Below are 114,523 nucleotides of genomic sequence, written 5' to 3' on the forward strand. Positions count from 1 at the left end.
GCGGGACGGACAGGACGCCGTCAATGGACGTCTCTCTGGAGCGGACGTGGCCGGCTGGGGTGCCGGGAGACGTGTCCACTCGTCTTCTTGGGGCACGGCGCTGGTGCTTGGGTCGCCTGTCTGTTGGTCGCCGTTCGTGGGCGTCTTTGTGGGTGCGGGGTGCGACGGCGGCGTGCTTTTCCGACATGGGCGGTTGGTCGCGCAAGTGGGGCGGCTTTTGGCTTAGCTGTCCCCGCTCGCGCGATGTTTCGCGCATTTGGGGACGTCATTTGCTCCCCGCTGCTCTCGCTGAGTCCGCGCCCCGCGGTTGACGGCAGTTCGGCGAACTGGCTGGGTGTCGAGGCCGCCGCGTGGCGCGGGGGAGGGCGACCGCGTCGAAGGTGACGATTCGTGTCGCGGAAGTCGGGTCGCACCCGCGAAATTGAGCGGAGTGCCTCTACATTTATTCGAACAAGTGTACTAAAATGAGTTCATGGAACAGCACCTCGAGATAACCGCCGACGCGGTGTCTCGCATGCCTCGCGAGCGGTTGCTCGCTGCATGGACGGTGCTCACCGAAGCTGTGGTCGAGCAAGCCCTCGTGAGCGTTTCGCCGCTGCTCGATCTGCCCGAGATCGGCGCGTCGCTGGACGAGCGCATCACCGAGTCGGTGGAGACGGCTCGCCAGCTCGAAGGTGCGGCCGCCGCGGTCCTCATGATCTCTCGTTCCGCTGATGCACTCGTGCGCGTCATGGCCGCCGAGCACGCCGAAGCAGTGCGGCAGGTCGAGGCGCTGGAGTTCGAGCACCTGCGCGACGTGTCGTACCCGCTCGCTCCGGGGGAATTCGCCGGCGACAGCTTCGGACCGGCCCTCGGCATGAGTTCCGGTGCAGCAGGCGCCATGGCCGATGACGCCGCGCAGCTGCGTTGCAGGCACCCCGAACTGCTTCGATCGGCCCTTCGCGGTGAGGTTCGCTTCGCCACGGTTGCCGCGATCGCGTCCGAGCTCGAACATGTCGAGGCTCCCGATCTCGACGAAGTGAACCGCCTTCTTGCGGCCGGCAGTATCCCGACGATGACGGTCGAAGGCGCCCGCCGGCAGACGAAGCGCCTCCTGCGGTCACTCGGTCTGGCGCGGCCCGTTGATCCCGTTGAACAGCGCCGCGAGATGGGCGTGTGGTTCTCCCCGCACCTCGAGTTCGACCAACTCACCGAAATGCGTGTCGTGCTCGACTCGGTCGATGCCGCAACGGTGCGAGCCGCCATCGACGCGAGGGCGCAGTTCCTGCGCGACAACGCGCCGAGAAGTGGTGACGGAGCCGGCCACGGGCTCTTCGCCGGTCCATCCCGCGCCGACGCCCTCGTCGACCTCCCCCTCGGTCAGGCCACCGTCACCACGACATTGCACCTGCGCGTCCCCGTGCGCCCACCGACGTCGTCGCCCGCTGAACCTCTGTCGTCGCGGTCTGTTCTCGCTCGCGCGCACGGCTCTACCGGATGCTCCGGGGAGAACTCTGCCCGAAAGAACGCGGCAGCGTGGTTCGGCGACGACGTTCGCATGCCCTTCGGCCACGTGGAGGTGCCCGGAGTCGGAATCGTCGATGCGGCCACGGTTCGTGCGCTGGCCGGGGCAGTCGGCACGAAGTTCGTCTCTGAATTCGTGGCCGTCGACGGCGAGCGCGTCACAACGCTGGCGACGGTGACCGATTCGTACCGACCGACGACGCTCGTCGAGCGCGCGGTCAAGGCACGTGACGGGCACTGCCGCTTCCCGTACTGCACGCGCCCGGCCGAGGTCACGGACATCGACCACGTAATTCCCTTCGCCGAGGGCGGCGAGACGAGCCCCGCGAACCTGCAGTGCTTGTGCCGTCACCACCACCGCGCCAAGACGTTCGGCAGCTTCGCGGTCGTCATGCAGGCGGACGGCGAGTGCCTTTGGGAGTCGCCCACCGGCCGCCGTTGGCTGACTCTCCCCAGCGGCCCGACGCTGCCGCAGACGGCAGTCTTCACCGCTCCAGCCGCCTGACTCAGACAAGCGCGCCCGTGGCTGGGATTCGGCTCCTTGGCCGCAGGCCGGTGACCCGCAGCTGAACCGGGAAGAAACGACGCGTGGTTGACTGGCCACATGATCGTTGGAGTGGGAATCGACGTCGTCGAAATTGACCGGTTCGCGCAGAAACTCGCAGACACCCCGCAGATGCGTGACCGGCTGTTCACGCCGAGCGAGCGCGACCTGCCGATCCGCTCATTGGCCGCACGCTTCGCAGCGAAGGAAGCGCTGAGCAAGGCGCTCGGCGCACCGCCCGGAATGAGCTGGCAGGACGCCGAGGTCGACAAGAACAGCGACGGCCAGCCCTACTTCCGCACCGGCGGCACCGTGCAAGCTCGCATGAGCGCGCTCGACGTCGACGCGCTTCACCTCTCGCTCACCCACGACGGTGGCATCGCCTCCGCCGTCTGCATCGCGGAGGGCTGACATGGCGGATGACGACCTTCGCCACGAGAACACCCCCGCGTCTACGCCAGACGGATCGGGACGGCTGAGCCCGAACGGTGGCGGTCGGCGTGACGCCAGCGCGGGGGAGGTTCAGGACGCGGATGGCGGTGCTGCTGCCTGGCGGGACAACTCCGACGGCGGCATTCGAGCAGCATGGTCGGTTGACGCCGTACGCGCTGCTGAAGAAGCCACGGGTGACGACTTCACCGACGGTGCTCTGATGCAGCGCGCCGCAAGGGGACTCGCCGACATCGTGAGACGCGAGGTCGCTGAACTCGAGCGGCGGGGCGTGACGTCGCCGAGGGTCGTGGTCCTGGTTGGGCCCGGAAACAACGGTGGCGACGCGTTGTACGCCGCCCGCGATCTCGCAGTTAACGGTATCGAGTGTCTGGCTCTCCTTGTCGCCGACAAAGCACACGTCGAGGGCGTCGCCGCAGCGCGTGCAGCGGGCGTCGACGTGGCCCGATGCGAGTCCGCCTCCCACAGCGGCGCGGAGCCCGAGGGCGGCGGCCGTGAGAACGCCCATGCGCTCGCGCACGCCGACCTCGTCGTCGACGGCATCCTCGGAATCGGCGCCGATCCCGGGCGCGCTTCGACCTGGCAGGAACTCGCCGACCTCATTCCGATCCAGGCATTCGTGGTGGCCGTCGACTGCCCCACCCCAGGATTCCGTGCCGACATCACCGTCACCTTCGGCGAGCCCAAGACCTCGCTCATGCTGGCACCCGCCGCGAACGGACGCGTTGAGGTGGTCGACATCGGCATCCACCTCCCTCTTGGCGAACAGGAAGCCATGCGACTGTCCGGTACGCACCTGGCGCACTTGTGGCCCGTACCCGGCCCGCGCGATCACAAATACACGCGCGGAGTGGTAGGTCTCGCGACGGGTAGTGACGCGTTCCCGGGAGCCGCGGTGCTCGGTGCTGTCGCGGCGGTAACGGCCGGAGCAGGCATGGTGCGCTACGTCGGCCCGCGTCGCGCAGAGGACGCCGTCACGGCAGCGACGCCGGAGGTCGTGCACGGCAGTGGTCGCGTGCAGGCGTGGATCGTGGGCTCCGGAATCGACGGGCCGAGTGAACGCGAGCACGAGAGCGACCGCTACGACTCCGCCATGGCCGCTCTGCGCTCCGAGGAACCCGTCGTCATCGACGCGGGAGCGCTCACCTGGTTCGAGCCCGGTGTCCGCCCGGAAGGGGCCCAGACCGTCATCACGCCGCACGCCGGTGAACTCGCCACGCTCCTGCAGTCGCGCGACATCGACGTCGAACGCTCGACGATCGAAGCCGACCCCGTCACCTGGGCTCGTCGCGCCGCCAACGAGACGGGCGCGACCGTGCTGCTCAAGGGCGGCGTCACCGTCATCGCCTCGTCCGGCGAAGGCCCGGTCACCATCGAGAACCGCGCCCCGCACTGGCTCGCCACAGCCGGAACGGGCGACGTGCTCGCCGCGCTCCTCGGCGTCCTGCTCGCGGCCGGTCTCGAGCCCAGGAGCGCCGCCGCACTCGCCGCGTACACCCACGGACGCGCGGCGCACCTCGCCAACCCCGACGGCCCCGTCCGCGCCCTCGATGTCGCCACGTCGCTGGGACGCGTCGCCTCGGAACTGGTCGCCGAACAGCGGCGGGTGCACGAGGAACGCCGTGCGGGACGCTTCCCGCGCTAGTGAGAGACTGAGTCGCTATGAACGTGCCCGCCGCCGACGCCCCGACGCCGTCCGACCACCCCGCTTGGCTCGCCTTCGAAGGTGCGCAGGCCCGCGTCGTCGTCGACCTCGACGCCATCGTGCGCAACGCCACCACGCTCAAGGCGCGAGTGGGCGACGCGCAGCTCATGGCTGTCGTCAAGGGTGACGCCTACGGCCACGGGCTCGTGCCGACGGCCCGCGCCGCGCTGCGTGGGGGAGCGACCTGGCTGGGAGTGGCGCAACTCCACGAAGCCACCGCGCTACGCGACGCCGGCATCGACGCCCGCGTGCTGTGCTGGCTGCTCGCGCCCGGCTCCGACTTCGAAACGGCGATCCGCCGCGACATCGACCTCGGGGTCTCGTCGGCAGCCATGGTGCGCGACGTCGCGATAGCCGCCGAGGCCGCAGGGCGCGCGGCCCGCGTCCACCTCAAGGTCGACACCGGCATGGCCCGCAACGGCGCGTACGGCGACCAGTGGCCCGAGCTCGTGGCCGCCGCCCGCGAGGCGCGGGGGAGGGGCTTCGTCGAGGTGGTCGGCCTGTTCACCCACTTCGTCCGCTCCGACGAACCGCGCCACCCCGAGGTCGCCGCCCAGATCGACCGCTTCTGCGCCGCCGAAAAGGACTGTGACGACGCCGGATTTCACCTTGAGGTGCGGCACATGGCGAACTCCGCCGGCGCGATCTTCGTGCCCGAGTCGCGCTTCGACCTCGTGCGCGTCGGGCTCGCGCTCTACGGGCTCTCGCCCGCACCCGACCTCGCCACGCCGCAGGAGCTCGGCCTCGACCCCGCCATGTCGGTGACGGCCCACGTCGCCGTGACGAAGCGCGTCCCCGCAGGCCAGGGCGTCAGTTACGGCCACACCTACGTCACAGATGCGGAAACGACCCTTGCCGACATTCCCGCGGGGTACGCCGACGGCGTGCCGCGCCACGGGTCGAACAAGGCTCCGGTCATGGTGAACGGCACGATCGGCCACATCGCCGGCCGCGTGTGCATGGACCAGTTCGTCGTCGACATGGGTGACGCCGCAGTCCAACCCGGCGACGAAGCCGTTCTCTTCGGACGTGCGGCCGACGGGACACCCGGGCCCACCGCGCAGGAATGGGCCGACGCCGCCGACACCATCAGCTACGAAATCGTCACGCGCATGAGCACCCGCCTGCCACGCATCTACTGCGGTGACCTGAGCGAGGAACTCACCCGATGAGCGACGACCTACGCCTGCGCGGCACCCGCTACCTGCCCGACGCCGAAGCCACCGCCGACCTCGGACGGGCACTCGCCCGTATCGTGCGCCGCGGAGACGTCATCGTCATGACGGGCGACCTCGGGGCCGGGAAGACGACGACCACGCGCGCTCTCGGCGAAGCGCTCGGTGTGCGCGGTGACGTCACGAGCCCGACGTTCGTCATCGCCCGCGAACACCCCTCGCTCGGTGACGGCCCGGCCCTCGTCCACGTCGACGCCTACCGCCTCGGCGGCTTCGGCGAACTCGACGACCTCGACCTTGACACCTCGCTCGACGACGCCGTTACCGTCATCGAATGGGGCGCCGGCATGGCCGAGGCGCTCTCCGACGATCGCCTTCACCTCACGTTGACGGGCCTCGACGACCGCACCGCGACGATCGAGACGGCCGGGGAACGTTGGGCAGACATCGACCTCGCCTCCGAACTGGGACTCGACTGACGCACGCAACGCCGCACGGCACCGCCGTTGAGCCGCGCGTGATCGGCGCAGTTGCCGGGCCTCGATAAGCTGGGTCGATGCTTCTCGCGATCGACACCTCCACCTCGGCCGTCACGGCCGCGCTCCACGACGCCGAAAAGGTTGTGGCGCGCACCTCGACGATCGACGCGCGTCGGCACACCGAGATCCTCGCTCCGGCCATCGACGCCATGATGCGTGACGCCGGTGTCGCACCCGCCGACCTCTCCCGCGTCGCCGTCGGTGTCGGCCCCGGCCCGTTCACCGGTCTGCGCGTCGGCATCATGACGGCCATGACGTTCGCGTACGCCCTCGACCTTCCGGTCGGCGGTCTGTGCTCCCTCGACGCCCTCGCGTACCGCGCCCGACGTTCCGGCATGACGGGCCCGCTGCTCGTCGCCACGGACGCGCGCCGCAAGGAGGTCTACTGGGCCCGCTACGACCTCGACGCCGACCGCATCGCGCCGGGTGAACCGGCCGTCGACAAGGCAGCCGTCGTCGCCGAGCACGTCGGAGACATCCCCGCGATCGGTCGCGGAACCCAGCTGTACAGCGACCACCTGCAGGACGCCACCGGCGGCCACGAGGACCTCCTAGACGTCGACGCCGCCGACATCGCCGCGCTCGCCATCGAACGCGTCATGGCGGGGGAGCGCCTCCTGACCACCGAGCCGCTCTACCTACGTCGCCCGGACGCCGTACCCGCCGCGGCCGCGCCCAACGCCCGGGTCCTCGGCAAGTGAACGCCACGACCACCGACGCCCCGGCGAGCGTCCGCCTGCGCGACGCGACCTGGCGGGACATCCAGACCCTCGCGCGTCTCGACGCCGAACTCTTCGATCACGACGCGTGGAGCGAACCGACGTGGTGGGCCGAGTTCGCCGAGCGCCCGCGTCGCCAGTACGTCGTCGCCGTCGCAGGTAACGAGGACGCGAACGAGACCGTGCTGGGCTACGCCGGCCTCGACGCGGGCGGCAGCGCGGTCGACGTCATGACGATCGCCGTCACCCATGCGGCCCGCGGCACAGGCGTCGGAAAACGCTTGCTCACCCACCTTGTCGACGCCGCGGCGGCGACCGGCGCCGAGGCTCTCCTGCTCGAGGTGCGCGCCGACAACGAGCCCGCCCTCGGCCTCTACGAACGATCCGGCTTCGAGCGCCTCACTCTGCGCCGCCGCTACTACCAACCCGGTGACGTCGACGCCGTCATCATGCGCAAACTCCTGGAGACCTCATGAGCATCACCACGACTCGGGAGCCGCTGGTTCTCGGCATCGAGAGCTCGTGCGACGAGACGGGCATCGGCATCGTGCGCGGCACCACCCTGCTCGCCAACGAGGTGGCGAGCAGCATGGATCTGCACGTCCGCTTCGGCGGCGTCGTGCCCGAGATCGCGAGCCGCGCCCACCTTGAGGCAATGCTGCCCTCACTGCGTCGCGCGTGCGACACCGCCGGAGTGAAGCTCACCGACGTCGACGCCATCGCCGTCACCGTGGGGCCCGGCCTCGCCGGCGCGCTCATGGTCGGTGTCGCCGCCGCGAAGGCCCTCTCCGTGGCCCTCGACAAGCCGCTGTACGGCGTCAACCACCTCGCCGCGCACGTGGCCGTGGACATCCTCGACCATGGCCCGCTGCCCGAGCCGACCATGGGTCTGCTCGTCTCCGGCGGGCACACGAACCTGCTCTACGTGCCGGACATCGCCACCGACGTGCGCAGCCTCGGCAACACGATCGACGACGCGTGCGGCGAAGCGTTCGACAAGGTCGCCCGCGTGCTTGGCCTGCCCTACCCGGGCGGCCCGAACATCGACAGGGCAGCCCAGGGCGGAGACCCTAAGGCCATCGCGTTCCCACGCGGGCTCTCGACGAAGAAGGACCTCGAGAAGCACCGTTACGACTTCAGCTTCTCCGGCCTCAAGACGTCCGTGACGCGCTGGGTCGCCACCCGCGAAGCCGCCGGTGAACCGGTGCCCGTCGCCGACGTCGCCGCGTCCTTCCAGGAAGCCGTCGTCGACATCATCACGAAGAAGGCCGTCATGGCCTGCCGCGACTACGAGTGCAACAACCTCATGGTCGGCGGCGGCGTCTCGGCCAACTCCCGTCTGCGTGCGCTGCTCGAAGAACGCTGCGGCAGGGCCGGCATCGCCATCCGCGTGCCGAAACTCAGCCTGTGCACCGACAACGGCGCCATGGTGGCCACGCTCGGGGCACACCTCGTCGCGAAGGGCATCGAGCCGTCCGCGCTCGATGTGCCCGCTGACTCCTCGATGCCGATCGGACAGGTGATGGGATGACGACCACGATGTCTGCCACGACCACGCTTCGGGTGCGCCTGACGGCGCTCGCCGCCACGGGCGCGCTCGCCCTCGCCGGCTGCAGCGGCGGCTCGTCCGACGGAGACAAGCCCTCGACCGGCGCTTCGAGCTCCTCGAAGAGCGGGTCCGGCAGCTCCTCCCAGGGCCAAAATCGGACGAGCGCCGACGCCGGACTGCCGACGCAGGCCGAACTCGCCCAGGCGAAGAGGGACGTCGCGAAGCTCACGACGAAGCAGCTCGCGGGGCAGGTCATCGTCGGGTACTACCCGGGTTCTCAGCGCGACGCCGCGGCGGAAGCGATCCGCAAGGACGGCCTCGGCGGCGTCATCATCATGGGCGACAACGTGCCGCAGGATGTCACGGCGGGCCTGCCCGCCATCACCTCTGCCGCGCAGCAGGCGATGAAGGACACGGGACGCTCGTGGCCCGCCGTCATCGGCATCGACCAGGAGGGCGGCCCCGTCGCGCGCATCAAGGCGCCCGTCACGCAGCTGCCCGGCGGTATGGCATACGGCGCCGCGGATGACGCCGAACTCGCCGCGAAGATCGCCAAGGGCCAGGGCCAGGAGTTACGAGCCCTCGGCGTGACGATGGTGTTCGCCCCCGACGCGGACGTCACGGTCGGCCCGCAGGATCCGACGATCGCCGTCCGCTCGCCGGGCAGCGACCCGCAGCGCGTCTCGCACGCGGTGAACGGGCAGGTCAAGGGCTTCCAGGAGGCCGGTCTCGTGCCGGTCATCAAGCACTTCCCGGGCCACGGCTCGGTGACGACGGACACCCACGTCGACTACGCGGTGCAGTCGCAGCCGGTCTCGGCGCTCACCAAGCGCGACTGGGTGCCGTTTGCCAACGCCGTGAAGGCGGGGGCGCCCGCCGTCATGACGGCGCACATCGTGCTCAAGGACATCGACCCGAACGTGCCCTCGACCCTGTCCAACAAGGTGGTCACGGGCGAACTGCGCGACAAGCTCGGCTTCAAGGGCCTCGTCGTGACCGACGGCATGAACATGGGCGCCATCGTGAAGAAATTCGACAAGGGCGGTGCCGCAGCCGTTTCCGCGCTCAAGGCGGGCGCCGACGTCGTGCTCATGCCGGCCAACGCCACCGCGTCGGTCGCCGCCATCGAGAAGGCCGTGGCCTCGGGTGAGCTGACGCGCGAACGGCTCGTGGAATCGGCTGCCCGTATCGTCGCGACGACGCGGCACCAGCAGGTCAAGGCTCCGGCGACGAATGTCGTCGGCGCGCACGGCAAGGACGCCGAGCAGTTCGCGCGAGAGTCGATCACCCAGCTCGGTGGCTCATGCGACAAGCCGCTCGTCGGCAAGGGCGTCCGCCTCGACGGCGGATCGACCTCCGACCGCGCGGAACTGACGAAGGCCCTCACGGCCCGCGGCATCACGGTCGGCTCGTCCGGCACACGCGTCTCGCTCATCGCCGGTGGGTCGTACAACGCAGGTAAGGCGTCGGCCGACGGCGGCTCGGAAGCCGATTCCGCTGGTGGTTCGGGTGCCGGTTCCTCGACGAAGGCCGGCGTTCAGGTCGCGCTCGACACCCCGTACGTCCTCGCCTCGCGACCGGCCGGAGCCGTCGGTCTCGCGACGTACGGCGACACGCCGTCGACGTTCGCGGCGCTCGCGGACATCCTTGCGGGCAAGGCCAAGGCGGGCGGCACGCTGCCGGTTGCCGTCGGTGACAACAAGGTGGGCGACTCGGCCTGTTCGTGACTTTGCGCGCTGTTTGAAGCTCCAGCGCCTTGAGTCAGGGGGCGGGTTCAGTTCGGGGGCAGCGGCGGTCGTCCAGGTGCGACCTGTGGCAGGTCAGGTCAGGCAGGCTCCACGACGAGGGCAGCACGCGCGCCGTCGAGGTTGACGAGCACGACTGTCATGGCCCGGGAGCCCTTGAGCTTCAGTTGGCGACGCAGGGCGTCGGCGTCGAGGTCGACGTCGCGCTTCTTGATCGTGAGGCGTCCGACGTCGTGCGTGCGCAGGTAGGAGCGGAGTGTTTTGACGTGCAGCGGAACGGCGTCGAGCACCCGGTATGCGCGCCCGAGAAGACCGATGTCGGTGAGCGCGTCGGCGGTGACGTACCCGTACCCGGCCGTGAACTCGCGCCCGTCGACGGCGTTGAGCAACGCGCCGACGAGACCGCTACGCGTTAACGCTTTGTCGGCCTCGTAGAAGAAGGCGCCGAGGTCGGCGCGACGCGCGAGGGCCCCCGAGGCGTCGGCAGCGTCGGGCCTCGTGACGTGGCGAAGCTCGACGCTGTCGCCGCTGCTGTCTGCGTTGGCGGAACCGTCGGCGCGCTTGTCGGTCGGCCGCACGATCGTCGCCGTCGTGCCTTCGTCGCGAACGGCCTGGCCCCACCAAAGCGTCGCTTCGACGAGGTCGCCGGCGTACGAGACGAACTCCGCCTCGCAGTCGGGCGGGATGTCGCCGTGCGCGAGGCCGGGGGAGAGTTTGGCGCCGGCAGCCGGGGCATCAGCGGCGAGTTGCTGGACGAGTTCCCAGTCGGGCGAGAGCGCGGCCAGGGAGAAGGTTCGCTTGGTTCGGCCGTGGATGTCGGCAACGCCCGGGATGCGCCGGGCAGGGTCGAACCACCACGCGGCGTCCGGGGCTTCCCGGCGGAGTTCGGGTGCGAGGTCTTCGAGCAACCCCGTCTCCACGCGTGAGGCGGGGTAGGGCGCCAGGTTGTGGCGAGCGAGTTCGGCCGTCGTCGGGTCGGCTTCCACGGCAATGACGTCGAGGCCGGCACGAGCAAAACCGACGGCGTCCGCGCCGATGCCACACCCGCCGTCGACCACGCGTGAGGCGCCGGACGACCGCAGACGCTCGGCGTGCAGAGCCGCCACGGCCGAGCGAGTGGCCTGCTCGAGGGCGTCCGGGGTGAAGAACATCAGCTCGGCATTCGCGCCGAACTTCGTGACGGCCTTCGCCCGCAATCGGCTCTGCGTCAGCGCGGCGGCGACGAGTTCGGGGGAGTAGCCCCGATCCCGCAATCGGGAGGTGAGCGCGACGGCGTTCTTCTCGTCGTAGGGCGGCAGCGATGCGAGCAGTTCACGACCCTCGTCGGACATGAGAGCGTGCGCGGCGGCGGCATCCATGGGCTCATTCTTTCAGGCGAACTTCCAACCAAGAGCCGCCCCGCCTGTGCGCCCTGAGCGAACGCCGACCCTCCACCTGGCACTCGGCTTGACCGAGTGCTAACCGAGCAATAAATTCGGAGTTAGCACTCACCCCTGGGTAAGTGCCAGCGAGCACGTCACCTCGACCCCCGCGACGGCGAGGCGGCACTGCGCGCTGTCATGCCACGCCACGTGGCGTGGGCAGGGGTGGACAAGCATCCGTCACGTCCGCGCGAGCGGACCGTCGCAACAAGGAAGGTGCCACCGTGTCGGTGAACATCAAGCCGCTGGAAGACCGCATCGTCGTCAAGTCCGTCGAGGCCGAGCAGACCACCGCGTCCGGCCTCGTCATCCCGGACACCGCCAAGGAGAAGCCCCAGGAGGGCGAGGTCATCGCCGTGGGCCCGGGTCGCGTGGACGACAACGGCAACCGCGTTCCGGTCGACGTCGCCGTGGGCGACAAGGTCATCTACTCGAAGTACGGCGGCACCGAGGTCAAGTTCGGTGGCGAGGAGTTCCTCATCCTCTCCGCCCGCGACGTGCTCGCCGTCGTCGCCTGACGATTGCACTCCGTGCGCGCATGCCCCGGCCGTGGCCCACGTCGGCCCGCCGGGGCATTGCGTTCCCTCCAGCCGCACGTGAACTCACGCAGCAGGCTCCCGTTCCACGCCGCCTCGCGCGGCATCAACCAGAGAGGTTGAATCATGGCCAAGACCCTCGAATTCAACGACGACGCGCGTAAGTCGCTCGAGCGCGGTGTCGACGCGCTCGCCAACGCCGTCAAGGTGACCCTCGGCCCGAAGGGCCGCAACGTCGTCATCGACAAGTCCTGGGGCGCCCCCACCATCACGAACGACGGTGTCACCATCGCCCGTGAGGTCGAGCTCGAAGACCCGTACGAGAACCTCGGCGCACAGCTCGCCAAGGAGGTCGCCACCAAGACGAACGACGTCGCCGGTGACGGCACGACGACCGCCACGGTTCTCGCCCAGGCCCTCGTCAAGGAAGGCCTGCGCAACGTTGCCGCCGGCGCGGCCCCGGCCGGCCTGAAGCGCGGTATCGACAAGGCCGTCACCGCCATCAACGACCAGCTGCTCGCCAACGCACGCCCGGTCGACGGCAAGGACGACTACGCCAAGGTCGCTTCGCTCTCCGCCCAGGACGCCACCATCGGTGGCCTCATCGGTGAGGCGTTCGACAAGGTCGGCAAGGACGGCGTCATCACGGTCGAGGAGTCCTCCACCGCCGAGACGAAGCTCGAGTACACCGAGGGCATGCAGTTCGACAAGGGCTACCTCTCGCCGTACTTCGTCACCGACCCCGAGCGCATGGAGGCCGTCCTCGAGGACGCCTACATCCTCATCAACCAGGGCAAGATCTCGAACGTGCAGGACCTCCTGCCCGTCCTCGAGAAGGTCGTCCAGTCCGGCAAGCCGCTGCTCATCATCGCCGAGGACATCGAGGGCGAAGCCCTCTCGACGCTCGTCGTCAACAAGATCCGCGGCACGTTCAACGTCGTCGCCGTCAAGGCCCCCGGCTTCGGTGACCGCCGCAAGGCCATGCTGCAGGACATCGCCATCCTCACCGGCGGCCAGGTCATCGCCGAGGAGGTCGGCCTCAAGCTCGAGGCCGCCGACCTCGACGTCCTCGGCCAGGCCCGCCGCATCCAGGTGACGAAGGACTCCACGACGATCATCGACGGCGCCGGCCAGGGCGACGCAGTCGAGGGCCGCGTCAAGGAGCTCAAGGCCGAGATCGAGCGCACGGACTCCGACTGGGACCGCGAGAAGCTCCAGGAGCGTCTTGCGAAGCTCGCCGGCGGCGTCTGCGTCATCGGCGTCGGTGCCCACACCGAGGTCGAGATGAAGGAGAAGAAGCACCGCATCGAGGACGCCATCGCGGCCACGCGCGCGGCCATCGAGGAAGGCATCGTCGCCGGTGGTGGCTCCGCCGTCATCCACGCCGCCTCCGCGCTCGACTCCCTCCAGCTCGAAGGTGACGAGGCCACCGGCGCCACGCTCGTCGGCAAGGCCATCGCCGAGCCGCTGCGCTGGATCGCCGAGAACGCCGGCCTCGAGGGCTACGTCGCCGTCTCCAAGGTGCGCGAACTGCCCGTCGGCCAGGGCCTCGACGCCGCCACCGGCGACTACATCGACCTCGTCGAAGCCGGCATCATCGACCCGGTCAAGGTCACGCGCTCCGCACTGACCAACGCCGCCTCCATCGCCTCCATGGTTCTCACGACCGACACCCTCGTCGTCGAGAAGAAGGAAGACGAAGAGGCACCCGCGGCAGGTCACGGCCACACGCACTGATCTCCCTCGCGCCGTCTTCCGAGCGCTTCGGGGCTTGAAAGACGCCCCTCCCACGAGCAAGCTCGCGGGAGGGGCGTCTTTCTGCGCGGTCTGCTTCCAGCGTGGGTGCGTTGAGCGAGGGGTTGCGGCTTTGCGAGTGGCCCTGGTTACATGGCGATGCGGAGGCGCCTGTGTTCGGCTGTCAGCGCCGGGTGACGCGCACGCACTCGTCCTCAAGGCACACCACGGCGCCGACCGGAATCTGGGCGCTACGGCGCGTGTCGACCTCGCCGTCGACCGTCACGAGGCCCTCAATGATGACGATGCGCGCCTCGGCGCCGTCCTCCACGAGGTTGGCCAACTTGAGCAGCTGACCGAGCTTGATGGCTTCGTCGCGAATCGGAACGTCTACGGGTGAGCTCATGGCCACATTCTCGCACCGAACTCGCCGTGCACCCCGTGGTGTGGTTACCGTGGGGGCCGCAACCGCTGACCGTGAACCGCGCACATCCGTGACGGGAGTAGGCCATGGCGCTCGAAGGTGGATACATGGGAGGGGCCTCCTGGCCCCAGGTGTCCCATGCCCGAGCGCGTGTAACGAACCTACCGTCCACCCCGATGTCATCCGAGGAAGCGCCGATGCGCGACCTCGTGGCTGCCGCTCAGGACAACGATCCGGCAGCACGACACCAACTCCTCGACGACGTTCACCGGATGGCGTTGCGCTACGCGTCAGCCCGTCTCGGCGCTTTCAGCGCCTCGCGTGAACTCGCCGCCGACGCCGCTCAGGAGGTGTGCGTGGCTGTCCTGCAGGCGCTTCCGCGCTACGTCGAGCGCGGCGTCCCCTTCGAGGCCTTCGTCTACTCCATCTGCTCGCGCAAGGTGGCCGACGTGCAGCGAGGCGCCTTCCGCGCGGCTGTGCCCACCGACGAGATCCCCGAGGGCGTCGACCTGTCGACCGGCCCCGAGGAGATGGCCGTCAGCGGCGACACCGCCAAGCGCCTCTCGATGCTCATGGGCGGCCTGTCCGAACAGCACCGCGAAATCCTGACGCTCCGCGTCGCCGTCGGCCTCTCCGCCGAGGAGACCGCCCGCAGCCTCGGCATGACGGCCGGCGCCGTGCGCGTCGCCCAGCACCGCGCGCTCGCGAAGCTGCGCAAGCTGCACGACGCCTCCGGCCAGGAGTTGAGGTGAGCCACGTGAACGACGCATCCCGCGACACGAACCTCTTCGAGATCGCCCGCGACGACGAACTCCTCGACGTCCTCGGCGCACGCCTTTTCGACGCGGACGAGTCCAACGCCGACACGAGCATCGACGCCAGCACCTACGAGTCGGACGATGTCGCTCACATGCTCGCCGCCTGGGCGCAGGACATCGACGACGAGGCCGAGGCCACGTTCACGGTCGAGCCCCGACGCGTCACGCGGGCAGCTCGCGCCGCCTACGCGGTGTCCAATGAGGCCGAGTCCGTCGAACCCGGACCTGTCACGGCCGCGCCGCGCCCTCGCGGCGGCACGTACAGCGCCTCGGGCGACGGCCGAGTGGCCGCTGCTCTCGGCCGCGGATGGTGGGGCCTGGCCCCGGCTGCCCGCGTGCGAACCGGCGCTACGGCGGCTGCAGCGGGTCTCGTGCTCTCCTTGTCCGGCGTCGCCGCCGCTGTCGGTGGGGGACGCCTACCGTCCCTCGACTCCTTCACGCTCAGTTCGACGAAGGCTCACAACCCCTCCGTGCTGGCCGATGAGGTGCCGCGCGCCACGGCGACCGACGCACCAGCAGCGCCGCAGAAGCCGGCGAAGAAGCGTGTCGAGGCGCTGCCGGATCGCACGGACGGCCACGCCGAGGGCGCTGCGCGGCCCCGCACGTCCGCCGCTCCGAAGGAAACGGCAGCGAGCGACTCCTGGCCTCGGGTCGAGGAGCGCCGTACCGGTCTCGACCGCTCGGTCGTCGCCGCGCCCCGAATCGACCGTCAGCGCCCGGCGGTACCGACGTACCGGCCCAACACGGGCACCCGACCGACGCAGGCGCCGAGCACGACGCGTCCGTCGCGTCCGACGACGCCGCCCTCGCCGTCGTCCACGCAGCCGCCGACGACCACGAAGCCGAGCACGCCGTCCACCCCAGGTTCGTCGACGACGTCGCCGAGCACCGGTCCCTCGGGTTCGACAGGCACGTCGGGCTCCTCGAGTTCCTCGGGCTCGCCCTCCACGACGAAGCCGACCCCACGCCCCACCTCGAGCGTTTCCCCGAGGTCGACACGCGGCTCACACAAGGCCTCCTCCGGAGGCGGTGCGCTGACGAAGGCGGAGAAGGAGACGCGCAACCGGTTCAGGTACCTCATGCCGAGGCCGTCGATCGAGGCGTCCTCAACGCCTCTCGAGCCGAGCGCTACGGCGGAGCCGGTGCCGAACGAAACCGCCACGCCGACGCGCTAGGTGAGAAGGCGCACAACGCTGAGCGCGCGGCGCTGGGCACGCGTGCGCGTGACCTAGAATCGGTGAATGGCTTTCGGCTCTGACAACGGCACTGAGATTCCCCCGAAATTCGCGACGCTCGGCCTCACCTACGACGACGTCCTTCTCCTTCCCGGGGAGACCGATGTCATCCCCTCGGAGGTCGACACCACCGCGCAGTTGACGCGTGAGATCAAGCTCAACATCCCTCTCGTCTCTGCAGCGATGGACACCGTCACCGAAGCGCGCATGGCCATCGCCATGGCCCGCGAGGGCGGCATGGGCGTGCTGCACCGCAACCTGTCGATCGAGGATCAGGCCTACCAGGTCGACCTCGTCAAGCGCACTCAGACGGGCCGTATCACCAACCCCGTGACGATCGGCCCCGACGCCACGCTCGAAGAGCTCGACGCCATCTGCGGCGAGTACCGCGTCTCCGGTCTGCCGGTCGTCGAGGGCGACAACAAGCTCATCGGCATCATCACCAACCGCGACCTGCGCTTCACGCCCGTCGCCGAGTGGGCCGGCACGAAGGTGCGCGACGTCATGACGACGCAGCTCATCACCGCGCCCGTCGACATCTCGAACGAGGACGCCACGGCGCTGCTGCGTCAGCACAAGCGTGAGCGTCTGCCGCTCGTCGATCGCGACGGTCGCCTCGCCGCGCTCATCACGGTCAAGGACTTCGTGAAGTCCGAGCAATTCCCGAACGCCTCGAAGGACGCCGACGGTCGCCTCATGGTCGGTGCCGCCGTCGGGTACTTCGGTGAGGCGTGGGAGCGCGCGACGACGCTCATCGACGCCGGCGTCGACGTGCTCATCGTCGACACGGCGCACGGCCACGCGCGCCTCCTGCTCGACATGATCCGCAAGCTCAAGGCCGACCCGGCCACGAAGAACGTCCAGATCATCGGCGGCAACGTTGCCACCCGCGCGGGCGCCCAGGCGCTCGTCGACGCCGGTGTCGACGCCGTCAAAGTGGGCGTCGGGCCGGGCTCGATCTGCACGACGCGCATCGTCGCGGGTGTCGGTGTTCCGCAGGTCACCGCGATCCACGAGGCCGCCCAGGCCTGCGGCCCCGCCGGTGTGCCGGTCATCGGTGACGGCGGCCTGCAGTACTCCGGTGACATCGCCAAGGCCCTCGTCGCCGGTGCGTCCTGCGTCATGGTCGGCTCGCTGCTCGCCGGGACGGAGGAGTCGCCGGGCGAGGTTGTGCTCATCAACGGCAAGCAGTTCAAGGCCTACCGCGGCATGGGTTCGCTCGGTGCGATGAGCTCGCGCGGCAAGAAGTCGTACTCCAAGGACCGCTACTTCCAGGCCGACGTCATCAGCGACGACCAGCTCGTGCCCGAGGGCATCGAGGGTCGCGTGTCGTACAAGGGTCCGGTGAGCAACGCGGTGCGTCAGCTCGTCGGTGGCCTCCACCAGTCGATGTTCTACGTCGGTGGCTCCACGATCCCCGAGCTGCAGGAGCGCGGCCAGTTCGTCCGCATCACCGCGGCCGGCCTCAAGGAGTCGCACCCCCACGACGTCCAGGGCATCGTCGAAGCGCCGAACTACTCGATCCGCTGACGACGCCTCGGCCCACTTTCGAGCGCCTCACCTTCACGACGAAGGTGAGGCGCTCGTGTGTTGAGGCGGGCATACCCACATGCACGAGATCTCGCACGAATGGGAAGAGACGTGCGCGGTTGGTCCTCACTTGCGCGACATTCCGCGCTTGTGGGGAAGCGGGCGCCCGCAGGTAGGCTGGGTGGGTGACTGAGATCGAGATCGGCAAGGGCAAGCGCGGCCGTCGCGCGTATTCACTCGACGACATCGCTGTCGTGCCGTCGCGCCGCACGCGTGACCCCCGCGAGGTGTCGACGTCGTGGCAGATCGACGCCTACCACTTCGACCTGCCCGTCATGGCAGCGCCGATGGACTCCGTGATGTCGCCCGCCACCGCCATTGAGTTCGGCCGCCTCGGCGGTCTGCCCGTGCTCGACCTCGAGGGCCTGTGGACGCGCTACGAGGACCCGGAGACGCAACTCGCCTCCATCGCCACGGTCGACCCGGCCGAAGCCGTCGCCCGCATGCGCGAGATCTACGACGAGCCGATCAAGCCCGAGCTCATCCGCGACCGCCTCAAGGAGATCCGTGACGCCGGCGTCACCGTCGCCGGCGCCCTCACGCCGCAGCGCACCCAGGAGCACTGGCGCACCGTCGTCGAGGCCGGCGTCGACGTCTTCGTCATCCGCGGCACCACGGTCTCCGCCGAGCACGTCTCCGGCGACGCCGAGCCGCTCAACCTCAAGCGCTTCATCTACGAACTCGACGTTCCCGTCATCGTCGGTGGTGCGGGCACGTACACCGCAGCGCTGCACCTCATGCGCACCGGTGCGGCCGGCGTGCTCGTCGGTTTCGGCGGCGGCGCGGCCCACACCACGCGTCGCACGCTCGGCATCCACGCGCCCATGGCCACGGCACTCTCCGACGTCGCCGCAGCCCGTCGCGATTACCTCGACGAGTCCGGTGGCCGCTACGTCCACGTCATCGCCGACGGCGGCGTCGGCACCTCCGGTGACATCGTCAAGGCCGTCGCCTGCGGTGCGGACGCCGTGATGCTCGGTGCCGCGCTGGCTCGCGCCACCGAGGCGCCCGGTCGCGGATTCCACTGGGGCCCGGAGGCGCACCACAGCCAGCTGCCGCGCGGTGAGCGCGTCGAGGTGGGCACAGTGGCGAGCCTCGAGGAGATCCTCAACGGCCCCGGCCGCGGCGCCGACGGCACCACCAACATCGTGGGTGCCCTCAAGCGCGCCATGGCCACCACCGGCTACTCCGACCTCAAGGAGTTCCAGCGCGTCGAGGTCGTCGTCGCGCCGTACCAGCGTTCCTGAGGCACACTCACGACGGAGGGTCTCGACCGGCAGGTCGAGCCCCTCCGTCATGCCCGCGGTGCCTCGCATCCTGGGACGACGGCCACTGACTTACTTCAAAGTAAGGACGTTGTCGGTGGCCCGTCCTAGGGTGGATCCATGACTTCTCAGACCGCATCTTCGCCCGCCGTCCGCGTTGCGCAGGACGTGGCGAAGCGCATGAGCCACCGCGTCACTGCTGCCGCCGACGCGCCCCAGCGTGAGCGCACGACGCCTCTCACCGGTGAGGTTGTCGCGTCGCTGCCCGAGTCGAGCGTCGCCGACGTCGAGCGCGCCTACGAGGCGGCGCGTGCGGCTCAGCCCGCGTGGGCCGCGACGCCCGTCAAGGAGCGCGTGGAGTTCCTGGAACGCCTGCACGACCTCGTGCTCGAGCACCAGAGCGAGATGCTCGACCTCATCCAGCTCGACTCGGGCAAGGCCCGCATCCAGGCCTTCGAGGAGATTCTCGACACCGCCGGTGTGTGCCGCCACTACGCGAAGAAGGCACCGAGCTATCTCGCCGAGCGCAAGGGTGCGGGCGCCATGCCGGTGCTGACGCAGGCCCGCACGGGCTACCGCCCCAAGGGCGTCGTCGGCGTCGTCGCGCCGTGGAACTACCCGCTGTCGATGACGATCACCGACGCCCTGCCCGCCCTCGCTGCCGGCAACGCCGTCGTCCTTCGTCCTGACGAGAAGGCGTCTCTCACCTGCCTCAAGATCGTCGAGCTCATCGACGAGGCCGGTCTGCCCGAGGGGCTCCTCCAGATCGTTCTGGGCGACGGCCCCACCGTCGGCGGCGCGGTCCTCGAGCGTGCGGACTACGTCATGTACACGGGCTCGACGAACGTCGGGCGTCAGGTCGCACGCGACGCCGGTGAGCGCCTCATCGGGGCGTCGCTCGAGCTCGGCGGGAAGAACGCGATGTACGTCGCCGAGGACGCCGACCTCAAGCGCGCCGCCGAGGGCGCCCAGCGCGCGGTGTTCTCCAGCGCGGGCCAGCTGTGCATCTCGATCGAGCGCCTCGTGCTCCACGAGGCCATCGCCGACGAGTTCCTGCGCCTGTTCCTCGCCCGTGTCAAGGCGATGAAGCTCAGCACCGAGGTGGGCTGGGGAGCCGACATGGGCAGCCTCATCTCCGCGCAGCAGTTGGAGCGCGTCGAGGAGCACGTCGCGGATGCTGTCTCCAAGGGCGCCACGGTGCTCGCGGGCGGCAAGGCGCGCCCCGACGTCGGGCCCTTCGTCTACGAACCCACCGTGCTCGACGGCGTTGCCGAAGGCATGAGCTGCCGACGCGACGAGACCTTCGGCCCGCTCGTGTCGGTCTACCGGGTCGCGAACGACGACGAGGCCGTCGCCTTCGCCAACGACAGCGAGTACGGCCTCAACGCGTCCGTCTGGACCAAGGACGTCAAGCGTGGCCGCGCCATCGCCGCCCGTATCCAGTCCGGCACCGTCAACGTCAACGAGGGTTACGCGTCTGCGTACGCGAGCAACGGTGCGCCGATGGGCGGCATGAAGTCCTCCGGCGTCGGCCGCCGTCACGGGGCCGAGGGCATCCGCAAGTACACCGACATCCAGAACGTCACGGTGCAGCACGTCCAGGGCTTCGGGGTGCCGAAGGGCATGTCGCAGAAGCAGTTTGCCAAGGTGATGACGGTGGGCATGCGCCTCATGAAGCGAGGAGGTGTCGCATGAGCGGCTTCGATCACGACGTCGTCGTCATCGGCTCGGGGTTCGGCGGCTCCGTCGCCGCCCTGCGGTTGGCCGAGAAGAACTACGACGTCCTCGTCTACGAGGCCGGCCCGCGCCGTGAGGACGAGGACTTCGCCACCTCGAGCTGGGACGTGCGCAACTACCTGTGGGCGCCCGCGCTCAAGTGCTACGGCGTGCAGCGCATCCACAAGATCCCTGACGCCGTCATCCTCGCCGGGGCCGGTGTGGGCGGCGGGAGCCTCAACTACGCCAACACGCTCTACGTGCCGCCGCAGCCGTTCTTCGCCGACAAGCAGTGGTCCCACATCACCGACTGGTCCGCAGAACTCATGCCGCACTACGAGACGGCGAAGAAGATGCTCGGCGTCGTCGAGTCCAACCCGTGCGAGGGGCCGGTCGAGCAGCTCATGCGCGATGTCGCCGCAGAACTCGGCGTGAGCGAGACGTTCCGCAAGACGCCCGTCGGCGTGTTCTTCGGGGAGTCCGGAAAGCGTGTCGCCGACCCGTACTTCGGGGGAGAGGGCCCGGAGCGCACCGGGTGCACCGAGTGCGGCAACTGCATGGTCGGCTGCCGCGTCGGTGCGAAGAACACCCTCGCGAAGAACTACCTGCCCCTCGCCGAACGCTCCGGTGCGCGCATCGAGCCGATGCGTACAGTCGTCGACCTCGAGCCGCTCGGCCCGAACGGTGATGAGGGCTGGCGCATCACGACGGAGGCCACCGGCGCCTGGGTGCGCAAGAACCGTCGCACGGTGACGGCGCAGCACGTCGTCATGGCAGCCGGCACGTGGGGCACGCAGAGCCTCCTGCACTCGCTGCAGGCCGACGGCAAGCTTCCGCGCCTGTCGCGCACGCTTGGTCACCTCACCCGCACCAACTCCGAGGAGCTCGGCGGTGCCGCCGCCACGCAGCTGCCCGAGGGCGTCGACCTCACACACGGCGTGGCCATCACGTCGAGCTTCCACGTCGACGAAACCACCCACGTCGAGAACGTGCGCTACGGGCGCGGCTCGAACGCCATGGGCCTGTTCTCCACGCTGCTCATTCCCGGTGACGTGGGCAACCGCGTCGTCGAGTTCGTCAAGCAGTTCGCGCGCCGCCCGGTCATGCTCACCAAGGCCGTCGTCCCCAAGGGCTGGAGCGAGCGCACCATCATCGCGCTCGTTATGCAGACGGTCGACAACTCGCTCATCGTCTCCCCGAAGAAGACGCGCCGCGGGTGGAAGCTCACCTCCCGTCAGGGCCACGGTGAGCCGAACCCGACGTGGATTCCGGGCGGCCACAAGGCCATCCGCGGCATGGCGGACCGTCTCGAGCGGGTCAGCGGCAAGGAGGCCATCGCGGGTGGCACGTGGAACGAACTGTTCGACGTGCCCATGACGGCGCACTTCCTCGGCGGCGCCCCGATCAGCGACGGCCCGGAGACCGGCGTCATCGACGCCTACCAGCGCGTGCACGGCTACCCCACGATGTCGATCGTCGACGGTACGGCCGTCTCCGCGAACCTCGGCGTCAACCCGTCGCTCACCATCACGGCTCAGGCCGAGCGTGCCTTTTCGCTGTGGCCGGCCAAGGGCGAGCGCGACGAGCGTCCGGCTCAGGGCGAGGCGTACGTCCGGCTCGAACGCGAGCCGAACCGGGTGCCCGGCCAGCCCGTAGTCCTCGGCATGCCGACGGTGGCACGGACACCCGCGACGTAGGCACCGCGCGTCGGCGCGTACCCTGGTGGGGTGCTCCAGACCGCGATGAAACCCCGTTTCGTGCGGCTGTTCTCGCTCATGCTCGTGCTCGTTGCCGCGTTCATCTGGCTCGGCAAGTGGCAGTGGGGGACGGCCAACAACGAGGCCAACCAGAAGGTGCTCGAAGAGGCTTCGCAGCGCACGCGTGAGCCGCTCGACGCGGTGATCAAGCCGCAGACGCCGTTCGACAACTCGACGTCGTTGCAGCCCATCACCGTCACGGGCCGTTACGACGCGAGCAAGACCGAGCTCGTCGCGGGCCGTGTGCTCGAGGGCAAGCACGGCTGGTGGGTCATGACACCCCTCGTCGTCGACAGCACCGGAGCACGGCTGCCCATCGTGCGCGGCTTCGTCGACAAGACGACGAACATCCCGAAACCGCCGTCGGGCACCGTGACCGTCGAGGGCGCGCTGGCGCCCGGTGAGTCGGTGTCGACGATGGACGCTCTTCCGCCCGGCCAGATCGGCACGATCGACATGGGTCTGCTGCTCAACAAGTGGGACGGTCGCGTCTACAACGCCTTCATCTTCTCCACGGACCAACAGCCCGCGACGCGGGTGAAGGCGGGGGAAACCACCCCAGAGCACATCCCGCCGCCCGTGCCGCGCACGACGCACATCGAGTGGCGCAACGCAGCCTATGCCATCCAGTGGTGGGTGTTCGCCGTCTTCGCGGTCTTCATGTGGGTCAAGCTCGTGCGCGACGAGCACCACCTCGAGATCGCCGCCGACGAGAGCCGTGTTGACGAGAACAACGAGCAGCATCACACAACTCCCAGCGAAGACGACTCCCCTTCCGACGTGACGACGCCCCCTACGGGCGAGCGAAAGGACGACCGATGACCGACCAGAAGCCCGCTGCTGCAGGTAAGCCCACGATCGACGTGAACCAGGCCCGCTCGGCCCTGAAGTTCTTCAAGATCGCCGCGTTCATCGTCGGCATCGGCCTGCTCGTGCTCGTGCTCGAGATGGTGCTGCACTACGGGTTCCACAACGACGCGCTCGCGTGGTGGCCGCAGCCGCACGGCCTGCTCTTCCTCGTCTACGTCGCGGCGACGGCGAACCTCGGGTTCAAGATGCGCTGGGGTCTCGGCAAGATGGTCCTCGTCATCCTCGCCGGGTGCGTGCCGTTCCTGTCGTTCTGGGTCGAGCGCAAGATGAGCCGCGAGGTCGAGGCCGACCTCGCGGGCCGCTGACGAGCCGACGGCCGGAAGGCCTGTCGGTGGCGACGGATAGGATGAACGCGTGAGCGACAACCTGCAGGATCACCCCGTACTCGTCGTCGATTTCGGCGCCCAGTACGCCCAACTCATCGCGCGCCGCGTGCGCGAGTGCGCCCTCTATTCCGAGGTCGTGCCGCACACGATGAGCGCAGAGGAGATGCTGGCCAAGAACCCCGCCGCCATCGTGCTGTCGGGCGGGCCCTCGTCCGTCTACGCCGACGGTGCTCCGTCGCTCGACGTGGCGCTGCTCGAAGCGGGCGTGCCGGTCTTCGGTATCTGCTATGGCTTCCAGGCCATGGCGCACGCCCTCGGCGGAACCGTCGCCCACACCGGTGGCCGCGAGTACGGTCACACGATGGCCACGATCACCCACACCGACTCGATCCTCTTCGACGGTCAGCCCGCCGAGCAGGCTGTGTGGATGTCGCACGGTGACGGCGTGAGCGAGGCCCCCACGGGCATGACGGTGTGCGCTCGCACGCCCGGCGCCCCCGTCGCCGCGTTCGAGGACGCCGAGCGCAAGCTCTTCGGCGTGCAGTGGCACCCGGAGGTGCTCCACTCCACGCACGGCCAGGAAGTGCTGCGCAACTTCCTGCTCAACGGCGCCGGCCTCAAGGCCGAGTGGACGCCCGCCAACATGGCCGAGGAACTCGTCGCCCAGGTGCGCGAGCAGATCGGTGAGGGCCGCGCCATCTGTGGTCTCTCCGGCGGTGTCGACTCGTCCGTCGCCGCGGCCATGGTGCAGAAGGCCATCGGCGACCGGCTCACGTGTGTCTTCGTTGACCACGGCCTGCTGCGCGCCGGTGAGGCCGAGCAGGTCAAGGAGGACTTCGTCGCCGCTACCGGTGTCGACCTCGTCGTCGTCGACGCCTCCGAGCGCTTCCTCGAGGCGCTGGCCGGCCAGTCCGATCCCGAGACGAAGCGCAAGATCATCGGCCGCGAGTTCATCCGCGTCTTCGAGCAGGCGGCGCGCGACATCGTCGGTGCCGAATCGGACAGCGAACACCCCGTCGAGTTCCTCGTTCAGGGCACGCTCTACCCCGACGTCGTCGAATCCGGCGGCGGCACCGGCGCGGCCAACATCAAGAGCCACCACAACGTCGGCGGTCTGCCCGACGACCTGCAGTTCAAGCTCGTCGAACCGCTGCGCGCCCTCTTCAAGGACGAGGTGCGCCAGGTCGGCCTCGAACTCGGCGTGCCCGATTCCATCGTCTGGCGCCAGCCGTTCCCCGGCCCCGGCCTCGGCATCCGCATCATCGGTGAGGTGACGGCCGAGCGTCTCGAGATCCTGCGCGCGGCCGACAAGATTGCCCGCGAGGAGCTCACGGCCGCGGGCCTCGACCGCGACATCTGGCAGTGCCCCGTCGTCCTTCTGGCCGACGTGCGCTCGGTCGGTGTGCAGGGCGACGGCCGCACCTACGGCCACCCCATCGTGCTGCGCCCCGTCTCCAGCGAGGACGCCATGACGGCCGACTGGACGCGCCTGCCCTACGACGTCCTGGCCACGATCTCGAACCGCATCACGAACGAGGTCTCCGACGTCAACCGCGTCGTGCTCGACGTGACGAGCAAGCCCCCGGGCACCATCGAGTGGGAGTGAGCGCCCACCGATGAGCGAGCAGCAGCCCGCTCCCGACGGCGCGGCCCACGTGGTTGCGCCGTCGGCGTGCCACGGGGCGACCCCGGTCGGTGAACCCAGCGACCTCACCGAGCCCGTCCGCCGCTTCGTCTGCTCCGTGCGGACGATGACGTTCGCCTCACTGGCGTCGTTCGTCCTCGTCCTGTGGGTCTTCACCCGTACCGCGCGCGCCCAGGTGTGGGACGAGCGTGGGCGGATGAGCACAGGTGCGAGCGCGCGGGCGTGGGTTCACATCGTCGATCCGCTCACCTACATCACGATCGGCTCGGTCGCGACGCTGCTCGCCGCCTTCGTCGTCATCGCGCTCGCGCGGCAACGAGCGGGTCTCGCGCTGGCCGCGATCCTCGTGGTCGGGGGAGCGAACGTCACGACGCAACTGCTCAAGGCGTACTGGCCCACGAGCCCGCACCTGTGGGACAACTCCCTACCGAGCGGACACTCGACCGTTGCGATGAGCCTCAGCCTCGCGGCGATCCTCGTCGCGCCGTCCGGTGCCAGACGTTGGCTCGTGCCCTTTGCCGCCTTCGGAGCCACGTTCGTCGGCGCCGGAACGATCGTCGGGCACTGGCACCGCCCGGCCGACGTGTGGGCGGCCTTCCTCGTATGCCTCCTGTGGTCGGCCGGAGCGATCGGTCTCGTGCTCAAACTCCAGTTGCGGCGCCACACCCGCGACGCGAAGTACGCGCTGCGCCCTGCCGCAGGCGTCGTCGGGAGCATGACGGCGGGGCTCATCTTCGTCGGGCTCGGAGTGCGGCCGCTCGACGCCGACCTCAAGCTGGCCGAGGCGATCGTCGCCCTCGGAGTCACCGGGTTGCTCGCGGCGTTCGTCGTCGCATGGGTGAGCGCTGCGGCGGACGACAACCTCGGATGAGGGACCCGGTGAAGCGAATCGAGCCACTCGTCCTGGCGGGGAGCCTGCTCGTTCTCGTGGCCCTCGTCGCGCTGCGCGCCACGGCGTCCGGCAAGCGCCTGGCTGCGGCCACCACGCACTGGCTCGGTGAAGCCGATCGCCCTGACGGCGGTCTGATCTGGCCCGCCTCCGGCCTCGTGACGCGTGCCTATCTGCCGTTCGTTGCGCTGACGCTCGTGGCGCTCGCGGTCGCACTGACGCGCCACTCGCTGCGGCGCCGAGCACTCGCAGGGGCGTTCGTCCTCGTTGTCAGCGGCGTGGGGGCGCAGGTGCTGGGGCGTCTCCTCGTGCCCGTGCTCGGACAGGAGTCCGCGACGCTCCCCAGCGGGCATGCGGCCCTCGTGCTCGGCGCCTGTGTGGCCTGGATCTGGATCGCACCCGCCCGGCATCGCCTCGCGGTCCTGTGCGCAGCCGGTGTCGTTGCGACGGCCGGGTCGCTCGGCATCGTCGTCGCGCAGTGGCACCGCCCGGGCGACGTGCTCGCGTCCCTCGCCCTCGTCACGGCCGTGACGGCGGTCGCTCGTCCTTTCGCCAGGACGGGCGCGATCGCCCCGGCCGTCAGCGAGGCCGAGGGCAACCGGGCGCACACGTTTCGGGGTGGCTTCGGCCACAGCCCGTCGACCGATGCTCTCGTGGCCGTGCTGTGCGGCGCAGCCGGCTGCGTCGTGCTCTACCAGGGGTGGGGTTCGGCGCTCGTCGGCGAGAACGTCGCTGCCCTTGTCGGCGGCTTGGCCGTGCGATGGGGCCTCGCCCTCGCGGCGGGGCTGCTCGTGTGGTTCGCCGCGCGCGTCGACGAAAGCCCTGTCAGTCGCCTCCACTAGGCTGGGCGGGTGCTTCGAACTACAGCAGCTGTGCTCGCCGGGAAGTCGGCTCGCGTCGCAACGAGACTGCGCGGTGGCGGTAGCGCCCTGCCCGGTCTCGTCGTCGAGAAGGTCGACCCGAAGTTCCTCGCCACGGCTCTCGCGAACCTCCCGAAGGGTGTCGTCGTCGTCACCGGCACGAACGGCAAGACCACGACGACCAAGATGCTCGTCGCGCTCCTTCGCGCGCACGGTCTCAAGGTCTTCACCAACCCCACGGGCTCGAACTTCACGCGCGGCGTCATCTCCTCGGTGCTCGGTGAGGTGTCGCTGCGCGGCACCATCGACGCCGACATCGCCGTGCTCGAACTCGACGAGGCGCACGCCCTGCACTTCGCCAAGGTGGTCAAGCCGACGCACGCGCTGCTGCTCAACGTGGCACGAGACCAGCTCGACCGTTTCGCCGAGATCGACTACACCGCGAAGCTCCTACGTCAGCTCGCCGAGCAGACCACCGAGGGCGTCGTGCTCAACCGTGACGACTCGTTCGTCGCGCGCATCGAGAGCGCGCTGAAGCCGAACGTCGAGGTCTCCTACTTCGGCGTCGACGAGACGATCGCGGAGCGCCTCGGTGAGCTCATGGAACAGGACGTGCGCAGCGACGACGACTTCGTCCAGCCGCTCGTGAGCTCCGGTGACGGACTCCTTCTGCCGATCGACGATCGCAAGTTCCTCGTCACGTTCGCCGACCGCGCTGACGGCAGCGCCAACGTCGGGCCGATGCAGATGCGTCAGCACGGTCTCGCGGCCATGATCAACGCCACGGCGGCCACGTCGATGGCGCGTCGGCTGCTCGGCGACGACTTCCTGCCGGCCACCGCCGTCAGCGCCCTCGAAGCGGTGCAGCCGCCGTTCGGTCGCGGCGAGGTCATTGACGTCGACGGTCAGGAACTCGAGCTCGTGCTCGTGAAGAACCCGGCCGGATTCACCGTGGCCCTCTCGACGTACGGCGGACGCCCGGTGGCGAGCATGGTGGCCATCAACGACAACTACGCCGACGGGCGTGACGTGTCGTGGCTCTACGACGTCAACTTCGCCTCCCTGCGTGAGCGCGGCGTCGAACTCACCTCCGGCGTGCGCGCCTACGACATGGCGTTGCGCCTCGCCTACGACGGCGTCGAGGTGCGTCACGTCGAGCCCGAACTCACGTCCGCGCTCGACACGTTCCTCGCCGAGCACCCGAACGAGCCGAAGCGCATCTTCTGCACCTACACGGCGATGATGGCGCTACGCCGCACGCTCGCCGAGCGCTACGACCTGCCCGACATCGGAGAGGACGCCCCCGAATGAGCCAGCCCACTCCCGAGAACGTCGAGCCCGTCGTCAACGACGACCTCGCCGCCATGGACGTCGTCCCGACGACGCTCGGCGACCCGACCGGGCCGTGCAAGGGACGCGTCACCGTCGTCCACCTGTACCCGCGTGAGATGTCGATCTACGGCGACCTCGGCAACACGCGATGCCTCGAGGCGCGCCTGCGCTGGCACGGGTACGAGCCGAACGTCATCAGCCACAACCCGGGCGACGAGTTCCCCGACGACGCGCACCTCGTCGTCGGTGGCGGTGGCCAGGATTCCGGGCAGGTGCGTGTCGAGGCCGACCTCGAGAAGATCGGCCCGAAGCTCAAGGAGCTCGCCGAGGACGGCGTGCCGATGCTCATGATCTGCGGCATGTACCAGCTCTTCGGCAAGGCCTTCATCACGGTCGACGGCAAGACGCTGCCGGGCCTCGGCATCCTCGACGTCACGACGCGCGGCAACGAGAAGCGCATGATCGGCCCCGTCGTGCTCTCCACCGAGTTCGGCGACGTCGTCGGCTACGAGAACCACTCCGGTTCGACGGTGCTGGGGGAGGGGCAGGCGGCGTTCGGCTCCGTACGCTCCGGCTTCGGCAACAACGGCGAGGACGGCCACGAGGGCGCCCGCACGAACAACGTCGTCGGCTCCTACCTGCACGGCCCGATCCTGCCGGCCAACCCGCACCTCGCCGACTGGCTCATCGCCCGCGCCGTCGAGAAGGCGCTCGCCCAGCCGTTCGAACCGGGTGAGATCGACGACCGGTTCGCCGACCAGGCCCGCGAGCGTCAGGTTCGCCGCCTCACGAAGAGCTGACCGGCACTCGCTGACCTCAGGGACGAAGCCCCGTCGCCGCACACGTGCGGTGACGGGGCTTCGTCGCGTTCTGACGGCGTGTGGTGACTACGCGCGGGCGCCGGGCGCGCCGTCGGGCGTCAGGGGCACCTTGGGCAAGACGAACCAGGCGAGCCAGCCCATGGCGCCGAGCGGTACCTCGAGCAGGTGCGTGAAGATTGCGAAGACGAGCACGCCGGCAGCGGCGGCGGGCTTGTCGGCGCCCCAGGCCACCATGACGGCGAGCGTGCCGGCCTCGGTGATGCCGAGCCCACCCGGCGTCACGCCCACCGCGGTGAGGAGGCGTCCGACGGCGTAGGCGGCGAAGAGCTTGCCGAGCGAAAGGTCGACGCCGACGACCTCCATCGTTCGCCAGAAGAGGAGGAAGTAGACGCCGAGGAACCCGACGACGCCGACCGTCATGGGGAACCACCCGGTGGCCGTCACCGTGGCGAGGCGGCGCCGCTGGTCGACGAGCACGTGACGCAGGTCGACGCGCGACTTGCCGCGCTGTTCTCGCCAGGCGCTGACGCGTCCGCCGAAGCGGCGGTGCACCCACGCGCCGAAGCGCTCGGTCTTGTGCGGCGAGATGAGAATGGCCACGAACACGGCGATGATGACGAGCCCGACGATGCCTCCCGTGAACGCCCCGCGGCGCACGCCCTTGGGCAGTGCGTCCGTGGAGGAGAGCAGGGCCACGCCGAGCAGCGGCATCGCCATGCGGGCGACGACGTTCCAGACGCCCGAGACGATGACCGATGTCGAGATCGCAGCGCGTGCGAAGCCCCACGAACGCAGCATGAGGTAGGTCGCGGCCACCCCGGCGGCACCGCCGCCCGGCAGCAGGTTGCCCGCTGCAGAGCCGGAGACGTTGACGATGAGCGCCTTGACGTGGCCCAAACCGGGCAGCGAACCCGTCAGGGTGAAGGTGTAGAGCCACAGGCCCAGGACGACGAGACCGAAGAGTTCGAGGCCGTTGACCCACCCGAGTCGATCGAGGTGAGTGCCGATCTCGGTCCACGTCGTCTGACCGAACCACGGCAGACCGAAGACGAGGATCGCCGCGGCGAGCGCGAGGCCGAACACGGCCTGCAGCAGCTGCTTGCCGGTGGCCTTCGGAAACGCCGTGGGGTCGGCTTCCTGCGTCGCGCGCCCTTCGGCGTCGGTCGCGGCAGGTTGACGCCCCACACTCACTCCTTCGTGTCCGTTCGGGCGGCGCGCGGTGGCAAGCCCCCGAAGATGTCACGCGCGACCGGGCCCTTGTGGAGCGGGTCGCGGAACCATTCCCGACAGAAGACTACGTCGTACAGCGGTCGGGGAATTCTCAGGAATGCCGCCAGAGTTCGGTCGGCGTCGCCGTCGGCGCTGGCCTGCGAAGCGTGGGCGCGCATCGAGGCACGCTTCTGCGCGGCGAAGCGTCCCACCGAGATGCGGTGGGTGATGTCACGCCGGGCGCTGTAGGCGCGCTCGAACGAGGCCATGTCGAAGTCGTCGGGGAAACGATAGAAGCGCGCGACGAGGTGCAGAGCCCGGACGAGCAGGTCGCGCGGAACGGTGGCTTCGAGGACGCGTGGCGTTCCGGCGAGCTCGGCGGCGCGGGCACCCACTTCGTGCACACGCACGTGATCCCGGTGGCCGTAGCCGCCGTTCTCGTCGTAGGAGAGCAGGACGTCGGCGTCCTCCTCGCGCAGAATCTCGGCGAGCGCCTCGGCCGCTTCGTCGACGTCGACCGTGATGAAACGGCGCTTACCGGGCGGGTCGGGGAAGGTTTCGGGACCCATGCCGGAGTCGGCGTGGCCGAGCGTCTCGACGCGCGCGACGCCCAGTGCGCGGGCGCTCCCGAGGAGTTCGTTCCAGCGTTGGGCGGCGAGTTCGTCGGGGCCGCCGTAGCCGGAGTCGGCGAGGCCGAGGGCGCCGTCGGTGGCGACGACGAGGACGACGCGGTGTCCCTCTGCGGCAGCCTTCGCCATCGTGCCCGAGGTGAGCAGCGCCTCGTCGTCGGGGTGAGCGTGGAAGGCGACAAGCGTGCGCGGCATGGCATCGGGGGACATGGCATCTGGCGTGGTCATCGTGTGCCATCCTCGCGCATGACAGACTTCCATCCGTGAAGATCGCGCTGGTGTCGGACTGTTACCTGCCTCGCTTGGGCGGTATCGAGGTGCAGGTGCACGATCTCGCGCAGCGCCTCGTCGCCCAGGGCCACGAGGTCGTCGCCTACACGGTGACGCCGGCGCACGCGGAGCAGTACAGCGGCCTGGAGATCATCGACGGCATCCCCGTGCACCGCTTCGCGCTCGGTCTGCCGTACGACGTCGCGCTCAACCCGATGGCCATCTCGCAGTTGCGCGTCGCCATCACGAACGGCGGATTCGACGTCGTCCACGCCCACATCGGCGTCATCAGCCCCTTCTCGATGGACGCGGTCCGGATGACGCTCGGCATGGGCATCCCGACCGCGGTCACGTGGCACTCGGTCATGAGCTGGGCGGGACCGTTGCTGCGTCCGCTGGGCTTCATCAAGCGGTGGGCCGCCGACGGCGCGGCGCTCTCGGCGGTGTCGCGGGTGGCCGCGCGGCCGGTGGCGTCGATGGCCGGCGCCGGGCACGAGGTCGTCGTCCTGCCCAACGGCATCGATACGGACGTCTGGACCCCCGGTGGCCCGCGGATCGGTGACGAGGTGCGTGTCATCTCGGCGATGCGTCTGGCGCGGCGCAAGCGCCCTCTCGAGTTCTTCAAGGTGATGAAGGCCGTGCACCGCGAAGCGCCGAACGTGCGTCTCGAGATCGCCGGCGAGGGGGAGCTGCGCGCGAAGCTCGTACGCGCTGTCGACCTCGCCGACGCGCACGAGTGGGTGTCGCTGCCGGGGCGCATGACGCGTGCGCAACTGCACGAGCGCTACCTCGATTCCGACCTCTACGTTGCGCCTGCGCGCCTCGAGGCGTTCGGCATCGCGGCTCTCGAAGCGCGCTCGTCGGGTCTGCCGGTGCTCGCGCCCACGAGCAGCGGCGTGTGCGAGTTCGTCGAGAACGAGGTGAACGGCCTGCTCGTCGACGGTGACGAGGGGCTGGTCGCGGGCCTCACCCGGCTCGCACTCGACCGGGACCTGCGCGAGTCGATGGCCCACACGAACCGCACCGTGCGCCCGAAGCAGGCGTGGCCCGAGGTCGTACGCCTCGCCGAGGACGAGTACGCGCGGGCCACCGACCTGCAGAGGCGACGATGAACGTCGGGGCGGGCATCACCGTCGTCGGACTCACCGCGGATGACGCGGGTGGCACTCGGGAGGTGTTCCGGGAAACGCTGCGCCAGGGCGTCGCGCCCCGGCGCCAGTTGCGCGAGGCTGGATTCCGGGCCTCCAGGCTGCCCCACGTGACGAGCGACGCCGACGACGCCGTCCTCGTGTACGAGGTGACGTCGCTGCCGGCCTCGTCCCGCACACCCTGTGCGCATGCCACGGAGAAGGCGGACCTCGTGCGGCAGCGCCTCGCCGCCTACGCGGTCGTCACGAGCGAACGTGGCGTGCTGCTCACCCGCCTGTCCCAGACCACCGGACGACCGGGTCTGTGGATCCTGCCGGGTGGCGGTGTCGACGCGGGGGAGCACCCGGCGGAAGCCGTCGTGAGGGAGGTCTGGGAGGAAGCCGGGCAGGACGTGGAGCTCGGTGAGCTCGTCGACGTCTCGTCCTCGCATCGGGTGGGTATCGGGCGCGGTGACGTCGTGGAGGACTTCCACGCGGTGCGCCTGCTGTTCACCGCGTCCTGTTCGCAGCCGTCCGAACCCGTTGTCCACGACGTCGGTGGTTCGACCGAGAGCGCGGCGTGGTTCTCGATCGCCGACGCCGTCGACCCCGAAGCGCCCGGTTACCCCGAGGGCGGGATGGCCTCGTGGGCCCTCGACGCGGTGCGGGCCTTCGCGGATATGCCATGAGCGCGACTGGCGGCCGGGTGAGGGCTCGCACCGTCTACGGGTGGCTCGCCTTCGGGCCCCTGGCGATCTGCCTGCTCTGGGTTCCGGCGATGCACGCCCTCGTCGTGCGTGAGCAAGCCAAGACACGCGCGCTCGCCGAGTCGGGTCGTGTCGTGACCGTGGAAAACGTCGAGGACGTGCGCGTCAGCGTCAAGAGCTCCAAGTCGCGGCGCCACGTCTCCAATGTGGGGGTGCGCATCGACGGCACGTGGGTGTGGCTGTCGGGGTTTGACGAAGACCAGCCTGATTCCACCCGCCATTGGTACACACGGGGTGGCCTGCAACCTCCGATGCCGGGTACCCGCGCCTATCCGCCTCTCGAAGTGCGCTACGTCCCTGGGGCGCCGAACGCTGCCACGGTGGCGGACCATGAACATCGGGTGGCGAACCTCGTGGACACGCGATGGTTCTGGCTGGCGGACGCCATGTCCGCAGCCGTGGCGGTGCTCATGGTGCTGTTCGTCCGGCATCGTGTGCGTCGATGGAACCAGCGTCGTATCCAGGACACGAATCAGCGTCGGCGCCCGTGGACGAGCCCCAGCGCACCGGCCACGACGGCCGTGGCGCCGATGCCGAGCAGGATGCCGGGCACCGTGTAGCGCGAGTCCAGGCTGATGACGTCGCCGTACGCGAGCGCGCAGAGCACGGCTGTGACGAGTCCGATCGTGGCGAGGACGGCCCCGACGATGTTGGCTTCACGACGTTCGTCGGCGCGTCGCTCCTGTGCGCTCGCCGGTGCGGGTGTGGCCCCCTGCTCGTACGACCAGGCCTGCGTGGGGGCGCTCGCGCCGTAGCTGAAGTCGTCGTAACTCGTCATCGCTCGTTCGCCTGCTCTCGTGAGGTGGGGTTGGTCATCGGTGCCGCGTCGGGGGTCGATTCGCCGTTCACGAGCTCGACCCGGGGGTCTTCGACGGTGCCTGGCTGCGCACATGGACGAACACGTCGCCGATTCCGACGTCGGTCTTCAGACGGATCGTCTTGTTGCCCGACCCGAGAGTCGTACGGGTCGGCTCCGTGCCGCTCGAACCGCCTGCCTCGTAGAACACCTGGCCGGCGTCGTCGGTGGCGCTGATGTACCCGAGGCGCGTCACAGAGGTGAGTTCGACCTTGACGCCGCGCGGCACCTCGACGCGCAGGCGCCCGGCGGTGAGGCGGGCGTTGACGTCGACGACCTCGGGCAACTTCGCGACGTCGACGCGGGTGAGATCGATCGTGCTCGTGCCCATCCCGGCGTCGTACGACTGCGTGGCGGCCAACGTCGTCGGTTGGGCGGACAGGGAACTCGTGCGGCTCGAGTAGCCGGCCGAGTGCAACGACGCGAAGGTGATGCTGACGGCGATGAGCGGCACGACGAGCAGGCTCAACACACCGACGCGGTAGCCGCGCAGCGCGAAGAAGAGGGCCCCCAGGCTCACGACGGCAAGGCTCCCGAACACCAACCAGGGCAATGCCGTTTCGCCGCCGGTCGTCACGCCGCCGACGAGGCCGAGTGCCGGTGGGACGACCGCAAGGCCGGCGAGCAGGAGGAAAGCGGCGAACGGCAACCGGGTGCGGCGCCGGCGGGCGCGGCGTTCGGCGTTGCGCGCGCGGCGGGCCTCCTGGGCGGCGAGGTTGTTCTGCTGGTGGTGAGCCCGAGCCGCCCGGAACTGCTCCCGGGCGCTTCGGCGCTCGTCGATGAACGGCACCGAGCTCGAGGTGGCGTCGTCGAATCGGTAGCCCGTCACGGGTGGTTCTGCCTCGGTGTTGCTCCCGCCTGGTGCGGGCGTCGGTGCGTAGGTCGCGTCATGGGGGAGAGGTTCGTCCCTGCGGCCGCGACGAACGACGACGAACGCCAGGGCCCCGAGTGCAACGAGGGAGATCACGGGGCCGGTGTTGCCGAGGAACTCGAAACCGAAGCCCCACGGCATCGTGACGAGGAGGGCCAGCGCGGTGATTACGAGGACGACCATCGGCATACCGCTGTCGCCGCGGCGGGCCTCGTCGAGCACGACGCGGTCGGCGAGGTCGGGCACGAGACTCCACGCCAGGAGGTAGACCACCAGGCCGACACCTGACAGCACGAGCAGGATGGCCACCGCGCGCACAAGCAACGGCGCGACGCCGAGTCGCAGCCCGACGCCGGCGCAGACACCGCCGAGCCACCCGCCGTCGGTGTCGCGACGCAGGTCGATGTCGCGCAACGTCTCGATGAAGCGGTCGAAGCCCGCTCCCGTCGTGGCGCTTGTCGCGCCGCTCGCACTGCTTCCGGTGCGCTCGTCTTCCCGCGGATTCGGGGTGGCCGTCTCGTTCATGCTCCCAGCCTGCCGCGTACTCGCGGTCCACCGGCAGGGGGAGCAACCCTGACGCGACCCTGAACTTCCCCGAGGCGACCCCGGCAAAGGGGCGCTCGCGCTCGCGCGTGCGACACCATGGAGTCATGACGACGCAGCAGAGCACCTCGGCCCCCTCGGGGGCCGAACGCGTGCTGCCCGCGCACTGGCCGGACGTCAACGAACGGCCTCCGCTCGAGCGCCTGCCTCGAGCAGGCTGGCTCGGTGGTGTCTGCGCCGGTATCGCACGCCACCTCGGCGTCTCGGCGTGGGGCGTGCGGGGCGTCGTCATCGTCACGTCGCTCGTGTGGGTGGGGCTGCCGGTCTACCTCTTCCTGTGGTTCTCGATGCCGCGCGCCGAGCAGGCCGGTCGGACGCCGCGTCCGCGCCTGCTGCTCGCGTCCGGATTCCTCATCGTCACGCTCGTCGGCGCACTGTTGGCCGACACCTCGGGCGTCAGCGTTCAGCTCGGCATTCCGTTGCTCGTGTCGTCGGCGGGCCTCGTCATTGCGTGGTCACGCCTGGCCGACCGCGACCGACGAGCCTGGGTGAGCAGTGACTTCGGTCGACGAGAGTCATTGCTGCGCCTGAGTTTCGGTGCGTTCCTCGTGCTCGTCGGTCTCGTCACGGCGGCCGCGACGGGTCGTGGCTTCGCCGGTCTGCGTGACGTGGGTATCGCCCTCGTCGTCCTGCTCGGCGGGCTGGCGGCCGTGCTCGCGCCGTTCGGGCTGCGCCTGTGGGACGACATGCGTCGCGACCAGGCGGAGAAGGCCATGGCCGACGCCCGAGCCGACGTCGCCTCGCACCTGCACGACTCCGTCCTGCAGACGCTCGCGCTCATCCAGCGCCGCACGAACGAACCGGAGATCGCCCAGCTCGCCCGCACCCAGGAGCGCGACTTGCGCTCGTGGCTCTTCGCCGACGACGAGAACGCCCCCGAGGTGGCCGACGCGCCGGAACTGCTGCGCGGCGTCGTCCACGCGGTCGAGGACGGCTTCGCCGTGCCGGTCGACGTCATCGTCACCGGGCAAGCACCCGTGACCCCGCGGATCGAAGCACTCGTGAGCGCGGTACGGGAGGCGACGACGAACGCGGCCAAGCACGGTGCGCCGCCCGTCTCCGTCTACGCCGAGTTCAACGCCGACGTGGCAGAGGTGTTCGTCCGCGACCACGGCGAGGGGTTCGATCCTGACGCCGTCGCGGAGGACCGCGCCGGGGTGCGCGAGTCGATCGTCGGGCGCATGGAACGTCACGGCGGCAGCGCCCGCATCCGTCGTCTCGACGACGGTCTCGAAGTCTCACTCACGATGCCCCTGGAGGAAACGTCATGACTGCACCGTTGCGCGTCGTCCTCGTCGACGACCACCGGATGTTTCGCGCCGGCGTGCGCGCCGAACTGCTCGAGGCCGCGTCGGCGGGCACGCCCGTGGAGTTCGTCGGTGAAGCGGGCAGCGTCGAGGAGGCGGTCGAGGTCATCACCCGCGAGCGCCCCGACGTCGTCCTGCTCGACGTGCACCTGCCCGGCGGTGACGGACGTGGCGGAGCCGACGTGGCCCGCGCCTGTGCGGGCGTCGACTCGAACGCGGGGGAGCCGGTACGGATGCTCGCGCTGTCGGTCTCGGACGCGGCGGAGGACGTCGTCGCCGTCATCCGCGCGGGCGCTCGCGGTTACGTGACGAAGACGATCTCACCCGACGACCTGCTGCGTGCCCTCGAGCGCGTCGCCGCGGGTGACGCCGTCTTCTCGCCGCGGCTGGCCGGATTCGTCCTCGACGCGTTCGGTGCCGCAGCAGGGGAGGTGGCCGAGGTCGACGAGGAGCTCGACAAGCTCTCGGCCCGTGAGCGCGAAGTGATGCGCCTCATCGCGCGGGGGTATCAGTACAAGGAGGTCGCGAAGGAGCTGTTCATCTCCGTCAAGACCGTCGAGACCCATGTGAGCAACGTGCTGCGCAAGCTGCAGTTGTCGAACCGGCACGAGCTCACGTCGTGGGCGATGGCGCGCCGCCTGCTCTGAAAAAAAGCCTCTGCCGTCGGGGCCGAAGGTGGCGTGAGGGCACGTCGGCACCTCAACGGGGCGGGTTCGGAACGCGAAGTGGCGCGAGGGCCTGAACGCACCACACGAGTCACTGATCGCGTCCGGGCCCCGACGACGAAAGGTGCGCCCCGGCGAACCGGGGCGCACCTTCGTGCGAGCGAGTCGATCAGTGCCAGAAGACGGCCACGGCAACGTTGACGACGGCCAGCACCGCGGCACCGGTGACGAGCGGTGCAGCCACTTCGTTCTTCTTCTCCTTCGACTGGGCCACTTCGAGCAGGCCCACGACGACGAAGGCGATGAGGAGCTTGACCGCCACCCAGACGTGGTTGAGCTCCCAGCTCTGCGATGAGGCCACACCCACCATCGCGAGGCCGATGAGCAACTGCGCGCGGGCGCCCCACACCATCGCGGGCACGGCACGCGGTGCCTTGGCGACGGCGGCGTACCCACCGATGATCGCGGCCATGCCGAGCAGGTGGGCGAACAGGAGCACGTTCTGCAGAGTCGTCATGACTCCAGGGTAGGTGCTCGCTGCAAATCGCCTGTGCGGCGGGGCTGTTCGCCGTGCGTTCGCTATCCGAGCGTCAGGCGACGGTCGTCGGGTTGATCTCTTCGCCGGCGGCCCGCTTGGCCTCGGCGTAGGCGGCGACGTTGGCGCTGATCCGCTTGCGCATCACGGTGGAGACGAAGACGCCGAACGCGAGGGCCACGATGAGGCCGACGAACGAGAAGTTGTGCATCCATTTCTCCGCGACCTTGCCGAGGAAGTGAACCCCGTAGGCCAGACCGCCGGCCCACGCGAAAGCGCCCGTGACGTTGGCCAGGAGGAAGCGCGGGTAGCTCATGCGCAGGGACCCCGCGAGCGGGCCCGCGAAGATGCGGAGCAGTGCCACGAAGCGGCCGAAGAACACGGCCCACACGCCGTGGCGGTGGAACGCGTGCTTGGCGTAGCCGATCGTCTCGTCGTTGACGTGGTGCGGGAAGCGTTCGCCGAGCCAGCCGAACAGGCGATCGCCGAAGTGGCGGCCCACGAAGTAGCCGATCGAGTCACCCACCGCAGCGCCGACGATGGCGGCGGCGGCCACGCCGTGAATGCTGATGCGCGGCTCCGGCCCCGACGCGAGAAGGGACGCAGTGACGAGCATGATCTCGCCGGGCAGGGGGATGCCGATGCTCTCCACGAGAATGATGAGGCCGGTCAGGGCATAGACGGCCTGAGCCGGTACCGCATCGAGGAGGGCATTGAAATCCACCCCTCCAGGGTAGGCGCCCTTTTCGGCAGTTTTGACCGTCATGACGCCGATGAGACGTGTCGTCGCCCACCTTGCGTGCAGCCCCCGCACGGCCTCTCGCGGGGAGGGCCGACGTTGTCGGTGCTCACTCCTAGACTGGGCACCATCATGAGTGGGCTTTTCGACGACCTTCCCCTGCCCGGTTTCGACGCCGGAAGCAACGGCGACGCGCGCCGGGCGAACCGCGCGGAACGCACGCCGAAGGGCGCGCAGACCTCTGCGGTCGACGATTCAGGAGTGCCGCTGTGGGCCCTCGAAGAGCCCTCGGCCGACGGCGACGTCCCGCCGGAGGAGTCCGACGCGCCGATGCTCGGGCGCGGTTCGCACTGGGGGCGCCCCGACACCTCAGCCGGGCCCGATTTCCGCGCGAACCCCGCGAGCCTGCTCGAGGGCATGAACCCGCAGCAGGCGCAGGCCGTCAAGCACTTCGGTTCGCCGCTGCTCATCGTGGCCGGTGCCGGTTCGGGCAAGACGCGGGTGCTCACCCACCGCATCGCCTACCTCATGGCCGAACGAGGAGCCCAGCCCGGGCAGATCCTCGCCATCACCTTCACGAACAAGGCCGCGGCCGAGATGCGTGAACGCGTCGAGCAGCTCGTCGGGCGCGCCGCGAACGCGATGTGGGTGAGCACGTTCCACTCGGCGTGCGTGCGCATCCTGCGCCGCGAGGCCAAGCACGTGGGCCTCAAGTCGACGTTCTCCATCTACGACGCCGCCGACAGCCAGCGCCTCATGGCGATGGTCACCCGCGATCTCGACCTCGACCCGAAGCGTTACCCGCCCAAGTCCTTCAGCTTCCAGGTGAGCAACCTCAAGAACGAGCTCATCGACGCCGAGGAGGCCGCGCGTCGCGCCGAGACCGATCAGGAACGCAAGGTCGCCGACGCCTACCGGCTTTACCAGCAGCGCCTCACGGCCGCGAACGCGCTCGACTTCGACGACATCATCATGACGACGGTGACGATCCTGCAGGCGTTCCCGCAGGTGGCCGAGTACTACCGGCGCCGCTTCCGCCACATCCTCGTCGACGAGTACCAGGACACGAACCACGCGCAGTACGTGCTCGTGCGTGAACTCGCCGGGGGTGAGAAGGCGTCGGGCGGCATCGAATCCGTCGATGCCGAGGGCGACTCGCGCGCGGCTGAGGGCGTGCCGATGGCCGACCTGTGCGTCGTCGGTGACGCCGACCAGTCGATCTATGCGTTCCGCGGCGCGACGATCCGCAACATCGTCGAGTTCGAGGAGGACTACCCGAACGCCACGACGATCCTGCTCGAGCAGAACTACCGCTCGACGCAGAACATCCTCGGTGCGGCGAACGCCGTCATCGAGCGCAACCCGGAGCGGCGCAAGAAGAACCTGTGGTCCGATCAGGGCGCGGGGGAGAAGGTTGTCGGCTACGTCGCCGACAGCGAGCACGACGAGGCGGCCTTCGTCGCGCGCACCATCGACTCGTTGGGGGACAGCCGCGGCGTCAAGCCCAAGGACGTGGCCGTCTTCTACCGCACGAACGCTCAGTCACGCGCGCTCGAAGAGGTGTTCGTGCGCGTGGGCCTGCCGTACAAGGTCGTCGGCGGCACGCGCTTCTACGAGCGCAAGGAGATCAAGGACACGCTCGCCTACCTGCGCGTCATCTCCAACCCGGCCGACACGGTCAACCTGCGTCGCATCGTCAACACCCCGAAGCGTGGCATCGGCGACCGCGCGCAGGCGAGCATCGGGGCGCTGGCCGAAAGGGAGCGCATCACCTACATCCAGGCGCTCGCCCGCCCGGACGACGCGCCGGGCATCGCCACGCGAAGCGTGAGCGCGATCCGCGGGTTCATCGAGTTGCTCGAGGGCCTGCGGGTCGTGCGCGAGAGCGGCAGCGGGGTCGGCCCGCTCATCGAGGCGATCCTCGAGCGCACCGGCTACCTCAAGGAGCTGCGCGAGAGCCGTGACCCGCAGGACGAGACGCGCATCGAGAACCTCGCCGAGCTCGTCGCCGTTGCGAACGAGTTCGACGACAACTACCCGGGGGCCACGCTCGAGGACTTCCTCGAGCAGGTCTCACTCGTCGCCGACACCGACGAGATTCCCGAGGACGGTGAGGACCAGGGCGTCGTCACGCTCATGACGTTGCACACGGCCAAGGGACTCGAGTTCCCCGTCGTCTTCCTCACCGGCATGGAGGACGGCACGTTTCCGCACATGCGGGCGCTGGGCGACACCAAGGAGCTCGAGGAGGAGCGGCGCCTCGCCTACGTCGGCCTGACACGCGCTCGGCAGCGGCTCTACCTCTCGCGTGCTGCGGTGCGTTCGGCGTGGGGTGCGCCGCAGTACAACCCTCCGTCACGCTTCCTCGGCGAGATCCCCGACGACCTGCTGCACTGGGAGCGCGAGGGCACGACGTTCGCCACGGGTCCGCACGGCTACGGTTCCGGCTACGGCGGGGGCTCGCGCTCGGGCGGGTTCTCGCGGCGTGACGACGATGACGGCCCCGTCATCGGCCGCGGCGCCGCTCCCGTCGCGCGCCTGTCGAGTGGCGGACGCGCAGGCTCCTTCTCGGCGAACAAGAACTCGGCCGTGGGCCGTGGCAACCGCGCCATCCCGAACCTCGATGCCGGCGACAAGGTGACGCACGACAGCTTCGGCCTCGGCACGGTCATCCGCGTCGAGGGTCAGGGTGATCGCGCGATGGCCCACATCGACTTCGGCGACGGCCCACCCAAGCGCCTCCTGCTGCGCTACGCGCCGGTGACGAAGCTCTGAAGCACCGCCGTGGGTGGCTCACCTTCGGCGCGGCCGTGGTGCCCGCCACACCCAGGCCTCGGTTAATAGCGCCTAACTGAATTTTCCGCTGTGGTGCGCGTTACAGTTCGAACAACGAGCGAAGGGAGCCCACCATGTCCGAGAACACGCAAGGTGCCACCGAGCGGTTGCGCATCGTCGTCGCCAAGCCGGGCCTCGACGGCCACGACCGTGGCGCCAAGGTCATTGCCCGTGCCCTGCGTGACGCGGGCATGGAGGTCGTCTACACGGGCCTGCACCAGACGCCCGAGCAGATCGTCACCGCCGCCGTGCAGGAGGACGCCGACGCCATCGGCATGTCCGTTCTCTCCGGCGCTCACATGACGCAGTTCCGCAAGGTCACCGAGTTGCTCAAGGAGCAGGGCGTCGACGACATCGTCGTCTTCGGTGGCGGCATCATCCCGGAGGAGGACATCCCGCCGCTCAAGGAGATGGGTGTCGCGCAGATCTTCACTCCGGGTGCCCCGACGACCACGGTCGTCGACTGGGTGCGGGCCAACGTCGGTCAGCCCGCAGCCACAGCCTGACCTCCGTCGCGACGCTGGGAAGCCCCCGGTTACTACCCGCGTCGAAAGCGCGTTAAAGTCACAGACGGAACACTCCAGTTCAACGATGAGGATGGATTCGCGTGGATCTCTTCGAGTACCAGGCGCGCGACATGTTCGAGGCGCACGGCGTTCCGGTGCTGGCAGGCCAGACGGCCACCACCCCGGAAGAAGCCAAGGCTGCCGCCGAGCAGATCGGTGCGAAGTCGGGCGGCGTCACCGTCGTCAAGGCCCAGGTCAAGACCGGTGGCCGAGGCAAGGCCGGCGGCGTCAAGGTCGCCAAGAGCGCTGACGAGGCCGAGCAGCACGCCAGTGCGATTCTGGGCATGGACATCAAGGGCCACACGGTCGGCACCGTGATGATCGCCCAGGGCGCCAAGATCGCCGAGGAGTACTACTTCTCGATCCTGCTCGACCGAGCCAACCGCAGCTACCTCGCCATGTGCTCCAAGGAGGGCGGCATGGAGATCGAGCAGCTCGCCGTGGAGCGTCCCGAGGCTCTGGCACGCATCGAGGTCGACCCCAACGTCGGCATCGACGAGGCCAAGGCCAAGGAGATCGTCGAGGCCGCGAAGTTCGACGCCGAGACCGGCGCCAAGATCGTCCCCGTGCTGCAGAAGCTGTGGGAGGTCTACCGCGACGAGGACGCAACCCTCGTCGAGGTCAACCCGCTCGTGAAGACCGAGGACGGCGACATCGTCGCCCTCGACGGCAAGGTGTCGCTCGACGCGAACGCCGACTTCCGTCAGCCCGGTCACGAGGAGCTCGAGGACAAGGCCGCGGCCGACCCGCTGGAGGCCAAGGCCAAGGCACTCGACCTCAACTACGTCAAGCTCGACGGCAACGTCGGCATCATCGGTAACGGCGCGGGCCTCGTCATGAGCACGCTCGACGTCGTCGCCTACGCCGGTGAGGACTTCACCGGTGGCAAGGCGAAGCCGGCCAACTTCCTCGACATCGGTGGCGGTGCCTCGGCCGAGGTCATGGCCAACGGTCTCGACGTCATCCTCGGTGACGACCAGGTCAAGAGCGTCTTCGTCAACGTCTTCGGCGGCATCACCGCGTGTGACGCTGTCGCCGACGGCATCGTGGGCGCCCTCAAGAAGCTCGGAGACTCGGCCACGAAGCCGCTCGTCGTGCGTCTCGACGGCAACAACGTCGAAGAGGGCCGCAAGATCCTCGCCGACTTCAACCACCCGCTCGTGACGGTCGTGGACACCATGGACGGCGCAGCCCGCAAGGCTGCCGAGCTGGCCGCGGCCAACTGAAAGGGATCAGACTTCCATGTCGATTTTTCTCAACGCTGACTCCAAGGTCATCGTCCAGGGCATGACCGGCTCGGAGGGCATGAAGCACACCACGCGCATGCTCGCCTCCGGCACCAACATCGTCGGCGGTGTCAACCCGAAGAAGGCCGGCCAGACGGTCGACTTCGACGTGAACGGTGAGTCGAAGCCCGTTCCGGTGTTCGGCTCCGTCAAGGACGCCATGGCCGAGACCGGCGCCAACGTCTCCGTGATCTTCGTTCCGCCGGCGTTCGCCAAGAGCGCCGCGGTCGAGGCCATCGAGGCCGAGATGCCGCTCGCCGTCGTCATCACCGAGGGCATCCCGGTGAAGGACTCGGCCGAGTTCTACAACCTGAGCAAGGGCACGAAGACGCGCCTGCTCGGCCCGAACTGCCCCGGCATCATCAGCCCCGGACAGTCGAACGCCGGCATCATCCCGGCGAACATCGCCGGCCCGGGCCGCATCGGCCTCGTCTCGAAGTCGGGCACGCTGACGTACCAGATGATGTACGAACTGCGTGACTTCGGCTTCTCGACGGCCATCGGCATCGGCGGTGACCCGGTCATCGGCACCACGCACATCGACGCGCTCGAGGCGTTCCAGAACGATCCCGACACCGACGCCATCGTCATGATCGGTGAGATCGGTGGCGACGCCGAGGAGCGTGCCGCGGCCTACATCAAGGAGAACGTGACGAAGCCGGTCGTCGGTTACGTCGCGGGCTTCACGGCACCCGAGGGCAAGACGATGGGCCACGCCGGTGCCATCGTCTCCGGCTCGTCGGGTACCGCGTCCGCCAAGAAGGAGGCCCTCGAGGCCGCCGGCGTCAAGGTCGGCAAGACGCCGTCCGAGACGGCTGCTCTCATGACGGAGATCATGAACAACCTCTCCAAGTGACGCACTGAATCACCGACGCCCGGCCGTCGTCCCGCAGGGGACGATGGCCGGGCGTTGTCGTGTCCGAGCGCGAAAAACGTCCACATTCCGGCTGCTCGGACACGAATCGAGAACATTGATCACCGGCGGAACCGAACGAGCCTTCTTCGCGTCTCAGGTGCAGTTAGTTTTGTCCTGAGATCCCGAGCGATGGCGCCCGGGGGGCGGGGGAGGAGAAGTCATGAAGGTCTCACGTTCCGCAATGCTCGCGGCCGCTGCCGCGGTGGTGCTGTCCGCTTCGGCTTGCACCAGCGTCGAAGGCGGGTCGGGCGCATCGTCCAACTCGTCGTCGTCCTCGAGCGAGGCAGCGCCGCAGTCGAGTGAATCCTCGAGCGAGCAGGCACAGGCGAGCTCGTCCGCTCCCGAATCGAGTTCGCAGAGCGAGCCGAGTGAATCCAGCTCGTCGAGCGAGTCGAGCTCCGAAGACCCCGGTTCGGGCTCCGAGGGGCAGTCGGGCCTCGTGCGGGCGAAGGTCGGCGAGGAAGCCAAGACGGGCGACATGACGGTCAAGATCAGCAAGGTCGTCGACCCGGTTCCCGTCTCCTCCGACAGCTTCATGAAGCCCGACGCGGGCAAGCGCTGGGTGGCCGTCAACATGAGCGTGACGAACACGTCGTCGAAGCCGCTCAACTTCTCGACCTTGTTCTGCGTCGACGCGAAGACCGATCAGAACCAGACGGCTGACGACTCGCTCTTCTCCGACTACGGCACCAAGTTCAACTCGAGTGCTCTGCAGAAGGGCGACACCGCCGTCGGTGACATCACGTTCGAGGTGCCGACCGGTCAGAAGCTCAAGCAGGTCGACGTCAAGTGCTCGCTCAGCTCGCTGCAAGGCGACCAGCGCGCCATCCGCATCGATGTGAGCAAGTGAGCGCACACCATCCTCAATTTTTCGACAGCACCGTTCGGGCGCGAGTCCGAAATCCACGCAGAACAGGGAGAAGAGCACATGACCAAGTTGATGACGCGCAAGCTGAGCGTCGCCGCAATCGCAGGCACGATGGCTCTCGGCATGAGCGCCTGCACGCAGGTCGAAGGTTCCGGTGGTACCAGCTCGAGTTCCTCGTCCAGCTCCTCGAGCGAGGCGGCCCCGAGCGAGGACAGCCCGAGCAGCTCGGAATCGCCCGAGTCGTCGGAGTCCTCGTCCCCGAGTGAGGAGCCCAGCAGCTCGTCGTCGAGCCCGAGCTCCTCGGAGTCGAACGACGACTCCGGCGGCGACGACTCGTCGGGCCCCAAGGTCGGCAAGGTCGGCCAGGAGGTCAAGACCGACAAGATGTCGATCAAGGTCAGCAAGGTCACGGACGACGTGAAGTCCTCCAGCGACTACCAGAAGCCCGCGGCGGGCAAGCACTGGGTGGCCATCAACATCTCGGCAACCAACCTCGACGACGACGAGCTGCGCTTCAGCAGCAGCTGCGTCAAGGTGCGCCTGAGCGACAACACGAGCCCGAGCGACAAGTACGTCGACTACGGTTCGCGTCTCGGCTACGGCTCGCTCTACAAGGGTGACACCACGACCGGTGACCTCGTGTACGAAGTCTCGCCCGGCCAGAAGATCAAGACGATCGACGTCGACTGTAGCTACGGGGACGACCGTCCGGTGCGTATCCAGGCCAACTGACGCCCAAGCGGTGTCTTGCCCCGAGCGGGCCGGTGAGAGTGTCTCGCCGGCCCGCTCGCGTGTGTCCACGGCGTGGCAGCGTGAGGCTCCCAGGTGGGCCTGAGAGGATGACGGGCGAGATGACTTCACGACGCCCCGATCCCGCCGAACGTCCCTCCTCGAACCGTCCGCGCCCCCCGCGTCCGAGTGACGGCCGAGGTGGGTCCGGTGCGCGTCCGCAGCGTGCAGCGCAGAGCAGCCAGGCCGGCAGGGGAGCGTCACGTCCGGAGCTCGACCGAGGACGCAACGCGTCGAACCGCGGTGCGAAACCCCCTCGTGACGCGCAGAACCCTCGCGTTTCCCAGCGGCCCGGCCCCGGACGGCCGACGAGCGGCAAGGACGCCCGGCCCGAGGGACGCCCGCACGTGCCCCTCGCGTTCGGCTACGGAGCGCTGTCGGCCATCGGTGTCGTCATCGCGCTCATGGTGCCGGTCTTCGCAGCGTGGACGATCGATTCGCAGTCGAGCTCGTCGTGGAACGACACGCTCGGCGTGACGATCGACCTGTGGGCTCTCGCGCACCGCGGACACGTCAACGTCGACGGCACGAGCGTCGTCTTCAGCCCCCTTGTCCTCACCTCTCTCTGCGTTCTGGCAGCTCGCTTCGGCGCTCGCGCGGCGTTCCCCGACGAGCGCCTGCACGCGCGCGACCTGCGCCTCATCCTGCTCGCGTTCATCGGCGGTTACGTCGCTGCGGCTCAGATGCTCGCCGTCGTTGCCTCGTTGGGTGCGAGCCACATCAGCTGGTGGTCCCTCCTGCTCGGACCGTTCCTCGTCGCGGCTGCCGGCGTGGCATGGACGGCCTGGCACGAGCGGGAGCACTCACCTGAGCTGAAGGCTCTCGACGATCTCGTCCTCGACGCCACACCGCTGTTGCTGCAGCGTTCGATCCGGTCCGGGCTACGCGGCCTGCGCTGGCTTGCCCTCGCCTCGCTCGTTCTCGTCGTCGCGCTCGTCGCCTGGCACGGCGGACGCGTCTGGACCGTCCACCAACAGCTGAACCCCGGTCTCGTCGGAGGCATCCTCCTCGTCGCGGCGCAGCTTCTGGCTCTGCCCAACCTCATGGCCCTCGGCGCCGGATGGTTCACCGGCTCGTCGGTGCACGTCGGTGCTGTCTCGATCGGGCACGGCGCGATGACGCCCGGCACTCTGCCGATGATTCCGGTGCTCGGCGCACTGCCGGACGGGGTCGGGCCCTGGACGTGGATCTTCCTCCTCGTTCCGATCGCAGTGGGCGGCTGGATCGGCTGGGACGCTGTCGGCGCGCTGACGCGACTGTCGAGCCTCCGCGCGAAATGCACGGTGGCTCTGTGCGCCGCTTCGCTCGCCACGCTCGTCATGTGGCTCGTGTGGTGGTTCGCAACGGCCCGTGTCTCGACCGGGCTCCTCGACTATGTCGGCCCCGGGTGGAACGCATGGGTGCTGCTGCCCGTCCTTTTCGTGCCGCCGGCCGTCGCGGTGGCCGGCGTGCGGCATTGGATGCTGAACCACACCCACTGAAAAACCCGCTGAGGTCGGGAGTAATCCCAGGCACTCGCTCGTTGGGAGAGACGTGAACGACACTCCGAAGGCGCCCGTCGGTGCGCGCAACAGCATGCTGTCGCTGCGCTACCTCATCCTCGGCTTCGCCCTGTCGTGGCTACCCATGCCCGGCACGGCGCTTGCGGTGATCCCGCTCGTCGCGTCGTTCTACTACGGCGTGCGCTTCATCCAGGACCTCAAGAAGTCCGGCCAGAACAAGGCCGTTGCGCCCAACATGATCGGGCTCGGTCTCACGGCACTGCTCATCGCCATGGTCGTCGCCCCGCTCGTTCAGTACGAGCGCACGATGGATTACCAGAAGTGCCTCTGGGGTGCGAACACCAACCAGGCGCGCGAGGCCTGCGAGAACCAGCACGACCAGCACCCGGGCACCGTCCAGCGCTTCTTCCTCGACTGACCACCCCCACCCCCGATGTTGAGCGGGCGCCGCGGCACCGGTCCCGCGATTCCCAGGAAACATCGGCGTCACAGGAGCCCCGCGAGGCGCAGCCGATGTTCGATCTGCGCGAAGAACGGATCCGGATCGGTGCGCAGCGCCACCACGGGAATGCGCAGCACGGCGTCACCGCCCAGGGTGAGGTAGTTCTGACGCAGGGCGTCCTGAGTCGGGTTGTCGCCCATGAAGTGGTGCATGCCGTCAATCTCGACGGTGAGCTTCGCAGCCTCCCAGCGCACGTCGAGGTAGTACGAGCCGTTCGGGTGACGTCGTCGAACCTGACGATCCGGCACCGGTAGACCGCGTCTGCGGCACAGCTGAACGAAATCGATCTCACCAATCGACTCGGACCCGGTGGTTATGTCCCCGAGAAGTTCGCGAATCAGTTTGCGGCGGTGCAGTTTGGGGAGGCATTCGAGGGCCTGCCAGTAGTCGTCTGCTCGGGCGAGTCGCTGCTGCACCGTCATGGCGAGCACCGTCGCAGCCTCCCGATCCGTTCGCGCGATGGCGGCGGCGCGCAACGACGCCCATGCGGGATGGGAGTGGGGAACCGGTGTCTGCAACAGCCGCGGTGGTCGGAACAGGAACATCCCTCTCGTACCCGGCGGGAAGGACGTGCGCTGACCGTAGTGAGGCAGCGCGACGACGATCTGCTGCGCGCCCCAACCTCGCAAGCCGTGGAGAATCAGGGCACTCGAGGCCTCGGCCCAGGCCGGCCCTTGGGTCTCGAAGACGGCGACAGCGATGGGAGAGCGTTCAGGGCACCAAGCGTTTGTCGGCGGGCGAAAGGTGTTGTTGCCCAACTGCATCCAACGTCCGGCGCGGACATGTGTGCGTACGTCCTCCCGTGTCACGCCGACTTGTCGAAGACGCGCGCGGTTCACCACGCCGTAGCTCGATTCTGCCAGTGTCACGGCTCGCTCATGGGTCTGCTTCCAACGGGGAGTCATGCTTCCAGCCTGCGTGCCGGCGGTGTGGATGCTCCCGATGAATGTGGGCCTGTGGAAAACCTCGTCGATGTTGCCTGGGTATCCGGGTACAGATGCCGCTGCGACCGCTCAACATCGGGGGATAGGGTGGGGGCGTGAGCGAGCAGTCGAAGCCCCTGCAGGTCGTCGTCCTCGTCTCCGGAAGCGGCTCGTTGCTGCAGGCTCTCATCGACGACGACGCCCACGGCAAGGTGTACGAAATCGTCGCGGTCGGCGCCGATCGGGAGTGCACCGGCCTCGAGCGCGCCACCCTCGCCGGCATCCCCACCTTCACCGTCGAGACGCGGCACTTCCCCGAGCGCAGCCAGTGGGACGCGGCGCTCGCCGACGCCATCGAGCGCGCGTTCAGCGATGCCGACGACGACCTCGACCTCGCCGCGCTCACCGGCGGTGACGTCGCGGCTCGTCAGCTCGTCGTCTCGGCCGGGTTCATGAAGATCCTCGGCGCGCAGACTCTCTCGCGCCACACCGTCATCAACACCCACCCGGCGCTGCTGCCGAGTTTCCCCGGGGCGCACGGCGTCCGGGACGCGCTCGCGCACGGCGTCAAGGTCACCGGTACGACGTGTCACGTCGTCGACGCCGGTGTCGACACAGGCCCCATCATCGATCAGCGCGTCGTCGACGTACGCGCCGACGATGACGAGGAATCGCTCCACGAACGCATCAAGGTCGAGGAGCGCACCATGCTCGTGGACGTGGTCCGCGGGTTCGCACGAGGTTGGTCCATCAACGGCAGGACGGTTTCGATCAATGAGTGACGGCATGCGCCCTATTCGGCGGGCTCTCGTCTCGGTGTACGACAAGCAGGGGCTCGAGGAGCTCGCCCGCGTCCTTCACGAGGCCGGGGTGGAGATCGTCTCGACGGGCGGTTCGAGCAAGCTCATCGCGGGTCTCGGCATCCCCGTCACGGCGGTCGAGGAGCTCACGGGCTTCCCCGAGTGCCTCGAGGGTCGCGTCAAGACGCTGCACCCGAAGGTGCACGCCGGTATCCTCGCCGACTCGCGCAAGAGCGATCACATGAAGCAGCTCGAGGACCTCGGTGTCGAGCAGTTCGACCTCGTCGTCGTGAACCTCTACCCGTTCAGTGAGACGGTCGCCTCGGGCGCGAGCATCGACGAGTGCGTCGAGCAGATCGACATCGGCGGCCCGACGATGGTGCGCGCGGCCGCGAAGAATCACCCGACGGTGGCCATCGTCACCGACCCGACGTCGTACGCCGACGTGCTCGACGCCGTGCGCGGCGGCGGCTTCACACTGCAGCAGCGCACCGCGCTGGCGCGTGACGCCTTCGTCCACACCGCGTCCTACGACGTCGCAGTTGCCACCTGGATGGGGGCGAACCTCGTCGGCTCGAACGACGCCACCACCGGCGACACCTTCCCCGACTGGACGGGTTCGACGTACACCAAGGCCGCGAGCCTGCGCTACGGCGAGAACCCGCACCAGGCGGCGGCCCTCTACACGTCGGCCGACGCGAGCGGCCTCGCGCAGGGCGAGCAGCTGCACGGCAAGGAGATGTCATACAACAACTACGTCGACGCCGACGCCGCCTACCGCGCGGCGTACGACCACGGTGACGTGCCGACGGTCGCCATCATCAAGCACGCCAACCCGTGCGGTATCGCCGTCGGCGCTCCCGACGAGGACATCGCCGCAGTGCACCAGCGCGCCCACGAGTGCGACTCGACGAGCGCGTTCGGCGGCATCATCGCGACCAACCGACCGGTGACGAAGGCCATGGCGGACACGGTGAAGGACATCTTCACCGAGGTCGTCGTCGCGCCGGCGTTCGACGACGACGCCCTCGAGGTACTCACCGCGAAGAAGAACCTGCGCCTCGTCACCGTGCCCGCGCCCACTGCGGGTGGTTTCGACATGCGTCCGATCAGCGGCGGTCTGCTCGTGCAGGAGCGCGACATGATCGACGCCGAGGGCGAGGACAAGGACGGTCGCACCACGGGTGACGACCCCGAGCGCTGGCAGCTCGTCGCCGGCGAGGCCGCGGACGAGGCCACGATGCGTGATCTCGCCTTCGCGTGGCGTGCCGTGCGCGCAGTGAAATCGAACGCGATCCTGCTCGCCAAGGACGGCGCGTCCGTCGGTATCGGCATGGGCCAGGTCAACCGCGTCGACTCGTGCAACCTCGCCGTGACGCGTGCGGGCGCCGAACGCGCTCGTGGCTCCGTTGCCTCGTCGGACGCGTTCTTCCCGTTCGCCGACGGCCTGCAGATCCTGCTCGACGCCGGCGTCAAGGCCGTCGTCGCGCCCGGTGGTTCGATCCGTGACGCCGAGGTCATCGAGGCTGCGCAGAAGGCCGGCGTCACCCTGTACTTCACCGGTACGCGTCATTTCGCCCACTGATCGCGGCCCGGCGAGTGCCGGATGGCGTGTTTGGTGGGGGATCATCGCGACGTCGGCGCCATCTCCAGCCAAACACGCCATGTCCATAGGGGTGACGCGATGACGCGTGAACGACGTGCGTCCTCGGAGGCGCTCGCGCTCGCCGCGGCGTTCGTCGGTGGTGCCTGCCTGTCGCTCCAGGCTCGCTTCAACGGGACGCTCGGCGAACCTCTGTCGGAGCCGCTCGTCGCTGCCATCTGGAGTTTCGGCTCGGGTCTCGCACTGCTCGTGCTGGCGCTCGCGGTGCCGAGTTTGCGCCAAGGCGCCACGCGACTCGTCCTGTCGATCCGGGCCGGACGTCTGCGCTGGTGGGAGTGCCTCGGCGGCGTCCTGGGTGGCGCGTTCGTCGCCGTGCAGACGAGCGCGGTCGGGCTTCTCGGTGTTGCCGTCTTCATCGTGGCGAGCGTCGGCGGTCGTGCGCTCGGCGGGCTGCTCGCCGATCACGTTGGTGCCGGGCCCAAGGGACGCACGCCGATCACCCCCGCTCGCGCGCTCGCCGGAGCGTTCGCCGTCGTCGGGGTCGGCATCACGGTGAGCGGCCAGCACGTCCCGGGTGGCATCGCGATCCTGCCGGCCCTCGCCGTCATCATCGCGGGCGTCATGACGCAGTTCCAGCAGGGTCTCAACGGGCGCGTCAGTGCGCGGGCGGGCAGTTCGTACGCGACGACGCTGCAGAACTTCCTCGTCGGTGTGATCGCTCTCGTGGTGTTCGCCGGTGCGCGCGTGCTCCTCGGCTTCACGCAGTGGCAGTGGCCGCACGACGCTCCCTGGTGGGCGTGGCTCGGTGCGCCGCTGGGTATCGCGTTCATCGGGTTGTCGGCGTGGGCGACGGAGCACATCAGCGTGCTCGTGCTCGGGCTCATGGGCATCATGGGGCAGCTCGTCGCGGCGCTCGTCATCGACCTGCTTGACCCGGTGGCGCGCGAAGGTGTCGGTGTGCGCACCGTCGTCGGCATGGTCGTCACCGCTGCGGCGGCAGCCATGGCGGCACGCTCCGGTGGCCGACGGGCTACTTCAGACGCGCGTTCGTGAGCTCGGCGAGGTGCTTGTAGCCCGCGTCGTTGGGGTGCAGGCCGTCAGGGCTGATCCACTCAGGGTGACCGGTGAGCGGGAAGTCGAGATCCAGCCACGCCGCACCTGAGCTGCGCACCACGGGTGCGGCGGCATCGCGCAGCCGTACGAGGTCGGGTGGGGGAGAACTCGCCGGTCCGATCGGTGCGATGACGACGACGCGCGCCTCGGGGACGTGCTTCTTCACCGCCGCGAGCGTCTCGCGCAGGCCCTTGACGATGGTCGCCGTCGGCACGCCGCGGGCGACGTCGTTCCATCCGCCGGAGATGATGACCGTGCCCGGCTTCGACGCTGCGGCTCGTGCGACCTGGGAAGCGTAGTGCTGCGTCGGACGCCCCACGTCGTAGCCCATGCCAGGCACGGCGACGTTGATCTCGTTCCACCCGCGCTCAGCGCTCAGGACGGTGGTCCATCGCTTGCCCGGTGAGCTCGCCTCCGAGCCGGCGGAGTAGCTGTCGCCGACGAAGGCCACCACGGGGCGTCCGCTCAGGCTGGGTGAGGGCGCGTCGGCGACCGGGGCTGACGAACGGCGGTCGACGACGAGGAACAACGCCACGACGAGCACCCCGACGACGAGTGCCACGAGCGCGGGAACGCGCCACGTCACTCGCCGCTCGGCACGCTCGTTCGCTCGTGTCATACGACGACCGTACGCGCGAGCCCACGTCGATCACGAGCGTCCCGTCACACCCCGGTGTGAGCGCCGACCGCGCGCCCGGGGCGTCTGGCAGGATTGGGGCCATGACTGCGACGACGCTGGACGGCAAGGCCACCCTCGCGACGATCAAGGACGAGCTGCGTGAGCGCGTGGCCCGTCTCAAGGAGCGCGGCGTGACGCCGGGCCTCGGCACGGTGCTCGTGGGTGACGACCCGGGTTCGCACTGGTACGTCGGCGCGAAGCACAAGGACTGCGCGGAGATCGGTATCGTCTCGATCCGCAAGGATCTGCCCGCCAGCGCGACGCAGGAAGAGGTCGAAGCCGTGATCGACGAGCTGAACGACAGCCCCGAGTGCACGGGCTTCCTCATCCAGCAGCCCACGGGGCTCGACGAGGTGGCGCTGCTCTCGCGCGTCAAGCCCGAGAAGGACGTCGACGGTCTGCACCCGGTCAACCTCGGCAAGCTCGTGCTCGGCGAAGAGGGACCGCTGCCGTGTACGCCGATGGGCGTCATCGAGTTGCTGCGCCGTTACGACGTCCCGCTCAAGGGCGCGGAGGTCGTCGTCGTCGGCCGTGGCCTCACGGTCGGTCGCCCGCTCGGACTCATCCTCACGCGCCGCAGCGAGAACGCAACGGCCACGCTGTGCCACACCGGCACCCGTGACCTCGCGGAGCACACGAAGAACGCGGACGTCGTCATCGCCGCCGCTGGAGTGCCGGATCTCATCACGAAGGACATGGTCAAGCCCGGCGCTGCGGTGCTCGATGTGGGTGTCTCGCGTGTCGAGGGCAAGGTCGCCGGTGACGTCGCCAAGGACGTCACGGAGGTCGCCGGGTACGTCTCCCCGAACCCGGGTGGCGTCGGTCCGATGACGCGAGCGCTGTTGCTCATGAACGTCGTCGAGGCGGCGGAGCGCGACGCCGACGCGCGAGGCCTGTGACCCGTTTCCGCCTCGGGATTCCCTGGCTCGTCGTCGTGGGTCTCGTCGTGGCGGGGCTGATCACCGTCATGGCCGGCCAGGTTCGTCCGGGCGGGGTCGTGATGTCGCTCGGTCTCTTCGCGGGCGCCGTGATGCGTGCCGTTCTTCCCGAGCGCTACGTACTCGACATCAAGGTTCGTTCGCGCACGGTCGATATCGCGGGGTACGCGCTCCTGGCCGTCATCACACTCGTCGCATTCGGTGTCGTGAAGTTGGGCTGAGACGCCCGAGTGAATTTCCGGTGACTGCGCGCAAGTCGCCGCGTGAGCACTGACCCAGCGACCTAGACTGCCCGCATGAGTTTGCGGATCTCCGTCATCGGCACCGGTTACCTGGGCGCCGTGCACGCGGCCTGTATGGCCGAACTGGGCCACACCGTCGTCGGCATCGACGTCGACGCGAAGAAGATCGAGGCGCTGTCGCAGGGGCGCAGCCCGATCTACGAACCGGGCCTCACCGATCTGCTGACGCGCATGACGGAGACGGGCCGTCTCAGCTGGAGCACCGACATCAGCGCCGCCGCTGACGCCGACGTCCACTTCGTCTGCGTGGGCACCCCGCAGCGGGCGGGGGAGTACGCGGCCAACACGGATTACGTCTTCGCCGCGTTCACCGCACTTGCGCCCCACATGAAGGCAGGCTCGATCGCGGTCGGCAAGTCGACGGTGCCGGTCGGCACGGTGCCTCGCGTCCTCGAAGCGATCCGCGAGAACGTCCCGGACGGCGTCGACGCACGTCTCGTGTGGAACCCGGAGTTCCTCCGTGAGGGTTTCGCGGTCAAGGACACGCTCACGCCCGACCGTTTCGTCTACGGCGTCGAGGGCGAGTTCGCCGATGCGGATGTCGAGAAGCTCGACGAGGTGTACGCCAAGGCGCTCGCGGCTGGCACGCCCCGCCTCGTGACCAACTACGCGACGGCGGAGCTCGTCAAGGTCAGCGCCAACGCGTTCCTCGCGACGAAGATCAGCTTCATCAATGCCATGGCGGAGATCTGCGAGGCCACGGGCGGCGACGTGCTCGCCCTCGCCGACGCGATCGGCCACGACGAGCGCATCGGCCGTAAGTTCCTCGGTGCCGGCGTCGGCTTCGGTGGTGGCTGCCTGCCCAAGGACATCCGGGCGTTCCTGGCGCGGGGTGAGGAGCTGGGTCTGCCCGACTCGGTCGACTTCCTGCGTGGCGTCGACGCCACGAACCTGCGCCGCCGCGAACGTGTCGTCACGCTTGTCGAGGGCGCCCTCGGCGACGTGGCAGGGAAGCCGATCGCCGTTCTCGGTGCCGCGTTCAAGCCGAACTCCGACGACATCCGAGACAGTCCGGCGCTCGACGTCGCCGAACGTCTGGTCCAACTCGGCGCCGACGTTCGCGTGCACGACCCCGAGGCCCTGCCGGTGGCCCGGGCCAACCGCCCCGGTCCGAACTACGTCGACACCGTCGACGAAGCGCTCGACGGAGCGCAGATCGTTCTTCACCTCACGGAGTGGAAGCAGTACCGCGAACTCGACCCGACGGACGTGGCGTCGAAGGTTGCGGGCAAGGTCGTCATCGACGGTCGCAATGTTCTCGACGGCGGGAGGTGGGCCGACGCAGGTTTCACCGTGCACTCTCTCGGACGTCCCGTCGTCGAGGCGCGCTGAGCAGACCCCCGAGGAAAGCCCCACCGGTTTCGGTGGGGCCTTCGCGCGTTCGACACCCCTCGCGCGCACCTGAAACGATGACGGCATGCGAGTTGTCACGGCCAACGTCAACGGAATCCGAGCAGCACAGCGTCGAGGTGGGCTCGAGTGGCTCGCGGAGCAGGACGCGGATGTCGTCGCCATGCAGGAGGTACGCGCGACGCCGAAGCAGTTCGCCACCGCGCTCGGCGGCTCGGCGCTCGAGGAGTACGCCCTGGCCCACGCCGAGTCGGCGACGGCCGGCCGTGAGGGCGTGGCCATCCTCACCCGCCACGCGATGGCGACGCCGGTCACCGTCATCGACGGGTTCGACGAGGTCGGCCGCTGGGTCGAGGCCGACGTCACGATCGACGGTCACACCGTGACGATCGCCAGTGTCTACGTCCACACCGGCGAGGTCGACACCGACAAGCAGGTGGCGAAGTACCGCTTCCTCGACGCCGTCGAGGCGCGCATGGCGCAGCTCGTCGACCGCCCGGCCCTCGTCATGGGTGACTTCAACGTGGCGCACGGCCCGAACGACCTCAAGAACTGGAAGGGCAACCGCGGCAAGGCGGGCTTCCTGTCCGAGGAGCAGGCCTACCTCACGCGGTTCACCGAGAATGGGTGGGTCGACGTCATGCGCGAGCATCACGGCGACGTCGCGGGGCCGTACACGTGGTGGTCGTGGCGCGGCAAGGCGTTCGACAACGACTCCGGATGGCGCATCGACTACCAGTTCGCCAGCTCGGCGCTCGCGGCCGTCGCGAGCGATCCGCGGGTGGGGCGGGCCGATGCCTACGACCAGCGGTGGAGCGACCACGCGGCCGTCATCGTCGACTACGACCTGACGACGCTGTGACGTGCTGGGCACCACGCCTCCTGGTCGTCGCGGCGACGGTTTCACGTGGCCTGCACGTGACAGGATGACGCCATGACGAACAAGAGTCCTGTGGAGTGCTGGCTGACCGACATGGACGGCGTGCTCGTTCATGAGGAGCACGCCATTCCGGGGGCGGCGGAGTTCCTCCAGGCGTTGCAAGAGACCGGCCGACGCTTCCTCGTCCTGACGAACAACTCGATCTACACCCCGCGTGACCTCCGCGCCCGCCTGCAGGGCAGCGGCATCGACATCCCCGAAGAGGCCATCTGGACGTCGGCGCTCGCGACGGCGCAGTTCCTCCACGATCAACGAGAGGGCGGCTCGGCGTACGTCGTCGGGGAAGCCGGCTTGACGACGGCGCTCTACAACGTCGGGTACACGATGAGTGAGCGCAACCCTGACTACGTCGTGCTGGGGGAGACCCGCACGTACTCCTTTACCGCGATCACGCGGGCCATCCGCCTCATCGAGGGTGGTGCGCGCTTCATCGCGACGAACCCGGACGTCACAGGTCCGAGCGCCGAGGGGCCGCTGCCGGCGACGGGTTCGATCGCCGCGATGATTACGGCGGCCACGGGCGTCAAGCCGTACTACGTCGGCAAGCCGAACCCGCTCATGATGCGTAGCGCGCTCAACCGCATCGACGCGCACTCCGAATCCACGGTCATGATCGGCGACCGTCTCGATACGGATGTGCGCAGCGGCCTCGAAGCCGGGTTGCGCAGCATTCTCGTGCTGACTGGCTCGACGAGGCCGGATCAGGTGGATCGCTACCCGTTCGTGCCGACGCGGGTGTGCGATTCGATCGCAGACGTCGTACCGCTCGTGCACGAGTTCTCCCCAGAGCGCATGGCGGCTCAGAGTGAGGGCGTCGAGCGTCGGGAGGCCGACGCGTGAGCGACGACTTCGACCCGTTCGACGACGAGCCGCGTTTGCGTCCGTCCCGGCGGGAGAACGAGCAGGAGCAGACACCGCATTCGTTCGACCCGTGGGCGGATCTGCCGACCCGGGCTTCGCGGCGTCGTCACGGTCTGGAGCTCCCGACCGACGCGCCCGGTCTCGGTGGGATGTGGCAGGACGACGACGCGTCGTTGACCTTGGATCGCGGAGCGGGGCAGGGGAGCGAGCCGTCCCCGGCGCCGGGCGGTCGCATCCTCGTCGTCTGCACCGGCAACGTGTGTCGCTCGCCGTACATTCACCTGCGCCTCGCCGCCGAGCTGGACGGCTTGGGTATCGAGGTGACGAGTGCCGGAACCGGAGCCCTGGCAGGGTGGCCGGTTGACCCAGGTTCCGTGGCGCTCCTCGACGCAGCAGGCATCGACTCGACGGCATTCCGGGCGCGGCAACTCACCGTGGACATGATCGAGGACGCCGACCTCGTGCTGACCGCGACACGCGCGCACCGCCGGGCGGTGGTGCAGGAGGCGCCGTTGGGGTTGCGCAAGACGTTCGCGCTCGTCGACTTCGCCGATCTCGTCGCCGACGTTCAGCCTCAGGAGGTCGAGGCAGCTCGCGGGCGCTCGGGCGTGGGCAAGCTCGTCGCCGCGGCTGGGGCGCGCCGCCACCTCGTGCATGCACGCCCCGAGGACGACGACGCAGACATCGTCGACCCGTTCAAGATGGGGCCCGAGGTGTTCGCCCAGATGGAGCGCGAGATCGCGCCGTCTCTCGACGTCGTCGCGGGCGCCCTGCGCAACGCCTCGGCGCAGGCGGGGTGAGCCCGAAAACCGTTGGGAAGTTGGACATCAGCCCCATTCAGTTCTCGCAGTAAGGCCGCTTTCAGACGGTATGGTCTGTAGCGAAATCTTCGTGCCAACCAGTGGAGGTATTGGTGCAGGTCACAGTAGTCGGGCTCGGAAAGATCGGCCTTCCCCTCGCAGTGCAGTTCGCGCGGTCGGGCGCTAAGGTCTTTGGCGCTGACGTCAACCAAGTCGTCGTCGATCTCGTCAACGCTGGACGAGAGCCCTTCCCGGGCGAGGCGCACCTCGCGGAGTACCTGGCGCAGGTCGTGTCTGATGGGAACCTCGAGGCGACGGCCGACACCGCGGAGGCTGTGTCGAAGAGCGACTACGTCGTCGTGGTGGTTCCGCTGTTCGTCGATGACGAGGCGCGTCCTGACTTCGGCTGGATGGACTCGGCGACGGATGACATCGCGCGCGGCCTCAAGCCCGGCACCACGGTCATCTATGAGACGACCCTCCCCGTCGGAACGACGCGAACGCGGTGGAAGCCCCGCCTGGAGGAGGGCAGCGGGCTGACGGAGGGCGCCGATTTCCACCTGGTGTTCTCGCCGGAGCGTGTCCTCACCGGCCGCGTCTTCGAAGATCTGCGCAAGTACCCCAAGCTGCTCGGCGGTCTCTCCGACGAGGGAGCGGCCAAGGCGACGACGTTCTACGAGCAGGTGCTTCAGTTCGACGAGCGCCCCGACCTGAAGCGGCCCAACGGGGTGTGGGACCTCGGGTCGGCCGAGGCGTCCGAGATGGCCAAGCTCGCCGAGACGACCTACCGCGACGTGAACATCGGGCTGGCCAACCAGTTCGGCAAGTTCGCGGCCGCGAACGGTATCGACGTCTTCCAGGTGATCGAGGCGAGCAACTCGCAGCCGTACAGCCACATCCACTCGCCGGGTATCGCCGTCGGTGGTCACTGCATACCTGTCTATCCGCGGCTGTACCTGTGGAACGACCCCGACGCGACCGTGGTTCGTGCTGCGCGTCAGGCGAACGCGGACATGCCCTCGTACACGGTGGGCCTGGCTTCCGCGGCGAACGGCGGGGACCTCAAGGGCAAGAAGGTGGCCGTGCTCGGCGCCTCCTACCGCGGAGCCGTGAAGGAGACTGCGTTCTCCGGAGTGTTCGCCACGGTCGCTGCCATCCGTGAGGCAGGTGGTGAGGTCGTCGTCAACGACCCGATGTACAGCGATGACGAACTGGACACGTTCGGCTGGGGCGCCTACACCATCGGTGAGCCGGTCGACGTCGTCATCGTTCAGGCTGATCACGCCGAGTACAAGAGCCTGACGAAGGCCGACTTCCCGGGGGTCAGCACGGTCGTCGATGGCCGGCGCATTCTTGACCGCAGCAACTTCGACGGCGTGACCTTCCTCGTCGTCGGCCAGGGCGAGCAGGCATGAGCGTTCGTATCGTCGACACCGCCGACGTCGCGGAGAACGCGCAGATCGGTGACGGCAGCAGCGTCTGGCATCTTGCGCAGGTGCGTGAGGAAGCCGTGCTGGGGGAGAACTGCATCGTTGGCCGTGGCGCCTACGTCGGTACGGGAGTGCAGATGGGCGACAACTGCAAGTTGCAGAACTACGCCCTCGTCTACGAGCCGGCGCGCCTTGAGGACGGCGTGTTCGTCGGCCCTGCTGTCGTCTTCACGAACGACCACTACCCGCGGTCCGTCGCACCGGACGGCACCCTCAAGCGGGGTGACGACTGGGAGGCCGTCGGCGTGACGTGCCGTGAGGGCGCCTCGATCGGCGCTCGTGCGGTGTGCGTCGCGCCCGTCACGATCGGACGCTGGGCGCTCGTCGCCGCGGGATCGGTCGTGACGAAGGATGTGCCCGACTTTGCACTCGTGGCGGGGGTGCCGGCCAAGCGAATCCGCTGGGTCGGGCGCGCCGGGGTGCCGCTCGAGCAGACCACTGACAGCACCTACACCTGCCCGCAGACGGGCGCCACCTACACCGAGACTGACGGTGTTCTCACGGAGGACGACGCATGAACGACTTCATTCCCCCCGCCAAGCCGCTCATCGGTGACGAGGAGCGTGCCGCTGTCGACCGCGTGATGCGTAGCGGCATGATCGCCCAGGGGCCGGAGGTGAAAGCCTTCGAGGAGGAGTTCTCGCAGCACTTCCGTCTCGGGCGTTCGTGCGTCGCCGTCAACTCGGGTACGTCGGGTCTCCACCTCGGCTTGCTCTCCGCAGGCGTGAAGCCGGGCGACGAGGTCATCGTCCCGTCCTTCACCTTCGCCGCGACCGCCAACTCGGTCGCCCTCACCGGCGCGACGCCCGTCTTCGCAGATATCAGCCTCGACGACTTCTGCCTCGACCCCGAGGCCGTGGAAGCTGCGATCACCGACAAGACGGTTGGCATCATGCCCGTGCACCTCTACGGTCACCCGGCCAAGATGGACGCGCTCACCAAGATCGCCGAAAAGTACGGCGTCAAGCTCTTCGAGGACGCAGCTCAGGCGCACGGAGCGTCGCTGCACGGTACGCCGGTCGGCGCCTTCGGCGAGTTCGCAATGTTCTCGCTCTACCCGACGAAGAACATGACGTCCGGCGAGGGCGGCATGGTCTCGGCGGCGAATGCGGACGTCGAGCACAACCTGCGTCTCTACCGCAATCAGGGCATGGAGCGGCAGTACCACAACGAGGTCGTGGGCCTGAACAACCGCATGACCGACATCCACGCCGCGATCGGACGCGTGCAGCTCACCAAGGTGGACGGCTGGACGAAGACCCGCCAGGAGAACGCGGCGTTTCTCACCGAGAATCTCGAGGGTGTGACGCCCCCGGCCGTGGCCGACGGCGCGGTGCACGTCTACCACCAGTACACGATCCGTGTTCCGCAGGACCGTGACGGTTTGGCGAAGGCGCTCAAGGACGAGTACAACGTCGGCTCGGGCATGTTCTACCCCGTGCCCAACCACCGTCTGAAGCCCTTCCAGGCTGAGGCCGACCTGCCCGTCACGGAACAGGCGGCGCGTGAGTGCCTGTCGCTCCCGGTGCACCCCTCGGTGTCGCAGGGAGACCTCGAGCGCATTGTCGAAGCGGTCAACGCGCTTGCGAAGGCAGGTGCGTGATGGCGAAGCTTCGCGCGGGGCTCATCGGCGCCGGGATGATGGGCCGCAACCATGCGCGCGTGCTCAGTGGTCTGGACGATGTCGAGCTCGTGGCGATCGTCGACCCCAACGGTGATCAGCACGGCGTCGCCGGCGGTCGCCCCGTCTTCGAGACGGTGGATCAGCTCATCGAGCACGGGGTGGACTACGCCATGGTGGCCGTCCCCACAGCTCTGCATCTCGAGGTGGGTACGAAGCTCGCCGAGGGTGGCGTGCACGCGCTCATCGAGAAGCCGCTCGCCGAGTCGGTGGAGAACGCCGAGAAGCTCGCGGAGGCGTTCGCCTCGCGAGGCCTCATCGGCGGTGTCGGCCACATCGAGCGGTACAACCCGGCGCTGCAGTCGGCGCGGGCACGCATCGAGAACGGTGACCTCGGTGAGGTCTACCAGGTCGCGACGCGCCGTCAGGGACCCTTCCCGGGGCGTATCGCCGACGTCGGGGTGGTCATGGACCTCGCAACCCACGACATCGACCTGACGGCGTGGGTGACGCAGCAGGAGTACGTCGACATCACGGCTCAGACAGCGCATCGTTCGGGGCGTCCGCACGAAGATCTCGTCGCCGCGACTGGTCGCCTCTCGAAGGGAACGGTCGTGAATCACCTCGTGAACTGGCTGTCGCCGCTCAAGGAGCGCACGACGGTGATCACAGGGGAGAAGGGCACGTTCATCGCGGACACCCTGACCGCGGATCTCACGTTCTTCAAGAACGGCAAGGTGAAGACCGAGTGGCCCGGCCTCAGCCAGTTCCGCGGTGTCACCGAAGGAGACGTGACGCGTCTAGCGATTCCCAAGCCGGAGCCGCTGCGCGTCGAACACGAGAACTTCCGGGACGCCGTGCTCGGCAAGGACGCCGACATCGTGACGCTCGTGCAAGGCCTCGCCACTGTACGCACGGCGTTCAAGTGCATCAGCGGGCCGAGCGACCGCTGGACCGACGAACCAGGAGAAAACCCACAGTGCGAGTTCTGAGCGTCGTCGGCGCACGCCCCCAGTTCGTCAAGTTGGCACCTATCGCCCGCGCCATGGCGGAGCGTGAAGTGGAGCACATCATCGTCCACACCGGACAGCACTATGACGTCAATATGTCGGACGTGTTCTTCGAAGACCTGGGTATCCCGGCGCCTGACGAGCACCTGGCCATCGGTTCGGCCAGCCACGGTCGTCAGACCGGGCAGATGCTCGCTGCCATGGACGGCGTGCTGGAGAAGTACCAGCCGGATTGGGTTCTCGTCTACGGAGATACCAACTCGACGACGGCCGGCGCATTGTCCGCCGCGAAGATGCACATTCGGGTAGCCCATCTCGAAGCCGGTCTGCGGTCCTTCAACCGTGAGATGCCGGAGGAGCTGAACCGTATCGTCACGGATCACCTCGCAGAGCTATGTCTCGCCCCGACACAGGTTGCCATGGACCATTTGGCGTCGGAAGGGCTGGCGGACAAGTCCGTTCTCGTCGGTGATGTGATGACGGACGTACTCATGCGTGTGCGGGACCAGGTCATAAGCAAGCCGCTGCCCGCCGGAATCGATTTCGAGGACGGGCAGTACCGCGTTGCGACGTTGCACCGGCCGTCGAATACCGACGATCCGGAGCGTTTGCGGGAGATCATCGAAGCGATCGGCGCGCTCGACGTGCCGACGGTCTTGCTGGCACACCCACGCTTGCGTTCGAAGGCCGACGACGCCGGTGTCGACCTTGAGGCAGGCAACATCACACTGGCCGAGCCGTTCGCGTACCCGGACCTCGTTCGCGCTGTGATGGGTTCGGCCGGAGTCATCACTGACTCAGGTGGTCTGCAAAAGGAAGCGTTCTTGCTGCGTGCTCGTACGGCAACGGTTCGTACCGAGACCGAGTGGATCGAGACGGTGAATCTCGGGTGGAACACGCTGTGCCCGCAGCCGCAAGACATCGCAGCGGCGTTTTCGGAGACCGCTGAAACGGACACGTACGCTAAGCCGTACGGTGACGGGAACGCCGCGTCACGCGTCGTCGAGAAGCTCGTTCATTTTCCTCCGGCCTAATCTGCGCTGATGTTCACGTATCTCCTCCTGTACGCCATCCTCTTCGTTCCGTATCTCGTCTTAGCGATGCGGCGCAAAATGATCCTTACACCCATCGGCTTGTTGTGCCTCTTCAATGCCCTCTCCTTGGTGGGCATTGCTACGGTCATTGACCCGATGTACGACATTGACATGCGTTATGGGCTGTTCATGACACTCATGGCTTCGATAGTGACAGGGGCAGCTCTGGTTTGGACGTTGAGCAACCTATCGCGACGACCGGTGAGGACTGAGAATGGTGTCAAATCTCTGCCGATCGACGGTCCAATTGTAGGCGCGTATGTCATTTGTCTAATTCTCACCGGCGCCTACTATGCAGCGGTTGGCCACGTCACACTTGTAGAGGCATTTGTTGGTGGTTCCGGCTACGATGCGGCGTCCGCCCGACTGGACTCGTACGCTGGCCCTTCGTATTTTGCGCCCGGCTATATCAACCAATTTAAAAACGCGTTGCTACCAGTCTTGACTGTCGTTATTATCCATCGCCTCTGGACGCGAAGGGCCCTATATCGAACCGCCATCACGTGCGGACTCGTCGGAGTTTGTCTGGTCGCTACGGCAGGTACCGGACAGCGAGGCGCAACGGTCCTTGTCATGCTATCCGTTATTATTGCCCTGCGGATGGGGGGACTCCTGAAGGGCTCCCGCTTTGTCGTCGCTTCCGGCGTCATCTTCAGCATCTTCTCATTCTTGACACTCCTTACCGGACGGTCGGCCAACGATCTGGCAGTCGCAGACGGTCCTCTCAGTAAAATTCAGGTCTTCTTAAATGCGTTGCTTAGTCGAGTGCTCGGCGAGCAGGCGCTATCTGGGCTTGCCGGGTTTAGGTACACGCACAATCTTCCGACAGCGAACGGTTCGGAGTGGGCCACAGATATTCTTGGAATATTGCCCAGCTATCGTGGCAGCGATCTTTCCTCCCAAATCTTTTCCTCGCTTTATGGATCTAATCGTGGCACCTCCCCTCCGTCAAATTGGGGGTCGGCCTACTACAACTTTGGTTTCATTGGTTCACTTTTTGTGTGTGCCGCGGTCTGCGCCATTTATGCGTTCGCATCATCGAAGCTGTTCCTTGAAAAGAAGTCATCATTCCGGGAGCGCAACATGATGGAAATCATGGGGCTCGCCGGGTTTGCTGTGAGCGTCGGCTCGTGGATCGTGGGTTCGCCTCTGACACTGTTGAATCAAGGCGCGGCCGCCTACCTCCTTGTCTACCTCTGGGGGTCCAAGAAGTCGCGCTTAGCGAGGGCAGGAGAAAATGCTCAGACGCCAGCGCGCGGTGACCGAGAGCGAGCGGACGGCCGTCGCTCCTCTCGCCCTCGTGCGGCGTCAGCGGAGATCAGAACTAAAGGGCTGACTCCGTGAGAAGACTTATCTCCGGAGCTGGACTGATTGCTGGCGGATCGCTTATCGGACAGGCTGTCTCGGCAGGGGCGCTGATTTTACTAGCTCGAGTTTACTCGCCAGCCGCATTTGGGGAGTTTTCCTTAGTAATCGCCATTGCCGCTGTCATATCAATTATCGCTTCCCTGCGTCTTGAGGCCGCGATTCCATTGCCAAGTGGTGAAGATGATGCTCTGCAGCTGGCGCGGGTTGCACTGCAGGCCGACGCGATCGTAGGCCTTGTTGGCGGCGCTGTGTGGGGGGTGGCCGCGCAGAGTGAATTCATTTGGGGGGCGCGCGTCGGACAGGCCGCGTTAGCCGCCGCCTTCATGGCCGCCGTACAGGTTCTGAATCAAGTCGCTATTAGGCGTAAGCGATTCACGGTCATAGCTGTGCGAAACATGATCCTTCCGGTGGTGATGGTGCTCATGCAGGGTATTTTCCTGTTAACGCCTGCGTCACCCCTAGGGTTGTATCTAGGGTATTTAGCCTCGTACATTCTTGTATTCGCCTGGATGTTTCGAGATTCTCAAGTCGACTTGAATGTAAATATAGGCGCTCTTGATATGTTGCGTGAGTACAGGCATTTCCCGCGGGACTTGGGGCCAGCGGGTTTGCTCAATTCATTGGGCCAGCAACTTCCGCTGTTGATCATGTCCGGTTATTTCTCGCGGGAAGTTGCTGGCTGGTTTGGCCTTACTCAGCGAGCACTGGCTATGCCTGTCGCGTTGGTGGGCACGGCCATTGCTCAGGTTTATCTGGCTCGCGCTTCTGAGTGTTTGAGAGATGACCCTCGTGGCCTTCGAAGGCTGTTTTCTGATACGTCTCGAAGGCTGATTGCCTTCGGCGTGGCCGTGGGCGTATTGGTGGGCACCTGCTCACCGTGGGCGTTTCCGTTGCTGCTGGGGGATCCCTGGTCGGAGGCTGGCGTGTATGCCGCGATTTGGGCTCCCGCCCTCACCGCGCAGGTTGTGGGAGCCTCGCTGTCGCAGACTCTCATCGTTCTCCGCAAGACGCGCACACAGCTGGCGTGGGATGCATCTCGGGTGGGGCTGTTAATCGCCGTGGCCTTCGGAATCCGGTTCGGCTTGACTCCGCGCGTTGGTCTGGTTTGTTTGAGTGGAACCCTAGTTTTTATGTACGGAGTACTCTGGTTAATCAACGCCCGTGCAGTTCGGGAACTGCCGGACCGCGCCGAAGGACTGACGCCAGGTCCTCCTGGCGGGCACTCGGTACCCTGATAACGCCGATGGAGAGCCAAAGGCTGAGCGAGCTTTAGTTGGAGAGTTTACGGAGCAGATTGTCGAACTCGCTCTCCCAGGTCAGCTCATTGCGGCCGAATTCTCGGGCACGATCAGCGTTCGCCTTCAGGGAATCGGGCGAGGCGTGAATCTCGCGCATAGTGCGGGCCATGTTGTCTGGGCTGAGATCAGTGAGCCATCCGACGCCATGTTGGGAAACGAATGCGTGGTTTTCTGGAAGGTCCCCCGCAAGGACTGGCCGCCCAGTTGAAATGCACTCCATAATCTTATTGGAGAGACCGTCGTTTCCGGGGATCGTGGGGTCGTAGAGCACCAGTCCCACGTGAGCTGACAGATACGTGGCTGAAACTTGGTCAGGCGCTATCTCGCCGCGCCAATTGATCACGTCCTCTGCATGCCCAGTCGCTGACATCTCCTTCAAGGCCTGCATGTAGTCGGGTCGACCGCGCCCGTAGATATCGATCTGGATGTCGTCTTGGAGCAGGTGTGCCGCTTGGATCAGATTTTCGATACCCCGTCCTTCAAAGATGCTGCCGACGAGAACAAAGCGCGTGGGCCCCGTCGGGAGGGGCTCCCACGGGCTGCGCCAACTACTTGAGGGGGCGTTGCGCACTAGAGCCACCTGTCGGAAGCCTTTGTGGTGAAGAGGGCCGACGTCGCCTGGTACCACGACGGTCGCGACGTCGACTACACGGGAGAGCGCTTTCATGAGAGAAGTCTCTACTTTGGCGTACGCCGAAAAGGCGGACCCCTTCGCTGCGACAGTTCCGGGACGTTCGGTGACATCGAGAACGAAGTTGGAGCGTCTGATCGCTTTGTGTGCCGCCCCGAGGGCAGCCAAGGGGGTGGACGTCACATGGACTATATTGGCTGGGGTTCGCACCAACTCGTTTGCCATACGAATTAAGGCGGGTACGTAACTTAGGGCGATGTTTCGTGCGATGGTGGCCTTGGAGGGCCGCATGTCAGGGTGCCGCATGGATACCTGGACCACATCTACTCCATCACGCGTGAAGCGTCCAGGTTTGTCCCATCGCCCTGTGCGGCCCGCGGCGCTCATGCCTACAAACTTGACCCTGTAACCGGCTTCCAAGTATGCCTGTGCAGCCTTACGCGATCGCGTTGAGTATTTGTACGAATCGAACGTAGCGATGACTACGGTGGGTAGAGTTGTCATTGGTTAATATTCCGAATCCCCGCCCACTCGTGGTGGCGGTGAGCAGTCGAGAGAATGAAGTTCACTGCCCGCTGCGAGCAGTTGTCGATGAGGTAATCCTCGGGCGTGATGTCCGAGACGCCATCGCGCTGGTATCCGGCGTCCATGGCAACGCGAACAGCCATTACCATGTCCTGCGCGTGCAACCCCGTCATCACGATGGCGCCCGTGTCGAGGGCCTCCGGTCGTTCGATCGAGTCACGCAACGTCACGGCGGGGAAGCCCATGAGTGAACTCTCCTCGGCGATCGTGCCCGAATCCGACAACACGCACGCGGCGGAGAGCTGCAGCTTGTTGTAGTCGTGGAAGCCCAGCGGCTCGCTGAACGTGATGCCCTCCGGCTCCGTCCACCCCGGTAGCGCTTCGAGACGCTTGCGCGTGCGCGGGTGCGTCGAGACGAACACCGGCATGTCGAAGGCGTCGTGGACGGCGATCAACCCGTCGAGCAGGGCGCGCAGTCGCTCAGGATTGTCGACGTTCTCCTCGCGGTGCGCGCTGACGAGGAAGTACTTACCCTCCTCAAGCCCGCGCTGAGCGAGGATGTCGGAGGTCTTGATCTGCTCGGTGTACGCCTCGACGACCTCACGGATGGGCGAGCCCGTCTTGATGATGCGGCGCGGGTGCAGGCCCTCGGCGAGCAGGTTGCGGCGCGCGTGCTCGGTGTAGACGAGATTGAAGTCGGCGACGTGATCGACGAGGCGTCGGTTCGTCTCTTCCGGCACGTTCTCGTCGAAGCAACGGTTGCCGGCCTCCATGTGGTATGTCGGGATGCGCAGGCGCTTGGCCATGACGGCGGCGATGCACGAGTTCGTGTCGCCGAGCACGAGGACGGCGTCGGGCTGCTCGGCGCGCATCACCTCCTCGCTCTTCATGAGCGTGCCACCGAGCACCGCGCCGAGGCTCGAGGTGTCGACGGCGAGGAAGTGATCGGGCTTGCGCACGCCGAGGTCGTCGAAGAAGACCCCGTTGAGCTCGTAGTCGTAGTTCTGTCCCGTGTGCACGATGACGTGCTCGACGCCCGGGGTGTTGTCCAGCCGGGTCATCACGCGCGCAAGCCGGATGATCTCCGGGCGCGTGCCGACGATGGTCATGACCTTCATCGTTCAGGCCTCCTTGCTCTCGGCGGGGCGCACCGGTTCCCAGTACGTGTCGGGAGCAGCCGGGTTGAACAGCTGGTCGGCCCAGAACATCGTGATGACGTCCTCATCCCCGGTGTTCGTGATGTTATGCACCCACAGCGTCGGCATGTCGATGACGGCCGGCTTCGTGCCGTCGACGTCGAAGTCGACGACCTCGTCGGTCAGCACCTTGCGCAGCGAGATGCGCGCCTTCCCGCTGATGACGACGAAACGCTCGATCTTGCTCAGGTGGTAATGCTCACCGCGCGTCTTGCCCGGCCTCGTGTACGACACGAACGACTGGCCGCCGCTGCCGTGAGCGCGCACCGTCTCGATCAGCTCCCCGCGCTGGTCGGCGTTGACCATGAGCGAGAACGGGTACTTGTTCGGGAACGTCGCAGCCCGGTATGCGTTGAACAGGTTCGTGTGGAAACGCGTCGGCAACTTCGGAATCTCGCCGCGGCTGTAGACGTCGTGGAACTGCTCGAGCAATGACAGCACCTCCGGCACGCGCGTGTCGTGGCCGTGGGGGCGGATAAGTCGGTCGCGCGAAGACAGGGCCTCGATGAGCGAGGCCGCGGCATCCTGCACGTGCAGCAGCTCGACGGGGTTGTCGTTGACCGTCGGGGTCTCGCCCTCGAGCAGCTTGTCGATGAACGTCGCGACGAACGTGTTGTAGTACGGGCGAGCATGCTCGCCGAAGATGTTCGGCAGGCGTACCTCGACGTACGCGGCGCCGCTCGCGGTGGCGGCGTCGGCGAGGATCTCGCCCGCGCGCTCCTTGCCTCGACCGTAGGGAGAGCCGTTGCCGACCTGCGTGGAACTCGAGTAGACGATGCGTACGGGCTTGTCGGCTGCACGCACGGCGTTAGCGACGTCCTGTGCGAGATCGACGTTGCCCTGCTCGACGGCAGTGTCCGTCTCCGCACGGTTGATGCCGGCCAGATGCATGACGGCGTCGGCGTCCGCGACCTGCGTCTGGAGTTCGTCCCAGTCGTCGCGGCCGATGGCGACGACGTCATGGTCGGTCAGCGTGTGCAGCCGTGCGCGCGTGTGCCAGCCGAGAAAGCCGTGCGCTCCGGTGATGACGATCTTCATGCTCGGGCCTCAACAATCTGCTGGATCTCGGGCAGGGTCATGAGCAGGTCGACGGCACCGTCGACGTCGAGCTGCTCGGTGTTGGCGGAGGTGTAGTCCGTCGCGTCCTTGAGTTCGGTCTCGCCCTCGGACGTGAACAGTTCGTACTCGAGCGAACGCGCGTCGAGCGGAACGCGGTAGTAGTCGCCCTGGTCGGTGGCCTTCACCATCTCCTCGCTCGACAGGAGCGTCTCGTGCATCTTCTCACCGTGGCGCGCACCGATGACCTTGATCTGCGGGTCGTCGACGCCGAGCACCTTGGCCGTCGCCCGCGCGAGCGTCTCCACGGTGCATCCAGGGGCCTTGCGGACGAACAGGTCGCCGCGCTCGGCGTTCTCGAACGCGTGGAGCACGAGTGAGACCGAGTCGTCGAGCGACATGAGGAAACGGGTCATGCTCGGCTCGGTGAGGGTGAGCGGCTTGCCGTCCATGATCTGCCTGACGAACAGGGGGATCACCGAGCCGCGGCTGTACATGACGTTGCCGTAGCGCGTCGTCGACACGACGCTGGGGGAGTCGGGGTTGTTGCGCGCGAACGCCTGCGCGCTCTTCTCCATGAGGGCCTTCGTCATGCCCATCGCGTTGACGGGGTAGACGGCCTTGTCGGTCGACAGGCACACCACGGAGCGGACCCCGGCGCGGCTCGCGGCGCGCAGCACGTTGTTGCTGCCGTCGATGTTGGTGCGCACCGCCTGATCGGGGAAGAACTCACAGCTCGGCACCTGCTTGAGAGCGGCCGCGTGGAACACGTAGTCGGCGCCGACGAACGCGTCCTCGACTGAGTGTGCGTCACGCACGTCGCCGAGGAATAGCTTGAGCCGCGCATCGTTGAAGCGCTTGCGCATCTCATCCTGCTTCGCCTCGTCACGCGAGAGCAAGTGGACGGCGGCGACATCCTGGGCGAGGAGGTGGCGCACCATGGTGCTGCCGAACGAACCGGTGCCACCGGTGATAGCGATGGTCTTGTCGGAGAGGTCGATCATCGTTTGGCCTTGTCGCTCGTGATGGTCAAGAGGGCGTTCTCGAGCCGGACGAGGCCGGTTTCGGGAGAGAAATGTGCGTCGTAGTAGGCGCGAGCACGCCGTCCCATCGCGCGCAGGTCGTCGTCGGAGGCTGCCGCGAGAGCCGCCACCGCGCTTGCGGCATCGCGGGTCCCGGGCGCCGCGGCCCGTCCAGCATCCGCTTCAGTCACGACGGCCGCTGCATCCCCGGCCGCATGCGCGAAGATCGGGCGGCCTGCAGCCAAGGACGCCTGGACCTTGCTCGGCATGGTGACGCGCAATAACGGGCGGTCGACGAGCGAGACGACGACGATGTCGCAGGCCGCGTAGTACTCGGCCACCTCATGTGCGGGCACCGGGTCCAGCAGGTGCACGTTGGGCAAGGCACGCTCGGCGAGCATCCTCGCGAGGCTTTCACGCTTGACTCCCGAGCCCATGAGCACGAGCTGCGCGTCGCTGCCGGCGAAGGCCGCGACGAGGTCATCGAGTGCCTGCAGTTCACCGAGATTCCCGGCGTAGAGAAAGAGGCGACCCGAAGCTGGTAGGCCGAGGTCGGAGCGAGTTCGCGGTTTCTCCGGCAGGGGACGGTTCTCGACCCAGTTGGGGGTGTCGAAGATCTTGGCGTCGGGCACCCCTCGCTCGGTGAGCACGTCGCGCATACCCCGCGAGATGATGCCGATGCCCGATGCGTCGCGGTACGACAGTTTGCAGAACGCGTCCAGCGTGGTGTGGATGGCGCGCGCGGCTGTGCCCCCCGTGAAGCCGCTCTCGGTGACGCTGTCAGGCCACAGATCCTGAATGATCATGAAGTGCGGCGCCCGCCGTCCCGGGGGCTGAAGCATGCGTGGCAGCGCAGCCGTGGCGGGGGAGGAGTAGGTCAGCCACACGTCGGCCGGAGGGAGGAACTGTCCGGCCACGGAGGCACTCGTCGCGAACGACAGGTAGTTGCCCATTCGCTTGACCGCGTTGGCATCGTGGCTCGGGTAGATGGGAACTCGGTGAACCGTGATGCCATCGGCGCCCCGCTCCCTGGCATAGGGCTTGAGTGAATAACCGTCGTAGATGCGTCCCGTGGGGTAGTTGGGGAACCCGGTGAGCACATTGACCTCATGGCCGCGTTGCGTCAGGCCGATCGCGGGCGCGTACGCAGGCCCTGCCGGCTCAGGTGGATACCACTGGGTGACGAAATTGATCCTCACTTCGCCGGAACTCCCTTGACGACGACGCACTCGGGCACGTTCTTGACGACGCACGATCCGGCACCGACGACGGAGCCGGCACCCACGCTGAGGTTCTGCAAGATCGCCGAGTGGGTGCCGAACATGACGCCCTCGTGCGCTTCGACCCACCCGGAGATTGCCACGAGCGGGTTGACCGACACGTAGTCGTGCAGCGTGACGTCGTGGCCGACGGTGGCATTGAGGTTGAGATGCACCGAGCGTCCGAGAGTCACGTTGGTCGTCACGCGGACGCCAGCGCAGACGATCGATCCCTCACCGATCCGAACGTCACCGCCGAAGGTCGCGCTCGGATGGACAAGTGTCGCTGCCCGCCACCCGGCCTCGACGAGCTTCGTATCGAGCTTCTTGCGAACCTGCGGACTGCCGATTCCGATGGCGAACTCAGCTGCGTCGTACTGGGCCAGAACGGCGTCGAGGCTACCCAGCACACGGCTACCACGACGCTCAACCAGGGCCGTGTTCTGCTCGGATGCGGCATCGTCCGCGTATCCGAGAAGGTTGTACGTCGGGGCCTGTGCGTTCAGTGCGTTGATCACGTCGTGCACCTCGCGGCCGAAGCCGCCGCATCCGACGATGAGGATGTCACGCATTGTGCGTCTCCAGTCCATGTTGTTCCGCTACGGTCTCGCTCACATCCGGATCGTTCACTCCGCCCGAACCGCCCATGAACTCGTGCATCGTCACGACGCCGTCGGCGGAGATGCCCTCGCGCCGCAGCACGCCCTTGACGGTCTTGAGCAGGATGTCGAGATCCATGCGCCAGTCGTGCTCGTCGACGTAGCGCACGTCGTATGCGAACTTCTCCTCCCACGAGATCGCGTTACGGCCGTTCACCTGAGCCAGGCCCGTGAGGCCCGGGCGCACCTCGTGGCGGCGGGCCTGCTCGGGGGAGTATCGCTCGAGATACGCCATGAGCAGCGGGCGCGGCCCGACGAGCGACATGTCGCCCCTGACGATGTTCCACAACGTCGGGAGTTCGTCGAGGCTGGTCGAACGGAGGAAGGCGCCGAACGATGTCATTCGGTCGTCGTCCGTGACCCACCCACGTGCCGGGTCGACCGTCAGCATCGTGCGGAACTTGATCATCGTGAAGGGCTTGCCGTCGCGGCCCGGGCGTTCCTGACGAAAGAGCACCGGGGAGCCGAGCTTCGCGCGCACTGCGAGCGCGATACCCGCCTGGACCGGCAACGACGCAGCGAATACCGGCACGGTCAAGGCCAGGTCCGTGGCGCGCTTGAGGAGGGGCTCACGGCGCATCAGCCGGTCACCAGTTCCCGGAAGGTGGCGATGACGCGGGCGACGTCGTCGTCGGAGAGGTCGACACCGGACGGCAGGTTCAGCCCCGAGTGGAACAGGCCTTCGCTCACCTGGCCACCGAAGGCGCGAGCGTCCGCGTACATGGGCTGCAGGTGCATCGGCTTCCACAGGTGGCGAGCCTCGATGTTGCGTGCATTGAACCCTTCGACGACACCGTCGATGAAGCCGGGCTCACGGCCCTCCACGACGGCGCCGGTCAGCCAGCAGTTGTCGTGGCTGTCGTCGAGACCCTCGCCGCGGCCGAGGAGACGCACGTTGTCGAGGTCGGAGAAGCCCTCCGAGTAGAGGTCACGGATCTCGCGGCGGCGCGCGATCATCGCGTCGAGCCGCTCGAGCTGGCCGATGCCCAACGCAGCGAGCAGGTTCGACATCCGGTAGTTGTAGCCCACCTCGGTGTGCTCGTACCAGGGCGCAGGCTGACGTGCCTGGGTCGAGAGATAGCGGGCCCGGGCGAGAAGGTCGGTGTCGTTGCTCAGCAACATTCCGCCGCCAGAGGTCGTCATGATCTTGTTGCCGTTGAACGAGACGGCCGCGCACGAGCCGAAGGCGCCGCACGAGGTGTCGTCGAGCGAAGCGCCGAGCGCCTCGGCGGCGTCCTCCACGAGCGGAATGCCTCGTTCGGCGAGGGCGGGGGAGAGCGTCGTGTAGTCGACCGAACGGCCGTACAGATCCACCGTGACGACGGCCGAAACGTTCTCACCCTCGGCCCGGAGGGTATCGACAGCTTCGATCAGGCGAGCCACGTCGACGTTGGCGTCGCTCGCCTGGGCGTCGACGAAGACGGGCTCTGCGCCGGTGTACTTGATGGCGTTCGTGGTAGCGGCGAACGTCATGGTCGGGACGACAACAACCGTGCCGGGGGCGACGCCGTGGTGGAGCAGCGCCAGGTGGAGTGCGGCGGTGCCCGAAGAGAGCGCCAGTGCGCCAGCGACGCCGGTGTACTCCGCGATCTCGGTCTCGAAACGGTCGACCATCGGACCCAGGGGAGCGACCCACCCCGAGCGCAGCGCTTGGAGCACGAGCTGCTCCTCGCGCTCGGTGACGGTGGCCTTCGACAGGTGAATGCGTGCCATCAGATGTTCTCCCCACCATGGTGGTCGGCGACGGAATCGGGGGAGAGGATCGGCCCCTCCGCGGTGATGTCGATGTCCTTGCTCGGGTCGTGGTCACGATGGCCGCCGGAGTGCTCGACCATCCAGGCGAGTGCGTCGGCGTCCGTGTCGAAGTACTGCGCGCGCACGAGCTGTGGGTCGATCGCCGGCACGTTGACGTGCGAGACGAGCGGGTGCTCGGAGGTCTTGATCTCCTCACCGGGCGTGAACAGCTGCTCCGAGAGCTTCTCGCCCGGGCGCAGCCCCGTGTACTGGATCTCGACATCGTGCTTGCCGGCCATCTCGATGAGCGTGCGCGCCACGTCGACGATCTTCACCGGCTTGCCCATGGCGAGAACCATGACCTCGCCGTCGGTGCCGATCGCCGACGCCTGCAGCACGAGCTGACACGCTTCGGGGATGAGCATGAAGAACCGCTCGACGTCCGGGTGCGTCACCGTCACCGGGCCACCGCGCTCGATCTGCGCGGTGAACGCCGTGATGACCGACCCGCGCGAACCGAGCACGTTGCCGAATCGCACACTGACGTACGTGTCGTCCCCGGCGCTCGCGAACGACGCCGTGAGGCGCTCCGCGAGACGCTTCGAATACCCGAGCACCGACGACGGCCACGCCGCCTTGTCGGTCGAGACGTTGACGAACGTCTCGACGCCGACGGCCCGCGCCGCCTCCAGCACGTTGAGGGTGCCGAGGACGTTCGTCTTCCACGCCTCGATCGGAAACTGCTCGAGCAACGTCAGGTGCTTGAGCGCCGCGGCGTGAAAGACGACCTGCGGCCGCTCGCGTTCGAAGATGGCACCCAGGGCGTTCGGGTCGCGGATGTCACACAGTGCCAGTGTGCCGTCGTCGAGCAGGGCTCGGCCCGTCATCGACATCTGCGCTGAGTGCATGGCCGATTCGTCACGATCGAGGAGGACGAGCTTGGCCGGACCGTACCGGTCGATCTGACGACACAGCTCTGAGCCGATGGAGCCGCCCGCACCGGTGACGAGCACGCGCTTTCCGGCGATGGAGTTGCGGATCGCCGTCTGGTCGAGCTCGATGCGTTGGCGGCCCAGGAGATCCTCGAGGTTGAGGTGGCGCAGGTCGGCGCCTCGCGGCGCGTGGAAAAGTTCGTTGACCGGCGGGAGAATGAGTACGTCGAGGCCCGCCTGGCGCCCGAGCTCACTGATCTCACGCAGGTCTTCACCGGGCATCGTCGTCGCCGCGATGATGAGGGCCTTCGCCTGGGTGCGCTCGGCGACAGCGGTGATCCGGTCACGGGTGCCGCTGACACGGAGGCCGTCGATGCTGAGGCGGCGCTTGCCGGGGTCGTCGTCGAGGAGCGCGACCGGCACGTACCTGTCACCCTGGCTCGTGTCGCGATGGAGATTGCGCACGAGTTGACGCCCCATGTGACCGGCGCCGAAGACGATGGCCCGCACGTCCTGCTCTCGCACGGTCTGGCGCCCCCAACGCCATGAACGCACGAGGAAGCGCAGCGTGAACATGCCAAGCAGTGCGAACACCGGTGTGGTGAAAGGAAGGCTGCGTGGCACTTCGGGTGCGCCGAACGCGAGGCGCACCACGGCCAGAACGAGGGCGGTGACGAGGATCGCGCGGATGAGATCGGACGTCTCCTCGAACGAACCTCGCATGTGGCCGATACGGTACGGGCCCACCACCATGCCGACGGCTGCGTACACCACGGCCGCCAGGAGACCGAAGAGAGCGATCTCTCGAGTCGTCGACGCCGTGGCGTCGAGGTCGTAGCGCACCCACGCGGCCATGAAGGCGGAAATGAGCACGACGAGAAGGTCGACCGCGAACCAGCCGTACCGCACAGCACGATCGCGCTCGCGGTGGGTGCGGCTGTTAGCGCGCGCTGATGTCTTCGCGTCGGTGTTCTGGCTCATCGACCCAGGCGCTCCCGACGGCGTTGCGGTGCGGGCTCACCGCCGGTGCGTCCTGCGCCGCTCCAGGTCGCCTCGACAACGGCCTTGGCCTCCGGGTCGGCCTGGGGAGCTTCCTCGTTCTTGAACGACTTGTAGCGGTAGTCGTAGTAGTTGCCGCGGCTGCCGCGTTGCACGCGGTTGACGACGACGCCGAGGATGTTCGCGCTGACGGCGTCGAGCATTTCGAGCGCCTCCAGCATCTGATCCCGGTTGACGATGTCGGCGCCGGCCACGAGCACCGTGCCGTCGGTCTGGGTGGAGAGGACGGCGGCGTCCGTCACCGGAAGCAAAGGCGGAGCGTCGATGACGACGTAGTCGAAGCGGCCCCGCAGGTCGTCGAGAACGGCCTTCATCGGTTCGGAGCCCAGCAGTTCGCTGGGGTTCGGGGGAGTGGCGCCGGAACCGATCACCATGAGGCGGTGTTCGCCGAAGCGCTGGGCGACGTCCTTGAGGGCCACTCGGCCGATGAGGACGTCGGTGAGGCCGACACCGCCTTCGAGACCGAGGTAGCTGAGAAGGCGCGGACGGCGCAGGTCGCCTTCGATGAGGCAGACGCTCGAGCCGGAGTTTGCCAGGGCGAATGCGAGGTTGGCGGTCGTCGTCGTCTTGCCCTCACCTGTGAGGGAAGAGGTGACTGTGAGGACCTGGGGGTGCTTCGCGGCGTCGACGAACTGCAGGTTCGTGCGCAGCGACCGGAAGGCCTCGGCGCGCGAGGAGTGCGGGTCGGCTTCGAGGATGAGAGGGTGCTTCGGGGCGTCGCTGTCGAACGGGATCGCGCCGAGCACCGTGATGTCCTCGGCTGCGGCCTCGACATCGTCCTTGTTGCGGATCTTCGTGTCGAGGCGGTCACGCAGGAGCGCCAACGCGGTGCCCGCGAGGAGGCCGAGCAGGCCGGCCAGGACGAGGTTCGTCAGCCAGTTCGGGCCCACCTTCTCGCTCTTCGTGGGCGTCTGCACCAGCGTCACCTTGACGGGGCTGGGCTTCGAGTCGGAGACCCGCTCGAGCTCGTCGACCGACTTGGGGAACTGGGTGCCGAGCGACGTGGCGATGGCCTTGGCGCGGTTGGGGTTCGTGTCCGTGACCGTCGTGTCGATGATGACGGTGTCCGGGGCAGCCTTCGCCACGACCTTGGGCTCGATCGAGGACGCGCCGTCCTTGATCTTGAGCTCGTCGGCGACCGGCTGGAGCACGCGCGGGGTCGTCATGAGCTCGGTGTAGCTCTTGACGCGGTCCTGGGTGAACGTGCCGCCCTGGGCGAGCTGCGAGTTGTTCGAGGCGTCGGCGGTGGAGACGAAGAACCGGATGCTCGAGCTGTAGGTCTTCGGTGTCAGCAACGTGAGCAACGCGGCGAGCGAGAACGCGATGAGGGTGCAGCCGACGATGATGCGCCACCGCTTGCGCAGCGCGCGCAGATAACTCTGAAGTTCCACCGACGTTTTTCCTTCTCAGTTGCACCTCTCGCACGGAAGGTTGCCGGCGAGCTGACAGTCGCCCATAAGGGTACGGAACGAACTGAGCGGTCACCAAAGTTCGCCCGCGTTGAATTGGCCGGAATGCTAGGTCTCACGTCCGAAATGGCGGCTCGGCGGATGACTCGAAGGGGGTCCCGATGAGCCCGTGTCAGCACCCGGCGTCGCCCCGGCTCGGTTCCGCAGCAGCGCCCGCGACGCCTCGTCTTTCTGGCTCCAGCGCCGAAGGGATAGCCTGGGCGAGGTATCACCATCCACGTCGCAGAGTCAGGAGCCAAACAGGCATGGAGAAGATCAAGGTCAAGAACCCCATCGTCGAACTCGACGGTGACGAGATGACGCGCATCATCTGGCAGTTCATCAAGGACCGCCTGATCCACCCGTACCTCGACGTCGACCTCAAGTACTACGACCTCGGCATCGAGAACCGCGACGCCACGGACGACCAGGTGACCGTCGACGCCGCCAACGCCATCAAGGAGTACGGCGTCGGCGTCAAGTGCGCCACGATCACGCCCGACGAGGCGCGCGTCGAGGAGTTCGGCCTCAAGGAGATGTGGAAGAGCCCGAACGGCACGATCCGCAACATCCTCGGCGGCGTCATCTTCCGTGAGCCGATCATCATGAGCAACGTGCCGCGCCTCGTGCCGGGCTGGACGAAGCCGATCATCATCGGTCGCCACGCTCACGCCGACCAGTACAAGTCGCAGAACTTCAAGGTTCCCGGCGCCGGCAAGGTCGAGATCTCCTACACGCCTGCCGACGGCGGCGAGAAGGTCGTCTACGAGGTTGCCGAGTTCCCCGCAGAGGGCGGCGTCGCGATGGGCATGTACAACTACAACAAGTCGATCGAGGACTTCGCCCGCGCGTCGTTCAACTACGGCCTCGAGCGGAACGTTCCGGTCTACCTGTCCACGAAGAACACCATCCTCAAGGCGTACGACGGTGCGTTCAAGGACATCTTCCAGGACGTGTTCGAGCGCGAGTTCAAGGACGAGTTCGACAAGCGCGGCCTCACCTACGAGCACCGCCTCATCGACGACATGGTCGCTGCGGCGCTCAAGTGGGAGGGCGGCTACGTCTGGGCCTGCAAGAACTACGATGGTGACGTGCAGTCCGACATCGTCGCGCAGGGCTTCGGCTCGCTCGGCCTCATGACGTCGGTCCTCATGACGCCGGACGGCAAGACCGTCGAGGCCGAGGCAGCGCACGGCACGGTGACGCGTCACTACCGTCAGCACCAGCAGGGCAAGGAGACGTCGACCAACCCGATCGCGTCGATCTTCGCCTGGACGCGTGGCCTCGCCAAGCGTGGCGAGCTCGACGAGACGCCCGAGGTGACGAAGTTCGCCGAGACGCTCGAGCGCGTCTGCATCGAGACCGTCGAGAGCGGCAAGATGACGAAGGACCTCGCACTGCTCATCGGCAAGGACCAGCCGTACCTCAACACGCAGGACTTCCTCGCCGCCATCGACGAGAACCTGACGAAGGCCATGCAGCAGGCCTGACGCAGGATGCGCCATACAGAAGGCGGCCCACTACCCGTGCAGGGTGGTGGGCCGCCTTCTCATTCGCATTGCGGGGCGGCTATGCAGCCGAGCACCGGAGTGAGGCACTCGATCCCCGAGGGGCGTCAGCAGTTGTTCGCGATGGCGGAGAACTTCATGCCCGCGATGTATATGCCCTGGCTGCGGTCGACGCGCGAGAACTTTTGCGCGTTGTTCCAGTAGGTGAGGGTCACGCTGCTCGTAGGTGTCTGGTATGTGACGTTGAAGTTACCGGCGCTCGACGTCGCGTCCGCGAAGGCGGTGTTGCTCGAGGCGGCCGTGGCTGGCGAGTTGAGGGTGCCCGCGCCAGTGACGCCAGAGCCGGCAGTGGAGGAGAAGGCGCCTGACAGTTCGACGACGTCCCAGAAATCCCCCTCCGTGCTATCGATGTCCGTCACGGTGAACGCCAGGTTGGACACGCTGACCGGTCTGCCGTCGGCTCCAGTGAACGCGAAGGTGTACGTACCGCGGGCGTCGCGCTTAGGCGTGGAATAATCCGGTGTCGTGACGCTCTGCTGGATCCTCAGGCCGCTGGTGAATGAGCCGCCGACCTGACCAACTGCGCTGAGGCTGGTGTCACCGGATTTCTCGGTTCCGGATTTCATCGCGCCTGTGTACGAAGCCGTGACCGTCAACGTGATTGGTGGCGCGGACGCATTCTGGCTCGTGGCCCGGATGCTCGCCTTTGTGCTCGACGTTCGCACGAAGCTCGAGTTCGACCAGTCGATCGTGTAGCTGACCGGCGGGCACGGGGATGCAGCCGCTCGTGGCGCGGCCGCGCCCACCACGATGGCCGGCGCAGCCCAGGCGCTGCCTCGTACCACTCTCCTGCGTGTGATGCCGTGGTGTGACGCGTTCATTTCTCTCCCCGCGATAGTCGTAGCTGCGTCCTCATTATAGGGCGCGTTAAGCATGACGTCCGACCAAACGGGGGAGGGGAGGGGAGCGCCCGACTCAAGTGGTCTCTCCTGGAACGGTTCCGACAACGATATGTTTCTTGTCACATCCGGCTGGTGGGAGGGTCGATGGCGACCCTGGCCTAGCGTGCGCCGACTCGGTAGGTCGACCGGAGGTAGGCCGCGAGGGAAACGTGCCACTCCGGACGAGGCGGACCGCCTGAATGCGCCAGCACGCTGTTCGCAGGTCGATGCGCGGGCCGGGGGAAGGCCTCGCTCGTCGTGGGGTTGACGCGCTCGGGGTCGAGGCCGCTCAGGCGGAAGATCTCGCGCGTGAACTCGTACCACGTCGTCGAGCCCTTGCTCGTGCCGTGGAAGTACCCGCCCGGGGCCTTCGCCTCGATCAGGTCGAGGACGTAGCGCGCGAGGTCGCGGGTCCACGTCGGTTGACCGTGCTGATCATCGACAACGTTCAGCGTCTCGTGCGTCTGCGCAAGGCGGAGCATCGTCGCCACGAAGTTGGGGCCGTGCTCGCCGTAGAGCCATGCGGTACGCACGATCAGGGCGTCGGGATGTTCGGCTCGCACAGCCCACTCGCCGGCCGCCTTGGTTCTTCCGTAGGCCGAGCGCGGGGCCTGGGGGGCGTCCTCGGCGTGGGGCTCGCTGTCCCCGCCGTCGAAGACGTAATCGGTCGAGATGTGCACGAGACGTGCCCCCGCCTCGCGGGCGGCACGGGCGACGTTGCGCGCACCGACGGCGTTCAGGGCGTAGGCAGCGGCTTCGTCGGACTCAGCGGCGTCGACGGCGGTGTAGGCGGCCGCATTGACGACGACGTCAGCGCCGGCCGCGGCTGCTCGCGCGGCCTCGAGGTCACGGATGTCGCAGTCAGCCGAGCCCAAAGCCGTAACCTCGTGCCCGCTCTCGCGAACCACCGCGGCGAGGTCGGTGCCGAACATCCCCGTTCCGCCGGTGATGACCCAGCGGCTCAACGCTTCTCGATCTTCTGCGTCTTCGCGTACTTCGCCTCGGTCTCGTCCTTCATCGGACGCCACCAGGATTCGTTCTCGCGGTACCAGTCGATGGTGGCGGCCAGTCCATCGCTGAACGTCGTGTACTTCGGCACCCAACCCAATTCGTCACGCAGCTTCGTCGGGTCGATCGCGTAGCGCCGGTCGTGACCAGGACGGTCGGTGACGTGGTCGTAGTCGCCGGCGTCCTTGCCCATCGTCGTCAGGATCGACTCGACGACGGTCTTGTTGTTCTCCTCGCCGTCGGCGCCGATGAGGTACGTCTCGCCGATACGACCGCGCTCGATGATGGCCCACACGGCCGAGTTGTGGTCGTCCACGTGAATCCAGTCACGCACGTTGAGACCGTCGCCGTAGAGCTTCGGGCGCACGTCGTCGATGACGTTCGTGATCTGACGCGGGATGAACTTCTCGACGTGCTGGCGAGGGCCGTAGTTGTTCGAGCAGTTCGAGATGGTGGCCTTGACCCCGAAAGACCGCACCCAGGCGCGCACGAGAAGGTCGCTCGCGCCCTTCGTCGAGGAGTAGGGGCTCGACGGGTTGTAGGGCGTGGCCTCGGTGAAGCGCGCCGGGTCGTCGAGTTCGAGGTCGCCGTAGACCTCGTCGGTGGAGATGTGGTGGTAGCGCACGTCGTGCTTGCGCACCGCTTCGAGAAGCGAGACCGTGCCGAGCACGTTCGTGTCGACGAACGGCCACGGGTCGGCGAGCGAGTTGTCGTTGTGGCTCTCGGCAGCAAAGTGGACGACGACGTCGGACTCGGCGACGAGGCGGTCGACGAGCTCCCGATCGGCCACATCGCCCTCGACGAAGGTGATGTCGTCCATGACGCCGTCGAGCGAGCGCGTCGTACCCGCGTAGGTGAGCTTGTCGAGCACCGTGATCTGCGCGTCGGGCCGCTCCGTGCGGGTGAGGTGGACGAAGTTGCTGCCGATGAATCCGGCTCCACCGGTGACGAGAACTCGCATGCGGCAAGTATACGGGCGACGTGCAGACGACTAGGAGCGAAACTTCGCGCCGCGCGGGCCACTATGATCGGCGGCATGAAGGGCATCATTCTGGCCGGGGGCTCGGGCACACGTCTGCACCCCATCACCCGCGGCATCAGCAAGCAGCTCATGCCGGTGTACGACAAGCCGATGATCTACTACCCGCTCTCGACGCTCATGATGGCGGGCATTCGCGATGTCCTCGTCATCACGACGCCGCATGACGCGGAGCAGTTCCAGCGGCTCCTGGGTGACGGAACGACCTGGGGTATGAACATCCAGTACACGGTGCAGCCTTCGCCCGACGGGCTGGCGCAGGCCTTCATCCTCGGTGAGGACTTTCTCGACGGTGACAGTGCCGGCCTCGTGCTCGGGGACAACATCTTCCACGGCGCCGGCCTCGGCTCTGCCCTGCAACGGCGTATCCCCTCCGAGGGCGGGCTCATCTTCGCCTACCACGTGACCAACCCCACGGCTTACGGCGTCGTCGAGTTCGACGAGACCGGAACGGCCGTCTCGATCGAGGAGAAGCCTGCGGAGCCGAAGTCGGACTTCGCCGTCCCCGGGCTGTACTTCTACGACAAGACCGTCGTCGAGCGTGCGAAGGCGTTGGAGCCCAGCCCACGAGGAGAGCTCGAGATCACGTCGCTCAACGAGGCCTACCTCGACGAAGGAACGCTCACCGTCGAGGTGCTGCCGCGCGGTACGGCGTGGTTCGACACGGGCACGTTCCAGGGCCTCATGACCGCCTCGCAGTTCGTCTCCGTCGTGGAGCAGCAACAGGGCCTCAAGATCGGTTGCATCGAGGAGGTCGCCTGGCGCAACGGGTGGATCACCACCGAGCAGCTGCTCGATCTCGCCGCGCCGTTGGAGAAGAGCGGGTATGGCACGTACCTCACCCGAATCGCGTCCGACCCCCGGCCCATGCCGAAGGTGTACTGACCCGTGCAAATCACGCCGCTGCGAATCGAAGGCGCCTACCGCGTCACTCCACGCCAGTTCCCCGATGACCGCGGTCTCTTCATGGAAGGTTTCCGCGGGGACAAGCTCGCCGCGCACCTCGGCCACGAAATGCGCATCGTGCAGACGAACATCTCCGTCTCCTCCCGTGGGGCGGTTCGGGGCATCCATTTCGCCGACGTGCCGCCGTCCCAGGCCAAATACGTGACCGCGGTGAGCGGTTCCTTCCTGGACTTCGTTGTGGACGTCCGCGTGGGCTCACCGACTTTCGGACAGTGGGAGAACGTGCGGCTGGACACCGATTCACGCGACGCCGTGTACCTGAGCGAGGGGCTCGGGCACTGTCTCGTCGCGCTCGAGGACAACTCGACCGCGATCTATCTGTGCTCGCAGCCGTACAACCCGGCACGGGAGCGTGGTATCGATCCGCTCGATCCGCGCGTGGGCCTCGACCTCCCTGCCGACCTGGAGCCGGTTGTCTCGGCCAAGGACGCCGCGGCGCCGAATCTCGAGGAAGCTGCTGCTCAGGGCCTGCTCCCGAACTATGACGATTGCCTCGCGTTCGCGGAAAGCCTGCGCCGCGCTTGAGACCGTTGGTTTCGGAGTGGTTCGACGACGCCTAGACTGGACTCTCCCGTACGTCAGACCGGAAGGCACCATGGCGATTCTCATCACCGGAGGCACCGGTTTCATCGGGCAGTACCTCGCTCGGGCGCTCACGCCTGAGCACGACGTGGTTGCGCTCGATCTGCTCAGTGCACAGGTTCACGCGGACCCTGACGCGGCCGCGTCGCGCTTTCCCGGCGAAGTGATCCGCGCTGACGTGAGTGACCCGGATGCCTGGGGCCGGCTCGATCGCCCCGAGGCGGTCGTGCATCTCGCCGCTGAGACCGGTACCGGCCAGTCGATGTACGAGCAGGATCGTTACCGGCTCGTCAACGTCGAAGGCACCCGACGCGCAGCGGAGGCCGCGCGCGCCTGGGGCGTGCCCCTCGTTGCGATGTCCTCGCGAGCTGTCTACGGCAACGGACGCTTCTCCTGCCCGGAACACGGCGACTCCTATGCCGAGCCGTGTTGTGCGAAGGCGGTGCCGGCCGCGTCGCGTGAAAGCGACCCGCACCGCCCCGTCTCCGTCTACGGCGAGACGAAGTCGCTCGGCGAGCAGCTTCTCGGCGAGTACGCCCGCGAGATTCCTGTGGACGTCGTTCGCCCGCAGAACGTCGTGGGCTTCGGCCAGGCGCTGCACAACCCCTACACGGGGGTGCTCGCGGCCTTTCTCGCCCGGCTGCGAGAGGGGCGGCCCCTCTCGGTGTACGGCGACGGAACGGCGACACGTGACTTCGTGCACGTGAGCGACGTCGCAGCGCTCATCGCCTGGCTGGTCGAACATCCGACCGCGCCTGGCACGCCGCGCGTGCTGAACTCCGGCACGGGAGAACGGATGACCCTCACCCACCTGGCAGAGACGGCACGGCGTGCAGCGCCTCTGGAGAGTCCGCCTCCGGAACATGTGGACGTCCACCGCGCAGGAGACATCGACCACGCTGTCGCTGACCTCACGGCGCTGCGTTCCTCGGGTGCGCCCTTACCCTCCCTCTCGAGTGAGGACGCTGTCACCGACTTCATCACTCGTTCGTGGGAGGTGCCGGGGGCAGACTCGAGCGCCTGGGATTCTGCTCTCGACGAGCTCGGCCGCCGCGGCCTCACCTCTTGAGCTGGACCGGCATGGTTCAGATAGGTCACGGCAAGGGCGCAGAGGCCTCGGGCGCAGCAGTCGACGTGCCTGATCGGGTGCGCCTCGAGCTGCTGCACGGCTACGTCCAACTCGTGGCGCAGGAGTGCGGTGTCCGCGTGCTGCACCTCAAGGGCGCAGCGGTGCACGAGGGTCTTCGGCGTGGGCACGGAACGAGCTTCGACGTCGACGTCCTCGTTCATCCGGACGACGTGGCTCCGTTCCTCGACGCCCTTTCCACCCTGGGGTGGGAGAGGCTGACCGGTTTCGAGGAGGGCTCGGCGTTCGGGCACGCCACCAACATGCGCCACGAACTGGGGCTCATCGACCTGCACCGGCATTGGCCTGGTTTCGAGGTGTCGCCTGTCGAAGCCTTCGAAACCCTCTGGAGTCGGCACGAGGAGATGTCGATCGCCGAGGTTCCGTGTCCGGTGCCCTCCTTGGACGATCAGCGACTCATTCTCCTTCTTCACCACGCACGCAGCGGGTCTGGTTCGACACGTGACCTCGAGGCGGGTTGGGCCGACTCCGACGAGGCCACCCGTCGTCGTATCCGTGACCTCGCGAAGCAATTCGACGCCGAGCTCGCGCTCGCGGCTGCCCTGGGCCAGCTCGAGAACTTCCGCAGCCGACCAGGGTACGCACTGTGGCGCTACTTCGTCCGTGGCGAGCAGAGCCGCTGGGAGGAGTGGTGGGGCCGCTACGAAGCAGCCACAGGAGTGCGTGCCAAGATGCTCGTTCTTCGGGGTCTCGTCTCCGTCAACGCAGACCTGCTGCGCTTCGATCTGGGGCACGAACCGACGACCCGTGAGTACGCCCACGCCTACCGCCTCCGTCTGCGCACAGCCGTCGGCGACCTCGTCAGCTCCGCGCGACGACGACGCAAGCAGGGGTAACGATGACCTGGCGAATCCCTGGTGACGTCGCCGTCACCTACGACGAAACCCACGAGCGCTTCTGGGCCCTTCGCGTCGGAAGCCGCGAGCCGCACGGCCTGTCCGTCCACGGCTACGTCATCTGGCAGGCAGCCGATGGGGCGGCCTCGACGGAGCAGGTCGCGGACCGCATCGCAGGAGAACACGAAGTCGATGTCACCGCTGTCCGGTGCGATGTCGAGGCCTTCGTGCCGCATCTGCTCGATGTCCGCCTTCTCGACGAGGTGACGGCATGACCCGTTTCGAGCAGGAGTCTGCGTGGGGCCGCCTTCTCTCAGACGGAGGCGGTGCGAACGTCCGCGGCGGCGTCAGGGGTGATAGCCCAGGCGTGCGCGACCCAGCAGAGCCGGGCGCGATGGAGGAGCACAGGTCCGTCCACGACGCCCCATCCGGTGCCCTCGAGCGGCGTCTCCTGGCCGTCGGGCACAGCGTGCGCACCTTCGCCGGCCCCATCGTGCTGCTCGACTGCCTTCTCGGGTTCCTCTTCATGTGGGCGGGCTACCCGATCACCGCGACGCTGCCGGGCGGTGTGGCCGCGGCGGTGGCGGTCATCGCCGTGGGTGTCTTTCGGCCCTCGACGTTGAAGGTGAAATGGGGCAGCCTGCTCTTTCTCCTCGGCATGGCGCTGCTCGTGTTCCTCGTGGTCGTGTCGATGCTCAACGGCCAGCCCTGGACGCAGCGCATCGGCAAGTTCGCCCTGCTTCTGCTCCTGTGCTCCGTGTTGGCCACGGGGCGCATCAACGTGCGCTCGCTCGTCATCGGCGGGTGCCTGGGTGCCGTGGTCAACGTTCCGCTCTTCTACGCCGGCCTCACATCGAACAACTACCCTCCGTACCTCACCGGCTTCTACGGCGACAAGAACGTGGCGGGCCTTTACTACGCGGCCTGGGGCGTGTTGGGGCTCATGGCCTTCCGGGGGCGCGTCCTCAGCGTGTTGTGGGTACTCACGTCCTTCGGGTTGCTCTTCGCGACCGGCTCGCGCACGTCGCTCGCCGCGTACATCGGCGCCCTCGCGTGGCTGGCTTTTCGAAACCGTGTCGGTGTCAGCTATCGCCTCGTCTACGCAGCGATCGGCTTGAGCACCCTTGTGTGGGCCGTGAACAACCTGGCCGAGTCGGAGGTGTTCGGTGATCGCACGGGAAGTGACTGGTATCGCGAACAGGTCGAATTGGCGATGCAGGCAAAGGCTGACATCACTCCCTGGTACGGACTTGGGCTCAACGAGGGCCAGGTCGTCATCGGAACACGACCGCAGTGGTTCCACGATTCGTACGTGCAGGCGTTCGTCGAGGGTGGCTATCCGAACCTGTGGATCGTCACGGGGGCGTTCCTCCTGCTCGGCGTCGGGCTCCTCGATCGTCGCCTGCACATCAGTCGCGAGTTGCTCGTCGCCGAGGGCGCGACGATCGCCATGATGGTCTGCGCGTGGAAGCTCGGTGAGACCCTCATGACGCCTGCTGCCTTCCTCATCCTCGGCATCGCCGTCGCGTACCGCCTCGGCACACCGATCGAGCGTGACGACGTGTGGGCCTGGCAGCATCTCGAGTTCGTCGATCCGGAGCAGACCTCACCCAAGAAGCACCAGCCGTCACCGAGCCGAGGAGCCACACTGTGAGACCGGCGCTCAGCATCGTCGTGCCGCACTACGGCGCCCCGGAACCGACGCGTGATCTCCTCGCGCAGCTCGCCGCACAGCGTTACGAAGGAGCCGTTCAGGTGATCGTCAGCGATGACGCGTCCCCTGAGCCCTTCACAGCCGACGGGTGCGACGTCGTTCGTCGCGACCGCAACGGGGGTTTCGGCTCGGCGGTCAACTCCGGCGTCGCGGTTGCCGAGCACGATCTCCTGCTCGTACTCAACAGCGACATCACGGTCGAGCAGAGCTTCCTCGCCGAGCTGGTCGACGGCGCGGAGCCATGGATGCCGGCCGTCGTCGCCACCCGCGTGGAGGAGCCGTTCGGTTCGCGCTGCGTTGGACGGCTCTGGCCGCGCGCACGCCACGTCGTCCTCGAGAACCTCGAGCCGCTTGCGCGCTTCCACGGTCGGCCGTGGTTCGAGAAGCAACTCGGTAACGACCTCAGTTCGTGGGACGCGCCAGTGGCCATGCCGACGGACTGGGCAACGGGCATTTGCCTGTTCATGCCGGCGGATGCCTTCCGCGCAGTCGGTGGCTTCGACGAGGACTTCTTCATGAACTGTGAAGAAGTCGACCTCCAGCGCCGCCTGCATCGTCGCGGCCTCCCAACCGTCATTCTGCCCGCCCCACTCATTCGCCACATCGGTGGCGGATCGTCCGATTCTGCTCGGCGCTCGCAGTGGCTCATGGACGCGCGTCTGCGCTACCACGAGAAGTGGCACGGCGGGCCCGGCCTCGCCCTCGGGCTCGGCTCCGCGGCCGTGGTCAACCTTGCGTGGAACTCGGCGCGTGCGCTCGCTGGGCGCCACGTGGACGCCCGCGGCGGCTACGAGCGTCAGATCTCTCTTGTCCGTCATGCCTGGAGGAACCGTCGATGAACGTGGCACAACTTCTCGTGGAGAAGGGCGCCGGCCTGCGCTATCGCCGGGCCCAACTCCGGGCGCCGATTCTGCGTCGAGCATTCGGCGGGCTCGGTGCGGGGAGCGTGATCATGGCACCCCTGTATCTCCGGGGCGTTGATCGCATCCACCTCGGCGACGGCGTGCTGGTGCGTGACGGTGCGTGGCTTGCCACGGAGAACGAGGTCTCGGCCTTGCGGATCGGAGACGACACTTACATCGGACACCGCGCACACCTGCATTCGATCGACCCCGTGGTCATCGGACGCGGCTGCGTCTTCGCCGACAACGTCATGGTCTCGACGACCGACCACGACCGCCGCGACCGACACCAGGTTCACGGGACGGGGCCGATCACCATTGGTGACGACGTGTTCCTGGGCCAGAACGTCGTCGTGCTGGGCGGTGTCTCGATCGGGGACGGGGCCACGGTCGCCGCTGGTGCCGTGGTGATTAGTGACGTTGCTGCGGGCGCCGTTGTCGGGGGAGTGCCCGCGCGTGAATTGGGAGTGACCGCATGACGCGGCGAATGCTCATCGTGTCGCCGAGCTTCCACGGCTACCACGCAGCGATCGCGCGAGCGTTCGAGAAGCTCGGTTACGACGCCGTGACGTACTGCTACGACGCGGTTGACTCGACGGCCGAGAAGGTCTGGAACAAGCTGCGCTACGAGCTGCCGACCAAGCTCGTCGGGGGCGACGCGCACCAATCCGCGGACACCTCTTCACGGCGGGCGGCCGAGCGCGTCCGCGACGTGGCGCCGGACGTCGTCCTCGTCGTTCGCGGCGACACGCTCACGGAGGAGTTCTGGCAGGTCGCGTCCGCAGGTGGGCGACCCGTGGTCGTGTGGATGTACGACGAGATGCGGAGGACGGCGTTCGATGCTTCGCTCGTTTCGAAGTACGCGCGCATCGCGAGCTACAGCCCACTCGACGTGCAGGCTTTGGTGGCCGAGGGGATCGAGGCACTCCACGTTCCGCTCGGCTATGACGACACGGCCGAGCCCAATGCGAGCACCGAGGGAATCGGTGTCGTGAGCTTTCTCGGCGCGCCATCTCCCAAGCGTCACGGCGCGCTTCTTGCCCTGCACGAGGCAGGAATCCCGGTGCGTGCGTGGGGACGCGGGTGGTCGGACCATCCCTTCGATCGTGCTCGTACGTGGCGCCTTTCCTCCAGTGGTTTGCCGAACGGTCGTGACACGCCGGGACCCGTCGCACACGCGATCATGCGGAACTCGATTGCCACGCTCAACATTCACGGCGACCAGGACGGATTCACGATGCGCACGTTCGAGGCTGCCGGCAGCGGCGGCGTGCAGCTCGTGGACCGAGCCGACGTCAGCGAGGTTTACGTTACTGGCGAGGAAGTGTTGGTGTTCGAGAACGCCGAGGAACTCGTTGAGATCGCCCGCCGAGCGGAGGCAAGACCGGAAGGCTTCGTTGCATTGAGGGAAGCGGCACGTCGTCGCACCCTCGCCGAGCACACACTCACCCACCGTGCGAAGCAGCTGGAAAGTTTGTGGTGACTGACAACTCCTCGAGGGGACGGAGAACCCATGGGTAGTGTACGCGAGAGCCTTGGGCTGATTCGTGACGCTGTAAACCCGCGGAACGAGCGCGCAACCCGGAACGCGGCCGCCCGCAGGGCGAAGCTATTGGCCCTCCGGGGGCGCTCGGCGAGCCGTCTGATGTTTGTTCCTCAGCGGCGGAGCTCGTCCTTGGCTCCTGCCGGATGGCGGACGGTGAAGCGGACGCCTCGGCACGCCCACGTCATCATCTGGCTCGACCGCGGCATGCCGGCGCCAGCCGAGCGTGGCGATGTGGACGTGGTGGACCTCGTGACCTCGTCCTCACCTTGGGCACGCTTCACGCCCGACGGCTGGTCGCCTACCCAGATCCTGCTGGCCGCAGCCAACTCGGGGCTGTTGAACGGATACGAGACAGCCACAGTCGTTCTCGACGCCGCCAAGGGCGAGGCTGCCCACGCTCTGGAGGCGTGCGCCGATCCGCACGTCGGAGGCGTGACTCGTGCCCTCGTCAGTTCGTCGTCCGCCCACCGGCGTTGGGTGCGGAGCGTGCTTCGCGATCGCCAGTGGGAAACGTCGGGCATCGCGGAGCGTCGGCCTGAGTCGTTGAACCTAACGTGTCGAGCTTTCCTGCTCCAGGGGTTGCGCGGGCTGGGCATGTCGCCGGAGCTCGTCCCGGACGAATTCCATTTCCTCACCTTGCTGGCCACTTTGGCGCAAGCGGGTGACGCTCCGATCGTCGAGTCGTGCGAGGTCCGATCCGCACCCCAGAAACGACTTCACCCTCGGTTGGTCGCTTTCTACCTGCCGCAGTTCCACATCACTCCCGAGAACGACGAGTGGTGGGGTCCGGGCTTCACCGAGTGGACGAACGTCGCATCTGCGGTTCCCAATTATCCGGGGCATTTTCAGCCCAAGCTGCCGGAGGACCTCGGCTTCTACGATCTCCGCCTCGACGGCACGCGATCCGCTCAGTCGCGCTTGGCCAAGGAAGCGGGCGTCGAAGCATTCATGTACTACCACTACTGGTTCTCGGGGCGTCGCGTTCTCGATCTCCCGCTGGACCTGCACATCAAGGCGGGTGAGCTCGAGCAGCCGTTCAGCATCATGTGGGCCAACGAGAACTGGACACGATCGTGGGACGGGGACACCCGGTCTGTTCTCCTGGAACAGGACTACGCGAACGTGCCCGCTGAACGCTTCGTCGAGGATGCTCTGCCGTATCTCTTGCACAACGACTACATGACGGTCCAGGGCAAGAAGCTCGTCAGCGTCTACCGACCTGATTCGATCCCGAACTTCGTGTCGGTGCTCAAGCAGTGGCGTGCGACGGCGCGTGAGCACGGGCTGGAGCTCTTCGTTGTCGGGGTCGAGTACGGTGCGCTCGAAGGGCCGACGCGTGAATGCCTGGACGGCACCATGTCGTTCCCACCGCACTCGAAGGAATACGTGGGCGCCCGCGGCGTCAGCGCGAAGGTCTCCCGACGATTCACCGGGCAACTCCTGTCGTACTGGGGCATGGTGAGACACGACATCCGGCGGCTTCCGGACATTGCGGATCACCATTTCCCCGGGGTCATGACGGCGTGGGACAACACACCTCGCCGCCAGGAGTCGGCACACCTGTGGGTCGGCGCGAACCCCTACCTCTACCGACGGTGGCTCCTCGCTGCGGCCGAGGCGGTGTCAGAGCGGACCGTCCACGAGCGCATTGTCTTCATCAACGCGTGGAACGAGTGGGCCGAGGGCGCAGTGCTCGAGCCGTCGAACGAGTTCGGGCACGCGTACCTACAGGCGACTCGCGACGTGGCCTCGGCGTAGTCCTACGAGGTGGAGGCGCTGTCGTCGCGCGCGCCGTTACCGTCGAGATTGCCCAGAGCGACGAGTCGCGCGAACTCGGGCGAGGCCTCCACGACCTCCCGGAAGGTTCCGAGCGCGGCGACCCGCCCCTCGCTGAGGAAGGCCAGGGCATCGACATCGCGCACCGTCGACAGGCGGTGCGCCACGAGGATCGTGGTGATGTGTCCGTGCAGAGCGGAAAGCGTGGCCGTGATCTGGTGTTCCGTTTCGTTGTCGAGAGCGGAGGTGGCTTCGTCGAGCACGAGGACCTGCGGGTCACGGTACAAGGCACGGGCGATGCCGATGCGCTGGCGCTGACCGCCCGAGAGGCGCGTACCGCGTTCGCCGACGAGCGTCTCCAAGCCCTCGGGCAAGCTGTCGAGCAGGCCACCGAGGGCCGCACGCTCGAGACACTCGCGCACCTTCGCCTCGTCACGTTCCTCCGCCGTAAGGCCGAAGGCCACGTTGCCCGCCAACGTCGAATCGGTGATGTAGACGTCCTGAGGGACATAAGCGACGATGTCGTGCCACGCGTCACCTGCCGTGTCGGTCGGCACGTCGTTGAACGTCACCGTCCCCGAGGTGGGGGTGATGAGGCCGAGGATGATGTCGACGAGAGTCGTCTTGCCCGAACCACTGATACCGCACAGGGCGAGGGACGAGCCGGAAGGCACTCGCAACGAGATGTGGGAAAGGACATCGGCGTCACCGTCGGGGTAGCGGAAGCTCACGTCATGCACCGCGATGGCTCCACCTCCCCGGGCCATGGCCGGGGCAGAGCCTTGACGTCGGGGAGCCCGCGCGACGCCGTCGTCGAGGCTCCGCAGCGAGTCGACGGTGATGGCGAGACCCTCTCTGCCCACACGGATGAAGCCGAAAGTCGCGGTCAGAGCGACCATGAGCGGCAACATCTTGACCGTCGCCGCGACGAAGAGACTCATCGTCGGCATCGCCTGATCCGCAGAACCGGTGAGGATCGTGACCACGATGAAGGTTGTGAGTCCCACCATCGTCACGAGTTCGAGGACGTACTTCGGCAGCGTCGAGTAGTAGTTGGCCCGCATCGATGCCTCTGCGGTTCGGCGGTTCGCGACGTCGAACTTGTCGACGAAGTACCCGCGGGCGTTGTGGAGAACAGCCTCGCGGAAGCCGTGCATCGCATCGACGAGAGCGTGGCTGCTCACCCAGGAGGTGTGCTGGGCTTCCTTGCCCGCTCTGCGGTTCGCGGGTCCGAGAAGACGCTGAAGGAGGAGAACCGCGGTACCGAAGTAGAGCACGGCGACCAGCGTCGGCACAGGGGAGACCACGAGCAAGAGCACCACGATGAGGACGATGGACAGCAACGAGCTCAGGGCGGACAGGAACCCGCCGAGAACACGCGCGTGAGCGTCGGTGACGGCGGTCCCGACGTTCCGGATGAGCTCACCCGTGTTGCGGCGACGGTGCGTGAGGAAGCTTTCCGACATGTAGGCACCGAGAAGCCGACGAGCAGTCTGTGTCTGCAGCCGGGCCACGTACCGCGCGCTCCACCACGTGAGCCAGAGGGCCAGCACGGCCTTCAGGACGAAGGTCGCGATCATCCCGCCGGCCAGGAGGAGCACGAAGGTGTGCTGGGAAGGCTTGCCGAGCAGCGAATGCAGGGCGCCGAGGGTTCCTTCGTCGAGGGGCGCTCCCATCATGATCTGCATGAGTGGGAGGATCGCCGCGACGCCGAGGAGGTCCATCGCTGCGAGCACGAACTGTACGAGGCCGGTGAGGACGAAGCGTCGTCGATCGGCAGGGGTGAACGTGCCGAGGAGGTAGCGAACGTCCTGGATCATCGAGCGCTTTGCCGGGGTTGCCGGGCCTGTTGCCGAGGTCATGTTCGGTCCTGACCCGAGCGGTAGCCGGACGCCCCGGCAGCCTCGACCGTCAGGGCGACCAGCTTGCGGCCGATGCTGTTCGGCAGCGGGCCGATGAGGCGGTCGACAGCCTCGGCGATGACGGGCGTGGTGGTGGGTGTCATCGTTCGCGACGCAGCGACGACGGCCGCGTTCCACGGCGAGGAGAGTGCCCGCAGGGACGAGCCGGACGACCCTTGCCCGTGAAGGCGGTCGAAGGTGTGGCGGGCTTTGCCCGACATCAGAGCACGGTTCGCGCGAGCGACGGTGTTCACCGACGCCATGTGGTGACGCACTTCTGCGTCGGGCACCAGTTCGATCGGAAGCCCGAGACTGTGGAGCCGGTAACCGAAATCCACGTCCTCCCAACCGTATCCCCGATAGCGCGTGTCGAAACCGCCGAGCTCGGCAAAGGTCTCGCGCCGCACGGACGTGTTACCGCCCCACAGTTTCCAGCGCTCGTCCGGCGCGGTGGCATAGGCGTCGCGTCGGCTGCGCTCGTCGGCGTCACGTCCGTAGACACGCATGTACGCATTCTCGGGCGCGATGTTGAGGGGCAGGCCGATGGCACCACAGACGTGTGCTTCGTGGGCAGCCACGTGGGCTGCGACATGGCCGGGGGCCGGCTCGAAATCGTCGTCACACCGGATGAGCACATCACCTTCGGCTGCCTCGAAGCCGGCGTTGAGCGCGGAAACGCGTCCCCGGTTCTCCGGAAGCACGACGGCACGCAGCGGCAGGTCGCCGTAACGCTCGACGACGGCCGCCGAGTCGTCGATGTCGCCGTCGATGACGACGACCGCTTCCCAGTCCGTGTGGCTCTGATGGCGCAGGGCGTCGAAGAGGACGGGCAGGCGCGCCGCGCCGCCGCGCGTCGGAACGATGAGCGAGGCGCTGGTCATGTCGCCGTCTCCTTCGTCAGGAGGGAGTCGATCAGGGCCCCGAGTCGGGTTCGGCCAGCCTCGGGGGAGTACTGGCTCTGCCAGCGATCGTAGGAGTCTTCGACCAGGTCGTGCCACTCGGCGTCGAGGGCGCGGCCGATCGTCTCCGCCAGCGACGCGGCATCGCCGCGGCGCGCGACGAACGGGTACGTCGTACCGACGACCTCGGGTAGCGCCCCGGCATCGCTGACGACGAACGGGCAGCGCGCGGCCATGGCTTCTGCGGCGACGAGTCCGAACGGCTCGGACCACACGGAGGGGAAGACAGCGAGGTTCACCGCGTCGAAGAACGTAGCCCGGTCAATCCATCCTCGATGATCGACACGTTCTCCGAGGTCGGCGATGTTGGCGTGAATGCGTGCTGCGGCACCGGGAGCGACGAAGCGTGCTTCGCCGGCCACCAAAAGCCGAACATCACGCCCGTCGGCGAGGAGCCTGCGCACCGCGGCGACGAGGACGTCGACGCCCTTGTCCGGTGAAAGCCGACCCAGGTAGCCGAGGGTCAACGCCTGGCGCTCGCCCTCACGCGCGGTGGCCACAGGGGCAACCCAGTTCTCCAGGACGATGGAGCCTGGCACGCGTTCACCGACGTGGTGCGAGGGCACCACGGTGGCGCGACATCCGCGGCGTGCCAGTCGCGCAGCCACGGCCGTCCTTCCCTGGGGGATCTGGTGCAGGTGCACGACCCGCTTAGCCAGCCCTACGGTGGCGAAGGCAGGTCGAAGCCCGTTGCACCACAGCAGATCCGCGTCGGAACGACGCGCCCAAGCGCGCAGGTGGCGAGCGTAGGAGCGGGCGTCCCGGCCTGGTACCGCGACAACCTCAGTACCCCCTGCAGCTGCCGCCTCGACGACGTCTGCAGGCTGCTCCGGAGCTGCTACGACCACCTCGTGTCCGAGGTCTCGGGCCGCCTCGGCGAGGGCGAGAAGCATCACTTCGCCGCCGCCGATCTCGCCCTGATTGGAGAGAAATGCGATCCGGGCGTTCACCGCTTCAGCACCCGCTCACGAACTTGTCCCTCGAGGTTGCCGAGCACAGCTCCCGCTCGGGCGGCGAGAGCGTACCTGCTCTCGTGCGGCAGGCCGCGGCATTTCAGATACTCAACCGGGAGTTTTGCGGACTCCGTGACCGCCCAGCGCAGTGACATTCCGCGAACCGGCCGACCCTGTTCGATGCTCTTGTTCCACAACTTCAGTTGAGAACGCTGATACGCACGGCGTTGACGGAAGACCGCTGCGACGCCTGTCCGCAGCCGATAGTCAACGACGGCGTCGGGGGCCACGACGAGTGGAATGCCAGCCTCCAGCGCGCGCCACGAGAAGTCGACGTCCTCCGACCCCCCCAGCATCGTTTCGTCCATACCGCCAAGGCGATGGAACGTCTCTTTTCGGATGCCGAGGTTGCAGCCGACGGCGAAGGGCGCGTAGCCCAGGAATTCGTAGGGCAGGCCCTCCACAGGGCTCGGGACGGAGGTCGACGCATGGTCACCGAGGTAGGTGCGCCACGCGTATTCAGGATTGATCCTGTCCAGATGGAGAGGTCCTGTCACCAGGGCGTCCTCTGCCTCGAGGGCGTCGTGAAGGGCTGCGACCCACGTCGGGGCGACAATGTCGTCGGCGTCACACAGGGCGAGCAGCTTGGCGCGCGCCTCCTGTACTCCCACATTGCGGGCGTGGCACTGACCCCGTCGATCGGTCGCAGGCACGATGCGAATGTCGAGCCTCTGCCGGTAGGACGCCACGATGCGGGGGAGTCGGGCTGAGCCCTCGTTGTCCGCGATGATGACTTCGAACGGGGGCGCGTCCACCTGAGCCGCGAGCGCGTCGAGCTGGGCGCCGAAAGTCGCCTGGTTGCGATAGTAGGCGGTGACGACACTGACGAGGGGTACGGCGTCAGAGACCGGCTGCTCGAGATGCTTGGCGAGCTTCGCGTCACCGAAACCGAGATCGGCGTAGACATCGACCACCTGGTTCACCATGCCCTGCACCGTCGGGATCGACTCCGGCAGGTGGGGGCGCTGCGTGAGGTCGAGACCCTGTTCGATGACCGCGCCGACCATGTCGGCGTCGTCGTCGAGGCTGACGAGGGCGTGCACCGGCAGGATCTCGGGGTTCCCCCCGATGCTGCTCGCGACCACGCCCATGCCTGCAGCCACCGCATCGAGGAGTGTGTAGGAGAGGTTGTCCGCTCGTGAGGGCTGCAGAAGCACGTCGTGCTCCTGCATGGCGCGGCGGGCGTCGACGAACCCAGCGAACGTGGTCGCGTGCGCGACGCCGAGCTCGTCCGCGAGTCGGCGAAGGGCCTTCTCCTGCGGTCCGGTACCAGCGATCGTCAGGGTGGCCTGCGGCTGTTTAGCGAGGACGCCGGCGAAGACTCGCAGAGTCATCTCGAGGTTCTTCTCCCGGTCGAGGCGGGTGAGCGACAGCAGGCGCAGGCCGGGCGTGCGCTCCGGGGCGTGCTCGGGTCGTTCGACGCCGTTCTTGACGACGGTGATCGGCGCGGTCGGCCTCCAGTAGCGCAGCATGTCCCGCTTGGTCGAGTCGCTCACGGCGAGGAGATGGTCGAACCGTCGGATCCGCATGTGGTGTGCGGCCTGACGGCTGAGCGCCTTCGCTCGTGAGCTGTGCAGCGCGAGGGGTTCCTCGGGGATGTGGTGCTCGGTCGAGACGAGGGTGGTCGGCAGGCCGACGGTGGCTATCGTGGCGAGGAAGTCGGCCTTGGCCAGGTGCGAATGGACGATGGCCGGGGAGAGTTTCGTGACGATGTCGCGCAGCTCGGCGACAGCGCCAGGAACGGACTGTTCGACGTTCAGCGGGACGACGGGGCAGCACTGTCCACGCAGTTCGTCCAGGAGCGGGCCCTCGGGCGCAGCCACGACGAGACGCCAGCCAGGTAGACCGACGCGGGCGACGTCGATGATGTGGCGGGCGACACCGGCCAGGTTCGAGACGGGGCAGACCCAGAGGGTGAGGGGTGCGACGTGGCTCGCCGGGTGCGGCTCACTCACTCAGAACCACGCTTCCAGGCGATCGAGCGCCGTCCAGAAGCCCTCACCGTTGTTGACGTGACCCTGCCAGATCTCGGGGATGAACGGAACGCCGGGAGAGAGGCGGTCGAGCTGCTTCGCCGTCGTCGGCCAGTCGATCTCACCGTCGCCGATCTGCGGGCCTTCGCCGTCAACGCCCTCGGCGTCGACGATGTGCAGGTGCTCGGTGAGCGGCGCCAGCTTCTCGACGTACTCGCTAAACGGCTTTCGCGTGAAGTTCGCGGCAAGCTTCGAGTGCGACAGGTCGAACGTCAGACGGCGACCGAACTGCTCGCAGAACCACGCGGTGTCGTCGACGTCCATGAACAGGTTGTGGTGCTGCTGGCCGCCCATGAGCCACGGGTACGGCGGCAGGGTCTGCGCGGTGAGGCGCACGCCGTCGTCGTCGATGCGCTCGAGCGCCTGCGCGATGCGTTCGTACTTCGCCGTGCGTGCCTCGGGAGCGTCGAAGGCGTCCCGCGTGAAGCCGCCCATCGTGCAGATGACGACCGGCTCGTTCGTGCCGTCGAACCAATGACCGAGGTCGCGCGTGATGCCGACGACCTTCTGCACCTCGTGGATGGAACGCTCCCAGACGGCGTCGTCGCTGCTCGCGAGGTCGATGATGAAGTCGCCGGCATAGAGGTCGGGGCAGTGGACGGTGTGGAACATGCCCGTGAACTTCGAGCCGAACAGTTCGCCGATGGCCCGCTCGTCCATCTCGACGTCGCGGTAGGACAGGTGGAACTCGAGGAAGTCCGGGTTCGTCGCGCGCTCGCCAGTGCCGAGCAGCTTGCGCGCGTCGTGGTAGCGCACAGGCAGGCCCCACGGGCGGCTGAACGAGTACGCCCGGCCTTCGGCGACGGAGTCCGTCAGATCCGTGGCGTAGAAGAAGTCGCCTTCTTCGATCGGACGACGCAGGGTGCGCCCGACGAGCTCCTCGAGGCGGTTGGGCTGCAATCCGCGCCCCGGCGCCTTGATGCTCACGGCGTCCCGCGTGATCTGTTCGCCGGCCGACAGCGGGCGCGTGGCGACGAGCGACTTCGCGAGGTTCGCGCGGTTCATCAGCTCGCCCGTCGAGACGGCGCGCGTCTCGCCGTTACCGAGCGCGAGCTCCACCTCGCGGATGCGCGCCACCATGTCGGCGAACTCATCAGGCAGCAGCGAGACCTGGTGGTCGTTGCCCTCGAGCGTCTTGTCGATCGTGAAGTGCTTCTCGATGACGTGTGCGCCGCGCGCCACCGCCGCGATCGGCACGTGGATGCCGCGCTCGTGACCCGAGTACCCGACCGGGCACTCACCGAGTTCGGCGAGGCGATCCATGTAGCGCAGGTGGACGTCCTTGTACGGCGCCGGGTAGGTCGACTGGCACTGCAGGAGCACGAACTGCGCGCCCGCGCGCTGCAGCACTGAGACGCTCGCGGCGATCTCGTCCTCGGTCGACATGCCTGTGGACACCAGCAAAGGCAGATGCTTCGCCGCGCAGGCGCGGAGCAAGGTGTGGTTCGTGAGGTCGGCGCTCGCGATCTTGAGTGCCGGCAGACCGTAGTCGGCGAGCACCTCGAGCGACGGCTCGTCCCAAGGCGTGCAGAACGCATCGATGTCGACGCTCTTGCAGTGATCGAGCACCTCGATCATCTGCTCGGGCGTGAGGGAGTACTTGGCCAGCAGGTTCATCGTGTACTGCGGGCCGAGATCCTCGCCGGCGCTGGAGGCGACGTCTCCCTGGCGATAGAGCGTGGAGAGGTCACGCAGTTGGAACTTCACCGCGTCGGCACCGGATTCCTTGGCGAGGTCGACGAGTCGCTTCGCCAGGTCCACGTCGCCCTGGTGGTTGTTGCCGATCTCGGCGATGACGAGCGAAGGGTGACCCTCGCCCACGACGTGCCGCCCGATACGCATCGGGCCGGCGTCCTCACGCGCCACCCCAATGACATGACCGCGCTCGTCGACCAGGGGAACGATCTCGACGCCCGGCCGGAAGGCCGCAGCGATGTGATCGGCTTCGGAACCGTAGGCGACCTTGACGCAGTCGGGGTTCATGGCGTCCGACACAGGACGCTGAAGGTCGATGGGGGAGGCCTGTGTCACCCACCGGCGGAAGTCACCGTCGGAGAAGGAGCCGATGAGGATGCCTCGGCTGTCGACACAGAAGGCGATGCCCGCCTTGTTCTCGCCGATCTTGTTGAGCGACGCCAGGATGGTTTCCTGGCCCGCCACCACGAAGGGCCCGGTGAGGCGGTCGATCGTCGTCATACTTCTCCAAGCGTCGGGTTTCCTGCGCGCGATGCGCGACATTGATCCGCGAGCATCCCGAGGTGCATTCTACCGAGCGTCCTAGCGCTGCATGACCACGACGGCGGGGAGCCGAATCGGCTTCGCGCCGTTCAGAGTTCGGGAACGCTTCGTTCTTCCGCTGCGCGGCGGAGGAGGTGCTCGGCGACGACGAAGTCCTCCTCAGCATCGATGTCGATACCTTCGAGCGGATCCATGACGAACAACTCGATGCGGCCGCCGAGACGGTTGTGGTGGCGCTCGTAGATCTCTGTCCGTGTGAGATAGAGCGAGCCCGTTTCGCGGTACCGCATCTGCTCCGGCGTGATGTCCTGACGCCGGGGGCGAGCCTCGTACGGATAATGCGCCCGCACTGCCGGCGCGCCGCTCCACAGGAAGATCTCCGCCGGAACGACGCCCACCATCGAGTCGGCGCCTGAGGCCGCGAACTCCGTCAGGCAGCGCTCCAACGTTCCGGCCAGACGCAGGGGAGAGGTGGCCTGGAGGAACATCACCTGTTCCGGCTTGCGCCCCTCCTCGCGCGTCACGACGTCGATGGCGTGCTCGATGACGGGCTCGGAGGCGGTGTCGTCCTGTGCCAGCTCATCGGGACGCTCGATGATGCGCGCCCCAGCCGCCCGGGAGACCGCAGCGATCTCGTCATCCTCGGTGGAGACGTAGGGCACGACACCGGGCGTCGCGAGGGCCTGCTCGATCGTCCAGGCGATGAGCGGCTTGCCCTGCAGCGGCTTGACGTTCTTGCGCAGGACGCCCTTGGATCCGCCCCGTGCGGGGATCACTGCGGGGGTGAACTCAGGCATTTGCCAAGGATAAGTTAGGCGCATGGCCGACCCGAGCGAGAACGCAGCACGCGCCGACGTTTCGGTCGTCATCGCTTTCCACGAGGCTCACGCGACCTTGCCTCTCCAGCTGGAGGCCCTGTGCGCTCAGGTGGAGGCTCCGGCCTTCGACGTCGTCGTCGTCGACAACCGCTCGAGCCGGTCGCCCGAGTCGATCGTGGCCGAATGGCGTCGCAATGGCCTCGATGTGCGCGTCGTCGAGGCGCATCGTGCGCAGGGCACCTCCTATGCGCGCAACGTCGGGGTCTCGGCCACTGGGGGTGACGTGATCGTCTTCGTCGACGCCGACGACTGCGTCGGGCCGCACTTCCTTCGTTCGGCCGTCGACGCACTGCACACCGTCCCGGTCGTCGACGGTGTCGTGCGTCCTGTTCCCGCTGCCGAGTTCGACCGGGGACGAGAACACCTGTGGCATCTCTTGGACGCTGGCACCGACCCGGCCCTGACGATCGATGCCGCCGATCACGACTACCCGATTCTCATGGGCGGTGCGTGTGCGATGACCCGCCAGGTCTTCCTCGAGTTGGAGGGGTTCGACCAGACGTTCTTCCCCGGCGCTGAGGACAACGACCTCGCACTTCGCATCGTCCGCAGTGGTCGCGCGATCGCGCGCCACTCCGGCATGGTTCTGGCCGAGCGGCGACGGGCCTCCGACGGCGCCGCGTTCAAGCGTGCCTACGACGCCGGGCGCATGCACATCGCGCTGTGCGCGCGCCACGCGCTGTGGTCGGCGTCGCCACATCTGCGCGACCCCAACTGGTTCATCGACCTCTCGAAGATGCCGGTCCTCGCCGCCAGGGCTGCACTGCCGGGAACCGACGGTGAGGTCCGACGCGCGGTGGCCTCCCGCACCGGGCTGCGTCTCGGCCAGGCCGTCGGCATGCTGACCTTTCGCGTGCTCCGCCGACCGGTCACACCTCAGCTCGGCGTCGGCCTCGACGACGGTGTGAGCAGCCAGTAACGCTCTCGTGTCGGGAGATGCCTCGCGGCGAGCAGACGGCCGGCGGTGTCCATCACCGGCATCTGGGACGTGTATGCGCGCAGGCGGGCGAACTTGGCGTCCGTGTCGACCTGCTCGCTCCAGGGCGTGGAGACGAGGTCGCGACTGTCGCAGAGTTCTGCGACGGCGTCGTCCGCGGAGCCGTGCCACAGGTACGGCAACTCCTCGTAGAGCACGACCTGGGTGTCGGGGCGCTCCGCCGCGATGGCCAGGGCGAGGTCGCGCAGCGCGAGATGGTCGGGGTTCGGCGCCAGGCGGCCCCCAGCGGTCGCGCGGCGACGACGGAGCGTGTACTCGGCGTGCAGAGCCCGTCCCGCCAGGGCGAGAGGCAGTCGGCCAACCGTCCGCGCCGCTGACCTCACGAGGCGCGTCGCGCCGGCGCCGCGTGCCTGTGCCGTCCCCGCCGTCGTCGGCTCGAGGGGTGGGTGCTCCTCGCCGTTGCCGTTGCTGCCGACCGAGGCGGCGACACTCAAGCGTCTGCGGCCGCCGCGTCGCTGCAGACCAGCCCACGGAGCATCGGGCACCTCGACGCCGGCGCCGGCAGGCGCCAGGAGGACCGCGTCCCGCGCCTGCGTGTCCAGCCATTCCTCGATCTGGGCTCGAACCTCGCCCAGCTGCCTGGCTCGTACGTCGCGCTCGACGTACGCGCCGTCCCAGGCGTCGAGCCGGCGAACGCGCGCGGGCGTTCCCGCAAACGCTGCGATGTCCTCCGCAAGCCTGGCGGTCATCGTGGCGTCCGAGTCGGGGAAGCCGCACGCTACGTCCCAATCCGTCCTGCGCGGCGGATCGGGGCGACCGGCGAACACCGTCCACACGTCGCACGGGGGGCCGAGCGCGAAGGTGCTCGCGCTGAGAAGGGCATCGTCGAGGTGCGGCGAAAGAACGAGCGTCGGGGCCTCGGTGAGGACGTCTGGGCGCGACGGCGGCGAAATCACGCGTTCAGTATGCGGGTGCGGTCCGCGGCACGTCCGAACTGGGCGGTAGTGCCGACGTCCGTTGGGGCGTAGAATGCTGGGGTGACCCTGCAACACGAGGACTTGCACGAGTGGCGCAGGTGGTCCGATTCTCAGCGCCGCGTCGAACGCGGAATGCGACGCCTGAAAAATACTGCACGGCCATCCAACTTTTCGGCTGGTCTCGCGGCGCGCCTGTATCTCCCCGATGATCCGCGCGTGCTCGTCGTCCTCGACAAGTCGACCCCGAGTTATGACCACGCAATACGAGAGCCGTTGCGTTTCCTCAATCCCAGCACGACGGCATGTCTGGCCCCCGCGGGCATCGAGATCCCTGCGGCCTACGCGGGTGAGGACCTCGACTTCACGACTGCGGACATGCTGCCGAAGACGATTCGAGCCGTGGCCTCCCTCGGTGCGTACCTGCCCCTCAGCGAGCAGATCCAGACCTGGGCGCTCGAGCGAGATGTCCCGTTCTTCCTCGTTCAGCACGGCCTGCTCACGCCCTGGTCGCCACCAGCCTCTACGGGCGCTCGGGTTCTGGCGTGGTGCGACGCCGACGCCGAGGTGTGGACCCATCGGCGCCCCGACGTGACCGTCGACGTCGTCGGCTCCGAACTGCTCTGGCAGGCAGCGGCCGCACCGACCCTTGATGTCGAGGACGAACGTCCCGTCGTCCTGGGCCAGCTGCACGGCACCGAGTTGGGGCGGCGTGAGGCTCTCGCCACCTACCTTCGCTTTGCCCGCGAGGTCGAGAGCGACTACCGCCCGCACCCGAACGAGAAGGACCTCGTCTCGCGAGCGCTCCATCGCGTCATGCGCAAGCGCGGTGTTACGTTCGAGACGAGCGGGCTCCTGCTCGTCGAGATGCGACGCCCGGTCGTCTCGATCTTCTCGACGGGCACTCTCGAGGCCGCCACGCGCGGCCTCCCCGCCTGGGTGACGCACCCGAACCCACCGACGTGGGTGCGTGACTGCTGGGCACGATATGGCCTTGCACAGTGGGGGGAACCACCGACGACAGGCTGGCAGCAGCCGAAGGTGCAGCCGGCGGCTGCCGTTGCTGCAGCCTTGGAGGCCGTATGACCAACCCTCGTATCGCGATCGCGCACGACTACATCACCCAGCGCGGGGGAGCGGAGCGTGTCGTGCTCGCTCTCACACGGATGTTTCCCGACGCGGTCCTCTACACGACGCTCTACAACGCCGAGACGACGTATCCGGAGTTTCGTGACGTCACGATCGTCACGTCGCCCCTGAACCGCATCCGGTTCCTGCGCACTCACCACCGCGCGGCGCTGCCGTTGCTCGCGTGGGCATCGAGTCGCGTCCGCGTCGACGCGGACGTCCTCGTGGCCTCCTCGAGCGGTTGGGCGCACGGCTTCCGGAACACGGGGCAGAAGCTGGTCTACTGCCACTCGCCGGCCCGTTGGCTCTACCGCAGCGACGAGTACCTCGGTGCCGACGCCCATCGCTCCCTCATCGGGTGGATCCTTGCGGCTCTCACCCCGGCGCTGTTGCGGTGGGACAAGCGCGCCGCTGCCGGCGCTGATCGGTACCTGGCGAACTCGACGGTCATCGCGGAGCGAATCAAGAATGCCTACGGCTTCGACGCCGAGGTGGTCTTCCCGCCCTTCGGCGTGAGCCCGGACGGGCTGCTGGAGCCGCTTCCTGACATCGAGGAGTGGGTGGCCGACGGGTACTACCTGGTTGTCTCGCGCCTCATGCCCTACAAGAACCTCGACCAGGCCATCGAGGCCGTACGCGAACGTGACCACAAACTCCTCATCGTCGGCGCCGGGCCGCTCGACGCGCAGTTGCAGGCGCAGGCCCCCGACAACGTCCGCATCGTCTCCAACGTGGGAGACCGTCAGCTGCGCTGGGCCTACCGGCACGCGCGCGCGGTTATCGCGCCGTCCTTCGAGGACTTCGGGCTCACGCCCCTCGAAGCCGGGGTCTTCGGTAAGCCCGTCGCGGCGCTCCGCGCCGGCGGCTACCTCGACAGCGTCGTCGAAGGACGATCCGGGGTGTTCTTCGACGAAGCGCGTGCGGCCGACATCGCCAGAGCGCTCGACGAGATCGAGGCCCACGATTGGGACGCCGACGAGATCATCGACCATGCGGCCGGCTTCGGTGAGGCGCACTTCCACGCGAAGCTCGACGCCGTCATCGACGAGATGATGAACGAACGCGGGTAAGGCACGAGCTGAGACCGACATCCCGAGCCGGCACGGTTGGGCCGACAACAGGGGCCCTGAAACTGAAGGAGCGGACACCGGTTCGGTGTCCGCTCCCTCAATTCATGATGACGCTCGGCGCAGAACTGGTCACTCGCCGAGATCCGCTCGACGTCGGGCGCGGCGGGTGCGGGGCCCCTGGGGGCTGGGTGCCTCCCCGAACTCCCGAGCATGCGGAGCGACATTCGGCCCGGACGCCTCGGAGGCTCCCGCTCGGGAAGGGGCGCTCGGAGCGCGAACCGCAGTCGCGGGTGCAGGTGGCGTCGGGGCCTGAGGAGCAGGCTGCCTCAGACGTGCAGCGTCCTCCTTGCCCGGCAGATCCGCGGGCGATCGTCCCTCCGTCAGAGTCAGGTCGCGGACCTCGGGGGACGGGGTGGGCGCCGTGGCCGCCGAAGGATCCTCGCTGCTGCCGTAGCCGTAACCGTAAGTGGCGCCGCCGTAGTTGCCGGCGCCGTAGCCGTAGATCGTGCTGCCCATCTGCTTGGGCGGGGTCATGTTGAGGATGGAGCCGTAGTAGTGCGCGCCGACCTGCTCGAGAATCTTGGCGCACAGTCCGACCTGCTCGCGGTGCGTGCGGCCGTGCTGGTACACGACGGCGGCACCGTCGGCGGCGACGGCGAGGAGGCCGGCGTCGGTGACGGGTAGTAGCGGGGGAGCATCGAGCACGACGAAGTACTCCTCGCCCAGGGCTTCGATGACCGCGCTCATACGGCGCGAGCCGAGCAGTTCCGAGGGGTTCGGGGGCACGCGGCCGGAGGTGATCACGGCGAGGTTCTTGTGGTCGCCCTGCTGGATCGCCGATGCGAGCGGCGCCTGACCGGTGAGCACCTCGGTGAGACCGACGAGGTTCTCGAGCTCGAACGTCTCGTGGACGGTGGGACGACGAAGGTCGGTGTCGACGAGCACCACGCTCTGGCCGGCTGCGGAGAGCACGCGGGCCAGGTTGGCCGCGACCGTCGATTTGCCTTCGCCCTGCATCGCCGACGTGATGACGAGTGAGCGCGGCGGACGTTCGGTGGAGATGTACCGCAGGTTCGTGCGCAGCATGCGGAACGCCTCGGCGGTCGTGCCGAGTTCACCGAGACCACCGCGACGCTTCGACTGGAGCGACGGCGCCTTCGGGATGACACCGAGCACACCGGAGCCCGTGAGCTTCTCGACCTCGCTCGTGTGGCGGATGCGCGAGTCGAGTTGCTTGCGCAGAACGACGAGGACGATCCCTGCGAGCAGACCGATGGCAGCGCCTGCCATGAGGTTACGCTTCCAGTTCGGTGACGACGGGGCGGAGGGGCGGGCCGCCGCGGTCAGGGGGAAGACGCGGTAGACCGATGTCTTGGCCTCCGTGCCGACCGTCTCGAGGTACTTGGCCTCGTCGGCGAGCGCTGTGCGTGCCAGGTCGGCGGCGCGTTGAGCCTTGGCGGGCGTCGCCGCCGACGCGGTCAAGGTGAGGGTCGCAGACCCCTCGCTGGAGGCTCCGACCACCGAGAACTCGCCGGCGCGCAGGCTGCCCTTCGACTCCTCGGCGATGCGGTTCGCCACACCCGAACTGCTCGCGAGCTGTGCGTAGTAGCCGGCGCGGCCCGTCGACAGCTGCTGCGACAGCACGGCGGAATTGGCGTCGATCGAGTTTCCCGCGATGACCTGTGCCGTTGAGCTGGCGGAATAGAGCGTCGGGCGCGTCAGGGTGTAACCCGCAGCGAGCAGCGTGCCGATCAAGGCAGCGAGAACGAGCAGTTTGAGGTTGGCGCGCATGATGCGCACGAGATCAAGGGCAGTCACACGAGCTCCTGGTGCCGCGGGCGCTGCCGCCGGCGAGGTGAAGAGTCATACATACCCGCTCAGGATAAACGGGTTGAACCGCCGCTGAGGCCGCCGTCCAGCCGCACGAAGTGCGGCGCCACGTAGCGGATCACTGGGCGACGATGAGTTGCCCGACCTTGTCGCTCACGAGACGACGAGCCTCGACGTCCAACTCGGCGTCCGTGACGAGGACGTCCACCTGGTCGAGCGAACCGACGGTGCACAGGCCGATCACGCCCCACTTCGAGTGGTCGGCCACGACGATGATGCGCTTGGCCGCCGCGATGAGCAGGCGGTTCGTCTCGGCTTCGAGGAGGTTCGGGGTGGTGAGGCCGGCGTCGAGATCGATGCCGTGGATGCCGAGGATGAGGGTGTCGACGTGCATGTCCGCCAGCACTCGGTTGGCCACGGGGCCGGCGAGAGCATCCGAGGGAGTACGCACACCGCCGGTGAGAACGACGGTCTGGTCCTCACGCGAGGGGTCGTAGAGGAGCTCGGCGACCCGAGGCGAGTTCGTCACGACGGTGAGTCGTTTGACCGGGCGCAGCTCGACGGCGACGGCATAGGCGGTCGTTCCGGCGCTCACCGCGACGGTCTGCCCGTGGCCGATGAGGCTCGCCGCAGTGCGGGCGATCTCGGACTTCTGGACGGGATTCATCGCCGACTTCACGGAGAAGCCCGGTTCGTCGATCGTGTGGTCACCGATCGCGGTGGCGCCGCCGTGCACCTTGAGGACGAGGCCCTTGCCGGCGAGGAACTCGATGTCGCGGCGCACCGTCATGTCGGAGACACCGAGCTTCTCGACGAGTTCACTGACGCGGACGCCACCGTCGTCCTCAATGCCGCGCAGGATGGCTTCTTGGCGTTGGCGTGCCAGCATGCGACCTCCTCGTGCCCCTGGAACCGGGGGTGACCCAACAGATCCCAACATAGTCGAACGCCCGGCGATCCGCCCGCACACCGTTGCCGACACTGCTCGGATGCGACAGCGCTCACGGCGAGTGTCAGAATGGCGCCATGTCCGAGAACACCTCGCCCCTCGTGGCGGGCCAGGAACGCCCGCACATCCTGTCCGGAATGCAGCCCACGTCAGATTCGCTGCACCTCGGTAACTACCTCGGGGCGCAGGTCAACTGGGTGACGTTGCAGCAGAACTACACGCCGTACTTCTGTGTCGTCGATCTGCACGCGCTCGAGGCCGGCCCCGAGCCCGCCAAGCTGCGTGAGCGCAGCTACGCCACAGCCGCTCAGTTCCTCGCCGGGGGAGTCGACCCTGAGCGCTCGGCGGTCTTCATCCAGAGTCACGTGCGCGAACACGCCGAACTGGCGTGGGTGATGAACTGCATCACCGGGTACGGCGAGGCGGCCCGCATGACGCAGTTCAAGGACAAGATGGCCAAGCGGGGGCAGGACAAGATCTCCGTCGGTCTGCTCACCTACCCCATGCTCATGGCTGCCGACATCCTGCTGTACGACGCCCAGGCCGTGCCGGTCGGTGAGGACCAGCGTCAGCACCTCGAGCTCACCCGCAACCTCGCGCAGCGCTTCAACTCGCGCTTCGGTGAGACCTTCGTCGTGCCGGAGCCGTACATCCCCGAGGGCACGGCCAAGGTGATGTCGCTGCAGGATCCGACGAAGAAGATGAGCAAGTCGGACGAGGACCCCAAGGCCTCGATCAGCATGCTCGACGAGCCCAAGGTCAACCTCAAGAAGATCAACTCCGCGGTGACCGACCTCGACAACAACGTCGCGTTCGACCCGGAGAACAAGCCGGGCATCGCCAACCTCCTGCGCATCCACTCGGCGCTCTCGGGCGAGAGCATCGACGTCCTCGTCGAGCGCTTCGCCGGTGAGAACAAGTACGGCGCACTCAAGGGTGAGGTCGCCGACGTGGTCACGTCGGTGCAGGGCCCGTTCCGCGAGCGTTACCTCACGTACATGGATGACCGGGCGGAGCTCGACCGTGTGCTCGCGCAGGGCGCCGAGCGCGCACGTGAGGTTGCCTCGGCCACGCTCGCCAGGGCGTACGACGCAGTCGGGCTCGTCCCGGCAGCCCGCTGAGGAGCGAGGTCGTGAAGACCGTCGGCGTCTCGATCGCCGTCCCGGAGCCGTACTTCTCGGCGCTGCAGCAGATGCGCCGGGACGTTGGCGACCCGCAGGCCGACGCAGTCCCGCCGCACGTCACGCTCATGCCCCCGACGGACCTGGGGGAGCAGGGCGAAACGACCCTCGAGGCGCTCTCGGCCCACCTGCGTGACGTGGCTGCGCGCACCGAGCCGTTCGAGATGATCCTTCGTGGCACGGGCACGTTCCGGCCCGTCTCCCCGGTGGTCTTCGTCCAACTCGCGCAGGGCGTCAGCAGTTGCGAGCTGCTCGAAGCCGCAGTGCGCAGCGGCCCTGTCGAGCGTCCACTCGAGTTCCGCTACCACCCGCACGTCACGATCGCCCACCACCTCGACGAGGACGCCCTGGACCGGGCGTTCGAGGAGAACAAGCACTTCGAAGCGAGCTTCGTCGTCGACGCTTTCCACCTCTACCTGCAGGACGAGGACGGCGTGTGGGCCCCGGTGGAGCGATTCGCCCTCGAGGGCTGATCCACTCCCAGGGTTCTTTCAGCCTCTTCGTGGCTCACTCACCGATCAGTGGAATGGGTCACAATTTGCTTGCGGTGGGAACCCCGGCCGTCCCCGGCGTGTTTCAGGGGCGTAAAGTGCCCTGCGTGGCAACGAATACTCTCCCCGCGAAGCGGACCGGCAAGGCTGGGAGCACCATCTTCCTGAAGACCCTCATGGCGGGTTCGGGAATCTTCTTTGTGCTCTTCGTCCTCGGGCATATGTACGGCAACCTCAAGCTCCTTGCGGGCGAGAGCGCGTTCAACGAATACGCCCATCACCTGCGCACGATCGGTGAGCCGATGCTCCCGCACCGTGGCGCACTCATCCTCGCCGAGGTGCTCCTCGTGCTCGCGCTCGTCGCGCACGTGTACTCGGCTGTCAAGCTCTGGCAGCGCTCGGGCAAGGCCCGTTCGCAGCGGTACGCCGTGAAGAAGTCCGGCGTGGGCGGCATCGAGGGCATCTCCGCGCCGACGATGCGCTGGGGCGGGCTCTTCCTCCTGCTGTTCGTGGTCTTCCACCTCATCCAGTTCACCCTCCCCAAGGTGAACTTCGACGGTGGTACGACCGAGAACCCCTACCGACTCGTGCACGACAGCTTCCAGCTGTGGTGGGTCGCCCTCATCTACGTCCTCGCGATGGTGGCCCTCGGCATGCACGTCATGCACGGCTTCTGGAGCGCCTCGCAGACGCTGGGTTACACGAGCACCCCGTCGGCCCGCAGGAATGCCAAGACCATCGCCATCGCCCTCGCAGTGATCCTGGTCGTCGGCTTCCTCATTCCGCCGCTCGCCATCCTCTTCGGCATCATCTGAGCTAGGAGCACACGACAGACATGAGTACTCCCATGGATGAGCAGACTCAGACTGCTACCTCCGACCGTCGCAACGATGCCGCGGCCTTCTTCACCGAGGGCGCGCCGATCCGCGACACGAAGGCACCCGACGTCGACATCGCGCAGATGTGGACGCAGCACAAGTTCGCCAACAAGCTCGTCAACCCGGCCAACCGCCGCAAGCTGAACGTCATCATCGTCGGCACCGGCCTCGCCGGTGCGTCGGCCGCCGCCACGATGGGCGAGGCCGGCTACAACATCAAGACGTTCTTCTACCAGGACTCGGCCCGACGCGCGCACTCGATCGCCGCGCAGGGTGGTATCAACGCCGCGAAGAACTACAACGACGACGGCGACTCCACATACCGCCTCTTCTACGACACGGTCAAGGGCGGCGACTACCGCAGCCGCGAGACCAACGTCTACCGCCTCGCCGAGGTGAGCACGAACATCATCGACCAGTGCGTCGCGCAGGGTGTTCCGTTCGCTCGCGAGTACGGCGGCCTGCTCGACAACCGCTCGTTCGGTGGTGTGCAGGTGGCGCGTACCTTCTACGCCGCCGGCCAGACCGGCCAGCAGCTGCTCATCGGCGCCTACCAGGCCATGGAGCGCCAGGTCGCCAAGGGCACCGTCAAGGAGTACAAGCGCCACGAGATGCTCGAGGTCATCATCAAGGACGGCCGTGCGCGCGGCATCGTGGCGCGCGACATGGTCACCGGTGAGATCGAGACGCACCTGGCCGACGTCGTCGTGCTCGCCACCGGTGGTTACGGCAACGTGTTCTTCCTGTCGACCAACGCGATGGGCTGCAACATCACGGCTCCGTGGCGCGCGCACCGCAAGGGCGCCTACTTCGGCAACCCCTGCTACACGCAGATCCACCCCACCTGCATCCCCGTCTCCGGCGACCACCAGTCGAAGCTGACGCTGATGTCGGAGTCGCTGCGTAACGACGGTCGCATCTGGGTGCCGAAGAACGAGGCCGACTGCGACAAGGACCCGCGCGACATCCCCGAGGACGCGCGCGACTACTACCTCGAGCGCATCTACCCGGCCTTCGGAAACCTCGTGCCGCGTGACATCGCCTCCCGTCAGGCGAAGAACATGTGCGACGAGGGCCGCGGCGTCGGCCCGCTCGTCGACGAGGTCGACGAGCACGGCAACAAGCGTCAGATGCGACGCGGTGTCTACCTCGACTTCACGGCCGCCATGGAGCGCATGGGTGAGGCCGCCGTCAAGGAGAAGTACGGCAACCTGTTCGACATGTACGCGCGTATCACGGGTGAGGACCCGTACAAGACGCCGATGCGTATCTACCCGGCCGTGCACTACACGATGGGTGGCCTGTGGGTCGACTACGACCTGCAGACGTCGATCACCGGCCTGTACTGCACGGGTGAGGCGAACTTCTCCGACCACGGTGCCAACCGTCTCGGTGCGAGCTCGCTCATGCAGTGCCTCGCGGACGGCTACTTCGTCCTGCCGAACACGATCCGCAACTACCTCGCCGACGGCCCGTTCGAGCCGATCACGGACGACGACCCGGCCGTGCTCGAGGCACGTCGCGCCGTCGAGGACCGCATCCAGAAGTTCCTCTCCATCAACGGTGAGCGCACGGTCGACAGCTTCCACAAGGAGCTCGGTCGCATCATGTGGGAGTACTGCGGCATGGAGCGCACGGAGGAGGGCCTGACGAAGGCCATCGGCCTCATCCGTGACCTCAAGAAGGAGTTCTGGAGCAACGTCAAGGTGCTCGGCGCCGCCGACACCCTCAACCAGTCGCTCGAGAAGGCCGGGCGTGTGGCCGACTTCATCGAGCTGGGCGAACTCATGTGCATCGACGCGCTGCACCGCCGCGAATCCTGTGGTGGTCACTTCCGCGCGGAGAGCCAGACCGAGGACGGAGAGGCGCTGCGTCACGACGACGAGTTCGCCTACGTCGCGGCCTGGGAGTACGCGGGCATGAACGGAGACGACTCCGACGGTGCCCCGCAGCACCCCGTCCTGCACAAGGAAGACCTCGTCTACAAGTTCATCGAACTGAAGCAGCGGAGCTACAAGTGAACCTCACTCTCAAGATCTGGCGTCAGGACAACGCAGCTGCCGCCGGGCGTTTCGAGACCTACAAGGTCTCCGACATCAGCGAGGACATGTCGTTCCTCGAGATGCTCGACGTGCTCAACGAGCAGCTGCAGGCCGAGAACAAGGAGCCGATCGCGTTCGACTCCGACTGCCGCGAAGGCATCTGTGGCACGTGCGGAATGATGATCTCCGGCATGGCCCACGGCCCCGAGGTCACCACCACGTGCCAGCTGCACATGCGGTCGTTCAGTGACGGTGAGGAGATCACCATCGAGCCGTGGCGCGCGGACGCGTTCCCGGTCGTGCGTGACCTCGTCGTCGACCGCAGCGCCTTCGACCGCATCATTCAGGCCGGTGGTTACATCTCGGTCAACACGGGTGCGGCCCCCGAGGCGCACTCCGTGCCCGTGCCGAAGCCGCAGGCCGACCGCGCGTTCGACACCGCGAAGTGCATCGGCTGTGGCGCGTGCGTCGCGGCCTGCCCGAACGCATCGGGAATGCTCTTCATGGGTGCCAAGATCACGCACCTGGGCGAGCTGCCGCAGGGCCAGCCCGAGCGCGACGCCCGCGTCGTGTCGATGGTCAACCAGCACGACCACGAGGGCTTCGGCGGTTGCACGAACATCGGCGAGTGCGCCGCGGCGTGCCCGAAGGAGATCCCGCTCGACGTCATCAGCCAGCTGAACAAGGACTTCCGTTCGGCCAAGGTTCGTCACTGACGTCCTTGGACCCCTCGTCTAAGGCCCCTACCGCGATGCCGGTGGGGGCCTTCGACGATTTAGGCCACAGTTCCCGGCGGCCGCGTATCGTATTGGTTCGTGTCCATAGATGATCGCGACGCGGAGCCGATTGGCCGACAGGTTGGTTTGCGTTCGCGGCAGGGGCTCCCGAGATGTCTTGTTGTTGTAACGCTTGTGCTTGCTGTTGGATTTCTTGTTGCACCCAGGCTCGTGGGCTGGCAGCTCCTGCACGTGCACAAGGAGGACGGCTATATCTTCCTCGCCGATGGGCTCCATCTCGGTTGGAAAGCGGTGTTCGAGCGATACACGGGCTACCTGCATGTCTTGCCGCGGCTCCTTGCGGCCATTGCTCTCCAGTTTCCGGCTGCCGCCTATCCGATCGTCGTCGGGCTCCTCGTTGCTCTCGTCCGGGTGTGGATGGCCTGCTTGACCTATTGGGTGCTTCGCTCCCGAGGCATTCCCGTACGGATGTCTGCTGCGATGGCGTCTTTGTTCGTCATCGTTCCGGCCGGATCCCACGAGGTTTTGGGCAATCTCACCAATGTGCGGTGGTTCGGCGACGCGATGGTGGTTGTCCTGTTCGTCGGTCGGTTGAGCGGTGCCCGAGCTTTCGCCGGGGCACTCACAGCGGCGTTGTGTGCACTCAGCGATCCCCTTGCCATCACAATGGCGCCGTTTGCGCTGGTTGCGTTGTGGAGGGGGCGTAGACCAGCTCGTGCTGTGCCGGCATCGGCACTCGCAGCTGCTGGTTGCACTTTGCGATGCTTGAGTCGACGGCCCGGTCCAGCTTCCTTGGGGCTTGGCTGTCGATGCCCGTGGAGTTCCTCTCGCAGCTCCTCGTGCGTGGAGTCATGGCGAGCCAGTACGGCGTCATTGGAACGCAGGTGATGTCCAAGCTCGTGGCATTCCCTCTTGTCCTAGTCGCGGCAATTCTTCCGCTTTACTTGCTGTGGCGTGGAGGGGACCGGTTGGTGGCCCAGTTCCTCGGAGCGGGGTTGTATCTGCTTCTCGGGGCTTTGGCATTCGCTGAGCCATCGTTGCACCTCGTGGATAGGTGGTGGGCCGTCGGTCAGCCCTCTCGGTGTTCGCTTGCGCCGGCGGTTCTACTTGGTATGGCAGGCATGCGGGCAGGCGGGCGCTTGCTCGCCGGATCGGGGCGCCGAATCGCCGTTCTTGCAGCCGTCGCCTTCGTCGGAGCCTTCGGGATGAGCCTTCGAGGTGACCACCGCAACGTGGAGGGAAGCGACTGGCCGACGACGGTCGAGCGGGCTAAGCAGGCTTGCCAGTTTGGCGGCGGTGACAAGGTGACCGTCGAGTTCACACCACAGACAGCAGAGAAGGAGTGGTCATCAGCATTGCCGTGTGACTGGCTCGAGGGCCGGACGTAGGACGAGCATGCGGGCGGCAAATCGCGTCGCCGACGCCACCTGTCGAGATATGGGGCGTGGGCCGGTGGCTACGAGTGCGACAGATCCGACTAGTTCGGCACGAATAGGATGTCCGAGTGGAACAGCCCTGTGGTGAGCCCTTGATCAGTGTCCTTACCGTGACCTACAACGGGCGCCCCTACCTCCCCAGCCTCCTGGCGTCGCTGGCAT

Annotated in this window: 107 protein-coding genes (1 of these 107 cut by a window edge); 75 read left to right on the plus strand and 32 right to left on the minus strand. The window is 67.5% G+C overall.

Annotated features, from left to right (window positions below; all coding sequences use genetic code 11):
- The first annotated feature begins 472 nt into the window (after positions 1-472).
- The 9 genes from K9D12_RS02025 to K9D12_RS02065 all read left to right on the plus strand — a co-directional run bounded on the left by K9D12_RS02025 (position 473) and on the right by K9D12_RS02065 (position 9,911).
- Positions 473-2,008 (plus strand): HNH endonuclease signature motif containing protein, encoded by a 1,536-nt coding sequence (locus tag K9D12_RS02025; RefSeq protein WP_223059334.1) that lies wholly within the window; start codon positions 473-475, stop codon positions 2,006-2,008.
- Between the two features lie 99 nt (positions 2,009-2,107).
- Entirely contained in the window at positions 2,108-2,458 is a 351-nt protein-coding gene (locus K9D12_RS02030) for a holo-ACP synthase (RefSeq protein ID WP_047311779.1), read from the plus strand.
- Position 2,459: 1 nt separating this feature from the next.
- Positions 2,460-4,142 (plus strand): bifunctional ADP-dependent NAD(P)H-hydrate dehydratase/NAD(P)H-hydrate epimerase, encoded by a 1,683-nt coding sequence (locus tag K9D12_RS02035; protein WP_225910836.1) that lies wholly within the window; start codon positions 2,460-2,462, stop codon positions 4,140-4,142.
- Between the two features lie 17 nt (positions 4,143-4,159).
- Entirely contained in the window at positions 4,160-5,374 is a 1,215-nt protein-coding gene (gene alr, locus K9D12_RS02040; RefSeq protein ID WP_223059335.1) for an alanine racemase, read from the plus strand.
- A complete protein-coding gene (gene tsaE, locus K9D12_RS02045; protein ID WP_047311780.1) occupies positions 5,371-5,856 on the plus strand; it encodes a tRNA (adenosine(37)-N6)-threonylcarbamoyltransferase complex ATPase subunit type 1 TsaE in 486 nt (161 codons plus the stop codon). The genes alr and tsaE overlap by 4 nt, the downstream gene beginning before the upstream one ends.
- A gap of 77 nt (positions 5,857-5,933) precedes the next feature.
- The gene (gene tsaB / locus K9D12_RS02050) at positions 5,934-6,617 is read left to right on the plus strand and encodes a tRNA (adenosine(37)-N6)-threonylcarbamoyltransferase complex dimerization subunit type 1 TsaB (RefSeq protein WP_223059336.1); all 684 of its coding nucleotides are present in this window, start codon (positions 5,934-5,936) and stop codon (positions 6,615-6,617) included.
- Complete coding sequence (rimI, locus tag K9D12_RS02055) at positions 6,614-7,111, plus strand: ribosomal protein S18-alanine N-acetyltransferase (RefSeq protein ID WP_223059337.1); 498 nt, start codon at positions 6,614-6,616, stop codon at positions 7,109-7,111. The genes tsaB and rimI overlap by 4 nt, the downstream gene beginning before the upstream one ends.
- Positions 7,108-8,166: a tRNA (adenosine(37)-N6)-threonylcarbamoyltransferase complex transferase subunit TsaD gene (gene tsaD / locus K9D12_RS02060; protein ID WP_223059338.1), complete on the plus strand. Its 1,059-nt coding sequence runs from the start codon at positions 7,108-7,110 to the stop codon at positions 8,164-8,166. Before rimI ends, tsaD begins: the two co-directional genes overlap by 4 nt.
- Positions 8,163-9,911 (plus strand): glycoside hydrolase family 3 protein, encoded by a 1,749-nt coding sequence (locus K9D12_RS02065; RefSeq protein WP_223059339.1) that lies wholly within the window; start codon positions 8,163-8,165, stop codon positions 9,909-9,911. Before tsaD ends, K9D12_RS02065 begins: the two co-directional genes overlap by 4 nt.
- Before the next feature lie 98 nt (positions 9,912-10,009).
- Here the strand turns inward: K9D12_RS02065 and K9D12_RS02070 are convergent, their stop codons facing one another.
- The gene (locus K9D12_RS02070; RefSeq protein WP_223059340.1) at positions 10,010-11,287 is read right to left on the minus strand and encodes a class I SAM-dependent methyltransferase; all 1,278 of its coding nucleotides are present in this window, start codon (positions 11,285-11,287) and stop codon (positions 10,010-10,012) included.
- A 287-nt stretch (positions 11,288-11,574) separates the two neighbouring features.
- On the opposite strand from K9D12_RS02070, the gene groES reads away from it, so the two are divergent.
- A complete protein-coding gene (groES, locus tag K9D12_RS02075) occupies positions 11,575-11,868 on the plus strand; it encodes a co-chaperone GroES (RefSeq protein ID WP_047311785.1) in 294 nt (97 codons plus the stop codon).
- Positions 11,869-12,012: 144 nt separating this feature from the next.
- Positions 12,013-13,623 carry a chaperonin GroEL gene (gene groL, locus K9D12_RS02080; protein WP_129664772.1) on the plus strand — a complete coding sequence of 537 codons (1,611 nt, stop codon included), beginning with the start codon at positions 12,013-12,015 and terminating at the stop codon, positions 13,621-13,623.
- Positions 13,624-13,804: 181 nt separating this feature from the next.
- Here the strand turns inward: groL and K9D12_RS02085 are convergent, their stop codons facing one another.
- A complete protein-coding gene (locus K9D12_RS02085) occupies positions 13,805-14,026 on the minus strand; it encodes an RNA-binding S4 domain-containing protein (protein WP_047311787.1) in 222 nt (73 codons plus the stop codon).
- A gap of 194 nt (positions 14,027-14,220) precedes the next feature.
- Between K9D12_RS02085 and shbA the strand changes: the two genes are divergently transcribed.
- From shbA to K9D12_RS02150, 13 genes are all read left to right on the plus strand, one after another.
- Positions 14,221-14,796, plus strand: a complete 576-nt coding sequence (gene shbA, locus K9D12_RS02090; RefSeq protein WP_225910837.1) for an RNA polymerase sigma factor ShbA — start codon at positions 14,221-14,223, stop codon at positions 14,794-14,796.
- A gap of 5 nt (positions 14,797-14,801) precedes the next feature.
- Complete coding sequence (locus tag K9D12_RS02095) at positions 14,802-16,037, plus strand: hypothetical protein (protein WP_223059341.1); 1,236 nt, start codon at positions 14,802-14,804, stop codon at positions 16,035-16,037.
- Positions 16,038-16,103: 66 nt separating this feature from the next.
- Entirely contained in the window at positions 16,104-17,627 is a 1,524-nt protein-coding gene (guaB, locus tag K9D12_RS02100) for an IMP dehydrogenase (protein ID WP_223059342.1), read from the plus strand.
- A gap of 185 nt (positions 17,628-17,812) precedes the next feature.
- The gene (locus K9D12_RS02105) at positions 17,813-18,934 is read left to right on the plus strand and encodes a GuaB3 family IMP dehydrogenase-related protein (protein ID WP_047311790.1); all 1,122 of its coding nucleotides are present in this window, start codon (positions 17,813-17,815) and stop codon (positions 18,932-18,934) included.
- Positions 18,935-19,072: 138 nt separating this feature from the next.
- Complete coding sequence (locus K9D12_RS02110; protein ID WP_047311791.1) at positions 19,073-20,647, plus strand: succinic semialdehyde dehydrogenase; 1,575 nt, start codon at positions 19,073-19,075, stop codon at positions 20,645-20,647.
- Entirely contained in the window at positions 20,644-22,365 is a 1,722-nt protein-coding gene (locus K9D12_RS02115) for a GMC family oxidoreductase (protein WP_047311792.1), read from the plus strand. The genes K9D12_RS02110 and K9D12_RS02115 overlap by 4 nt, the downstream gene beginning before the upstream one ends.
- Positions 22,366-22,395: 30 nt before the next feature.
- Positions 22,396-23,247, plus strand: coding sequence for an SURF1 family protein (locus tag K9D12_RS02120; protein WP_052946999.1), 852 nt, complete (start codon positions 22,396-22,398; stop codon positions 23,245-23,247).
- Complete coding sequence (locus K9D12_RS02125) at positions 23,244-23,600, plus strand: DUF3817 domain-containing protein (RefSeq protein ID WP_047311793.1); 357 nt, start codon at positions 23,244-23,246, stop codon at positions 23,598-23,600. The genes K9D12_RS02120 and K9D12_RS02125 overlap by 4 nt, the downstream gene beginning before the upstream one ends.
- Positions 23,601-23,649: 49 nt before the next feature.
- A complete protein-coding gene (guaA, locus tag K9D12_RS02130; protein WP_047311794.1) occupies positions 23,650-25,227 on the plus strand; it encodes a glutamine-hydrolyzing GMP synthase in 1,578 nt (525 codons plus the stop codon).
- Positions 25,228-25,237: 10 nt separating this feature from the next.
- A complete protein-coding gene (locus K9D12_RS02135) occupies positions 25,238-26,137 on the plus strand; it encodes a phosphatase PAP2 family protein (RefSeq protein WP_052947000.1) in 900 nt (299 codons plus the stop codon).
- Positions 26,138-26,145: 8 nt separating this feature from the next.
- A complete protein-coding gene (locus K9D12_RS02140; protein ID WP_223059343.1) occupies positions 26,146-26,997 on the plus strand; it encodes a hypothetical protein in 852 nt (283 codons plus the stop codon).
- Positions 26,998-27,006: 9 nt separating this feature from the next.
- On the plus strand, positions 27,007-28,326 hold the full coding sequence (locus K9D12_RS02145; RefSeq protein WP_193642893.1) for a MurT ligase domain-containing protein: 1,320 nt from the start codon (positions 27,007-27,009) through the stop codon (positions 28,324-28,326).
- Complete coding sequence (locus tag K9D12_RS02150; protein WP_370633437.1) at positions 28,323-29,147, plus strand: type 1 glutamine amidotransferase; 825 nt, start codon at positions 28,323-28,325, stop codon at positions 29,145-29,147. The genes K9D12_RS02145 and K9D12_RS02150 overlap by 4 nt, the downstream gene beginning before the upstream one ends.
- A gap of 87 nt (positions 29,148-29,234) precedes the next feature.
- Here the strand turns inward: K9D12_RS02150 and K9D12_RS02155 are convergent, their stop codons facing one another.
- Together K9D12_RS02155 and K9D12_RS02160 are read right to left on the minus strand one after the other, a co-directional pair.
- Positions 29,235-30,353 carry a lysylphosphatidylglycerol synthase transmembrane domain-containing protein gene (locus tag K9D12_RS02155; protein ID WP_241510917.1) on the minus strand — a complete coding sequence of 373 codons (1,119 nt, stop codon included), beginning with the start codon at positions 30,351-30,353 and terminating at the stop codon, positions 29,235-29,237.
- 2 nt (positions 30,354-30,355) lie between these two features.
- The gene (locus tag K9D12_RS02160; RefSeq protein WP_225910838.1) at positions 30,356-31,234 is read right to left on the minus strand and encodes a PIG-L deacetylase family protein; all 879 of its coding nucleotides are present in this window, start codon (positions 31,232-31,234) and stop codon (positions 30,356-30,358) included.
- A gap of 35 nt (positions 31,235-31,269) precedes the next feature.
- Between K9D12_RS02160 and K9D12_RS02165 the strand changes: the two genes are divergently transcribed.
- From K9D12_RS02165 to K9D12_RS02175, 3 genes are read left to right on the plus strand one after another with little or no spacing between them, the layout of a single operon-like run.
- The gene (locus tag K9D12_RS02165; RefSeq protein ID WP_223059344.1) at positions 31,270-32,388 is read left to right on the plus strand and encodes a glycosyltransferase family 4 protein; all 1,119 of its coding nucleotides are present in this window, start codon (positions 31,270-31,272) and stop codon (positions 32,386-32,388) included.
- The gene (locus tag K9D12_RS02170) at positions 32,385-33,092 is read left to right on the plus strand and encodes an NUDIX hydrolase (RefSeq protein WP_223059345.1); all 708 of its coding nucleotides are present in this window, start codon (positions 32,385-32,387) and stop codon (positions 33,090-33,092) included. The genes K9D12_RS02165 and K9D12_RS02170 overlap by 4 nt, the downstream gene beginning before the upstream one ends.
- Positions 33,089-33,730, plus strand: coding sequence for a hypothetical protein (locus K9D12_RS02175; protein ID WP_223059346.1), 642 nt, complete (start codon positions 33,089-33,091; stop codon positions 33,728-33,730). Before K9D12_RS02170 ends, K9D12_RS02175 begins: the two co-directional genes overlap by 4 nt.
- Here K9D12_RS02175 and K9D12_RS02180 read toward each other — a convergent pair.
- Together K9D12_RS02180 and K9D12_RS02185 are read right to left on the minus strand one after the other, a co-directional pair.
- Positions 33,643-33,948 carry a hypothetical protein gene (locus tag K9D12_RS02180; protein WP_223059347.1) on the minus strand — a complete coding sequence of 102 codons (306 nt, stop codon included), beginning with the start codon at positions 33,946-33,948 and terminating at the stop codon, positions 33,643-33,645. The two genes, K9D12_RS02175 and K9D12_RS02180, sit on opposite strands and share 88 nt — an antisense overlap.
- A gap of 67 nt (positions 33,949-34,015) precedes the next feature.
- Entirely contained in the window at positions 34,016-35,422 is a 1,407-nt protein-coding gene (locus K9D12_RS02185) for a PspC domain-containing protein (protein ID WP_223059348.1), read from the minus strand.
- A 125-nt stretch (positions 35,423-35,547) separates the two neighbouring features.
- Here K9D12_RS02185 and K9D12_RS02190 point away from each other — a divergent pair, with 125 nt between their 5' ends.
- Both K9D12_RS02190 and K9D12_RS02195 read left to right on the plus strand, forming a co-directional pair.
- Positions 35,548-36,771 carry an ATP-binding protein gene (locus K9D12_RS02190; protein ID WP_223059349.1) on the plus strand — a complete coding sequence of 408 codons (1,224 nt, stop codon included), beginning with the start codon at positions 35,548-35,550 and terminating at the stop codon, positions 36,769-36,771.
- Positions 36,768-37,454, plus strand: a complete 687-nt coding sequence (locus tag K9D12_RS02195; RefSeq protein WP_047311800.1) for a response regulator transcription factor — start codon at positions 36,768-36,770, stop codon at positions 37,452-37,454. Before K9D12_RS02190 ends, K9D12_RS02195 begins: the two co-directional genes overlap by 4 nt.
- 187 nt (positions 37,455-37,641) lie before the next feature.
- Here the strand turns inward: K9D12_RS02195 and K9D12_RS02200 are convergent, their stop codons facing one another.
- Together K9D12_RS02200 and K9D12_RS02205 are read right to left on the minus strand one after the other, a co-directional pair.
- Positions 37,642-37,989, minus strand: a complete 348-nt coding sequence (locus K9D12_RS02200; RefSeq protein ID WP_047311801.1) for a hypothetical protein — start codon at positions 37,987-37,989, stop codon at positions 37,642-37,644.
- Positions 37,990-38,062: 73 nt separating this feature from the next.
- On the minus strand, positions 38,063-38,731 hold the full coding sequence (locus K9D12_RS02205) for a DedA family protein (protein WP_129664736.1): 669 nt from the start codon (positions 38,729-38,731) through the stop codon (positions 38,063-38,065).
- 147 nt (positions 38,732-38,878) lie between these two features.
- Here K9D12_RS02205 and pcrA point away from each other — a divergent pair, with 147 nt between their 5' ends.
- The 8 genes from pcrA to K9D12_RS02245 all read left to right on the plus strand — a co-directional run bounded on the left by pcrA (position 38,879) and on the right by K9D12_RS02245 (position 47,926).
- Positions 38,879-41,521, plus strand: a complete 2,643-nt coding sequence (pcrA, locus tag K9D12_RS02210) for a DNA helicase PcrA (protein ID WP_223059350.1) — start codon at positions 38,879-38,881, stop codon at positions 41,519-41,521.
- A 134-nt stretch (positions 41,522-41,655) separates the two neighbouring features.
- Entirely contained in the window at positions 41,656-42,087 is a 432-nt protein-coding gene (locus tag K9D12_RS02215; protein WP_187037663.1) for a cobalamin B12-binding domain-containing protein, read from the plus strand.
- A 101-nt stretch (positions 42,088-42,188) separates the two neighbouring features.
- On the plus strand, positions 42,189-43,373 hold the full coding sequence (gene sucC / locus K9D12_RS02220; RefSeq protein ID WP_047311805.1) for an ADP-forming succinate--CoA ligase subunit beta: 1,185 nt from the start codon (positions 42,189-42,191) through the stop codon (positions 43,371-43,373).
- Positions 43,374-43,389: 16 nt separating this feature from the next.
- Positions 43,390-44,289 carry a succinate--CoA ligase subunit alpha gene (sucD, locus tag K9D12_RS02225; protein ID WP_223059351.1) on the plus strand — a complete coding sequence of 300 codons (900 nt, stop codon included), beginning with the start codon at positions 43,390-43,392 and terminating at the stop codon, positions 44,287-44,289.
- Between the two features lie 220 nt (positions 44,290-44,509).
- Positions 44,510-45,199 carry a DUF4352 domain-containing protein gene (locus tag K9D12_RS02230; RefSeq protein WP_187037666.1) on the plus strand — a complete coding sequence of 230 codons (690 nt, stop codon included), beginning with the start codon at positions 44,510-44,512 and terminating at the stop codon, positions 45,197-45,199.
- Between the two features lie 78 nt (positions 45,200-45,277).
- Positions 45,278-45,949, plus strand: coding sequence for a DUF4352 domain-containing protein (locus K9D12_RS02235; protein WP_223059352.1), 672 nt, complete (start codon positions 45,278-45,280; stop codon positions 45,947-45,949).
- Positions 45,950-46,353: 404 nt separating this feature from the next.
- The gene (locus K9D12_RS02240) at positions 46,354-47,487 is read left to right on the plus strand and encodes a DUF6350 family protein (protein WP_223059353.1); all 1,134 of its coding nucleotides are present in this window, start codon (positions 46,354-46,356) and stop codon (positions 47,485-47,487) included.
- A 52-nt stretch (positions 47,488-47,539) separates the two neighbouring features.
- Complete coding sequence (locus K9D12_RS02245) at positions 47,540-47,926, plus strand: hypothetical protein (protein ID WP_047311810.1); 387 nt, start codon at positions 47,540-47,542, stop codon at positions 47,924-47,926.
- Between the two features lie 68 nt (positions 47,927-47,994).
- On the opposite strand, the gene K9D12_RS02250 is transcribed toward K9D12_RS02245, so the two are convergent.
- Positions 47,995-48,639 (minus strand): endonuclease domain-containing protein, encoded by a 645-nt coding sequence (locus K9D12_RS02250; protein ID WP_223059354.1) that lies wholly within the window; start codon positions 48,637-48,639, stop codon positions 47,995-47,997.
- A gap of 410 nt (positions 48,640-49,049) precedes the next feature.
- On the opposite strand from K9D12_RS02250, the gene K9D12_RS02255 reads away from it, so the two are divergent.
- From K9D12_RS02255 to K9D12_RS02265, 3 genes are all read left to right on the plus strand, one after another.
- Positions 49,050-49,715, plus strand: coding sequence for a phosphoribosylglycinamide formyltransferase (locus K9D12_RS02255; RefSeq protein WP_259922649.1), 666 nt, complete (start codon positions 49,050-49,052; stop codon positions 49,713-49,715).
- Positions 49,708-51,318 (plus strand): bifunctional phosphoribosylaminoimidazolecarboxamide formyltransferase/IMP cyclohydrolase, encoded by a 1,611-nt coding sequence (purH, locus tag K9D12_RS02260; RefSeq protein ID WP_223059355.1) that lies wholly within the window; start codon positions 49,708-49,710, stop codon positions 51,316-51,318. Before K9D12_RS02255 ends, purH begins: the two co-directional genes overlap by 8 nt.
- Before the next feature lie 99 nt (positions 51,319-51,417).
- Positions 51,418-52,389: a DMT family transporter gene (locus K9D12_RS02265; protein ID WP_223059356.1), complete on the plus strand. Its 972-nt coding sequence runs from the start codon at positions 51,418-51,420 to the stop codon at positions 52,387-52,389.
- Here K9D12_RS02265 and K9D12_RS02270 read toward each other — a convergent pair.
- Positions 52,367-53,068: an SGNH/GDSL hydrolase family protein gene (locus K9D12_RS02270; RefSeq protein ID WP_223059357.1), complete on the minus strand. Its 702-nt coding sequence runs from the start codon at positions 53,066-53,068 to the stop codon at positions 52,367-52,369. The genes K9D12_RS02265 and K9D12_RS02270 overlap by 23 nt on opposite strands.
- A 101-nt stretch (positions 53,069-53,169) precedes the next feature.
- Here K9D12_RS02270 and K9D12_RS02275 point away from each other — a divergent pair, with 101 nt between their 5' ends.
- From K9D12_RS02275 to K9D12_RS02335, 13 genes are all read left to right on the plus strand, one after another.
- Positions 53,170-54,027: a bifunctional methylenetetrahydrofolate dehydrogenase/methenyltetrahydrofolate cyclohydrolase gene (locus tag K9D12_RS02275; RefSeq protein WP_223059358.1), complete on the plus strand. Its 858-nt coding sequence runs from the start codon at positions 53,170-53,172 to the stop codon at positions 54,025-54,027.
- Positions 54,024-54,287: a DUF3017 domain-containing protein gene (locus K9D12_RS02280; RefSeq protein ID WP_223059359.1), complete on the plus strand. Its 264-nt coding sequence runs from the start codon at positions 54,024-54,026 to the stop codon at positions 54,285-54,287. The genes K9D12_RS02275 and K9D12_RS02280 overlap by 4 nt, the downstream gene beginning before the upstream one ends.
- 75 nt (positions 54,288-54,362) lie before the next feature.
- The gene (locus K9D12_RS02285; protein WP_223059360.1) at positions 54,363-55,700 is read left to right on the plus strand and encodes a UDP-glucose/GDP-mannose dehydrogenase family protein; all 1,338 of its coding nucleotides are present in this window, start codon (positions 54,363-54,365) and stop codon (positions 55,698-55,700) included.
- An 85-nt stretch (positions 55,701-55,785) separates the two neighbouring features.
- Positions 55,786-56,580: an exodeoxyribonuclease III gene (locus K9D12_RS02290; RefSeq protein WP_223059361.1), complete on the plus strand. Its 795-nt coding sequence runs from the start codon at positions 55,786-55,788 to the stop codon at positions 56,578-56,580.
- 72 nt (positions 56,581-56,652) lie between these two features.
- Positions 56,653-57,498 (plus strand): HAD-IIA family hydrolase, encoded by an 846-nt coding sequence (locus tag K9D12_RS02295; RefSeq protein WP_223059362.1) that lies wholly within the window; start codon positions 56,653-56,655, stop codon positions 57,496-57,498.
- Positions 57,495-58,319, plus strand: a complete 825-nt coding sequence (locus K9D12_RS02300) for a hypothetical protein (RefSeq protein ID WP_223059363.1) — start codon at positions 57,495-57,497, stop codon at positions 58,317-58,319. The genes K9D12_RS02295 and K9D12_RS02300 overlap by 4 nt, the downstream gene beginning before the upstream one ends.
- A gap of 113 nt (positions 58,320-58,432) precedes the next feature.
- Positions 58,433-59,734 (plus strand): nucleotide sugar dehydrogenase, encoded by a 1,302-nt coding sequence (locus tag K9D12_RS02305; protein WP_223059364.1) that lies wholly within the window; start codon positions 58,433-58,435, stop codon positions 59,732-59,734.
- Positions 59,731-60,327, plus strand: a complete 597-nt coding sequence (locus tag K9D12_RS02310; protein WP_223059365.1) for an acyltransferase — start codon at positions 59,731-59,733, stop codon at positions 60,325-60,327. Before K9D12_RS02305 ends, K9D12_RS02310 begins: the two co-directional genes overlap by 4 nt.
- Entirely contained in the window at positions 60,324-61,412 is a 1,089-nt protein-coding gene (locus K9D12_RS02315) for a DegT/DnrJ/EryC1/StrS aminotransferase family protein (protein WP_223059366.1), read from the plus strand. Before K9D12_RS02310 ends, K9D12_RS02315 begins: the two co-directional genes overlap by 4 nt.
- Positions 61,412-62,422 carry a Gfo/Idh/MocA family protein gene (locus K9D12_RS02320; protein WP_223059367.1) on the plus strand — a complete coding sequence of 337 codons (1,011 nt, stop codon included), beginning with the start codon at positions 61,412-61,414 and terminating at the stop codon, positions 62,420-62,422. Before K9D12_RS02315 ends, K9D12_RS02320 begins: the two co-directional genes overlap by 1 nt.
- Positions 62,410-63,474, plus strand: a complete 1,065-nt coding sequence (gene wecB / locus K9D12_RS02325; protein WP_223059368.1) for a non-hydrolyzing UDP-N-acetylglucosamine 2-epimerase — start codon at positions 62,410-62,412, stop codon at positions 63,472-63,474. Before K9D12_RS02320 ends, wecB (K9D12_RS02325) begins: the two co-directional genes overlap by 13 nt.
- A gap of 9 nt (positions 63,475-63,483) precedes the next feature.
- Positions 63,484-64,878: a hypothetical protein gene (locus tag K9D12_RS02330; protein WP_223059369.1), complete on the plus strand. Its 1,395-nt coding sequence runs from the start codon at positions 63,484-63,486 to the stop codon at positions 64,876-64,878.
- Positions 64,875-66,137, plus strand: coding sequence for a lipopolysaccharide biosynthesis protein (locus K9D12_RS02335; RefSeq protein ID WP_223059370.1), 1,263 nt, complete (start codon positions 64,875-64,877; stop codon positions 66,135-66,137). Before K9D12_RS02330 ends, K9D12_RS02335 begins: the two co-directional genes overlap by 4 nt.
- A 34-nt stretch (positions 66,138-66,171) precedes the next feature.
- Here the strand turns inward: K9D12_RS02335 and K9D12_RS02340 are convergent, their stop codons facing one another.
- From K9D12_RS02340 to K9D12_RS15175, 10 genes are all read right to left on the minus strand, one after another.
- A complete protein-coding gene (locus K9D12_RS02340; RefSeq protein WP_223059371.1) occupies positions 66,172-66,867 on the minus strand; it encodes a glycosyltransferase in 696 nt (231 codons plus the stop codon).
- A gap of 464 nt (positions 66,868-67,331) precedes the next feature.
- A complete protein-coding gene (wecB, locus tag K9D12_RS02345; RefSeq protein ID WP_223059372.1) occupies positions 67,332-68,474 on the minus strand; it encodes a non-hydrolyzing UDP-N-acetylglucosamine 2-epimerase in 1,143 nt (380 codons plus the stop codon).
- A 3-nt stretch (positions 68,475-68,477) separates the two neighbouring features.
- Positions 68,478-69,590, minus strand: a complete 1,113-nt coding sequence (locus K9D12_RS02350) for an NAD-dependent epimerase/dehydratase family protein (protein WP_223059373.1) — start codon at positions 69,588-69,590, stop codon at positions 68,478-68,480.
- A complete protein-coding gene (locus K9D12_RS02355) occupies positions 69,587-70,612 on the minus strand; it encodes a polysaccharide biosynthesis protein (RefSeq protein WP_223059374.1) in 1,026 nt (341 codons plus the stop codon). The genes K9D12_RS02350 and K9D12_RS02355 overlap by 4 nt, the downstream gene beginning before the upstream one ends.
- Positions 70,609-71,829, minus strand: a complete 1,221-nt coding sequence (locus K9D12_RS02360; protein ID WP_223059375.1) for a glycosyltransferase family 4 protein — start codon at positions 71,827-71,829, stop codon at positions 70,609-70,611. Before K9D12_RS02360 ends, K9D12_RS02355 begins: the two co-directional genes overlap by 4 nt.
- The gene (locus K9D12_RS02365) at positions 71,826-72,461 is read right to left on the minus strand and encodes an acetyltransferase (RefSeq protein ID WP_223059376.1); all 636 of its coding nucleotides are present in this window, start codon (positions 72,459-72,461) and stop codon (positions 71,826-71,828) included. The genes K9D12_RS02360 and K9D12_RS02365 overlap by 4 nt, the downstream gene beginning before the upstream one ends.
- Positions 72,454-73,128, minus strand: coding sequence for a sugar transferase (locus K9D12_RS02370; protein ID WP_223059377.1), 675 nt, complete (start codon positions 73,126-73,128; stop codon positions 72,454-72,456). Before K9D12_RS02370 ends, K9D12_RS02365 begins: the two co-directional genes overlap by 8 nt.
- A complete protein-coding gene (locus tag K9D12_RS02375) occupies positions 73,128-74,261 on the minus strand; it encodes a DegT/DnrJ/EryC1/StrS aminotransferase family protein (protein ID WP_223059378.1) in 1,134 nt (377 codons plus the stop codon). Before K9D12_RS02375 ends, K9D12_RS02370 begins: the two co-directional genes overlap by 1 nt.
- Positions 74,261-76,195 carry a nucleoside-diphosphate sugar epimerase/dehydratase gene (locus K9D12_RS02380; RefSeq protein WP_223059379.1) on the minus strand — a complete coding sequence of 645 codons (1,935 nt, stop codon included), beginning with the start codon at positions 76,193-76,195 and terminating at the stop codon, positions 74,261-74,263. The genes K9D12_RS02375 and K9D12_RS02380 overlap by 1 nt, the downstream gene beginning before the upstream one ends.
- Entirely contained in the window at positions 76,192-77,664 is a 1,473-nt protein-coding gene (locus K9D12_RS15175) for a polysaccharide biosynthesis tyrosine autokinase (protein ID WP_223059380.1), read from the minus strand. The genes K9D12_RS02380 and K9D12_RS15175 overlap by 4 nt, the downstream gene beginning before the upstream one ends.
- Before the next feature lie 323 nt (positions 77,665-77,987).
- Here K9D12_RS15175 and K9D12_RS02390 point away from each other — a divergent pair, with 323 nt between their 5' ends.
- Entirely contained in the window at positions 77,988-79,211 is a 1,224-nt protein-coding gene (locus tag K9D12_RS02390; RefSeq protein WP_223059381.1) for an NADP-dependent isocitrate dehydrogenase, read from the plus strand.
- Positions 79,212-79,336: 125 nt separating this feature from the next.
- Here K9D12_RS02390 and K9D12_RS02395 read toward each other — a convergent pair whose 3' ends face one another.
- The gene (locus K9D12_RS02395; protein ID WP_223059382.1) at positions 79,337-79,855 is read right to left on the minus strand and encodes a hypothetical protein; all 519 of its coding nucleotides are present in this window, start codon (positions 79,853-79,855) and stop codon (positions 79,337-79,339) included.
- A gap of 7 nt (positions 79,856-79,862) precedes the next feature.
- On the opposite strand from K9D12_RS02395, the gene K9D12_RS15010 reads away from it, so the two are divergent.
- Positions 79,863-79,985 carry a hypothetical protein gene (locus K9D12_RS15010; RefSeq protein WP_255352622.1) on the plus strand — a complete coding sequence of 41 codons (123 nt, stop codon included), beginning with the start codon at positions 79,863-79,865 and terminating at the stop codon, positions 79,983-79,985.
- Positions 79,986-80,289: 304 nt separating this feature from the next.
- On the opposite strand, the gene rfbD is transcribed toward K9D12_RS15010, so the two are convergent.
- Both rfbD and rfbB read right to left on the minus strand, forming a co-directional pair.
- Positions 80,290-81,135, minus strand: coding sequence for a dTDP-4-dehydrorhamnose reductase (rfbD, locus tag K9D12_RS02400; RefSeq protein WP_223059383.1), 846 nt, complete (start codon positions 81,133-81,135; stop codon positions 80,290-80,292).
- Positions 81,132-82,139: a dTDP-glucose 4,6-dehydratase gene (gene rfbB, locus K9D12_RS02405; RefSeq protein WP_223059384.1), complete on the minus strand. Its 1,008-nt coding sequence runs from the start codon at positions 82,137-82,139 to the stop codon at positions 81,132-81,134. Before rfbB ends, rfbD begins: the two co-directional genes overlap by 4 nt.
- A gap of 75 nt (positions 82,140-82,214) precedes the next feature.
- On the opposite strand from rfbB, the gene rfbA reads away from it, so the two are divergent.
- The 10 genes from rfbA (at position 82,215) to K9D12_RS02455 (ending at position 91,668) form a co-directional block, all read left to right on the plus strand.
- On the plus strand, positions 82,215-83,102 hold the full coding sequence (gene rfbA, locus K9D12_RS02410) for a glucose-1-phosphate thymidylyltransferase RfbA (RefSeq protein ID WP_223059385.1): 888 nt from the start codon (positions 82,215-82,217) through the stop codon (positions 83,100-83,102).
- A gap of 3 nt (positions 83,103-83,105) precedes the next feature.
- Positions 83,106-83,708, plus strand: coding sequence for a dTDP-4-dehydrorhamnose 3,5-epimerase family protein (locus tag K9D12_RS02415; RefSeq protein ID WP_223059386.1), 603 nt, complete (start codon positions 83,106-83,108; stop codon positions 83,706-83,708).
- 70 nt (positions 83,709-83,778) lie between these two features.
- Positions 83,779-84,834 (plus strand): NAD(P)-dependent oxidoreductase, encoded by a 1,056-nt coding sequence (locus K9D12_RS02420; RefSeq protein ID WP_223059387.1) that lies wholly within the window; start codon positions 83,779-83,781, stop codon positions 84,832-84,834.
- Positions 84,835-84,845: 11 nt separating this feature from the next.
- Positions 84,846-85,748: a nucleotidyltransferase family protein gene (locus K9D12_RS02425; protein ID WP_223059388.1), complete on the plus strand. Its 903-nt coding sequence runs from the start codon at positions 84,846-84,848 to the stop codon at positions 85,746-85,748.
- A gap of 2 nt (positions 85,749-85,750) precedes the next feature.
- The gene (locus K9D12_RS02430; RefSeq protein ID WP_129664675.1) at positions 85,751-86,023 is read left to right on the plus strand and encodes a PqqD family protein; all 273 of its coding nucleotides are present in this window, start codon (positions 85,751-85,753) and stop codon (positions 86,021-86,023) included.
- Positions 86,024-86,115: 92 nt separating this feature from the next.
- Complete coding sequence (locus K9D12_RS02435; RefSeq protein ID WP_223059389.1) at positions 86,116-87,402, plus strand: O-antigen ligase family protein; 1,287 nt, start codon at positions 86,116-86,118, stop codon at positions 87,400-87,402.
- A complete protein-coding gene (locus K9D12_RS02440; protein WP_223059390.1) occupies positions 87,399-88,301 on the plus strand; it encodes a glycosyltransferase family 2 protein in 903 nt (300 codons plus the stop codon). Before K9D12_RS02435 ends, K9D12_RS02440 begins: the two co-directional genes overlap by 4 nt.
- A complete protein-coding gene (locus K9D12_RS02445) occupies positions 88,298-88,843 on the plus strand; it encodes a DapH/DapD/GlmU-related protein (RefSeq protein ID WP_223059391.1) in 546 nt (181 codons plus the stop codon). Before K9D12_RS02440 ends, K9D12_RS02445 begins: the two co-directional genes overlap by 4 nt.
- On the plus strand, positions 88,840-89,847 hold the full coding sequence (locus K9D12_RS02450; RefSeq protein WP_129664669.1) for a glycosyltransferase: 1,008 nt from the start codon (positions 88,840-88,842) through the stop codon (positions 89,845-89,847). The genes K9D12_RS02445 and K9D12_RS02450 overlap by 4 nt, the downstream gene beginning before the upstream one ends.
- Positions 89,848-90,063: 216 nt before the next feature.
- Positions 90,064-91,668 carry a glycoside hydrolase family 99-like domain-containing protein gene (locus K9D12_RS02455; RefSeq protein WP_165357905.1) on the plus strand — a complete coding sequence of 535 codons (1,605 nt, stop codon included), beginning with the start codon at positions 90,064-90,066 and terminating at the stop codon, positions 91,666-91,668.
- A 2-nt stretch (positions 91,669-91,670) separates the two neighbouring features.
- Here the strand turns inward: K9D12_RS02455 and K9D12_RS02460 are convergent, their stop codons facing one another.
- The 6 genes from K9D12_RS02460 to K9D12_RS02485 all read right to left on the minus strand — a co-directional run bounded on the left by K9D12_RS02460 (position 91,671) and on the right by K9D12_RS02485 (position 100,627).
- Positions 91,671-93,548, minus strand: coding sequence for an ABC transporter ATP-binding protein (locus K9D12_RS02460; RefSeq protein ID WP_129664665.1), 1,878 nt, complete (start codon positions 93,546-93,548; stop codon positions 91,671-91,673).
- The gene (locus tag K9D12_RS02465) at positions 93,545-94,468 is read right to left on the minus strand and encodes a glycosyltransferase family 2 protein (RefSeq protein ID WP_223059392.1); all 924 of its coding nucleotides are present in this window, start codon (positions 94,466-94,468) and stop codon (positions 93,545-93,547) included. The genes K9D12_RS02460 and K9D12_RS02465 overlap by 4 nt, the downstream gene beginning before the upstream one ends.
- On the minus strand, positions 94,465-95,496 hold the full coding sequence (locus K9D12_RS15180; protein WP_223059393.1) for a glycosyltransferase family 4 protein: 1,032 nt from the start codon (positions 95,494-95,496) through the stop codon (positions 94,465-94,467). Before K9D12_RS15180 ends, K9D12_RS02465 begins: the two co-directional genes overlap by 4 nt.
- Positions 95,493-97,514, minus strand: a complete 2,022-nt coding sequence (locus tag K9D12_RS02475) for a glycosyltransferase (RefSeq protein ID WP_223059394.1) — start codon at positions 97,512-97,514, stop codon at positions 95,493-95,495. The genes K9D12_RS15180 and K9D12_RS02475 overlap by 4 nt, the downstream gene beginning before the upstream one ends.
- Entirely contained in the window at positions 97,515-99,788 is a 2,274-nt protein-coding gene (locus K9D12_RS02480; RefSeq protein ID WP_223059395.1) for an N-acetylneuraminate synthase family protein, read from the minus strand.
- Between the two features lie 131 nt (positions 99,789-99,919).
- On the minus strand, positions 99,920-100,627 hold the full coding sequence (locus tag K9D12_RS02485) for a cytidylyltransferase domain-containing protein (RefSeq protein ID WP_129664657.1): 708 nt from the start codon (positions 100,625-100,627) through the stop codon (positions 99,920-99,922).
- Positions 100,628-100,649: 22 nt separating this feature from the next.
- Between K9D12_RS02485 and K9D12_RS02490 the strand changes: the two genes are divergently transcribed.
- Positions 100,650-101,627 carry a glycosyltransferase family 2 protein gene (locus tag K9D12_RS02490; RefSeq protein WP_223059396.1) on the plus strand — a complete coding sequence of 326 codons (978 nt, stop codon included), beginning with the start codon at positions 100,650-100,652 and terminating at the stop codon, positions 101,625-101,627.
- Here K9D12_RS02490 and K9D12_RS02495 read toward each other — a convergent pair.
- Positions 101,585-102,601, minus strand: a complete 1,017-nt coding sequence (locus tag K9D12_RS02495; RefSeq protein ID WP_223059397.1) for a hypothetical protein — start codon at positions 102,599-102,601, stop codon at positions 101,585-101,587. The two genes, K9D12_RS02490 and K9D12_RS02495, sit on opposite strands and share 43 nt — an antisense overlap.
- Positions 102,602-102,838: 237 nt before the next feature.
- Between K9D12_RS02495 and K9D12_RS02500 the strand changes: the two genes are divergently transcribed.
- On the plus strand, positions 102,839-103,705 hold the full coding sequence (locus tag K9D12_RS02500; RefSeq protein ID WP_223059398.1) for an RNA-binding protein: 867 nt from the start codon (positions 102,839-102,841) through the stop codon (positions 103,703-103,705).
- Positions 103,702-104,817 (plus strand): glycosyltransferase, encoded by a 1,116-nt coding sequence (locus K9D12_RS02505; RefSeq protein WP_223059399.1) that lies wholly within the window; start codon positions 103,702-103,704, stop codon positions 104,815-104,817. The genes K9D12_RS02500 and K9D12_RS02505 overlap by 4 nt, the downstream gene beginning before the upstream one ends.
- Before the next feature lie 129 nt (positions 104,818-104,946).
- On the opposite strand, the gene K9D12_RS15185 is transcribed toward K9D12_RS02505, so the two are convergent.
- Together K9D12_RS15185 and K9D12_RS02515 are read right to left on the minus strand one after the other, a co-directional pair.
- Positions 104,947-106,635: a polysaccharide biosynthesis tyrosine autokinase gene (locus K9D12_RS15185; protein WP_223059400.1), complete on the minus strand. Its 1,689-nt coding sequence runs from the start codon at positions 106,633-106,635 to the stop codon at positions 104,947-104,949.
- Between the two features lie 130 nt (positions 106,636-106,765).
- Positions 106,766-107,536, minus strand: coding sequence for a DeoR/GlpR family DNA-binding transcription regulator (locus K9D12_RS02515; protein ID WP_047311836.1), 771 nt, complete (start codon positions 107,534-107,536; stop codon positions 106,766-106,768).
- Between the two features lie 137 nt (positions 107,537-107,673).
- Between K9D12_RS02515 and trpS the strand changes: the two genes are divergently transcribed.
- From trpS to K9D12_RS02550, 7 genes are all read left to right on the plus strand, one after another.
- A complete protein-coding gene (trpS, locus tag K9D12_RS02520; RefSeq protein ID WP_223059401.1) occupies positions 107,674-108,717 on the plus strand; it encodes a tryptophan--tRNA ligase in 1,044 nt (347 codons plus the stop codon).
- 11 nt (positions 108,718-108,728) lie between these two features.
- Positions 108,729-109,250: a 2'-5' RNA ligase family protein gene (locus tag K9D12_RS02525; protein ID WP_129664646.1), complete on the plus strand. Its 522-nt coding sequence runs from the start codon at positions 108,729-108,731 to the stop codon at positions 109,248-109,250.
- A gap of 125 nt (positions 109,251-109,375) precedes the next feature.
- Positions 109,376-110,083 (plus strand): succinate dehydrogenase cytochrome b subunit, encoded by a 708-nt coding sequence (locus tag K9D12_RS02530; protein ID WP_370633438.1) that lies wholly within the window; start codon positions 109,376-109,378, stop codon positions 110,081-110,083.
- 32 nt (positions 110,084-110,115) lie between these two features.
- The gene (locus K9D12_RS02535; RefSeq protein ID WP_223059403.1) at positions 110,116-112,167 is read left to right on the plus strand and encodes a fumarate reductase/succinate dehydrogenase flavoprotein subunit; all 2,052 of its coding nucleotides are present in this window, start codon (positions 110,116-110,118) and stop codon (positions 112,165-112,167) included.
- Positions 112,164-112,904, plus strand: coding sequence for a succinate dehydrogenase/fumarate reductase iron-sulfur subunit (locus K9D12_RS02540; RefSeq protein WP_223059404.1), 741 nt, complete (start codon positions 112,164-112,166; stop codon positions 112,902-112,904). Before K9D12_RS02535 ends, K9D12_RS02540 begins: the two co-directional genes overlap by 4 nt.
- 782 nt (positions 112,905-113,686) lie before the next feature.
- Positions 113,687-114,313, plus strand: a complete 627-nt coding sequence (locus K9D12_RS02545; RefSeq protein WP_223059405.1) for a hypothetical protein — start codon at positions 113,687-113,689, stop codon at positions 114,311-114,313.
- 116 nt (positions 114,314-114,429) lie between these two features.
- Positions 114,430-114,523, plus strand: partial view of a glycosyltransferase family 2 protein gene (locus tag K9D12_RS02550; protein ID WP_370633439.1) — the 5' portion only. The gene runs 800 nt beyond the window's last position; the window shows 94 of its 894 coding nt (coding positions 1-94); it begins with the start codon at positions 114,430-114,432; the stop codon falls past the right edge of the window.

The sequence above is a fragment of the Dermacoccus sp. Tok2021 genome (assembly GCF_019895135.1).
Lineage (GTDB): Bacteria > Actinomycetota > Actinomycetes > Actinomycetales > Dermatophilaceae > Dermacoccus > Dermacoccus abyssi.

What these genes read in the sequence shown, in the direction of transcription:
- K9D12_RS02025 (WP_223059334.1), top strand. Translation starts at nt 473, where the DNA reads ATGGAACAGCACCTCGAGATAACCGCCGACGCGGTGTCTCGCATGCCT.
- K9D12_RS02030 (WP_047311779.1), top strand. Translation starts at nt 2,108, where the DNA reads ATGATCGTTGGAGTGGGAATCGACGTCGTCGAAATTGACCGGTTCGCG.
- K9D12_RS02035 (WP_225910836.1), top strand. Translation starts at nt 2,460, where the DNA reads ATGGCGGATGACGACCTTCGCCACGAGAACACCCCCGCGTCTACGCCA.
- alr (WP_223059335.1), top strand. Translation starts at nt 4,160, where the DNA reads ATGAACGTGCCCGCCGCCGACGCCCCGACGCCGTCCGACCACCCCGCT.
- tsaE (WP_047311780.1), top strand. Translation starts at nt 5,371, where the DNA reads ATGAGCGACGACCTACGCCTGCGCGGCACCCGCTACCTGCCCGACGCC.
- tsaB (WP_223059336.1), top strand. Translation starts at nt 5,934, where the DNA reads ATGCTTCTCGCGATCGACACCTCCACCTCGGCCGTCACGGCCGCGCTC.
- tsaD (WP_223059338.1), top strand. Translation starts at nt 7,108, where the DNA reads ATGAGCATCACCACGACTCGGGAGCCGCTGGTTCTCGGCATCGAGAGC.
- K9D12_RS02065 (WP_223059339.1), top strand. Translation starts at nt 8,163, where the DNA reads ATGACGACCACGATGTCTGCCACGACCACGCTTCGGGTGCGCCTGACG.
- K9D12_RS02070 (WP_223059340.1), bottom strand. Translation starts at nt 11,287, where the DNA reads ATGGATGCCGCCGCCGCGCACGCTCTCATGTCCGACGAGGGTCGTGAA.
- groL (WP_129664772.1), top strand. Translation starts at nt 12,013, where the DNA reads ATGGCCAAGACCCTCGAATTCAACGACGACGCGCGTAAGTCGCTCGAG.
- K9D12_RS02085 (WP_047311787.1), bottom strand. Translation starts at nt 14,026, where the DNA reads ATGAGCTCACCCGTAGACGTTCCGATTCGCGACGAAGCCATCAAGCTC.
- shbA (WP_225910837.1), top strand. Translation starts at nt 14,221, where the DNA reads ATGTCATCCGAGGAAGCGCCGATGCGCGACCTCGTGGCTGCCGCTCAG.
- guaB (WP_223059342.1), top strand. Translation starts at nt 16,104, where the DNA reads ATGGCTTTCGGCTCTGACAACGGCACTGAGATTCCCCCGAAATTCGCG.
- K9D12_RS02110 (WP_047311791.1), top strand. Translation starts at nt 19,073, where the DNA reads ATGACTTCTCAGACCGCATCTTCGCCCGCCGTCCGCGTTGCGCAGGAC.
- K9D12_RS02115 (WP_047311792.1), top strand. Translation starts at nt 20,644, where the DNA reads ATGAGCGGCTTCGATCACGACGTCGTCGTCATCGGCTCGGGGTTCGGC.
- K9D12_RS02125 (WP_047311793.1), top strand. Translation starts at nt 23,244, where the DNA reads ATGACCGACCAGAAGCCCGCTGCTGCAGGTAAGCCCACGATCGACGTG.
- K9D12_RS02135 (WP_052947000.1), top strand. Translation starts at nt 25,238, where the DNA reads ATGAGCGAGCAGCAGCCCGCTCCCGACGGCGCGGCCCACGTGGTTGCG.
- K9D12_RS02150 (WP_370633437.1), top strand. Translation starts at nt 28,323, where the DNA reads ATGAGCCAGCCCACTCCCGAGAACGTCGAGCCCGTCGTCAACGACGAC.
- K9D12_RS02160 (WP_225910838.1), bottom strand. Translation starts at nt 31,234, where the DNA reads ATGACCACGCCAGATGCCATGTCCCCCGATGCCATGCCGCGCACGCTT.
- K9D12_RS02170 (WP_223059345.1), top strand. Translation starts at nt 32,385, where the DNA reads ATGAACGTCGGGGCGGGCATCACCGTCGTCGGACTCACCGCGGATGAC.
- K9D12_RS02175 (WP_223059346.1), top strand. Translation starts at nt 33,089, where the DNA reads ATGAGCGCGACTGGCGGCCGGGTGAGGGCTCGCACCGTCTACGGGTGG.
- K9D12_RS02180 (WP_223059347.1), bottom strand. Translation starts at nt 33,948, where the DNA reads ATGACGAGTTACGACGACTTCAGCTACGGCGCGAGCGCCCCCACGCAG.
- K9D12_RS02185 (WP_223059348.1), bottom strand. Translation starts at nt 35,422, where the DNA reads ATGAACGAGACGGCCACCCCGAATCCGCGGGAAGACGAGCGCACCGGA.
- K9D12_RS02190 (WP_223059349.1), top strand. Translation starts at nt 35,548, where the DNA reads ATGACGACGCAGCAGAGCACCTCGGCCCCCTCGGGGGCCGAACGCGTG.
- K9D12_RS02195 (WP_047311800.1), top strand. Translation starts at nt 36,768, where the DNA reads ATGACTGCACCGTTGCGCGTCGTCCTCGTCGACGACCACCGGATGTTT.
- K9D12_RS02200 (WP_047311801.1), bottom strand. Translation starts at nt 37,989, where the DNA reads ATGACGACTCTGCAGAACGTGCTCCTGTTCGCCCACCTGCTCGGCATG.
- pcrA (WP_223059350.1), top strand. Translation starts at nt 38,879, where the DNA reads ATGAGTGGGCTTTTCGACGACCTTCCCCTGCCCGGTTTCGACGCCGGA.
- K9D12_RS02215 (WP_187037663.1), top strand. Translation starts at nt 41,656, where the DNA reads ATGTCCGAGAACACGCAAGGTGCCACCGAGCGGTTGCGCATCGTCGTC.
- sucD (WP_223059351.1), top strand. Translation starts at nt 43,390, where the DNA reads ATGTCGATTTTTCTCAACGCTGACTCCAAGGTCATCGTCCAGGGCATG.
- K9D12_RS02230 (WP_187037666.1), top strand. Translation starts at nt 44,510, where the DNA reads ATGAAGGTCTCACGTTCCGCAATGCTCGCGGCCGCTGCCGCGGTGGTG.
- K9D12_RS02235 (WP_223059352.1), top strand. Translation starts at nt 45,278, where the DNA reads ATGACCAAGTTGATGACGCGCAAGCTGAGCGTCGCCGCAATCGCAGGC.
- purH (WP_223059355.1), top strand. Translation starts at nt 49,708, where the DNA reads ATGAGTGACGGCATGCGCCCTATTCGGCGGGCTCTCGTCTCGGTGTAC.
- K9D12_RS02265 (WP_223059356.1), top strand. Translation starts at nt 51,418, where the DNA reads ATGACGCGTGAACGACGTGCGTCCTCGGAGGCGCTCGCGCTCGCCGCG.
- K9D12_RS02270 (WP_223059357.1), bottom strand. Translation starts at nt 53,068, where the DNA reads ATGACACGAGCGAACGAGCGTGCCGAGCGGCGAGTGACGTGGCGCGTT.
- K9D12_RS02275 (WP_223059358.1), top strand. Translation starts at nt 53,170, where the DNA reads ATGACTGCGACGACGCTGGACGGCAAGGCCACCCTCGCGACGATCAAG.
- K9D12_RS02285 (WP_223059360.1), top strand. Translation starts at nt 54,363, where the DNA reads ATGAGTTTGCGGATCTCCGTCATCGGCACCGGTTACCTGGGCGCCGTG.
- K9D12_RS02290 (WP_223059361.1), top strand. Translation starts at nt 55,786, where the DNA reads ATGCGAGTTGTCACGGCCAACGTCAACGGAATCCGAGCAGCACAGCGT.
- K9D12_RS02295 (WP_223059362.1), top strand. Translation starts at nt 56,653, where the DNA reads ATGACGAACAAGAGTCCTGTGGAGTGCTGGCTGACCGACATGGACGGC.
- K9D12_RS02310 (WP_223059365.1), top strand. Translation starts at nt 59,731, where the DNA reads ATGAGCGTTCGTATCGTCGACACCGCCGACGTCGCGGAGAACGCGCAG.
- K9D12_RS02315 (WP_223059366.1), top strand. Translation starts at nt 60,324, where the DNA reads ATGAACGACTTCATTCCCCCCGCCAAGCCGCTCATCGGTGACGAGGAG.
- K9D12_RS02320 (WP_223059367.1), top strand. Translation starts at nt 61,412, where the DNA reads ATGGCGAAGCTTCGCGCGGGGCTCATCGGCGCCGGGATGATGGGCCGC.
- K9D12_RS02330 (WP_223059369.1), top strand. Translation starts at nt 63,484, where the DNA reads ATGTTCACGTATCTCCTCCTGTACGCCATCCTCTTCGTTCCGTATCTC.
- K9D12_RS02340 (WP_223059371.1), bottom strand. Translation starts at nt 66,867, where the DNA reads ATGAAAGCGCTCTCCCGTGTAGTCGACGTCGCGACCGTCGTGGTACCA.
- wecB (WP_223059372.1), bottom strand. Translation starts at nt 68,474, where the DNA reads ATGAAGGTCATGACCATCGTCGGCACGCGCCCGGAGATCATCCGGCTT.
- K9D12_RS02350 (WP_223059373.1), bottom strand. Translation starts at nt 69,590, where the DNA reads ATGAAGATCGTCATCACCGGAGCGCACGGCTTTCTCGGCTGGCACACG.
- K9D12_RS02355 (WP_223059374.1), bottom strand. Translation starts at nt 70,612, where the DNA reads ATGATCGACCTCTCCGACAAGACCATCGCTATCACCGGTGGCACCGGT.
- K9D12_RS02365 (WP_223059376.1), bottom strand. Translation starts at nt 72,461, where the DNA reads ATGCGTGACATCCTCATCGTCGGATGCGGCGGCTTCGGCCGCGAGGTG.
- K9D12_RS02370 (WP_223059377.1), bottom strand. Translation starts at nt 73,128, where the DNA reads ATGCGCCGTGAGCCCCTCCTCAAGCGCGCCACGGACCTGGCCTTGACC.
- K9D12_RS02375 (WP_223059378.1), bottom strand. Translation starts at nt 74,261, where the DNA reads ATGGCACGCATTCACCTGTCGAAGGCCACCGTCACCGAGCGCGAGGAG.
- K9D12_RS02380 (WP_223059379.1), bottom strand. Translation starts at nt 76,195, where the DNA reads ATGAGCCAGAACACCGACGCGAAGACATCAGCGCGCGCTAACAGCCGC.
- K9D12_RS02390 (WP_223059381.1), top strand. Translation starts at nt 77,988, where the DNA reads ATGGAGAAGATCAAGGTCAAGAACCCCATCGTCGAACTCGACGGTGAC.
- K9D12_RS02395 (WP_223059382.1), bottom strand. Translation starts at nt 79,855, where the DNA reads ATGAAATCCGGAACCGAGAAATCCGGTGACACCAGCCTCAGCGCAGTT.
- rfbB (WP_223059384.1), bottom strand. Translation starts at nt 82,139, where the DNA reads ATGCGAGTTCTCGTCACCGGTGGAGCCGGATTCATCGGCAGCAACTTC.
- rfbA (WP_223059385.1), top strand. Translation starts at nt 82,215, where the DNA reads ATGAAGGGCATCATTCTGGCCGGGGGCTCGGGCACACGTCTGCACCCC.
- K9D12_RS02420 (WP_223059387.1), top strand. Translation starts at nt 83,779, where the DNA reads ATGGCGATTCTCATCACCGGAGGCACCGGTTTCATCGGGCAGTACCTC.
- K9D12_RS02425 (WP_223059388.1), top strand. Translation starts at nt 84,846, where the DNA reads ATGGTTCAGATAGGTCACGGCAAGGGCGCAGAGGCCTCGGGCGCAGCA.
- K9D12_RS02430 (WP_129664675.1), top strand. Translation starts at nt 85,751, where the DNA reads ATGACCTGGCGAATCCCTGGTGACGTCGCCGTCACCTACGACGAAACC.
- K9D12_RS02445 (WP_223059391.1), top strand. Translation starts at nt 88,298, where the DNA reads ATGAACGTGGCACAACTTCTCGTGGAGAAGGGCGCCGGCCTGCGCTAT.
- K9D12_RS02450 (WP_129664669.1), top strand. Translation starts at nt 88,840, where the DNA reads ATGACGCGGCGAATGCTCATCGTGTCGCCGAGCTTCCACGGCTACCAC.
- K9D12_RS02460 (WP_129664665.1), bottom strand. Translation starts at nt 93,548, where the DNA reads ATGACCTCGGCAACAGGCCCGGCAACCCCGGCAAAGCGCTCGATGATC.
- K9D12_RS02465 (WP_223059392.1), bottom strand. Translation starts at nt 94,468, where the DNA reads ATGACCAGCGCCTCGCTCATCGTTCCGACGCGCGGCGGCGCGGCGCGC.
- K9D12_RS02480 (WP_223059395.1), bottom strand. Translation starts at nt 99,788, where the DNA reads ATGACGACGATCGACCGCCTCACCGGGCCCTTCGTGGTGGCGGGCCAG.
- K9D12_RS02485 (WP_129664657.1), bottom strand. Translation starts at nt 100,627, where the DNA reads ATGCCTGAGTTCACCCCCGCAGTGATCCCCGCACGGGGCGGATCCAAG.
- K9D12_RS02490 (WP_223059396.1), top strand. Translation starts at nt 100,650, where the DNA reads ATGGCCGACCCGAGCGAGAACGCAGCACGCGCCGACGTTTCGGTCGTC.
- K9D12_RS02505 (WP_223059399.1), top strand. Translation starts at nt 103,702, where the DNA reads ATGACCAACCCTCGTATCGCGATCGCGCACGACTACATCACCCAGCGC.
- K9D12_RS02515 (WP_047311836.1), bottom strand. Translation starts at nt 107,536, where the DNA reads ATGCTGGCACGCCAACGCCAAGAAGCCATCCTGCGCGGCATTGAGGAC.
- trpS (WP_223059401.1), top strand. Translation starts at nt 107,674, where the DNA reads ATGTCCGAGAACACCTCGCCCCTCGTGGCGGGCCAGGAACGCCCGCAC.
- K9D12_RS02535 (WP_223059403.1), top strand. Translation starts at nt 110,116, where the DNA reads ATGGATGAGCAGACTCAGACTGCTACCTCCGACCGTCGCAACGATGCC.
- K9D12_RS02545 (WP_223059405.1), top strand. Translation starts at nt 113,687, where the DNA reads ATGCTTGAGTCGACGGCCCGGTCCAGCTTCCTTGGGGCTTGGCTGTCG.